The sequence below is a fragment of the Endozoicomonas sp. G2_1 genome, assembly GCF_017744155.1.
Lineage (GTDB): Bacteria > Pseudomonadota > Gammaproteobacteria > Enterobacterales > Alteromonadaceae > JAGHQT01.
The window spans coordinates 346,029-461,371 of record NZ_JAGHQT010000001.1 but is presented as its reverse complement, the minus strand read 5'-3'; the positions used below and the strand labels follow the sequence as shown (position 1 = coordinate 461,371).

The 115,343-nt window shown below is 42.1% G+C and carries 111 protein-coding genes, 1 tRNA gene, 1 other RNA gene and 1 CRISPR repeat array (2 of these 114 cut by a window edge); of the genes, 58 read left to right on the top strand and 55 right to left on the bottom strand.

Annotation, left to right across the window (positions count from 1 at the left end; translation table 11 throughout):
- Positions 1-1,898: the 5' portion of a TonB-dependent siderophore receptor gene (locus J7384_RS02095; protein WP_209110794.1), read on the bottom strand. Its footprint begins 322 nt before the window's first position; 1,898 of the gene's 2,220 nt are visible here — the first part of the coding sequence; the start codon lies at positions 1,896-1,898; the stop codon falls past the left edge of the window.
- A 341-nt stretch (positions 1,899-2,239) separates the two neighbouring features.
- On the opposite strand from J7384_RS02095, the gene J7384_RS19495 reads away from it, so the two are divergent.
- Positions 2,240-2,368, top strand: coding sequence for a hypothetical protein (locus J7384_RS19495; protein ID WP_280636286.1), 129 nt, complete (start codon positions 2,240-2,242; stop codon positions 2,366-2,368).
- A 160-nt stretch (positions 2,369-2,528) separates the two neighbouring features.
- Here J7384_RS19495 and J7384_RS02090 read toward each other — a convergent pair whose 3' ends face one another.
- From J7384_RS02090 to J7384_RS02055, 8 genes are all read right to left on the bottom strand, one after another.
- Positions 2,529-3,011, bottom strand: a complete 483-nt coding sequence (locus J7384_RS02090) for an arginine repressor (RefSeq protein WP_209110792.1) — start codon at positions 3,009-3,011, stop codon at positions 2,529-2,531.
- An 85-nt stretch (positions 3,012-3,096) separates the two neighbouring features.
- A complete protein-coding gene (gene tadA, locus J7384_RS02085) occupies positions 3,097-3,738 on the bottom strand; it encodes a tRNA adenosine(34) deaminase TadA (RefSeq protein ID WP_247741567.1) in 642 nt (213 codons plus the stop codon).
- 24 nt (positions 3,739-3,762) lie between these two features.
- On the bottom strand, positions 3,763-4,917 hold the full coding sequence (gene hemW / locus J7384_RS02080) for a radical SAM family heme chaperone HemW (RefSeq protein WP_209110790.1): 1,155 nt from the start codon (positions 4,915-4,917) through the stop codon (positions 3,763-3,765).
- 22 nt (positions 4,918-4,939) lie between these two features.
- A complete protein-coding gene (gene rdgB, locus J7384_RS02075; RefSeq protein ID WP_209110778.1) occupies positions 4,940-5,599 on the bottom strand; it encodes an RdgB/HAM1 family non-canonical purine NTP pyrophosphatase in 660 nt (219 codons plus the stop codon).
- Between the two features lie 148 nt (positions 5,600-5,747).
- Positions 5,748-6,191, bottom strand: a complete 444-nt coding sequence (locus J7384_RS02070) for a DUF4426 domain-containing protein (RefSeq protein WP_209110767.1) — start codon at positions 6,189-6,191, stop codon at positions 5,748-5,750.
- Positions 6,192-6,262: 71 nt separating this feature from the next.
- On the bottom strand, positions 6,263-6,811 hold the full coding sequence (locus J7384_RS02065; protein ID WP_209110765.1) for a YggT family protein: 549 nt from the start codon (positions 6,809-6,811) through the stop codon (positions 6,263-6,265).
- Between the two features lie 33 nt (positions 6,812-6,844).
- Complete coding sequence (proC, locus tag J7384_RS02060) at positions 6,845-7,657, bottom strand: pyrroline-5-carboxylate reductase (protein WP_209110763.1); 813 nt, start codon at positions 7,655-7,657, stop codon at positions 6,845-6,847.
- 102 nt (positions 7,658-7,759) lie between these two features.
- Complete coding sequence (locus J7384_RS02055) at positions 7,760-8,437, bottom strand: YggS family pyridoxal phosphate-dependent enzyme (protein WP_209110761.1); 678 nt, start codon at positions 8,435-8,437, stop codon at positions 7,760-7,762.
- Between the two features lie 42 nt (positions 8,438-8,479).
- Between J7384_RS02055 and J7384_RS02050 the strand changes: the two genes are divergently transcribed.
- Both J7384_RS02050 and J7384_RS02045 read left to right on the top strand, forming a co-directional pair.
- Positions 8,480-9,523 carry a type IV pilus twitching motility protein PilT gene (locus J7384_RS02050; RefSeq protein ID WP_209110760.1) on the top strand — a complete coding sequence of 348 codons (1,044 nt, stop codon included), beginning with the start codon at positions 8,480-8,482 and terminating at the stop codon, positions 9,521-9,523.
- 44 nt (positions 9,524-9,567) lie between these two features.
- On the top strand, positions 9,568-10,704 hold the full coding sequence (locus tag J7384_RS02045; protein WP_209110758.1) for a PilT/PilU family type 4a pilus ATPase: 1,137 nt from the start codon (positions 9,568-9,570) through the stop codon (positions 10,702-10,704).
- A 92-nt stretch (positions 10,705-10,796) separates the two neighbouring features.
- On the opposite strand, the gene J7384_RS02040 is transcribed toward J7384_RS02045, so the two are convergent.
- From J7384_RS02040 to zapA, 9 genes are all read right to left on the bottom strand, one after another.
- Positions 10,797-11,717: an AEC family transporter gene (locus J7384_RS02040; protein ID WP_209110756.1), complete on the bottom strand. Its 921-nt coding sequence runs from the start codon at positions 11,715-11,717 to the stop codon at positions 10,797-10,799.
- 106 nt (positions 11,718-11,823) lie between these two features.
- Positions 11,824-12,276 (bottom strand): Holliday junction resolvase RuvX, encoded by a 453-nt coding sequence (gene ruvX / locus J7384_RS02035; RefSeq protein WP_209110754.1) that lies wholly within the window; start codon positions 12,274-12,276, stop codon positions 11,824-11,826.
- Positions 12,277-12,353: 77 nt separating this feature from the next.
- The gene (locus tag J7384_RS02030) at positions 12,354-12,908 is read right to left on the bottom strand and encodes a YqgE/AlgH family protein (protein WP_209110752.1); all 555 of its coding nucleotides are present in this window, start codon (positions 12,906-12,908) and stop codon (positions 12,354-12,356) included.
- A 57-nt stretch (positions 12,909-12,965) separates the two neighbouring features.
- Positions 12,966-13,937, bottom strand: coding sequence for a glutathione synthase (gene gshB / locus J7384_RS02025; RefSeq protein ID WP_209110750.1), 972 nt, complete (start codon positions 13,935-13,937; stop codon positions 12,966-12,968).
- Positions 13,938-13,989: 52 nt separating this feature from the next.
- Positions 13,990-14,784: a 16S rRNA (uracil(1498)-N(3))-methyltransferase gene (locus tag J7384_RS02020; RefSeq protein ID WP_209110748.1), complete on the bottom strand. Its 795-nt coding sequence runs from the start codon at positions 14,782-14,784 to the stop codon at positions 13,990-13,992.
- Between the two features lie 147 nt (positions 14,785-14,931).
- Complete coding sequence (gene metK / locus J7384_RS02015) at positions 14,932-16,119, bottom strand: methionine adenosyltransferase (protein WP_209110746.1); 1,188 nt, start codon at positions 16,117-16,119, stop codon at positions 14,932-14,934.
- A 288-nt stretch (positions 16,120-16,407) separates the two neighbouring features.
- Complete coding sequence (murI, locus tag J7384_RS02010) at positions 16,408-17,316, bottom strand: glutamate racemase (protein WP_209110744.1); 909 nt, start codon at positions 17,314-17,316, stop codon at positions 16,408-16,410.
- 84 nt (positions 17,317-17,400) lie between these two features.
- Positions 17,401-17,583: non-coding RNA, 6S RNA (gene ssrS, locus J7384_RS02005), on the bottom strand.
- Positions 17,584-17,801: 218 nt separating this feature from the next.
- The gene (gene zapA / locus J7384_RS02000) at positions 17,802-18,119 is read right to left on the bottom strand and encodes a cell division protein ZapA (RefSeq protein ID WP_209110736.1); all 318 of its coding nucleotides are present in this window, start codon (positions 18,117-18,119) and stop codon (positions 17,802-17,804) included.
- A 210-nt stretch (positions 18,120-18,329) separates the two neighbouring features.
- On the opposite strand from zapA, the gene cas1f reads away from it, so the two are divergent.
- The 7 genes from cas1f to cas6f all read left to right on the top strand — a co-directional run bounded on the left by cas1f (position 18,330) and on the right by cas6f (position 27,172).
- Positions 18,330-19,301: a type I-F CRISPR-associated endonuclease Cas1f gene (cas1f, locus tag J7384_RS01995; RefSeq protein ID WP_209110734.1), complete on the top strand. Its 972-nt coding sequence runs from the start codon at positions 18,330-18,332 to the stop codon at positions 19,299-19,301.
- Positions 19,298-22,849 (top strand): type I-F CRISPR-associated helicase Cas3f, encoded by a 3,552-nt coding sequence (gene cas3f, locus J7384_RS01990; RefSeq protein WP_209110732.1) that lies wholly within the window; start codon positions 19,298-19,300, stop codon positions 22,847-22,849. Before cas1f ends, cas3f begins: the two co-directional genes overlap by 4 nt.
- Positions 22,850-23,049: 200 nt before the next feature.
- Complete coding sequence (locus J7384_RS01985) at positions 23,050-23,241, top strand: hypothetical protein (protein WP_209110730.1); 192 nt, start codon at positions 23,050-23,052, stop codon at positions 23,239-23,241.
- Positions 23,234-24,514 carry a type I-F CRISPR-associated protein Csy1 gene (gene csy1 / locus J7384_RS01980; protein ID WP_209110728.1) on the top strand — a complete coding sequence of 427 codons (1,281 nt, stop codon included), beginning with the start codon at positions 23,234-23,236 and terminating at the stop codon, positions 24,512-24,514. Before J7384_RS01985 ends, csy1 begins: the two co-directional genes overlap by 8 nt.
- Positions 24,511-25,467 (top strand): type I-F CRISPR-associated protein Csy2, encoded by a 957-nt coding sequence (csy2, locus tag J7384_RS01975; protein WP_209110721.1) that lies wholly within the window; start codon positions 24,511-24,513, stop codon positions 25,465-25,467. Before csy1 ends, csy2 begins: the two co-directional genes overlap by 4 nt.
- A 26-nt stretch (positions 25,468-25,493) precedes the next feature.
- The gene (csy3, locus tag J7384_RS01970) at positions 25,494-26,522 is read left to right on the top strand and encodes a type I-F CRISPR-associated protein Csy3 (protein WP_209110719.1); all 1,029 of its coding nucleotides are present in this window, start codon (positions 25,494-25,496) and stop codon (positions 26,520-26,522) included.
- Between the two features lie 17 nt (positions 26,523-26,539).
- A complete protein-coding gene (gene cas6f, locus J7384_RS01965) occupies positions 26,540-27,172 on the top strand; it encodes a type I-F CRISPR-associated endoribonuclease Cas6/Csy4 (RefSeq protein ID WP_209110717.1) in 633 nt (210 codons plus the stop codon).
- A gap of 233 nt (positions 27,173-27,405) precedes the next feature.
- A CRISPR array of direct repeats spans positions 27,406-28,153; the repeat unit is 28 nt; unit sequence GTTAGCTGCCGCACACGCAGCTTAGAAA.
- 92 nt (positions 28,154-28,245) lie between these two features.
- On the opposite strand, the gene J7384_RS01960 is transcribed toward cas6f, so the two are convergent.
- Positions 28,246-29,184: an alpha/beta hydrolase gene (locus tag J7384_RS01960; RefSeq protein WP_209110715.1), complete on the bottom strand. Its 939-nt coding sequence runs from the start codon at positions 29,182-29,184 to the stop codon at positions 28,246-28,248.
- Positions 29,185-29,412: 228 nt separating this feature from the next.
- Between J7384_RS01960 and J7384_RS01955 the strand changes: the two genes are divergently transcribed.
- The 4 genes from J7384_RS01955 (at position 29,413) to J7384_RS01940 (ending at position 34,346) form a co-directional block, all read left to right on the top strand.
- On the top strand, positions 29,413-29,982 hold the full coding sequence (locus tag J7384_RS01955) for a UPF0149 family protein (protein ID WP_209110713.1): 570 nt from the start codon (positions 29,413-29,415) through the stop codon (positions 29,980-29,982).
- 206 nt (positions 29,983-30,188) lie between these two features.
- A complete protein-coding gene (pepP, locus tag J7384_RS01950; RefSeq protein WP_209110711.1) occupies positions 30,189-31,523 on the top strand; it encodes a Xaa-Pro aminopeptidase in 1,335 nt (444 codons plus the stop codon).
- Positions 31,524-31,800: 277 nt separating this feature from the next.
- On the top strand, positions 31,801-33,054 hold the full coding sequence (gene ubiH, locus J7384_RS01945; RefSeq protein ID WP_209110709.1) for a 2-octaprenyl-6-methoxyphenyl hydroxylase: 1,254 nt from the start codon (positions 31,801-31,803) through the stop codon (positions 33,052-33,054).
- A gap of 53 nt (positions 33,055-33,107) precedes the next feature.
- Entirely contained in the window at positions 33,108-34,346 is a 1,239-nt protein-coding gene (locus tag J7384_RS01940) for an FAD-dependent monooxygenase (protein ID WP_209110707.1), read from the top strand.
- 34 nt (positions 34,347-34,380) lie between these two features.
- On the opposite strand, the gene J7384_RS01935 is transcribed toward J7384_RS01940, so the two are convergent.
- The 4 genes from J7384_RS01935 to J7384_RS01920 all read right to left on the bottom strand — a co-directional run bounded on the left by J7384_RS01935 (position 34,381) and on the right by J7384_RS01920 (position 36,238).
- Entirely contained in the window at positions 34,381-34,941 is a 561-nt protein-coding gene (locus tag J7384_RS01935; RefSeq protein WP_209110705.1) for a hypothetical protein, read from the bottom strand.
- Between the two features lie 242 nt (positions 34,942-35,183).
- Positions 35,184-35,495 (bottom strand): EF-hand domain-containing protein, encoded by a 312-nt coding sequence (locus tag J7384_RS01930; RefSeq protein WP_209110703.1) that lies wholly within the window; start codon positions 35,493-35,495, stop codon positions 35,184-35,186.
- Positions 35,496-35,663: 168 nt separating this feature from the next.
- Positions 35,664-35,912, bottom strand: coding sequence for a hypothetical protein (locus J7384_RS01925; RefSeq protein ID WP_209110701.1), 249 nt, complete (start codon positions 35,910-35,912; stop codon positions 35,664-35,666).
- 53 nt (positions 35,913-35,965) lie between these two features.
- Positions 35,966-36,238 carry a hypothetical protein gene (locus J7384_RS01920; protein ID WP_209110699.1) on the bottom strand — a complete coding sequence of 91 codons (273 nt, stop codon included), beginning with the start codon at positions 36,236-36,238 and terminating at the stop codon, positions 35,966-35,968.
- 315 nt (positions 36,239-36,553) lie between these two features.
- On the opposite strand from J7384_RS01920, the gene J7384_RS01915 reads away from it, so the two are divergent.
- From J7384_RS01915 to J7384_RS01880, 8 genes are all read left to right on the top strand, one after another.
- Entirely contained in the window at positions 36,554-38,050 is a 1,497-nt protein-coding gene (locus J7384_RS01915) for a HAMP domain-containing sensor histidine kinase (protein ID WP_209110697.1), read from the top strand.
- 39 nt (positions 38,051-38,089) lie between these two features.
- Positions 38,090-38,788 carry a hypothetical protein gene (locus J7384_RS01910; RefSeq protein WP_209110695.1) on the top strand — a complete coding sequence of 233 codons (699 nt, stop codon included), beginning with the start codon at positions 38,090-38,092 and terminating at the stop codon, positions 38,786-38,788.
- A gap of 23 nt (positions 38,789-38,811) precedes the next feature.
- The gene (locus tag J7384_RS01905; RefSeq protein WP_209110693.1) at positions 38,812-40,254 is read left to right on the top strand and encodes a sigma 54-interacting transcriptional regulator; all 1,443 of its coding nucleotides are present in this window, start codon (positions 38,812-38,814) and stop codon (positions 40,252-40,254) included.
- A 273-nt stretch (positions 40,255-40,527) separates the two neighbouring features.
- The gene (gene gcvT, locus J7384_RS01900) at positions 40,528-41,637 is read left to right on the top strand and encodes a glycine cleavage system aminomethyltransferase GcvT (RefSeq protein WP_209110691.1); all 1,110 of its coding nucleotides are present in this window, start codon (positions 40,528-40,530) and stop codon (positions 41,635-41,637) included.
- A gap of 126 nt (positions 41,638-41,763) precedes the next feature.
- Positions 41,764-42,153: a glycine cleavage system protein GcvH gene (gene gcvH / locus J7384_RS01895; RefSeq protein ID WP_209110689.1), complete on the top strand. Its 390-nt coding sequence runs from the start codon at positions 41,764-41,766 to the stop codon at positions 42,151-42,153.
- 183 nt (positions 42,154-42,336) lie between these two features.
- Positions 42,337-45,243: an aminomethyl-transferring glycine dehydrogenase gene (gene gcvP, locus J7384_RS01890; protein WP_209110687.1), complete on the top strand. Its 2,907-nt coding sequence runs from the start codon at positions 42,337-42,339 to the stop codon at positions 45,241-45,243.
- 129 nt (positions 45,244-45,372) lie between these two features.
- Positions 45,373-46,287 carry a hypothetical protein gene (locus J7384_RS01885; protein WP_209110685.1) on the top strand — a complete coding sequence of 305 codons (915 nt, stop codon included), beginning with the start codon at positions 45,373-45,375 and terminating at the stop codon, positions 46,285-46,287.
- Complete coding sequence (locus tag J7384_RS01880; RefSeq protein WP_209110683.1) at positions 46,284-46,787, top strand: hypothetical protein; 504 nt, start codon at positions 46,284-46,286, stop codon at positions 46,785-46,787. Before J7384_RS01885 ends, J7384_RS01880 begins: the two co-directional genes overlap by 4 nt.
- A 393-nt stretch (positions 46,788-47,180) precedes the next feature.
- Here the strand turns inward: J7384_RS01880 and J7384_RS01875 are convergent, their stop codons facing one another.
- The gene (locus J7384_RS01875) at positions 47,181-48,074 is read right to left on the bottom strand and encodes a dienelactone hydrolase family protein (protein WP_209110681.1); all 894 of its coding nucleotides are present in this window, start codon (positions 48,072-48,074) and stop codon (positions 47,181-47,183) included.
- Between the two features lie 466 nt (positions 48,075-48,540).
- Between J7384_RS01875 and J7384_RS01870 the strand changes: the two genes are divergently transcribed.
- Entirely contained in the window at positions 48,541-49,062 is a 522-nt protein-coding gene (locus J7384_RS01870; RefSeq protein WP_209110679.1) for a gamma carbonic anhydrase family protein, read from the top strand.
- 170 nt (positions 49,063-49,232) lie between these two features.
- Here the strand turns inward: J7384_RS01870 and J7384_RS01865 are convergent, their stop codons facing one another.
- The gene (locus J7384_RS01865) at positions 49,233-50,654 is read right to left on the bottom strand and encodes a M20/M25/M40 family metallo-hydrolase (protein WP_209110678.1); all 1,422 of its coding nucleotides are present in this window, start codon (positions 50,652-50,654) and stop codon (positions 49,233-49,235) included.
- Between the two features lie 334 nt (positions 50,655-50,988).
- On the opposite strand from J7384_RS01865, the gene J7384_RS01860 reads away from it, so the two are divergent.
- Positions 50,989-52,842 (top strand): tetratricopeptide repeat-containing diguanylate cyclase, encoded by a 1,854-nt coding sequence (locus J7384_RS01860; protein WP_209110676.1) that lies wholly within the window; start codon positions 50,989-50,991, stop codon positions 52,840-52,842.
- A gap of 88 nt (positions 52,843-52,930) precedes the next feature.
- Here J7384_RS01860 and J7384_RS01855 read toward each other — a convergent pair whose 3' ends face one another.
- Positions 52,931-53,632, bottom strand: coding sequence for a DUF2306 domain-containing protein (locus J7384_RS01855; protein ID WP_209110674.1), 702 nt, complete (start codon positions 53,630-53,632; stop codon positions 52,931-52,933).
- A gap of 175 nt (positions 53,633-53,807) precedes the next feature.
- Here J7384_RS01855 and J7384_RS01850 point away from each other — a divergent pair, with 175 nt between their 5' ends.
- From J7384_RS01850 to J7384_RS19490, 4 genes are all read left to right on the top strand, one after another.
- Positions 53,808-55,001, top strand: coding sequence for an AraC family transcriptional regulator (locus J7384_RS01850; protein WP_209110668.1), 1,194 nt, complete (start codon positions 53,808-53,810; stop codon positions 54,999-55,001).
- Positions 55,002-55,264: 263 nt separating this feature from the next.
- Positions 55,265-55,636, top strand: coding sequence for a VOC family protein (locus J7384_RS01845; RefSeq protein WP_209110667.1), 372 nt, complete (start codon positions 55,265-55,267; stop codon positions 55,634-55,636).
- A 120-nt stretch (positions 55,637-55,756) separates the two neighbouring features.
- Positions 55,757-56,008, top strand: coding sequence for a Rho-binding antiterminator (locus tag J7384_RS01840; protein ID WP_209110665.1), 252 nt, complete (start codon positions 55,757-55,759; stop codon positions 56,006-56,008).
- Between the two features lie 187 nt (positions 56,009-56,195).
- On the top strand, positions 56,196-56,696 hold the full coding sequence (locus J7384_RS19490) for a type II secretion system protein (protein ID WP_209110664.1): 501 nt from the start codon (positions 56,196-56,198) through the stop codon (positions 56,694-56,696).
- Positions 56,697-56,792: 96 nt separating this feature from the next.
- On the opposite strand, the gene J7384_RS01830 is transcribed toward J7384_RS19490, so the two are convergent.
- A complete protein-coding gene (locus tag J7384_RS01830) occupies positions 56,793-57,725 on the bottom strand; it encodes an alpha/beta hydrolase (protein ID WP_209110662.1) in 933 nt (310 codons plus the stop codon).
- 108 nt (positions 57,726-57,833) lie between these two features.
- Here J7384_RS01830 and J7384_RS01825 point away from each other — a divergent pair, with 108 nt between their 5' ends.
- Positions 57,834-58,775 carry a LysR family transcriptional regulator gene (locus J7384_RS01825; RefSeq protein WP_209110660.1) on the top strand — a complete coding sequence of 314 codons (942 nt, stop codon included), beginning with the start codon at positions 57,834-57,836 and terminating at the stop codon, positions 58,773-58,775.
- Positions 58,776-58,792: 17 nt separating this feature from the next.
- Here the strand turns inward: J7384_RS01825 and J7384_RS01820 are convergent, their stop codons facing one another.
- Both J7384_RS01820 and J7384_RS01815 read right to left on the bottom strand, forming a co-directional pair.
- Complete coding sequence (locus J7384_RS01820) at positions 58,793-59,683, bottom strand: AraC family transcriptional regulator (protein WP_209110658.1); 891 nt, start codon at positions 59,681-59,683, stop codon at positions 58,793-58,795.
- 24 nt (positions 59,684-59,707) lie between these two features.
- Entirely contained in the window at positions 59,708-60,076 is a 369-nt protein-coding gene (locus J7384_RS01815; RefSeq protein ID WP_209110657.1) for a DUF2255 family protein, read from the bottom strand.
- A gap of 208 nt (positions 60,077-60,284) precedes the next feature.
- Here J7384_RS01815 and J7384_RS01810 point away from each other — a divergent pair, with 208 nt between their 5' ends.
- Both J7384_RS01810 and J7384_RS01805 read left to right on the top strand, forming a co-directional pair.
- On the top strand, positions 60,285-60,917 hold the full coding sequence (locus tag J7384_RS01810) for a TetR/AcrR family transcriptional regulator (RefSeq protein WP_209110655.1): 633 nt from the start codon (positions 60,285-60,287) through the stop codon (positions 60,915-60,917).
- Between the two features lie 51 nt (positions 60,918-60,968).
- Positions 60,969-61,952: an MDR family oxidoreductase gene (locus J7384_RS01805; RefSeq protein ID WP_209110649.1), complete on the top strand. Its 984-nt coding sequence runs from the start codon at positions 60,969-60,971 to the stop codon at positions 61,950-61,952.
- A 92-nt stretch (positions 61,953-62,044) separates the two neighbouring features.
- On the opposite strand, the gene J7384_RS01800 is transcribed toward J7384_RS01805, so the two are convergent.
- Both J7384_RS01800 and J7384_RS01795 read right to left on the bottom strand, forming a co-directional pair.
- Positions 62,045-62,120 (bottom strand) — tRNA-Arg (locus J7384_RS01800).
- An 86-nt stretch (positions 62,121-62,206) separates the two neighbouring features.
- Entirely contained in the window at positions 62,207-63,415 is a 1,209-nt protein-coding gene (locus J7384_RS01795) for a flagella assembly protein FlgT (protein WP_209110647.1), read from the bottom strand.
- A gap of 248 nt (positions 63,416-63,663) precedes the next feature.
- On the opposite strand from J7384_RS01795, the gene J7384_RS01790 reads away from it, so the two are divergent.
- Both J7384_RS01790 and J7384_RS01785 read left to right on the top strand, forming a co-directional pair.
- The gene (locus J7384_RS01790; protein ID WP_209110642.1) at positions 63,664-64,308 is read left to right on the top strand and encodes a FlgO family outer membrane protein; all 645 of its coding nucleotides are present in this window, start codon (positions 63,664-63,666) and stop codon (positions 64,306-64,308) included.
- Positions 64,309-64,316: 8 nt separating this feature from the next.
- Complete coding sequence (locus J7384_RS01785; RefSeq protein WP_209110640.1) at positions 64,317-64,784, top strand: LPP20 family lipoprotein; 468 nt, start codon at positions 64,317-64,319, stop codon at positions 64,782-64,784.
- Positions 64,785-64,873: 89 nt separating this feature from the next.
- On the opposite strand, the gene J7384_RS01780 is transcribed toward J7384_RS01785, so the two are convergent.
- The 3 genes from J7384_RS01780 to flgA form a co-directional block, all read right to left on the bottom strand.
- The gene (locus J7384_RS01780; protein WP_209110638.1) at positions 64,874-65,302 is read right to left on the bottom strand and encodes a flagellar protein FlgN; all 429 of its coding nucleotides are present in this window, start codon (positions 65,300-65,302) and stop codon (positions 64,874-64,876) included.
- 12 nt (positions 65,303-65,314) lie between these two features.
- Positions 65,315-65,629: a flagellar biosynthesis anti-sigma factor FlgM gene (gene flgM / locus J7384_RS01775; RefSeq protein WP_209110636.1), complete on the bottom strand. Its 315-nt coding sequence runs from the start codon at positions 65,627-65,629 to the stop codon at positions 65,315-65,317.
- A gap of 73 nt (positions 65,630-65,702) precedes the next feature.
- Positions 65,703-66,395, bottom strand: coding sequence for a flagellar basal body P-ring formation chaperone FlgA (flgA, locus tag J7384_RS01770; RefSeq protein WP_209110629.1), 693 nt, complete (start codon positions 66,393-66,395; stop codon positions 65,703-65,705).
- Positions 66,396-66,556: 161 nt separating this feature from the next.
- On the opposite strand from flgA, the gene J7384_RS01765 reads away from it, so the two are divergent.
- From J7384_RS01765 to J7384_RS01665, 21 genes are all read left to right on the top strand, one after another.
- A complete protein-coding gene (locus J7384_RS01765) occupies positions 66,557-67,510 on the top strand; it encodes a chemotaxis protein (protein WP_348523832.1) in 954 nt (317 codons plus the stop codon).
- A 27-nt stretch (positions 67,511-67,537) separates the two neighbouring features.
- Positions 67,538-68,368 carry a protein-glutamate O-methyltransferase CheR gene (locus J7384_RS01760; RefSeq protein ID WP_209110627.1) on the top strand — a complete coding sequence of 277 codons (831 nt, stop codon included), beginning with the start codon at positions 67,538-67,540 and terminating at the stop codon, positions 68,366-68,368.
- Positions 68,369-68,544: 176 nt separating this feature from the next.
- Complete coding sequence (flgB, locus tag J7384_RS01755) at positions 68,545-68,943, top strand: flagellar basal body rod protein FlgB (protein ID WP_209110625.1); 399 nt, start codon at positions 68,545-68,547, stop codon at positions 68,941-68,943.
- Positions 68,944-68,945: 2 nt separating this feature from the next.
- Complete coding sequence (gene flgC, locus J7384_RS01750; RefSeq protein ID WP_209110623.1) at positions 68,946-69,368, top strand: flagellar basal body rod protein FlgC; 423 nt, start codon at positions 68,946-68,948, stop codon at positions 69,366-69,368.
- 18 nt (positions 69,369-69,386) lie between these two features.
- Positions 69,387-70,067, top strand: coding sequence for a flagellar hook assembly protein FlgD (locus tag J7384_RS01745; RefSeq protein WP_209110616.1), 681 nt, complete (start codon positions 69,387-69,389; stop codon positions 70,065-70,067).
- Positions 70,068-70,078: 11 nt separating this feature from the next.
- The gene (flgE, locus tag J7384_RS01740) at positions 70,079-71,431 is read left to right on the top strand and encodes a flagellar hook protein FlgE (RefSeq protein WP_209110615.1); all 1,353 of its coding nucleotides are present in this window, start codon (positions 70,079-70,081) and stop codon (positions 71,429-71,431) included.
- 248 nt (positions 71,432-71,679) lie between these two features.
- Entirely contained in the window at positions 71,680-72,423 is a 744-nt protein-coding gene (flgF, locus tag J7384_RS01735) for a flagellar basal-body rod protein FlgF (protein ID WP_209110608.1), read from the top strand.
- A 48-nt stretch (positions 72,424-72,471) separates the two neighbouring features.
- Positions 72,472-73,260: a flagellar basal-body rod protein FlgG gene (gene flgG, locus J7384_RS01730; protein WP_209110606.1), complete on the top strand. Its 789-nt coding sequence runs from the start codon at positions 72,472-72,474 to the stop codon at positions 73,258-73,260.
- Positions 73,261-73,271: 11 nt separating this feature from the next.
- Positions 73,272-73,964 carry a flagellar basal body L-ring protein FlgH gene (gene flgH, locus J7384_RS01725; protein ID WP_247741565.1) on the top strand — a complete coding sequence of 231 codons (693 nt, stop codon included), beginning with the start codon at positions 73,272-73,274 and terminating at the stop codon, positions 73,962-73,964.
- Between the two features lie 12 nt (positions 73,965-73,976).
- Positions 73,977-75,074, top strand: coding sequence for a flagellar basal body P-ring protein FlgI (locus J7384_RS01720; RefSeq protein WP_209111280.1), 1,098 nt, complete (start codon positions 73,977-73,979; stop codon positions 75,072-75,074).
- 11 nt (positions 75,075-75,085) lie between these two features.
- Positions 75,086-76,165 (top strand): flagellar assembly peptidoglycan hydrolase FlgJ, encoded by a 1,080-nt coding sequence (flgJ, locus tag J7384_RS01715; RefSeq protein WP_209110605.1) that lies wholly within the window; start codon positions 75,086-75,088, stop codon positions 76,163-76,165.
- Positions 76,166-76,196: 31 nt separating this feature from the next.
- Positions 76,197-78,173 (top strand): flagellar hook-associated protein FlgK, encoded by a 1,977-nt coding sequence (gene flgK / locus J7384_RS01710; protein ID WP_209110603.1) that lies wholly within the window; start codon positions 76,197-76,199, stop codon positions 78,171-78,173.
- A 10-nt stretch (positions 78,174-78,183) separates the two neighbouring features.
- The gene (gene flgL / locus J7384_RS01705) at positions 78,184-79,389 is read left to right on the top strand and encodes a flagellar hook-associated protein FlgL (RefSeq protein ID WP_209110602.1); all 1,206 of its coding nucleotides are present in this window, start codon (positions 78,184-78,186) and stop codon (positions 79,387-79,389) included.
- Between the two features lie 116 nt (positions 79,390-79,505).
- Positions 79,506-80,321, top strand: a complete 816-nt coding sequence (locus J7384_RS01700; protein WP_209110600.1) for a flagellin — start codon at positions 79,506-79,508, stop codon at positions 80,319-80,321.
- A 213-nt stretch (positions 80,322-80,534) separates the two neighbouring features.
- A complete protein-coding gene (locus J7384_RS01695; protein WP_209110598.1) occupies positions 80,535-81,347 on the top strand; it encodes a flagellin in 813 nt (270 codons plus the stop codon).
- A gap of 85 nt (positions 81,348-81,432) precedes the next feature.
- Positions 81,433-81,870: a flagellar protein FlaG gene (locus J7384_RS01690; RefSeq protein WP_209110596.1), complete on the top strand. Its 438-nt coding sequence runs from the start codon at positions 81,433-81,435 to the stop codon at positions 81,868-81,870.
- A 121-nt stretch (positions 81,871-81,991) separates the two neighbouring features.
- Positions 81,992-83,353, top strand: coding sequence for a flagellar filament capping protein FliD (gene fliD / locus J7384_RS01685; RefSeq protein WP_209110595.1), 1,362 nt, complete (start codon positions 81,992-81,994; stop codon positions 83,351-83,353).
- Between the two features lie 44 nt (positions 83,354-83,397).
- Positions 83,398-83,844 carry a flagellar export chaperone FliS gene (fliS, locus tag J7384_RS01680; RefSeq protein WP_209110588.1) on the top strand — a complete coding sequence of 149 codons (447 nt, stop codon included), beginning with the start codon at positions 83,398-83,400 and terminating at the stop codon, positions 83,842-83,844.
- 2 nt (positions 83,845-83,846) lie between these two features.
- Positions 83,847-84,158, top strand: a complete 312-nt coding sequence (locus J7384_RS01675; RefSeq protein ID WP_209110586.1) for a hypothetical protein — start codon at positions 83,847-83,849, stop codon at positions 84,156-84,158.
- Positions 84,159-84,191: 33 nt separating this feature from the next.
- Positions 84,192-86,369 (top strand): 6-hydroxymethylpterin diphosphokinase MptE-like protein, encoded by a 2,178-nt coding sequence (locus J7384_RS01670; protein ID WP_209110584.1) that lies wholly within the window; start codon positions 84,192-84,194, stop codon positions 86,367-86,369.
- A 1-nt stretch (position 86,370) separates the two neighbouring features.
- The gene (locus J7384_RS01665; RefSeq protein WP_209110582.1) at positions 86,371-87,687 is read left to right on the top strand and encodes an NAD(P)-binding protein; all 1,317 of its coding nucleotides are present in this window, start codon (positions 86,371-86,373) and stop codon (positions 87,685-87,687) included.
- Positions 87,688-87,704: 17 nt separating this feature from the next.
- Here J7384_RS01665 and J7384_RS01660 read toward each other — a convergent pair whose 3' ends face one another.
- The 16 genes from J7384_RS01660 to pseB form a co-directional block, all read right to left on the bottom strand.
- Positions 87,705-88,769, bottom strand: coding sequence for a hypothetical protein (locus tag J7384_RS01660; protein ID WP_209110580.1), 1,065 nt, complete (start codon positions 88,767-88,769; stop codon positions 87,705-87,707).
- A 38-nt stretch (positions 88,770-88,807) separates the two neighbouring features.
- Positions 88,808-89,743 (bottom strand): hypothetical protein, encoded by a 936-nt coding sequence (locus J7384_RS01655; protein WP_209110578.1) that lies wholly within the window; start codon positions 89,741-89,743, stop codon positions 88,808-88,810.
- Positions 89,744-89,745: 2 nt separating this feature from the next.
- Positions 89,746-90,465 carry a class I SAM-dependent methyltransferase gene (locus J7384_RS01650; protein ID WP_209110576.1) on the bottom strand — a complete coding sequence of 240 codons (720 nt, stop codon included), beginning with the start codon at positions 90,463-90,465 and terminating at the stop codon, positions 89,746-89,748.
- 96 nt (positions 90,466-90,561) lie between these two features.
- A complete protein-coding gene (locus J7384_RS01645) occupies positions 90,562-91,227 on the bottom strand; it encodes a PIG-L deacetylase family protein (RefSeq protein WP_209110574.1) in 666 nt (221 codons plus the stop codon).
- A gap of 67 nt (positions 91,228-91,294) precedes the next feature.
- Positions 91,295-91,984 (bottom strand): WbqC family protein, encoded by a 690-nt coding sequence (locus tag J7384_RS01640; protein WP_209110572.1) that lies wholly within the window; start codon positions 91,982-91,984, stop codon positions 91,295-91,297.
- Complete coding sequence (locus J7384_RS01635; RefSeq protein ID WP_209110570.1) at positions 91,981-92,985, bottom strand: DegT/DnrJ/EryC1/StrS aminotransferase family protein; 1,005 nt, start codon at positions 92,983-92,985, stop codon at positions 91,981-91,983. Before J7384_RS01635 ends, J7384_RS01640 begins: the two co-directional genes overlap by 4 nt.
- On the bottom strand, positions 92,972-93,439 hold the full coding sequence (locus J7384_RS01630; protein WP_209110562.1) for an acyltransferase: 468 nt from the start codon (positions 93,437-93,439) through the stop codon (positions 92,972-92,974). The genes J7384_RS01635 and J7384_RS01630 overlap by 14 nt, the downstream gene beginning before the upstream one ends.
- A 14-nt stretch (positions 93,440-93,453) precedes the next feature.
- On the bottom strand, positions 93,454-94,809 hold the full coding sequence (locus J7384_RS01625) for an NAD(P)-binding protein (protein WP_209110561.1): 1,356 nt from the start codon (positions 94,807-94,809) through the stop codon (positions 93,454-93,456).
- 5 nt (positions 94,810-94,814) lie between these two features.
- Positions 94,815-95,882 carry an N-acetylneuraminate synthase family protein gene (locus J7384_RS01620; RefSeq protein ID WP_209110559.1) on the bottom strand — a complete coding sequence of 356 codons (1,068 nt, stop codon included), beginning with the start codon at positions 95,880-95,882 and terminating at the stop codon, positions 94,815-94,817.
- 1 nt (position 95,883) lies between these two features.
- On the bottom strand, positions 95,884-96,606 hold the full coding sequence (locus tag J7384_RS01615) for an SAM-dependent methyltransferase (protein ID WP_209110557.1): 723 nt from the start codon (positions 96,604-96,606) through the stop codon (positions 95,884-95,886).
- A 64-nt stretch (positions 96,607-96,670) separates the two neighbouring features.
- Positions 96,671-97,777: a UDP-2,4-diacetamido-2,4,6-trideoxy-beta-L-altropyranose hydrolase gene (pseG, locus tag J7384_RS01610; protein ID WP_209110555.1), complete on the bottom strand. Its 1,107-nt coding sequence runs from the start codon at positions 97,775-97,777 to the stop codon at positions 96,671-96,673.
- The gene (locus tag J7384_RS01605) at positions 97,778-99,067 is read right to left on the bottom strand and encodes an aminotransferase class III-fold pyridoxal phosphate-dependent enzyme (RefSeq protein ID WP_209110553.1); all 1,290 of its coding nucleotides are present in this window, start codon (positions 99,065-99,067) and stop codon (positions 97,778-97,780) included.
- Positions 99,068-99,072: 5 nt separating this feature from the next.
- Positions 99,073-99,852, bottom strand: coding sequence for a glycosyltransferase family protein (locus J7384_RS01600; protein ID WP_209110551.1), 780 nt, complete (start codon positions 99,850-99,852; stop codon positions 99,073-99,075).
- A gap of 64 nt (positions 99,853-99,916) precedes the next feature.
- On the bottom strand, positions 99,917-100,864 hold the full coding sequence (locus J7384_RS01595) for an aldo/keto reductase (RefSeq protein ID WP_209110549.1): 948 nt from the start codon (positions 100,862-100,864) through the stop codon (positions 99,917-99,919).
- 2 nt (positions 100,865-100,866) lie between these two features.
- The gene (gene pseC, locus J7384_RS01590; protein WP_209110547.1) at positions 100,867-102,036 is read right to left on the bottom strand and encodes a UDP-4-amino-4,6-dideoxy-N-acetyl-beta-L-altrosamine transaminase; all 1,170 of its coding nucleotides are present in this window, start codon (positions 102,034-102,036) and stop codon (positions 100,867-100,869) included.
- Positions 102,033-103,034 (bottom strand): UDP-N-acetylglucosamine 4,6-dehydratase (inverting), encoded by a 1,002-nt coding sequence (gene pseB, locus J7384_RS01585; RefSeq protein WP_209111278.1) that lies wholly within the window; start codon positions 103,032-103,034, stop codon positions 102,033-102,035. The genes pseC and pseB overlap by 4 nt, the downstream gene beginning before the upstream one ends.
- Before the next feature lie 280 nt (positions 103,035-103,314).
- Here pseB and J7384_RS01580 point away from each other — a divergent pair, with 280 nt between their 5' ends.
- Complete coding sequence (locus J7384_RS01580) at positions 103,315-104,796, top strand: sigma-54 dependent transcriptional regulator (RefSeq protein ID WP_209110545.1); 1,482 nt, start codon at positions 103,315-103,317, stop codon at positions 104,794-104,796.
- A gap of 11 nt (positions 104,797-104,807) precedes the next feature.
- Here J7384_RS01580 and mnmC read toward each other — a convergent pair whose 3' ends face one another.
- Positions 104,808-106,955 carry a bifunctional tRNA (5-methylaminomethyl-2-thiouridine)(34)-methyltransferase MnmD/FAD-dependent 5-carboxymethylaminomethyl-2-thiouridine(34) oxidoreductase MnmC gene (gene mnmC, locus J7384_RS01575; protein ID WP_209110543.1) on the bottom strand — a complete coding sequence of 716 codons (2,148 nt, stop codon included), beginning with the start codon at positions 106,953-106,955 and terminating at the stop codon, positions 104,808-104,810.
- A 194-nt stretch (positions 106,956-107,149) separates the two neighbouring features.
- Here mnmC and fabB point away from each other — a divergent pair, with 194 nt between their 5' ends.
- Complete coding sequence (gene fabB, locus J7384_RS01570; RefSeq protein WP_209110541.1) at positions 107,150-108,361, top strand: beta-ketoacyl-ACP synthase I; 1,212 nt, start codon at positions 107,150-107,152, stop codon at positions 108,359-108,361.
- Positions 108,362-108,576: 215 nt separating this feature from the next.
- Positions 108,577-109,311 carry a hypothetical protein gene (locus tag J7384_RS01565; protein ID WP_209110539.1) on the top strand — a complete coding sequence of 245 codons (735 nt, stop codon included), beginning with the start codon at positions 108,577-108,579 and terminating at the stop codon, positions 109,309-109,311.
- Positions 109,312-109,354: 43 nt separating this feature from the next.
- Here J7384_RS01565 and J7384_RS01560 read toward each other — a convergent pair whose 3' ends face one another.
- The 3 genes from J7384_RS01560 to J7384_RS01550 form a co-directional block, all read right to left on the bottom strand.
- On the bottom strand, positions 109,355-110,815 hold the full coding sequence (locus J7384_RS01560) for a wax ester/triacylglycerol synthase domain-containing protein (RefSeq protein WP_209110538.1): 1,461 nt from the start codon (positions 110,813-110,815) through the stop codon (positions 109,355-109,357).
- A 70-nt stretch (positions 110,816-110,885) separates the two neighbouring features.
- The gene (locus J7384_RS01555; RefSeq protein WP_209110536.1) at positions 110,886-111,569 is read right to left on the bottom strand and encodes a TetR/AcrR family transcriptional regulator; all 684 of its coding nucleotides are present in this window, start codon (positions 111,567-111,569) and stop codon (positions 110,886-110,888) included.
- Positions 111,570-111,662: 93 nt separating this feature from the next.
- On the bottom strand, positions 111,663-112,871 hold the full coding sequence (locus tag J7384_RS01550) for a DUF445 family protein (RefSeq protein ID WP_209110534.1): 1,209 nt from the start codon (positions 112,869-112,871) through the stop codon (positions 111,663-111,665).
- A gap of 409 nt (positions 112,872-113,280) precedes the next feature.
- Between J7384_RS01550 and J7384_RS01545 the strand changes: the two genes are divergently transcribed.
- The gene (locus J7384_RS01545; protein WP_209110532.1) at positions 113,281-114,753 is read left to right on the top strand and encodes a DUF3336 domain-containing protein; all 1,473 of its coding nucleotides are present in this window, start codon (positions 113,281-113,283) and stop codon (positions 114,751-114,753) included.
- A gap of 267 nt (positions 114,754-115,020) precedes the next feature.
- Here J7384_RS01545 and J7384_RS01540 read toward each other — a convergent pair whose 3' ends face one another.
- Positions 115,021-115,343 carry the 3' portion of a hypothetical protein gene (locus tag J7384_RS01540; RefSeq protein ID WP_209110530.1) on the bottom strand. It continues 193 nt past the right edge of the window, so 323 of the gene's 516 nt are visible here — the last part of the coding sequence; its start codon lies beyond the right edge, outside the window; it ends in the stop codon at positions 115,021-115,023.

Sequence of the window (115,343 nt, the reverse complement as noted above, 5' to 3'; positions counted from 1 at the left end):
GCAGATGTGTCAGGAATTGCCGATAGTTGCAAGCCGTCTTGGTCTTCAGTATCAAGGTCGGTATACGCAAGCTGGAAATTAAACTCACCAAGTGTAAATCTACCCTCAAATTCGAAGCCTTTGAGAGTTGCTTCGCCATTTTGTTGGCCTTGCTGACCAGGCAGTGCATTTGGATCAGGTAAGTTATTAATATCAATTTCAAAATAAGCTAACGTGAATAAACCAGGGAAATTATTAGGTTCATACTTTGCTCCAAACTCAATTTGCTCGGCTTCTTGAGGATCGAGCTGTGCACCTGTATCGGTTAAACCGACAACGGTCTCAAAAGATTCAGAATAATTGATATATGGCGACAAACCATTGTCGAATTGATATAGAACCCCGCCACTGAGTGACAATGCACTATCGTCGTTGGCGACATTTTCTGCTGCGTTGCCAATATCTGAGCGAGTTTTATTGTCAACTTGGTCATAGCGCGCACCGAGAGTAATACGCCAATTGTCGATTGAAATTTGATCTGATAGGTAAATACCGATGTCTTCGACCAAGTTGGTTGGACGGTCTTGATAAATAGCATCAAAAACAGCTTGCTCAGGTGCTCCGGTATAGACAGGGTTGGCGAGATCTAAAATGTAACGGAAGTCACCTTGTAAGACGCCACCACCAGTAAGTCGGCTAAAGTTACTGTCTGTTTCAACATCTTGGTATTGAGCGCCAACTAAAATTTCATGAGACAAATTACCCGTGTCTATTTCACCCGATAAACGCAGATCTAGCGCGTATTGCTTAAATTCGTTATCAGCTTGGTGGAAGGTTCTCGCTACGGTAGTGTCGGTGAAGCCAGTTGGAACACCTGGCGGTACAACACCGTTTTGCACCAACAATTCGTTTAAGTAGCGACCGCGCAAAGTTGGATTAAAAGTTGGCCACGCTTGGTGGTAGTCGCCTTCACCATCACGCCATAAAGCTGTACCGTGAAGAGTAAAGTCATTGTTAATTTCGTGTTCTAGCAACACAGTAATTTGCGTTGACTTTGTTTCTAGCTTATTGAAGTCAGATTCACCAGCGTAAACATTACTGTTCAAAAAACTACCGTCGGCTAACGGTGTTAACGTACCTTGCACTGGGATAAATTGTGCTGCGGTATCGACATCTGAGTCTTGATATAAACCAATGAAGGTCAAAGATGTTTCTTCAGATGGCATAAAGGTTAATGACGGCATCAATACTAAGGTGTCATCATTAACTTGCTCAATTTGAGTACCCGAATCGCGGTATACACCAACAAAGCGGCCCTGTAGTGATGCGTCGTCATTGAGTACGCGGTTGATATCAACCCCGAGTTGGCGACGATCAAAGTTGCCGACTTGGGCATTTACTTGACCAAAGTTTTCTGAGCGAGGTGTTTTACTAACGTAATTGACAATACCGCCCGGCGAGCCTTGGCCATAAAGCACTGAGGCTGGGCCCCTAAGCACCTCTACTTGTTCAAGCGTGAATATTTCCGTTCTTGGAGCGTTGTAATTACCAAATTGTTCTTGAATTGAGTCACGGTATCTCGGTGCTCTTAAACCGCGAATAGTTATGTTGTCTGAACGAGTAGCAAAACCAAAAGTTTCTCCGGTAACTCCTGGCAGATAGGTTACCATTTGTGAAAGATTTAACGAGCCCTTTTCTAATGCGTCTTTAAGACTTTCAATCGAAACTGAACGCGAGGTCTCCACAATTGGTGTATTTGACTTAGTAGCGCCAAAACGAGAGACCGAACCTATTACCTCAACCACTTCAATATCGTTTTCTGTCGGTTGTTGCTCTTGTTCAGCATGGGCTGAACTCATTGACATAAAGAGTGCAGCAGCTATTGCACTATAGGCAAAGCCATTATTTATCGGTTTCAATATTTATCCCCTTGTAAAAGCAATGGTTTTTTATGATTTAATTGCTTGGTATTATTCCACAAATGATAATGGTTTGCATTACTGTTTTTGTTGTGTGGTTTGAGCTCTTAGGTGTTCTAGAACGGGGATAGGTTATCGTTAAAATATAACTGCTTAATTATTAAGAGATTAACTCTTGACAAGGTAGAAAAAATTTATTGACCAAATAGTTGAACTTTTTATCGGCTGGTGTATCTTAATGTAATCGCTCATGTAACAAGATCATGATCATTTCAATATTGTCATGATGTTGTCACAATTAAGCGAAATACTGCGATAAGGAATCAAAGAGAGGTTTAATTATGCATAACAGACGCAGAATGAGTGCAGTAGCACAGCGCAAACGTTTAATGCGCGAACACAACAGAAAACTTATTAGTCGTAGACAAGAGTTTTTCTTACAAAACCAAGTTGCTGAAGCAACTAACTAACCTGTTAGCACATTCTTTTAGCTAACACCGCGGTCAGCTACCAGTCGTTTTGGCCATTTTGCCTTGATTGAAAGGCGATAAATAAACAGGTATCTAAACTGTTTAACAAACGAACTGAGTGCTGACAGCAATCCTTTCTATTTAATATTTTACAAGTGACTTATTTGGTTTGAGGAATATCGAGCATTTCGATAATTGCTTGGGCAATTTCTTCTATACGCGAAAGATCACTTGGAATAATCAATACGGTATCGTCGCCAGCAATCGTGCCCATGACACCTGCAGATTCATCAAGGGTATCTAGCACACGAGCCATCAATGGTGCGCCACCAGTCCCCGTTTTTAAGACGATTTGATTGCCATTGTGTTTTAGGTCGAGCGCAATAGTTTCAATGGCGTGCTTAGTTTTGGGGATAATCAAGGCATCGGGCAAGCTGTAGTAAATTTCGTTTTGAGCATTGCGCGATTTCACTGCGCCGAGCTTAGCCAACATCCGCGACACTTTTGATTGCGAGACATTTTCGAAACCTTGCTGGGCAAGCGCATAAGCCAACTCTTCTTGAGAACGGTACTTACTTTGTTTAATCAAGGTTTTAAATACAGATAACAAGTTTTGATCGTCTTTTGGTGCTACTTGGCTCACTCGGTTTCCTCGTTTGATATCAGCTACTGTTGATGCCAATCAAGTATTGGCTGCAGTGCATATGCGCTTTAGTATATCAGTTATTTTATCGTTCTGGTTCAGCTTTTTGCTGGTTTGACGCTTGCGCTTTTACTGTTTGATTTGATGCCTGATTGAGCGCCTTGTTCTGTGCTTTTTTTTGGGCCTTTTTTCGGGCTTTAATTTCTTGACGTCGGCGTTTAAAAAAGTTCGACAATAGCGCGCTGCACTCTTGAGCCATGACACCTTTAGTCACAGTGATGTTGTGGTTTAATTGTTCGTTTTGCACTAGGTTAAAGGCACTACCACTGGCGCCAGTTTTTAAGTCGTCACTGGCAAAAACTAAGCGTTTGATACGGCTGTGTACAAGCAGGCCGGCGCACATCGGGCATGGCTCAAGGGTAACGTAAAGGGTGCAATCGAGCATTCGATAGTTGTCGAGTACTTGCCCCGCTTGACGAATCGCTAACATTTCGGCGTGCGCAGAGGGGTCATTATCGATAATTGAGCGATTGTAACCTCGGCCGATAATGTGGTTGTCAGCAACGACGATGGCGCCAACCGGAATTTCATTAATTGCTTCAGCTTGTTTTGCTTGCTCAAAAGCGGCTGCCATAAACTGACGGTCAAGGGCTTGCTGCGCTTCGCTCACCTCAGTTTCAAATGAAATAGCTAATTGGTTTTTTGTTTGTGCGGTCACTATACTCATTCTGCCACCGTGCTTACTCTGCCATTATGCATGCTCTAAAAAGCTTGCCAGTAAATCATTGAGGTAACGATGGCCAAGCTCAGTTACCTGCCATTGTTGGTTGTTGAATGCCATTAAACCTTTGCCTTGATGTTGACTGAGTAAATTTGCCAGCGGCGTGGCAGATAATCCTGTTGCACCTTGATAATGGGCGAGACTGAACGCTTCTCTGAGGCGCAGGCGATTCATCATATACTCAAACGGCAGTTCATCATGTTCAACAACGCTCAGTTGGTCAAGGGCGGGCCGGTCTTTGGTTAAATAGCCTTTAGGGTGTTTTACCTTGACGGTGCGATAAATTTTTTGGCCAGCGGCATCGGTAATTTTACCGTGGGCGCCACAGCCAATGCCCAAGTAGTCACCAAAACGCCAGTAATTTAGGTTATGGCGACATTGTTTATCTTTTTGGCTGTAGGCTGATATTTCGTACTGCTGATAACCCGCTGTTTGTAACAGCGCAACACCACGCTCTTGAATATCCCACAACACCTCGTCTTCAGGTAATTTTGGCGGTTTAGAATAATATGCGGTATTGGGCTCTATCGTCAGTTGATACCAAGATAAGTGATCGGGGTTAAGCGCAATCGCGGTGTTTAAATCGTCGAGAGCGTTGTCTAGCGACTGATTTGGCAAACCGTGCATCAAATCTAAATTAAAACTTTTGATCCCTGCTTGTTTAGCGAGCTTTGCGGCGCGAATGGCTTGGCCACTGTCGTGGATGCGGCCTAATTTGATTAGCTTGTCAGAGGCAAAACTTTGAACACCAATTGACAACCTAGTGACACCAGCATTGGCAAACCCATTGAATTTGTCAGCTTCAACGGTGCCGGGATTTGCTTCTAGCGTGACTTCTAAACTGGCGTCACAAACAAAGCGTTTTTTTACTTCATCCAGTAGCCGAGTAATTGCCTGTGGCGAGAACAAGCTCGGCGTTCCGCCACCGATAAAAATGCTCAATAAGTTTCTGTTATTTAGGTTAAATCGCGCGATGTCATCGTCTAAGTCTTTTATTAGCGCACTGACATAGTCGTATTCTGGAATCTCGGCTTTGAGCTTGTGAGAGTTAAAATCACAATACGGGCACTTTTCGACACACCACGGAATATGGATATAGAGCGATAATGGTTGCTGATTTAACACAATAAAAAGTTCGCGTTTTGTACTATTTTTTATCTATTGGAGCTTGCTCAACAGTGCCTGACGCGCTGTTAGCTAGGCGCTCAATCAACTGTGGAATCAATGCAGCGAGCGCTTGACCGCGATGACTGCGGGCGTTTTTTATGTCTCGTGGTAACTCTGCTGACGTTTGTTGCAAATCGTCTTGCCAGAACAATGGGTCATAACCAAAGCCTTGTTCACCGGCAGCTTCGCGGGTAATGCTACCTTGCCACGTACCTTGCACAATGAGTGGGGTTGGGTCGTCTGCGTGGCGCATAAACACTAGTACACACTGAAAACGAGCGGTGCGTTTGGCGTGTTCAACATGCTCAAGTGCATCGAGTAGTTTGCTATTGTTATCACTGTCGGTTGCGTCAGCACCAGCATAGCGTGAAGAATAAATGCCTGGCGCGCCGTTCAACGCATCAACTTCTAAACCAGAATCGTCAGCAATCGCCGGCAGTCCGGTAATTTTTGCCGCGTGGCGCGCTTTAATAATCGCGTTTTCAACAAAAGTGGTGCCCGTTTCAGGGACTTCAGGAACATCAAAGTCACTTTGTGGTATGACACTGACAGGATTACCATTGACTTGATAGTCAGCCAGTAAAGCTGAAAGTTCTTTAACTTTGCCTTGGTTGCCCGTGGCTAAAACGATTTTGCTCATAGTGTTGAATAATTGAAAACCAGAATGGCGCCGATCATACCCGATTAACGGCGTAGAGTCTTTAATTTCAAACGTACAGTGAGTGGTGAAGTGTAGGCTTCAAAAGTACTTTGAAGCCTGAGCGTTGGTGAGTTGTTATCTCTGGGGACTATTCAGCGTAGAATTTTTGTTTAAAGGTCAATCTTTCGGTCGTAGTACCGTCGGTGATTTCAACTTCAAATTCAAATTCTTCTTGATCGCGAAAGCGGATTTGAGCAAGGTAGTAAATGGCATCGCCTTCTTGCACTTCTTCGAAGTCTAAGCGCTTAATTTGCCCCAAATTGTTTTTTGCCGTCGCGATAATGGCGACGTTTTTCGCTGGCTTATTAGCTTTGCTGTTGTCCAACACGGAAATATTGATTAAGCCGTTATAGCGGCTGCGCTCAATACCATAGGCCTTGGCGACTTCTGGCGTCAGAAAAGTGGCGCTTAACGCCATGTAGTGAACGTCCATAGCGCCGAGTTTTTTCATATTTTCAGCACAAGCAGAGCCTGCGGTGACGACAAATAATAATGTAAAAAACAGCGCTCGAGAAAAATTACTTTTAAACATAATGATTTTTTAAACCTACTTCCTTTAAAGCCAGTTACTGTAAATGCTATACGCAGAGTATAGCGTTTGGGCTACAAAATAGCCCAATAGGGCACTGAGCTACCGAGTAAAATATTGATTACATTGAGTGCTAAAAAGGCAATGATGATCGAGATATCAATACCGCCTAAGTCCGGTGTGATTTTGCGAATAGGGCGCAAGAAAGGTTCGGTTAATTGTTGAAATACCATCATGGTTGGATTGTAACCTTGCACAACCCAGCTCATAATTGCCATCACTAACATAATGATAAATAGCAAAAAGCCCGCTTGTTTAATAAGTGAGATAAGTCCGAGGTAACTAGCTAAACCCGGTTTAAATGGACCGCCGTTAAGCATTGGAATTATGATAAATTCTAGCGTTGAAACTAACACTGCCAACAGTAAGGTCGCCAAGTCGTAACCGCCAAGCCCTGGGATGACTCTGCGCAAGGGCACGACAAATGGGTTAGTTAATTTGACAACAAACTGACTAAGAGGATTGTAAAAGTCCGCTCGAGCGGCTTGTAACCAAAAGCGCAGAATAAATAATGTGGTAAGCGCCTCAAAGAAAAAACGCAGCAGGTAATTAATGGCTTCCATTAAAAGCTCCAGTGATAAAATAGGGAAATATTATTAGTTATTTTGCGCCATTTCACGCGCGCGGTGCAATGCCGAATTCATCGCTTTTGTTACTAATTGTGGCAACTCACCTTGGTAAAACGCATTTAGCGCCGCTTGAGTTGTGCCACCTTTGGAAGTAACGTTTTCGCGCAGTTGACTAATGGCAATATCGTTTTCTTTAACCATATGAGCGGCACCAAGCGCTGTTTGTTGTACTAACTCGCGCGCCGCTTGTGCCGAAAAACCAAGTGCTAATGCTTGTTGTTCCATTGCTTCCATAAACAAAAAGAAATAGGCTGGGCCCGAGCCTGAAACGGCGATAATTTTGTCGATATCAGCTTCGGTTTCAAGCCAAGTCACTTTGCCGACTGCTGCCATCAGTTTATCGGCAAGCTGTTTTTGTTCCTCGCTAACCTCTGGTGACGGGTAAATGCCGGTCATTCCCAAGCCAAGTTGTGATGGTGTATTAGGCATAGTGCGAATGACGGGATATTTGTCGCCAAGTGCCGTTTGAATTTGCGCTACGGTGCAACCTGCTGCAACCGAAATAAAGCACTTAGTACTGACATCGATTTGCTCCGCCAATTCACGGCAAACATCTGCAATTAAGTGCGGTTTTACGCCCAGAATTATAGTGTCGGCAAAGCTGGCAGCCTCAATATTTGAAGCCGTTTGCTCAATACCAAATTCGCTCGCTAGCGCTTCACGCTTGGCCGGTGACGGGTTAGAAACAATCACGTCACTCGGACTAACGCCATTGTCAATTAATCCGATGATGATGGCGCGGTTCATATTACCAGCACCAATAAATGCCACTTTACTCATGTGATTCTCGTGTTAATCGAGTCGTTTACTGCTCGATAATGGTTATTTTTGTCATTGGCTCAGCTGACGAAAAGCGCTTGAGCCGGCTAAGTAATCCTTGGTTTAAGCCTCTCGACTGCCGAAAATAGCGGTGCCAACTCTGACCATGGTTGAGCCAGAATTGATGGCGGCAGTCATGTCGCCAGACATGCCCATTGATAAGGTATCTAATGTTGGATATTGTGCCTGATACTGTAAAAACAACGCTTGCATCTGTTCAAAGCTCTGCGCTGAGCTGTTTTTTTCAGGAATTGCCATTAAGCCGCGCAGCACCAAGTGCTCACTGTTGTCTACCAATGCCAGCAATTCGGGTAATTGTTCAACAGTTGCGCCAGATTTGCTCGCTTCGCCACTAATATTAACTTGTAAACAGACTTGCAGGGGAGTATCTTGATTGCCACGTTGTTCATTTAAACGCTCAGCAATTTTTGCTCGATCAACACTATGCACCCAAGCAAAATTTTCAGCGATAGCTTTAGTTTTATTGGATTGAATAGGACCAATAAAGTGCCATTCAATATCGGTCAAATGCTGCAATTGCGTTACTTTTTCAACTGCCTCTTGAACATAGCTCTCACCAAATTGTTTTTGACCTGCACTGTGCGCTTGTGCAATTTGCTCGGCGGGTTTCTTTTTACTGACCGCCAACAAGCTAACTTGCTCAACCGGTCGGTGAGCTTGCTGACAAGCCTGTTCAATTTGCTGTTTAACCGTCATCAGGTTATGTTTAATCGAAGTCATACTCAAACTATTGCTTATTCCAATTTTTAAATCGAGGTTCTTATGGATATTACCGAATTACTTGCGTTTAGTGTTGAACATAATGCATCAGATTTACACCTTTCAACCGGAACACCACCGTCAATCCGCGTTGATGGTGATGTTCGCAAGCTTAATATCCCGGCGTTTGACGCCAAAGACGTTAATGCGTTGGTTTATGATATTATGAATGATCGCCAGCGCAAAGAGTACGAAGAAAATATGGAGGTCGATTTTTCTTTTGAAGTGCCAAACTTAGCGCGTTTCAGGGTAAATGCTTTTAACCAAAATCGCGGTCCAGCTGCGGTATTTCGTACCATTCCAAGTAAGGTTTTATCGCTTGATGACTTGGGCTGTCCGGACATTTTCCGCGATATTTCGGACAACCCACGCGGTTTAGTACTCGTCACAGGGCCAACCGGTTCAGGTAAGTCAACCACTTTGGCGGCGATGGTCGATTACATCAACTCCAACAAATTTGATCACGTACTGACCATTGAAGACCCGATTGAATTTGTTCACGACAACAAGCTGTGTTTGATTAACCAAAGGGAAGTACATCGCGACACTTTGAGTTTTAACAACGCTTTGCGTTCGGCGCTTCGTGAAGACCCCGATGTTATTCTTGTTGGTGAGATGCGTGATTTAGAAACCATTCGCCTCGCGATGACGGCAGCGGAAACCGGTCACCTGGTTTTTGGTACCTTGCATACCACCTCAGCGCCAAAAACCATTGACCGTATTATTGACGTATTCCCAGCCGAAGAAAAATCTATGGTCCGTTCAATGTTATCTGAATCACTGCGCGCGGTAATTTCTCAAACACTAGTTAAAAAGGTTGGCGGTGGCCGAGTTGCTGCTCACGAGATTATGATTGGTGTGCCAGCGATTAGAAACCTGATTCGCGAAGACAAAATTGCGCAAATGTACTCAGCCATTCAAACCGGTATGCAGCACGGCATGCAGACCATGGATCAATGTTTACAAAACTTGGTCAATCGTGGCATGATTTCGCGTCAAGACGCGATGGCTAAAGCGAATGATAAGAGTCAGTTTGGCGCGTTTTAGTCGCGATCTAAACTCGCTAATAAGTTATTAATGAGAAAGCGTTTATGAATTTTCATCAATTATTAGAAACCATGGTGCGCGAAAAAGCATCGGATATGTTTGTTACCGCAAAATTGCCAGTCAGTGCAAAAATTAACGGTGAATTGCAGCCGATTGCACCTGAGACCTTGTCACCAGAGCAATCTTTACAACTTGTTCACGACGCCATGAACGAGAAGCAAAAAGCCCAGTTTGACGAAGAAAAAGAGTGCAACTTCGCTATTTCTATCGACGACATTGGTCGTTTTAGGGTCTCGGCATTTTGGCAGCGAGACATGGCGGGCATGGTTATTCGTCGTATCGTTACCGATATTCCCGATACCGAAGACTTGGGCTTGCCGTCAGTTCTGAAAGACGTGGTGATGTCAAAGCGCGGTTTAGTCTTGTTCGTTGGTGGTACCGGTACGGGTAAATCAACGTCAATGGCGGCGCTGATTGGTTATCGCAATCGCAATTCACGCGGCCATATTTTAACCATTGAAGATCCGGTTGAGTTTGTTCACGAACACAGCAAAAGTATGATTACCCAGCGGGAAGTTGGCTTAGATACTGAAAGCTTTGACGCTGCCCTGAAAAGCTCGTTACGCCAAGCGCCAGACGTTATCTTAATTGGTGAGATTCGCAGCCAAGAGATTATGGAGCACGCACTGAGCTTTGCCGAAACGGGTCACTTGTGTATTGCGACCTTACACGCCAACAACGCCAACCAAGCGATTGACCGTATTATGCATTTAGTGCCAGCTGAGCAGCACGGCAAGCTGCTTTTCGACTTAGCGTTGAACTTGCGTGGTATCGTCGCCCAACAACTGATCCCTACTAAAGATGGTCATGGTCGAGTTGCCGCCATCGAGATTTTACTCAACTCGCCTTACATTGCTGAATTGATAAAAAAAGGCGAAGTGGACTCAGTGAAAGAAGTGATGCAAAAGTCGACCGAGCAAGGCATGCAAACCTTTGATCAGGCCTTGTTTAACTTGTATCAGCAAGGCTTAATAAACTACGCCGATGCGCTGCATCATGCCGATTCGCCGAACGACTTGCGCTTGATGATTAAGCTGAGAACCAATGATCAGCAAGGCACTGGCGCACTTAGCGGCGTAACGCTAGCGGGAGTCGATGGTAAGGATGAAGCTGGCTTTTAATTGAGTTGAGGATCATTTTAGTCAATAGTGCTTTAACTAAAACGCCAGCAAGATGCTGGCGTTTTTACTTTTAATCGATGCAACGTTTTAACTTATAAAAGCCATAACAGCCACAACGGAATGGTTAACGATGCCAATAGTGTGCTGACGACTACTGAGCTGGCAACGGTTGCTTGATGGCTGTTATAGGCTTTAGCAATTAAATAAGCGTTAACGCCGGTAGGACAACTACTCAATACTGTGAGTATGACAATGGTTTGTTTAGGTAACTCAAAGAGGTGGCTGGCAGTGACAAACACCAATGCCGGTAATATTGCCAGTTTTAACAAGGCGGCAATACTAACAAAGCGCCACTCTTGTCTAATTTGATATTGCGCTAACGAGGCACCTAACACAAAAAGCGCAAGGGTAATTGCTGGCTGACCGAGCATTTGTAAACTGGTTGCGGCGAAACTTGGTAGCTCAAGCCCAGAAATATTGACCAGCATGCCAGAAAGAATAGCCAAAATAAATGGGTTGTAAAAAGCTTGTTTAAGGAAGTTAACCAGATTGAATTGGCCGCTTTTGGCCGCTAAAAAGCTGGTTAAGCCAAATAACATGGCACTGTGAAAAGTGACAATTAAAAAGATAGTTGGCAAGGCTTGTTCGCCAATGGCCATTAACAGGATTGGAATACCAACAATAATGTTATTGGAATAACTGGCGCCGAGGGCAAACACCGCTGAAGCATTGTGTTGCCTTTGGTATTGCTGATGAAAGTAGTGATTACTGAACCACGCGAGACCATAACAAACCAGCACAGGAACATAGAAGGCCGATAAAACACTGAGGTTAAAGCCTTGCTCTAAGTTGGCAGTCGCCATTCGGTAAAACAAAAAAGCGGGGATACAAAGGTGAAAAGTTACTTTGCTGACAGCGTCGAGCTGACTTTTGTTCAACCACGCTGTTTTACAAGCGAGGTAACCGACACTCGCGATAATGATAAGCGGGCTGATGACCGCAAGAATATTCATAAGGTATTATTTCGGTTAATTTAAAGAGCAAGCAAAATTGGGAAGTTATAGGGTAGCAGATTGTATTGATGGACTAAATCACTAACCCTATTTAGAGGTCTGAGGTTTATAAATACTGACTTTCGAAGTAGCTCTCTAAAATTAACATTGCAGAGTGAGAATCTATGTTGTCTTTTTTCAGATTGCGATAACCGCCTTGGCTAAACAGGCGCTCTTTGGCATCGGCAGTGGTGAGTCGTTCGTCCTGAAACTCCACGGCTAACCCAAAGCGGCCGTGAATGCGGTTGGCAAATTTTTTCACATCTTGAGTCAGAGGCTGCTCTGTGCCGTCCATATTTAGTGGTAAACCTACCACGATTAAATCGGGCTGCCATTCTTTTAAAAATGCTTCCAGTTGCTGCCAGTTTGGTGTTCCGTCTTGTGCTTTTACTGAACCCAGCGGTGACGCTGTGCCAGTAAGCTCTTGCCCAATGGCAACGCCAATATATTTTTTACCAAAATCAAAACCGATAAGTGTGCGTTTACCGAGTTCTGTTTTCTTTGCTTTTACGTAGCTCATTTGTGACTGTTACTTTATTGATGCTGTTTTTGCTGATTTATGTTGTTTGCGACGCTTATTTACACTGTTATTCATGATTAAGCGTGACCGACATCATTAGATAGATGAGCGAGGTCGATACCTAGTTTTTCGGTCGCTTTTTGCCAGCGCTGCTCAATAGGCGTATTAAACAAAATCTCATTATCAGCGGGAATCGTTAACCAAGCGTTGTCTTTTAGCTCTTGTTCAAGTTGGCCCGGTGCCCAGCCAGCATAACCCAAGGTTACTAAAAACTGCTCGGGAGCATCTTCAGTACCCAAGGCCATCAAAATGTCTTTTGAGGTCGTGATCATCACTTGCTCACTAAGCGCCAGTGAGCTTTTCCAGCCCGATTGCGGGCTGTGCAAAACAAAACCGCGTTGTGGCGATACAGGACCGCCACTGAGTACTTGTTGTGACAAGTGAGTACAGTTGTCGTTGTCGGCATCAATTTGTGCCAACAATTCGTTTAAGCTTAGCTCGACCGGTAAATTAATAATGAGCCCCATTGCACCTTCATCATTGTGTTCACAAATATAGGTGACGGTGCGATTAAACATAGGATCGTTTAATGCGGGCATGGCAATTAATAATTGGTTTTCTAAACTTTCCATCCAATACTCAACTTGTTGTGATAAAGATTTGCTTGGCTAACGTCAATAAAGTGTTAGTTACGCTTTATGCAGCTTGGTATTAGTAGCTAACTGCTGCTCAATTGCATCCATTAACTTACCGCTGATGTTAATTGGGTAAGCTGCTTCAATTTCTCGAATGCAAGTTGGGCTGGTGACATTAATTTCAGTGACTTTGTCACCGATAACATCTAAACCGACAAAGTATAAACCGCGCTTTTTAAGCTCTGGTGCAATCGTTTCTGCGATCAATCTGTCGCTCGCTGACAAAGGTCTTGCTTCACCACGGCCACCGGCCGCTAAGTTACCACGCGTTTCCCCTTGTGCAGGAATACGAGCTAAACAATATGGCATAGGCTCGCCGTTAACGATTAAAATGCGTTTGTCACCTTCGGTAATCGCTGGCATGTACTCTTGAATCATAGCATATTGGCTGCCGTGGGCGGTTAAGGTTTCAAGAATAACGCCGATGTTAGGATCGTTTTCGCCAATGCGGAAAATTGACGAGCCACCCATGCCATCTAACGGCTTAATAATGGTGTCTTTTTGCTCGCTGACAAATTGGCGAATTTGGCTCGCATTGCGAGTCACTAAGGTTTTTGGCGTTAAGTCAGCAAACCATGCGGTAAATAGTTTTTCGTTACAGTCGCGCAAGCTTTGCGGTTTGTTAACAATCAAACAGCCTTCGCATTCGGCGCGCTCTAAAATGTAAGTGGCGTAAATAAACTCAGTGTCGAATGGCGGATCTTTGCGCATTAATACTGCGTCGAGGTCACTTAATGGAATGTCTTGCTGCTCGCCAAATTCGTACCATTTTTCAGCATCGTCGTAAACCTTGACTGTTTTGGTGAGGGCGTGAGCGCGACCTTGCGAAAGGTAAAGGTCTGACATTTCCATGTAGTAAATTTCATAGCCTCGGCGCTGAGCTTCAAGCATCATGGCAAGTGAAGAGTCTTTTTTAACGTTAATTTGGCTGATGGGGTCCATCACTACGCCGAGTTTTATTGTCATGGTGGCTACCTGATATTCTTGATTAAAAAATGTAAAGTTAACATGTTAAGGGTTAAGCGAGGTCGCCAAAGCGACATTGCAATGCGGTTATTGCCGTAAGTGCTGCGGTTTCGGTGCGCAACACTCTTGGCCCTAATAAGACTTCGGCAAAGCCGGCGTCACTCGCTTGTTCAATTTCGTCATCACTAAGACCGCCTTCAGGGCCAATTAATAACCGAACTTTTTGTTGCGTGTTTTCTTGCTTGTCTTGTTGAGTGCCTTGTTGAGTACTTAGTTCAGCATGTTGCGGCTGAACGGGCAACGTCATAATCGAATGCTGCGCCCGCGGATGCAGGTTGATTTTGAGGGCATCAGTTGGCTGATTGAGCCACTCGCTCAAGCTAATAGGTGCAAGTACTTGTGGCACATAGCAGCGACCGCTTTGCTCGCATGCACTAATGACGATTTTTTGCCATTGCTGTTGTTTTTTGGCCAAGCGCTCACCACTGAGCTTGACACCACAGCGCTCAGTGAATATTGGTGTGATTGTACTCACCCCAAGCTCAACCGATTTTTGTAAGGTAAAGTCCATGCGATCGCCACGAGAAATACCTTGCCCTAAGTGAATATGGACTGGTGATTCAGTCGTTTTAACACTTTCACTAATGATATTCGCCTGAGCACTCTTTTTAGTAACCTGATAAAGCTGGGCGTGAAACTCTTTTTGCTCTAAACCGTTAAACAGCGTTATGGCGTCGCCGTCAGCTAGCCTAAGCACGCGCACGACATGACCAAAGGCGTCAGCAGATAGCTCAACGCTGTCACCAACAGCAAAGTCTGTGTTTTGATAGATTCGAGGATTTCGCATGAAAAATTATTGATAACAAATAATATCAATAAAATAGGGGTGATTGGGTGAGATTACAATGCTAGCGCTAAGAGTTTTTTCATGAAGTGAAGAGCTATCAACAATTAACGGTATTTGCCAGTTTGTTGATAGCTCATATTTTGCTGATTAGAGGCCAGCAGCTTGGCGAAGTGCTTCGGCTTTATCTGTTTTTTCCCAGCTAAACGCAGTGAAGGTTTCGTCGTTAACGGTCATTTCAAATGGTTCACGACCAAAGTGACCGTAAGCGGCAGTGATTTGATACATAGGATGCAATAAATCAAGCATTTTGGTAATGCCGTATGGACGTAAGTCGAAGTGTTCGCGAACAAGCTCAACTAACTTTTCTTCGCTAACTTTACCAGTACCAAAGGTTTCTACGGCAATAGATGTTGGCTCAGCAACGCCAATTGCGTATGAAACTTGAATCTCACAGCGGTCAGCTAGGCCAGCGGCAACAATATTTTTAGCAACGTAACGGCCTGCGTATGCAGCACTGCGGTCTACTTTTGATGGATCTTTACCTGAGAATGCTCCACCGCCGTGACGTGCCATACCACCGTAGGTATCAACAATGATCTTGCGACCGGTTAAACCACAGTCGCCCACTGGACCACCAATAACGAAGCTACCCGTTGGGTTGATGAAATACTTGGTGTCTTCAGTTAATAGCTCTGCAGGCAATGTGTGCAAAATGATGTTTTCCATGACCGCATCGTGCAACATTTCTTGAGAAATATCAGGATTGTGCTGAGTTGAAAGGACAACTGTATCAATCGCGACTGGCTTATCGCCTTCATAGACAAAGGTCACTTGAGATTTTGCATCAGGACGTAACCACGGCAATACACCTTGTTTGCGCATTTCAGCTTGGCGTTCAACTAAGCGGTGCGAGTAATAAAGTGGTGCCGGCATTAATGAAGGCGTTTCGTTAGTCGCGTAACCAAACATTAAGCCTTGGTCACCAGCGCCTTGGTCTTCTGGTTTAGCGCGGTCAACACCTTGAGCGATTTCAGCCGCTTGCTTACCAATAAGGTTCATAATGCCACAAGTTTCACCGTCGAAACCGACGTTTGAAGAGGTGTAGCCGATATCACAAATAACTTTACGAGTAATCGCTTCTAAATCAACCCAAGCTGATGTTGTGATTTCGCCAGAAATAATAGCAACACCGGTTTTTACCATAGTTTCACAGGCAACACGGGCGTATTTATCTTCGGCGATAATCGCATCGAGTACCGCATCAGAAATTTGATCGGCAATTTTATCTGGGTGACCTTCAGAAACAGACTCTGAAGTAAAGTAATGTTTTGACATAAAATGTGATTCCTATAACAAATGGCTTTGCCTTAGCGAATATCCTACTCAAAAGCGCGGAAAATGGATCAATGCCAACCAACGCATGAGCTAAACACCTGACTTTGATGCTAAATACAGCCGAGGCTGTCACTCAGACAAAGCTTGCTCAGGTTAAAAATTGAGGCAAGTTTACTTGTTTTTAGCCATAATGGCTAGCGTTTTTACGCCTAGACGGCTAAACGTCTTTTCTTTTTGCTTTCAGAATCAGTGGAAGGGTAAATGTAAGCTGTGATCACAGCCTTTTTCTTAGGGCGCTATGGAGCTGTGTTTGAACTGTGCTGTTTCAAGTTCGATTTCGTGACCAAAAACTTTACTCATTAACTGTTCTAAATCTTGTCTATTTTGCTGATTAAGTACTGCAGTTGTATAGAATTGTTGCCAAGGGTACTGATTGTTACTCGCTAATAATTGTGCGTCGCTGAGTCGTTGCTTAAGTTGCTGAGTGACCGGTTTTGCCGTTTCCATTAATTCAACGTTAATTGCCTTGTGTTCTTTTAAAAGCGCGTTTATTTGCTTTGTCAATATAGGGTAATGAGTGCACCCCAGCACTAGGTGGTCAATGTTATGTTCAAGCAATGGCGTTAGGTATTGTATTAATAGCGCCTGACAAGCGGCACTCTCGCTTTGATCTTGTTCAATTAGTTCTACTAGCCCCGGACACGGTTGAATATGTACTTGGCAATTGTTGGCATGCTGAGTACTCAGCGCTAAAAATCGCGGGTTACTGGCGGTGGCTTGAGTTGCCAGTATGCCAATATGCTTGGTGAGGCTTGCTTTTGCCGCCGGTTTTATTGCCGGTTCAACACCGATAATGGGCATGGTGTATTGCGCTCTAAGGCTATCAATCGCGGTAACGGTTGCAGTATTACAGGCTACGACCAGACTTTTCGCGCGTAGCGTTTTGCACCAGTTGGCAATAGCGTTAACGCGTTCAATAATTTGTGTTGGGCTTTTATCACCGTATGGTGCAAATGCGCTATCAGCGAGATAAATGAGGTTTTCACTGGGTAATTGTTGACGAATTTCTTTGGCAATAGTGATACCGCCAACCCCTGAGTCAAAGATGACAATAGGATGATTTACATCAGCTGTATTAGCCGAAGTTGAATTGTTATTCGGGTTATTGCTTGGGTTGCTATTTGGATTATTAGGCATTGCTGCAGAGTAGCACAGAAAAGAGTATTAACAGAGCACTAGCCTAGTTGTTTTAAGTGCTTTTGAACTTTTTTCAAAAATTAGACGCCTTCCAAGATGCCGCAGTCAACGTCAGCCCTTGAACACCGTGTGTTCAAGGCGGGAGTCAAGTGCTTACCGTAGGCTTCCTGATACGAGTCAGGCATGCTCAATAGCAAACAAGCGATACCCTTAAGTAGTACTTATCGGCTCAGGGACATAGTTAACACGCCAACATCCCAGAAGGTCAAACATATTATAGCGAACCTTGTAGCAAGATAGAAAGCGTCAGACTAGATAAATGCCTTATTAGTTATTCAACCGCTTTATTTAGCAGCAGATTGTCGCGTTTTTAGGCGTAAAAGATTATCAATCAAAACGGGGTGGCTAAACATTGAACAACCAAGAGCGCAAGGCAATCGTAAGTTATACCAATATTTAATCAATAGGCGAGGGAATGTAAAAGTTTATGCGCGTTTTTTACTGTTTTTATTAGCGTCTAATAACGCTTGCTCAATGGTTGATTGCAACAACTGAATTTTTTCGTCGGTGTCGATTTTGTCTTTTTCGACTTGAGCTTTTAATTGTTGCAGTTCATTGGCAAGGTTTAATGCCGTGATCATCAAAGACTGTTCAGTAGTTAAAATTTGTTTGCTATTGGCAACATCTTTCAAACGCGAGTCAACGTCTTCAGACGCTTTAATCAGCGCTGATTCTTGTCCTTCAGGGCATGAAACTTTAAGTTTTTTGCCATTAACGTGAACGGTGACAATACGTTGAGCCATTGGTTTGCACTAAGCCTTTGTGTTTTTTATACGATCCAGCGCTGATGTTACCAGCTCCCAAAGTTGATGCAAGCGTTTGATTCAATTATTAATCATTTAATCAGCTTACTAAGAAAAAATAGCTGATGAGCTTGTCGATAAATCTAGTTTGGTGTTAAATGTGAGTGCAAGAGGGAGTTCTTGACTAATACGTCATAAGGAGGTCTACCAGTGAATGACTTTTCACCATCTGATATGAAAAGTATTCTCCATTCAAAGCGCGCGAATATGTTCTACCTTGAATATTGCCGCGTGATGCAAAAAGATGGTCGCGTCTTATATCTCACTGAAGCCGACAAAGAACACCAATATTTCAATATTCCCATCGCCAACACCACGGTTTTACTGCTAGGCAACGGCACCTCAATTACTCAAGCTGCCATGCGTATGCTCGCTCAAGCGGGAGTACTGGTTGGTTTTACTGGCGGCGGTGGTACACCACTCCATATGGCCTGTGAAGTAGAATGGCTAACGCCACAAAGTGAATATCGTCCCACTGAATATTTACAAGCTTGGCTTAAGTTTTGGTTTGACGATGAAAAGCGCTTAGCCGCTGCGAAACAATTTCAACAAGCCCGTATTCAATTTTTAGAAAAAGTTTGGCGCAGCGATCGCGAATTAAAAGGCGAGGGCTTTGATTTCAATAACGCTAGCGTACAAAAAGCACTTGGCACATTTCACCAGCGCACAGAACAAGCAACAAAGTCACAAGAATTACTACTGACCGAAGCGCAACTGACCAAAGTACTTTATAAATTTGCTGCGAATTCAACCAATACTGACGGTTTCAAACGCCAACACAACAGCACTGACAAAGCCAACGACTTTTTAAATCACGGCAACTATTTAGCCTACGGTTTAGCGGCTAGCTGTTTATGGGTGTTGGGCATTCCTCACGGTTTTGCCGTAATGCATGGAAAAACCAGAAGAGGAGCTTTAGTTTTTGATATCGCTGATTTAATTAAAGATGCCATTGTACTGCCGTGGGCGTTTGTTTGCGCCAAAGAAAATGCCACCGAACAAGAATTTCGCCAGCAAGTACTACAAGCCTTTACTGATCATAAAGCGTTAGATTTTATGTTTGATACCGTGAAAGATGTTGCCTTAAACATGGCCGAAAAATGTGAGACTGACCAACCATGATGGTCACCTTTGTCTCGCAATGCGAGAAAAACGCCCTCAAGAAAACTCGGCGCGTACTCGATGCTTTTGCTAACCGTATTGGCGATAACACTTGGCAAACACTGATCACCGAAGACGGCTTGCAAACGGTTAAGAAAATGCTGCGCCAAACCGCCACCAAAAGCACAGCGGTAAGTTGCCACTGGATACGTTCGCGCTCCCGCAGTCAATTTTTATGGGTAGTGGGTAATAAGCGCAAGTTTAATAACGAAGGCGTGGTGCCGGTGAATAGTACTCGTGGCAATTTATTGAATGCAGATATAGAAAGCGACTGGCATTATTTACCGCTGATTAAAGCACTAAGTGCGCTAGCTGCCTTGTTTCACGATTGGGGCAAAGCCAGTGAATTGTTTCAAGAAAAACTATCGCCTAAAAGTAAAAACAAGTACAAAGGCGACCCTATTCGGCATGAATGGATTTCTTGTTTATTGCTCCATGCCTTAGTGCAGTTACATCAAAAAGAAAACGATCCACCTTGTGATAACGCTTGGCTATCAGCACTGGCTCAAGGCGAAATAAATGAAAAGCACTTACAAACTGCGCTCAGTAAAACGAATCGCCCAGAAGCAATAAACCCATTTAATAACCTACCGCCGATTGCGCAATTTATTGCATGGCTGACTGTCTCGCACCATAGATTACCGCTTGACGTAAAAGGTGAGTATCAAACGCGTAATTTATTAACCGACGAAAACAACCAAGACTATTCTCACCAAGTCGCGCTCACCAAATTATTAACACTTGTCAGTTGCGAGTGGGGCTATAAAAATAACTACGATCCGCAAGAGTATCAAGCCAGAATTAAGGCGTGCTTTAACTTTCCTAAAGGCTTGTTAAGTGAATCATCTGAATGGTTAAAACAGATAAAAAAGTGGGCAAACCGACTGCTTGCCTGTCAGCAAAATGCAAATGCATCTTTAACAGATGGCTCATTTCGCCTTGTACTGCATCACGCGCGTTTGTGTTTAATGTTGGCGGATCACAACTATTCATCAAAAGAAGCTGACAAATTTTGGCGTAGTAATACAAAATTATTCGCTAACACCGATCGAAATACTGGCGAATTTAAGCAAAAACTTGATGAACACCTTGTTGGTGTTGCTAAACAAGCGATTAAAAACGCGCACTTATTACCAGCTTTCGAGACCGAACCGCCAAGCTGCGACGACAATCAAGCACTGAGAAAACCAAGCCCTAAAGCATTTCGCTGGCAAGACAAAGCGGTAGACAAGATCCTACAATGGCGAAAAATACAATCGATAAAATCTGAAAAACAAGGTTTTTTTGCCGTTAATATGGCAAGTACGGGTACGGGTAAAACCTTTGCCAACGCCAAAGTGATGCGGGCTCTATCACCCAATACAAAAAGTTTGCGTTACATTTTAGCACTTGGGCTAAGAACATTAACCTTGCAAACAGGCGATGAATATCGAGAACGAGTTGGTTTAGACGATAGCGAATTAGCCGTGCTCATTGGTGCTAAATCGGTGCTGGCACTGCATAACCAAGCAAAAGTGGATCAAGGTGAGCTAGATAAAAACAGCTATGAAAGCTACGGCGCTGAGTCACAAGCGGAATTACTCAAAGAAGCAATTGATTATGATTGCCTTATTCCAGAGCAAACCTTAACCACCATTTTAACTGGGCAACGCGAGCGCAAGTTTCTCTATGCCCCTGTGCTTGTTTGCACTATTGACCACATCATTAGCGCAACCGAAACCAAGCGCGGTGGGCGCTACATATTGCCGAGTTTGCGCTTGATGTCGTCTGATCTCGTTATTGATGAAATTGACGACTTTACTGGCGACGATCTAATCGCTATTGGTCGGTTAATTCATTTGGCAGGGATGCTCGGGCGCAAGGTGATGATCTCTTCAGCCACTATTCCACCGAGCTTGGCTGAGGGCTACTTTAAAGCTTATCGCGACGGTTGGCTGGTATACTGCAAAAGCAAGCAATACTCAGTCAATATTGGCTGTGCCTGGATTGATGAATTTAATACAGATGTTGCTAGCGTCAATAACGAAACACTTGAACAGGTTATCCCGAGTTACCGCAGTCACCATCAAAGCTTTATTGCCAAACGCATGGCTAAGCTGCAAAAAGCGGTGATCAAACGCAAAGCCGATATTATTCCGTGCCAGCACATTATCGACCATTTTAATGGTTTAGAGAAACACGAGCAGCGCCAATCAGAAATACGCGACAGCAAGCAGCAAATGTACTTTACCCAAATTGCACAAGCTGCGTTTGCTAAACACCAAGCTCACCACACTCTAATTACCTGCGATAACCAAACTCAACTAGCGGTATCTTTTGGTGTTATTCGCACTGCCAATATCTCACCCTGTGTCAACTTAACTAAGTTTTTACTCGACCTTGATTGCCCAGCAGATACCGAAATACGGGTAATGGCTTATCACTCGCAACAAGTTTTGCTGCTGCGTCATGCACAAGAGCAGCATTTAGACGCAGTGCTAAAACGCAAAGAAGCGGCTAGCCAAGTGCCTCAAGCGTTTAACAATCCTGTTATTCGCCAGCATTTAGAGGCTATAAGTCGCCAGCGGTCCACTAATTATGAATGCGCAATTAAAAATGTACTGTTTATTTTAGTGGCTACACCCGTTGAAGAGGTAGGACGAGATCACGATTTTGATTGGGCAATTGTTGAACCCTCGTCTTTTCGGTCAATTATTCAATTAGCAGGGCGGGTGCGTCGCCATCGCGATACGCCAGTTACTGAGCCTAACGTTGGTTTGCTGCAATACAATTGGAAAGGTATTAAATACGCTGACAAAGAAGATCAACAAGTGTTTAACTATCCCGGTTATGAACAGGGAAAATATCAACTTAGTAGCCATAAATTAAACGACTTGCTTAACCTTGACGAAATTAGCTATCGCCTTGATGCCAGTCAACGAATTCAAAAACCAGAATCGTTACAACTACATAGAAATGGCAATATATTTTCAAACCTTGCTGAATTAGAGCATGGTGTTACAAGTGATTTACTGACCAAGTACAAAAAAACAGATAGTCCAGAAAGCGGACTATACGCCGAAGTAGGACCTTACACATTGCAAGGTTATTTGCGTGAACCTTGGTATTTAACTGCGCTGTCACAACGTTATCGACCGTTTCGCAAGAACAAAGCTCACCAACAACAATGCCAAGTTTTTTTATTGTGGAATGATCAGCATCAAAGCTATCAGTTTTGTGAGCAAGACGAACAGGGCTATGGAATTGAACGCGAACTTACCCTAGGCATAAAGCGCACTGTGCTATCAGCTAAAGCTTATCAGCGATTATGGCTAGTGCGTGATTATGATCAGCTGATTGAAAAACAAGTGGAAAAGGCATACGAGCAAGCAGATCATCTTGATGCGTTTTCAGCGCCTGCCAGTAAGCGAAAAATCACATGGCGCTTTGGTGAGTTGAGTTTTCCATTTCAGGAACAAACAAAATATGAATATAACGATCAGCTTGGGTTGGTTAAGGTAGAAAAATAAAGCCATTACCGCTAGGTAATGGCTTTGAGCTGCCTGTTCGGCAGTTAACTATTGATTAGTGCATTTTCTAAGCTGCTTATTCAGCAGCGAGCGGAATTATACACTGCTAATTCATTATATGGAACTTTTGATTATTGCATGGTTGTTATTGCTTGGTGTTGAGAGTATATTACACATCAATAGTTAACCAGTGAAGTCATATGATGAACAAAAAGTACGTCAAAGAAGAAACGTTCACTTTAAAGCGGACTACTGAATTTAAAGTTATTGATATAGCCAAGAATGAATCACAAAAGGATTATAAAACTTGGTTAGACTTTATAGTAAATATTGTTAAAAAACATTGGTTTTCAAGTGAAAAGGATGATGTAGAGGAGGGAAAAAATGAATAAAGAAATCGAAGCATTTTTTAACGAGCGCAAAGCTGCTTGGTTAAAAAAGAACACGAAAGCGTCAATGAGTGAATCAGAACTCAATGTATTAACACAAGAATGTGAACAAGTATTTTCACTGGAGAACTGGTTGCCTAATGCCGCCAAGCGAGCGGGGCAGATATCAATTTCCACGCACCCTTGTACTTTTAGCCACCCCAGTGCGCGCAAAAACAAAAATGGTTATGTTAGCTCAGTGATTAGCGACGGTAAGTCAAGTAATGATGGTTTTATGCGTACGGGGAATGTTGATGTTGCTGCCGATGCACTTGGCAATGCTGCCGCATTAGACGTATATAAGTTTTTGATGCTGCTACCACAAGGACAAAGCTTACTTAGTCATATTCAGCAAGATACTGAACTCGCACAAGAACTGTTAACCATCAAAGCAGTTGACTATGAAACGCTTAAATCTGGTTTTCTCGCTATGGCTGAAACCAATAGTGAAGCAGTAACTAGCTCTAAAATCAAACAAGTCTATTTTCCCATCAATAATAACGGTTTAGCTTCTGGCGACGATAGCTCAGATTACCATCAACTCTCGTTACTTACCGCCTCGCCATTGGTGTTTGAACTGAGAAGGCGCATTGACGATATTCGCTTTTCTGAGCAAACCAAAGCGGCGCGAGCCAACGAAAAAGCCAATTTGCCCGATGAACAAGGCTATAAGCGCTTATACAATTTAACCACCATTGGTTACGGCGGCACTAAGCCTCAGAATATCAGTGTATTGAACAATCAAAACGGCGGTAAAGCGCACTTATTAGCAAGTACGCCACCCGTGCTTAAAAAGCGCGATATTGATTTTCCCACCGACAATTTTTTTACTCAAGCTTATAGCTACTACAAATGCCAAGATCTGTTTAAGGCACTTCATCAGCTCTATAAAAACGACACTAATAACTTTCACCTTCGCAACGAACGCGATGACTACTATCTCAGTATTATCGACCGCATTGTAGAGCATGCTTGGGCGCTTAGAGCAGTATCAGAAGAGCAATATTTCGAGCAGACAAGCACTTTATCATCAGCACAAAAAATATGGCTGTGTCACGACCAAGCAAAAACACGTGAACAGCAAGGTGACTGGCTTGAAGACATAGTGAAAAGTGTTAGTAATTACATTTTCTTTGGCTATGAAAAATGGATTGGCAAACAAGCGATTAAATTTGGTGATGGCGAGAAAAAATACATTCATCAATTTGTTGAAAACAACAAGGAGATACTACGATGAGTGCCGACTTTAAAGACATTTTATTAATTCCGCATATTCAAATTCAAAATGCCAACGCGCTTTCTAGCCCATTTACCATAGGCTTTCCAGCGATGACAGCATGGCTTGGGGTAACGCATGCCTTGCAGCGTAAACTACAAGCAAAAGGGCTAGACATCACTTTTTCAGGCACAGGTGTGATCAGTCACGATTTTGAATTGCAAACACATCGTGGTGACAATGACTTTGTTGCCTCTATTGTCGGCATGGCAAATCCACTCGATAAGACTGGCGCTCGCGCTGCCTTTATTGAAGAAGCTCGCTGCCACTTGGAAGTATCCTTGGTTGTTGAGTACCAATGTGCTGACGATCAAAAAGCGGAATTGATCGATGCTGTCACTCATTTACTTCATGGCAAAATGAAAATTGCCGGTGGCGACATTCATCATTTCAATTCTCCAGAGGTTTTCGTGGTTGAGCATGAAGACCCCACTGAAGTTAGAAAATTTATGCGCAAAGCCATGCCAGGTTATGCACTTATTGAACGCCGCGATTTAATGTTAGCGGGGATGAATGAGAATCTAGATGCTATGTCTGCACTCTTAGACTATTTAGCCGTGCACCATCAAAGTGAAGTAGATGAAGAGGGCGATGTTACTTGGTCAGCCAAACGCAAAACCTTTGAAGATAAGCCCATTGGCTGGGTAGTACCAATTGCCACAGGCTTTCATGGCATTAGCGAGTTAGGGCAAGCAAAGAACCAGCGTGATGCTAATACCCCGCATCGATTCGCCGAAAGCTTAGTCACCTTGGGTGAATTCAAGCTAGCACATCACTTTAAGCGACTCGACGATATTTTGTGGCGTTATCACTTTGACTCAGAAAACAATTTTTATTTGTGTCAGCAAAAGCAATATCAGCAACTCGCGACACCAATTTCATATGAACAATCACCGATAGACGAATTTAGTTAAGCAGCCGTAATACAAGGAGAACACACATGGCTAAAGCAACAGATAAAGCAACCGTACTCGCCTTTGAAAAGAAACTTGTGCCAAGCGCAGGATATATGTACGGCACCCGCTGGGATAAGCGAGATGAAAGTACACCCCTAGCATTAGAGGAAAAATCGGTTCGCGGTACCATTTCAAATCGCCTGAAAAAAGCAATTCAAAACGATCCAGCTAAACTTAACGCAGAGGTTGAAAAACCAAATCTGCAAATTGTCGATACTTGCTCATTAGCGCCAGATCAAGACACCTTAAAACTGCACTTTACCCTGAAAGTGCTGGGTGGCTTAGCAGAGCCTTCTGCGTGTAATAACGCTAACTTCAAGCAAAGTTATAGCGCAGCCGTGAGAGATTACATTGGTAGCCATGGCTTTAGTGAGCTAGCCAACCGTTATGCGTTAAACATCGCTAATGCGCGTTTTTTGTGGCGTAACCGCGTTGGTGCTGAAAATATTGAAGTACAAGTTAAAGCGAAAAATAAAGACGCGGAACAAACTTGGACGTTTGATGCAACCAGCTACAGCATTAAGCACTTTGATCAAGCTGACGAGCAAGTGAAGTCACTCGCCGCTCGTATCGCAACCGCACTTGAAAGTGATGACGACTTTTTAATGCTAGAAATTACCTGTTTCGCACAACTTGGTTTAGCGCAAGAAGTTTACCCAAGTGAAGAGCTGATTTTTGACAAAGGCAGAGGAGAGAAAAGTAAAACCCTCTACGATGTTAATGATATTGCTGCCATGCACTCACAAAAATTGGGCAATGCACTTCGCACTATTGATACTTGGTATCCAGAGTTTAACGATGCAGCGCAATCGGCAGGCCCTATCGCCATTGAACCTTATGGCGCGGTCACTAATTTAGGCAAAGCGTATCGCACACCAGCCGACAAACAAGACTTTTATACCTTCTTTGATAACTGGGCGCGCGGTGGTGAATTACCAACAACCGAAGACTTGCACTATGTAATGGCTGTGATAATTCGTGGTGGTGTTTTTGGCGAAAGTGACAAACAGTAATAATTTAAGGAGTAATTATGAACTACTACCTTGACATTACCTTGCTGCCTGACGCTGAAATCAACCTCGGGTTTTTATGGCAAAAAGTGTACACCCAATGTCATCTTGCCTTGGTTGAGCAAAAAAGTGCAGATAACCACTCTGCGGTAGCAATAGCGTTTCCCAGTTATCAATTGGGTAATCAAAAACAGGAAAGGGGTGAACAGCCGCTAGTAGCGAACTTTCCGTTAGGTAATAAGCTGCGTTTGTTGGCGGTGAGTGCTGAACAACTTGAACAGCTGAATATCAACACTTGGTTAGAGCGCTTGGCGGATTATTGCCATATTTCGTCGATAAAACCAGTTCCAGCAAATGTCAGCGAATATGCCAGCTTTACCCGCAAGCAGTTTAATACTAGTGTTGAGCGCTTGGCGAGAAGACGGGCAAAACGCAAAAACGAAACTATTGAACAGGCATTGTCTTATTACCAAGACTATCAGCCACCGACAAGTAAATTGCCGTTTGTAAACTGCAAAAGTTTATCGGGTAATCGACCTTTTAAACTCTTGATTGAAAAGCAAGTTGTTAGTGAACCGAACAACGGCATCTTTAACTGTTACGGATTAAGCCAAAAGCATGAAGGTAAAACCGCGACAGTGCCTTGTTTTTAAAAGTGCTGTGAGCAGTTTACTTCTAACCATTTGATTGTTGTATTAATGCCCTGTTAGCAATAGCAGGACATTTTTTGGGAATTAATAGTAAATACCCAAAAATACCAAAAATTCGCTCTTTAATAATTAGATAATAAATTCAGTCACTTAAAAATACGTGATAAATTTGGGGTAAAAAGGGTAAATAACCTTGTCGCCCTTGTTGTCACTTATTTTTTTGTTAAAATTTTATTGTTAGCTGCCGCACACGCAGCTTAGAAATTTTATTAGTCTTTAAAAGCCAATCTTAATTTGTTAGCTGCCGCACACGCAGCTTAGAAATGAAAGAAATAGACAGACTAACTCGTTTGGCTGTTAGCTGCCGCACACGCAGCTTAGAAATTTTAGCGCCGCCGCAAAGTCAGGAGCTTGAAGTTAGCTGCCGCACACGCAGCTTAGAAAACCAGAAGAAGACACAAGCGGTCAATATGACTGTTAGCTGCCGCACACGCAGCTTAGAAATAAAGAAGTTATCCGCTTTCCTGTACCAGAAGGTTAGCTGCCGCACACGCAGCTTAGAAACGCTTAACAATAAGCTTAGGTCAGCATCTTCAGTTAGCTGCCGCACACGCAGCTTAGAAATCAAACGTTGAGCCATCACTGCGCTGCAATTTGTTAGCTGCCGCACACGCAGCTTAGAAATAACACCGGATCATAGCTCTTGCGGCCATGTCGTTAGCTGCCGCACACGCAGCTTAGAAAATAGCAAGGTTCACGTTAAGAATGCGCAAAACGTTAGCTGCCGCACACGCAGCTTAGAAAATTCTTTCTCGCCTCTGCTAGACCTGTTTTTGGTTAGCTGCCGCACACGCAGCTTAGAAAATTAAAGTGTGGGTAGGTCAATTACCACTTAAGTTAGCTGCCGCGCACGCAGCTTAGAAAAGCATCGAGCAAATCGCCTAAGTCACTGAGGTGTTAGCTGCCGCACAGGCAGCTTAGAAAACTTTAATGGACTGCTGTAAGTATATCTACTGATTCACAATCGAACACACAGCATAGAAATTATATACTTTAGTGTCAAATCCTCGGGGTTGTTAATTGCCTTCAAGGAAGGCTTTGAATGCGTTAACGGTTTCTGTTGGCCCTTCTTCGTGGGGAATATGGCCAAGGTGTTCAAAACTAACGAATTGGCTGTTGGCTATTTCGCGATGAAAGTGCTCACCAATGGCGATTGGGATCAGTTTGTCTTGCTCACCCCAGATGATTAGTGTGGGTTGGCTTATTGTGGCTATTTTATCTGCCCATGGTCCGGGTGGTGCTTGGCGAAAACGTTCCACTAATGCTTGTCTATTACCTGTAACAGTTGCTAGGTCATAGTATTGGTCGATTAATGCTTCGGTTATTTTTGAGTCATCGGCGTAAACATTTTTGACGCTAGCTTCAATGGCAAAGCGAGGCGTGACTTTGGCCATCAGCTTATTTACAACGGGTATTTTAGCGGCGGCGAAGGCAATTGGCATTGATTCAGGCGTGAAGGGGGAACCACTGGTGTCAACTAGTGTTAGCTTAGTGACCAGCTCTGGATGAGTGACCGCCGTTGCCCAAGCGATATAACCTCCAAAGGAATTACCGACTAAAATGGCTTTGTTAACCTTGAGTTTTGCCAACGTTGCAGCGATAAATTCGACGTAACTTTCAATGGTGTAAATGTTATCTGGCGATGGTCCGGTTAAACCAAATCCGGGCAGATCGAAACGAATAACACGGCGCTCGTCAATTAATGCTTGGCTCCAGCCTTCCCAGGTGTGAAGTGACGACGAGGTACCGTGAATCAGTACGATAGGTTCTGGGTCTGATTTTGGCCCCTGATCTCTTAGGTGCACCTGCATGCCGTTAACGTCAATAAATACAGAAGGTGCTTGTGCCCACTGGCTCTTTAGTTCGTCAACCGAGCGGTCTGACTGCCAATAAAGTGCACAAAAACTTAATATTGAAACGAGCAAAAGTGTCACTATTCGGCTAATCAGCTTCATTTTAGCTCCCGTGGGCTGTTAATTTTGTTATTATTTTTAATTGAACAAAAGTTCAACAATCAAGATACTTGGCTTGTGGTTAAATATCAACCATGATTCAGCTGTTATTGCTAGCCTCAGTTAAAAATGGTCCTGGCGACAGCCACTTTGTTAAGTGGTCGTATGCTGGTATCAAGTTGCGGTCAGTGGTAGCATAGCCAACAATTTGAAATTGTTAGATACCCCTAAATGTCAAACTCATCATCTATTTCGTTTGCCGATGCGCAAGCGACCATTACGACCAACGAAGTCATTGCTCATGCTGCTGAAATTCACGGTATGTTAACTGGCTTAATTTGTGCTGGTTTTGCTTTTGAAAGCCACGATTACCTCGCCTTAGTTAACGATTGTTTTAACAACAATGAGATGATGCCAATGCCAGTGAAGAGCTTGGTTAAGGATCTTTACAGCGGTATTTGGCAGGGGCTTAGCGACGATGCCTTTGGCTTTCAGCCTTTGTTGCCTGATGACGACGACAGCATTGTTGAGCGCACTGCTGGCCTAGCCGCTTGGGTGCAAGGTTTTAATTTGGGTTTTGGTTTACAGCACAAAGACAGCCCAGTTAGCTCAGAAGAAGCGAAAGAGGTTTTGGCTGATTTTGCTGAAATAGCGAACCTGTCTGACGATGTTGATGAAGATGAAGACAGCGAGCAAGCGTATTTTGAAATTGCCGAATACGTGCGTATTTCGTCGTTGTTGATTTTTTCAGAGCTGGGTACTTTACCTGAGCAAAAAACTGAATCTAAAACACTGCACTAAACGTTGAATACTTTATGAGGTGCTAAATCAGGTGGTCAATTTTCGTTTAGCGCCTAAGGCAGTTTGATAGCCAAACGTTTATCAATGCTGATCTCAACCGATATCAGTAAAAATGTGCGAATAATTGCGCTGATTAGCTCGCGATTAATCAAACAGGCCAACTTAACGACGCCAATTTAGCGCCGCAATGTTACGAGTAATATCCAATGAATCATACTTTATTATCTGTTGAAGAATTTGCCTCAAGACGTCAGCGTTTTGCTGACCAGCTGCCTAACGCGAGTGTTGCTTTATTTCCCGCTAATGGTGAAATTACCCGTAGCAATGACACCGAATATCCTTTTTGTCAGAACAAAAATTTTTACTACTTAACCGGGTTTAACGAACCTGAAGCCTTATTGGTAATGGTAAAAGACGCCAGTGGCAATAGTACCTCGACCTTATTTTGTCGTGAAAAAGATCCGTTGCAAGAAGTGTGGCACGGCCGACGTACAGGCCCTGAACAAGCGCAAAAACAATATGGTTTTGACGCCGCTTACATCAACATCGAAGCAGATAAACGTTTACCTGAGTTTTTTGAAAGTGCAGACCGGGTTTATTTTTGTTTTGCCGACCAACCTGCGTTTGAACAACAAGTGTTTAACTGGTTAACACAAGTGAAAGCTGGTGCTAAACAAGGTAAAAAAGCACCAGCTCAATTACTCGATTGCAGCGCGCAAATTGCTGAAATGCGTTTGTTTAAATCGTCAGCTGAACTCGGCATTATGCGCAAAGCCAATGTTCTAAGTGGCTTGGCACATCAACGGGCGATGAAACAGTCGGCTGTGGGTAAATTTGAGTATCAAATTGAAGCTGAAATGTTACATGAGTTTACCTTACACGGTGCTCGCTACCCAGCTTATGGTTCAATTGTGGCGGGGGCTGACAACGCCAATATTTTGCACTATACCGACAACCAAGATGCCTTAATTGACAACAGTTTATTGTTGATTGATGCCGGTGGTGAGCTTGCCGGCTATGCCGCAGACATTACCCGAACGTTTCCAGTAAATGGCAAATTTACCGACCCTCAAGCAACCATTTATCAGCTAGTTTTAGATTCACAACTGGCGGTAATTGAAGCCATTAAGCCAGGTGCAAACTTTGCACAGCTTACTGATATTGCGATTCGCGTGTTAACTGAAGGGTTGGTTGAGCTGGGTATTTTAACCGGTGATATTGAGCAACTGATCGAAGATAAAGCCTGTAAAGATTACTTTATTCACGGTTTAGGGCACTGGCTTGGTTTAGATGTTCACGATGTCGGTGATTACCACATCGACGAAAATCGCAGACAGCTCAGAGCATTTGAGCCGGGTATGGTAATGACTATCGAGCCGGGTTTGTATTTCCCCGCTGACTGTTTAGAAGTTGAGCCTAAGTGGCGCGGTATTGGCGTGCGCATTGAAGACAATATTGTCGTCACTGAGCAGGGCTATGAAAATATTACCGTGAATTCGCCAAAAACAATTGCTGATATTGAAGCATTGATGGCCAAGTAGCTTGGCCTTAGTTAAACAGAAAAGGCTGAGTTAAAAAGTAAAACAAGTACAGCAAACTAACTACTTAGTTAGCTAAGTTAATTGAGATGCTTGGATGCTTGTTTCACATCAATAAAGTATTGGTGACTTTTTCATAAACTGACCCTCGTATTTTAAATTACTAGGCAGTATGAATAGTAAATAGCAAATGGCTAACAGTGACCCCAAACAATGACCAAGAGCATTGTGTAAAACCATAACTATTTGCCACGATTACATACTATGACATAGAGAGCGTATGAATACGGATACTGATTTTGATATTGTCATTGCGGGCGGCGGTTTATCCGGTTGCTTGATGGCGCTAGCACTGTCGGCACAGCACAACTCAAAAGCGGGTAAACCGTTGTCGATTGCTATAGTTGAAGCCAACCCTAAAGCTCAGCACATCAGTGCCAATCAGGGGGCTAGTTTTGATAGCCGAATATTGGCTTTGGCTCACGGTAGTGCCGCCTATTTGGCTGAACTGGGCGCTTGGTCTCATATCGAATCTAACGCCACCGCAATCAATAATATTCACATTTCAGACCGCGGTTTTTATGGTAAAGCACGTATTTATCGAGATCAGCATCAGGTTGACGCCCTCGGCTATGTGGTCGAAATGTCATCGCTTGGTCAAGGGCTGCTAAAAGCACTGGCAAGTTATAGCAATGTGACTTGGTTAACGGGCACTGCAATAACCGAAGTTAATTGGCACCCAGATAACGTAGTCGTCAAATTAGCTGATGTAAGCAATACTGTTGACGGTGAAACCAAGGCGGCTTCAACTAACACTGAAATATCAAGCAATTTGCTGCTTGGCTGTGATGGTGCAAAATCACCGTGCCGACAATTTGCCAATATCGCGATTCACCAGCAGCCTTATCAGCAGTCGGCGCTGATTGCCAATATTCAAATGAGTAAAGCCCATCAAAATCTCGCTTATGAGCGCTTTACTGAAACAGGGCCGATTGCGATGTTGCCTATGGGCAACGATATGTGCTCATTAGTTTGGACGTTAACACCAGAACAAGCGCAAGTGCATTTAAGCCTTGGCGAAGACGATTTTAAAAGCGCGCTCGAAACTGCTTTTGGTTATTGGCTTGGCAAAGTGATACGCGTTAGTGAGCGCTTTGTTTACCCATTGTCGTTAGTTCGAGCCGAAACCAATGTTTATCACCGAATGGCCTTGGTTGGTAATGCCTCTCACACTATTCATCCGATTGCTGGTCAAGGGTTTAATTTAGGACTGCGCGACGTTAGCTATTTGGCTAATTTATTATTGAGTGCTCACCAACAAGGTCGAGATATTGGGGCGTTCGGGTTACTTAATCAGTATGACCAACAACGGCAACAGGACCATCAGGCGGTAATTGGCTTGACTGACTCCTTGGTGACCTTGTTTTCGAATCAACACCCACCTTTGGTGGCTGGTCGCAATATTGCGCTAAAAGCGTTGAATTATCTAACCCCGGCAAAAACGGCATTTGTCGCAAAAACTATGGGTTATTAACAGCTTGTCGAGTATCAGTGCAGAGATAAAGGCACAGTTCAAGAGAACAATTTATGCAAAAGTTTGATTTACTTATTATTGGTGGCGGCATGGTTGGGTTAACGTTAGCGTTAGCTACCCGTAAATTAACCGACTTATCCGTCGCGATTGTCGACAGCCAGCCGATTCAGCCACTTGATTCTGAGCCAGAGCTAAGAGTAAGTGCGATTAATGCCGCGAGCCAAAATATTTTTCAACAGCTTGATGTTTGGCAGGATATGCTCGACAGCCGCGGTCAGACTTATCACCAAATGCACGTTTGGGACAAAGCGGGTTATGGCAAGCTCAATTTTACCGACGAGCGCCTCGACGCAGAGCAGCTCGGCTTTATTCTAGAAAACAAGGTTGTGCGAAACGCGCTTTGGCAAAAAGCTGAGCAAGATGCTGGTATTGCCTTCTTTACTGAAGAAAAAATTACCAATCTCGCTTTTGGTGACACTGAAGTGTTTGCTGCCTTTAGCCAGCAACCACCCATTACCGCCAAATTAGTAGTGGGTGCTGACGGTGCCAATTCATGGTTAAGACAGCAGCTCGATGTTGGTATGGCGTTTCGCGATTATAATCACCACGCGATGGTGGCGACGGTTAAGTGCTCACAAGGCCATCAAGACACTGCTTGGCAGGTGTTTTTACCAACGGGACCTTTGGCGTTTTTACCTTTGTATCAACATCCTGAGCACAGTCAGCAGCTTTGTTCAATTGTCTGGTCAAGTGCGCCTGAAGATATCGCCCGATTAAAGCGGTTATCTTGTGAGCAGTTTAATCGAGAAATTACCGCCGCCTGCGATGGCAAATTAGGCACGGTCGAACTGATAAGCGAATTACAAAGTTACCCGTTAACCATGCGCCTCGCTCATGATTTTTACTACAAAAAAGCCGTGTTAATTGGCGATGCCGCCCATACGATTCACCCGTTGGCGGGGCAGGGCGTAAACCTTGGTTTAATTGACGCAGTCGCTCTGGCCGAAACTTTGGCCGAGCTCACATCATCAGGCCGAGCAATTACTGATGAAGCGGCACTAAAAGCCTATGCGCGCTGGCGTAAAAGTGATGCCAGTGAAATGATCGCGGCGATGGAAGCGATTAAGCAGGTTTTTGCCAGTCGCACTGACGCCATCGATACGCCGCTGCAAGTACTACGCGGCATTGGTATGAGTTTAATTGATGCGGCAACGCCAGTGAAAGACGGTTTAATTAAACAGGCGCTGGGTTACAAAGGTAAAATGCCATCGCTTGCCAAAGCGCAGCGTTAATCATCATACAAAACTAAACGCCAGTATTTTCAACTCAAAGTTGGTCGTAATAATTGCCCGCTTTGTGCCTAAAAAAGACGTTGCAATAAGTTAGCGCTAATTGCAGTGGCTGTTCGCTAATCACTTTAACGTAGGGGTTAAGTTCAAGTGTCACCAGCGTATTTTGCTGCTTGCTAAGCAGTTGCTCATACAATGCTTTTTTATCGTTAACGATACTCGACCAAGGCATTCTAATAATAATATCGCGATTACAATTTGGCGCGGCAATTGGGAAGTGCTCTTTTGGTACTAGCACTTCAAATTGGCCGCCAGCGTTAAAACCGTAGTCTTGATTGATTTTGTAATGCTCGGTGTTGAGTAAATATTGTAAATGATAGTAGGAAAAATACTTGCCGGGATTAACTTTTATCTCGGTCTTTGATTCGGTGACCGGTCGAGCGTTTTCCTCGATATCACTAACCGCTTTAACTAATCGGTCGCTATTGGCTTGATCGTGTAAATTTGATTCAGCGGTTTGATTTGCCGAACTAGCAACGCTAAATAGTGTAGTAAAAATTAGGCACGGCAATAGCCTTTTGGTGGTCATCTTACTCATAGTACTTCTTAAACTCACAAGTAAACTGTTCACATTTGGACAACCAGTGTAGCAAATCGTTGCGAAATAAGGTGAAAAATTATTCAGGCGTTGCGTTTGGGTAAAAAATGGCTGTACTAAAGCTTTCGAAAGCCCGTACAGCCAGCTTAACACAGTCAATGATAGGGGCCATTGAGCTTGTTAATAAGCATTTTGCTGCCGTCTGCAAAATCAGCAAAATGCACTACATCGCTAGGTTGGGACTAGCTTGAGTGGTAGTTCAGGTAAACTTTTTTAAGGTAATCGATAAATTCTGACTTGGATATTAAGCCGTCGGCATTACTATCCCAGTGTTTGGCAACACGCATTAACAGCCGGTCACCACTCATTTCTCGTTGATCAATAAAGCCATCATGGTCGCGGTCAAGTGCGCGAAACCTGTGTTCGAGTACCGCTTTTTTTGTCTCTTCTATGTTTAGAGACTTTTGGTGTTGTGATCGATCGTGATTGGCTGGCTGTGACGCTTGGCTTGGTGTAATGGTAAAAAAGCTCACTACAACTAGGCTCAGGAGCAATATAAGGTTGCTAAAATATTTGCTGAATAACATAACAAATTATTGGTCAATTAAAGTTAATAGAGGTGAGCCAAGGAAACCTTGGCTCTGGCACAGTCGGTTGTTTGGGTGAGCTTATTCAGGCTCGTGTAAGTAATGGGGGCAAACAACCGGCTATTGACTCTGCTATTAGTGGGCAACAGGATTTGAAGTAAAGAGTTCAAATTCTGCTTTTGAGATTACGCCGTCTTGGTCTTTATCTAGTTTTTTAAAGACAGTGGCGAGTGCTTTATTAGCGCTAGCTTCTTGTGAAGTAAGGGCGCCGTTTTTATCAAGGTCTAGGCTGGCGAACAAATCTGCTTTCGGATCTTTTTCAGCACTAGCAATTTGTGATGTTAAGGTAACGATTAATCCTGAAATTAGTGTGATCTTTTTCATGGTATGCTCCAGTTTTATTATGGTTTAGATTTAGGTCTGTACTTTGGTACCGCTTAGTAAAAAAAGCGAGCGGGTTTCTGTGTGTTTAGCTCGATAATACTGCTGCCTAGTTCACTGAACTCTTGTTCAGACAATTGCTGATCTTGGTTACTATCAAGCTGCTGAAATAGTTGTGTCAGCATTCGGTCTGCGCTTGCTTCAATTTGATTGATAAAGCCGTCGTGATTTTTGTCGAGTTGGCTAAATGCGCTGCTTGGCTCATTGGCGGCGACATTGGCAACAAAGAAACAAGCTGATAACGTTAATAAGCTGTGTTTTGCCTTCATAATCTTCCTCACTCTGTTTATGCTTAGTTTTTACTTGGCCTTGACGGTTAACCTTGGCATGCTTATTACGCGTTTAGCAGTTAGGTGAATCAGGCGTCTAGGCGAATTGCGTGATAAACAGTGAATAACAAAAATGGTGCCAGTTAGATAAAGTTTATATTTATCAAGGTGTTGTTGTGTCTTTTGAGTTTTTTAACTGTTTTGAACTTCGGCTTTTGTTGCTATTTTGCAACAAGGTTTCGATGGCTTTTAAATTCTTTATATTTTTCAGTGGGTTATTTTGTTGCTGTTTTGCAACATAGTGTAGGTAAAGCTTTGTTAAGAAAATCAGTAAGTGTTTTTTCTCCAATATCTCAAGCGCTCAATTGGCGTCCAACGCTAGTTCAGCAGTTTGTTTTGAGTATTAGTTTGGCTTTTGTTCCTTTGAGCTTAGTGGTTATTTTGTTTTTACAAACGCTCGATCACGAGTTAGCCCGAGGTCAGCAGCAATCCTTGCTAGTGCAAGAAGTATCGCAGGAGTTTAATAAGCTCAATGACAACAGTGCTAGTTTGGAACGCGCTATTAGACAAAATTGGTTGCTCAACAACCAAGAGCTTGAACAAGTTATCATCAATCAGTGGTTGCAAACCGAGCAAGGCTACCAATTGCTTGTTCAAAAACTGAACAGAGATGCTGATGTTGCTATTTGGCAACAATTGTTAAAGCAGCTATCTGTGGTCGGCAACATTATTGAAGAAACCGGCGCTAATAGTGCTCAGCAAAATAGCGAATCGTTAAATCTGCTTAATCAATTGCTGCTAGAAGCGCAGCGTTGGTTGAGCCAGTGGCAACAGCAGCAAATAATTGTTAGTCAGCAAAACATCCAAGCCCTACAGCAGCGCTTTGTTCGTTGGCTAATGCTGTTAATCCCCTTGAGTATTGTTTCTGCTGCGTTTTTTATTTGGTTGATGAGTCGAGGGCTTAATCGCATTACCGAAGCGATAAGTTTGTTGGGGCAAGGTCGTTTTCAACATAAAGTAGAGGTGCAAGGCAGTGCTGAGCTGGTTGCTTTGAGTAAAAAGCTTGAATGGATGCGACAGCAATTGGCAAAGCTGGAGCAGCAAAAAACAACGTTTTTGCAACACGTCACCCACGAACTTAAAACGCCATTAGCATCTATTATTGAAGGTACCGAGCTGCTTCGAGAAGAAATTGCCGGGCCAGTTAACGCCCAGCAACAAACCGTGTTGACGCTGCTGAATCAAAACAGTGAACGCTTACACAACATGATTAAGAGTTTGCTCAATTACAATGCAATAAAAATTAAGCGCGACCACTGTCGGCAACTTGATATCCAAGTACTCAAACAAACCATTGAACAGCATTTTGAGCAACGACTCGCCAGTAAGCAGCAGGCGCTAACTTGGCAACTTGAACAAGACAACCCTTGCTACCTTGATGCCGATTTACTTGAGATTATTTTGGTTCAATTGGTCTCAAACGGATTAAAGTTCTCGCCAGTACAAGTTAACGTAACCATTGTAATGACCTTTGCTGCTAACTCGTTATTAATTGCAGTGATTGATGGTGGGCCTGGCGTCAGTGATGTTGAACAAGAGCGCGTTTTCGATGCCTTTTATTTAGGACAACAAGGCAAACAAAACCAAGTACAAGGCAGTGGCTTAGGACTAACCTTGGTAAAAGAGTGCGTTGAACAGCTCGGTGGCAACATTAATTTGACCAGCCCTTGCCAACCAAATGGTGGCGGTGCGCGTTTTGATATCACCTTGCCTTATCAGAATCGCTCGGAATCGCAATCAAATAAGCAGTAACTAGCTAAACTAAATAGGTAATTTAACAGAGTAAATAGCATGATCAGTCATCCATTGAAGAAACAATTAGTACTCACTGTGATAGGTACCTTTGCATTAGTTGCGTTATCGGGATGCCAGTTATTACCCGAGCACTTAGCAGGTACTTCGCAACACTCAGCGAAAGAATCAGAGCATTTACCTGCCGATCAATTAATCCAGTTACATGCGCAGGCATGCCAGCTTACTGCCAAAGAGCCGGAGCAAGCAAGCGCGGAGCAGAACCAACAGACTACTGAGCAGAACCGGCAGACCACGACGCTTGAATCAAAACAAGCTTTAGCTGAATTTTTTAATCGTTACTGCCAGCACAGCTATCGCAACCCAGTTGATACTGCTAATGCTTTGCATAAATTACGTCAGCAATATAGCTGGCCGGAACATGTGTTGGCTTATTTCTCGATTCTAGACCAGCAACTATTACATCATCGCGAAGCGCTTTCGGCGCGGGCAATTTTGCGGCGTCGCGGCGAGAAAAGTGATGATGAATTAAGTGCAGCCATTAGCGCCTTAAAGCAAACGTCTGCCGATCTAGCACAAACCCTTGAAGCACTTGCTAAAACGGAACAAGACTTGCTGCTTCGGCAATTTGGTCAAACACCAGAAAGTGCTGATAACGATGTTAAATCTCTGAAAGAAAATCAGCGCAAAGACAAAAAACAAGATCAGCAAGATGACCAAAACAAGCCGATTGAATAAACAGCAGGAATATTAGATTACCCATGAGCACCAATACTGACACCCGCGTTTTACTGGTTGACGACGATACCAGCTTACTTCAACTGTTGGCAATGCGAATTAGCTCGCGCGGTTATCAGGTTATTAGCGCTGAAAGCGGCCAACAGGCGCTTGACTATTTGAGCCAACACAAGGTTGATGTTGTGCTTACTGACTTGCGCATGGAGCAGGTCGATGGCTTGGCCTTGTTGCAAAAAGCTCAGCAACTATACCCGCGTTTACCTGTGATTATGATGACGGCGCATGGCTCAATTCCCGATGCGGTTGCGGCTACCCGTGAAGGTGTTTTTGCCTTTCTAACCAAGCCCATAGATAAAGATGAATTGTTTGATAGCTTAGAGCAAGCGGTAGCGATTTATGGCAATCAAAGCGAACCGGAGCGACAAGAAGGTAAGATTATCACGCGCAGCGGCGCTATGTTGCACGTGCTAGAGCAGGCAAAAATGTTAGCGTCGACTGATGTCAACGTGCTTATTACTGGGCAAAGCGGTACGGGTAAAGAACTACTGGCGCAAACCATTCACGACTATACTTGCCGTGATAAAAGCCGAAATCAAGCGAGTGGCAGTGTAAAGTCGCGTAAATCTCCGTTTGTCGCGATTAATTGTGGTGCGGTACCCGCAGAGCTGTTGGAGTCTGAGTTATTTGGCCATAAAAAGGGCGCTTTTACTGGTGCAGTAAAAGATCACCAAGGCTTATTTCAGCAAGCTGATGGCGGCACTTTATTTCTCGATGAAATTGGCGACATGCCGATTAACCTACAAGTAAAGTTGTTAAGGGTATTACAGGAGAAAACAATTCGCCCCGTTGGCAGTAGCCAAGAAATTCCAATTAATGTTCGAGTATTGTCGGCAACCCATCGCGATTTAAAGCAAGCAATTGAACAGCAGAGTTTTCGCGAGGATCTCTATTATCGACTTAACGTGGTTAACTTATCGCTACCGCCACTAAAAAGTCGACTAGAAGATGTGCCAGTATTAGCTCAGCATTTTGCTGAGTTAATCTACCATCGCACCAGCGGCACTAGCCAAGGGGGGAAACAGTCTGCCTTACCGGAACAAACAGTCTCGAAACAATCACCGAAAAAATTTGCCCCCGAGGCCCTAGCAGCATTGGTTGCTTATCACTGGCCGGGTAATATTCGCCAATTACAAAATGTTATTGAGCAAGTGGTGGCGTTAACACCGGGCAATATTATTTCTGAGCAGGCGATTGTCTCGGCATTGCCTGAAGCAGGACAAACGTCAGAATCGACCGAAATCACCTCATTAAACGACGCCAAGCGCGAATTTGAGCGCGACTATTTAATAAAAGCGCTACAGCTAGCGCAGGGCAACATTGCCCAAGCAGCAAAACTAGCTAAGCGCAATCGCTCTGACTTCTACAAGTTAGTGAAAAAGCATGACATCGATCTAAACCTGCTCTAGTTGTGACTTCTTTTTAATTACTATTTGAACTAAATTCTATTTTTATGATTTATGTTAAATATAATTCAGACTTAACTGATTAGTCAGTTTTTTATTTGAAAAATTAGCTAACTCTATATTGATATTAAAAGCTAGCCATGGCTATAATGACGCCACTTTAACTATTTTAATGCTTAGCTGCTGTAAACTGGTTTAATGCGTCAAGCTCTCGACAAGATCAGACTGACAAAGCCACCAATAGCTGCCTGAGCTTTGATATGGATACCCAAGCTGATGACTGACGTTCAAAAACAAGATCCAAATAAGACGGTATTGCACGCGAAGCACCTTGAAGCAGGTGCTAAAATGGTCGATTTCCACGGTTGGGAAATGCCAATTAACTACGGCTCGCAAATTGAAGAGCACCATGCTGTGCGCCAAGACGCCGGTATGTTCGACGTGTCGCACATGACCATTGTTGATATTAAAGGTGATGATGCAAAAGCATTTCTTCGTCGCTTAGTGATCAATGATGTTGCGAAATTAGACGTTGCAGGTAAAGCACTATACACAGGTATGTGTAACCCTGAAGGCGGCGTTATCGACGATTTGATTGTTTACTTCTTTACGGATACCGATTACCGCTTAGTGGTTAACTCAGCAACCCGTGAGAAAGATCTTGCTTGGTTAAACGCACAATCAGCTGATTTTGATGTCACCATTACTGAGCGCCCTGAATTTGCCATGATTGCCGTTCAAGGCCCTACAGCAAAAGATAAAGTTGCAACGTTATTAAACGACGCTCAAAAAGCTGCAGTAGAAGGTATGAAGCCATTCTTTTCAGTACAAGCGGATGACTTGTTTATCGCGACTACTGGCTACACCGGTGAAGCGGGTTATGAAATTGCACTACCAGCTGAGCAAGCCGCTGATTTATGGCAGCAGTTGTTAGACGCGGGTGTTAAACCTTGTGGTTTAGGTGCTCGTGATACCTTGCGCCTTGAAGCGGGTATGAACTTATACGGCTTAGATATGGATGAAACCATTTCGCCGCTTGCTGCGAACATGGCGTGGACAATTAGCTGGGATGATGAAGATCGCAACTTCGTTGGTAAAGATGTTATTGCTGAGCAACGCGCAGCGGGCGACCAGCCAAAACTCGTTGGTTTGGTGCTTGAAGAAAAAGGCGTTTTACGCTCTGGTTTAAAAGTGGTTACCCCACACGGCGAAGGCACAATTACCTCGGGTACGTTCTCGCCAACACTAGGCCACTCTATCGCGATGGCTCGTGTGCCTCGCGCGGTTAAATTAGAAGATACCGTACAGGTTGAGATGCGTAAGAAACTTGTCGACGTTAAAGTGATCAAGCCGAGCTTTGTTCGCAACGGCAAAAAAGTCTGTTAAATAAATCGCGAATTTGAAGCTAATTTGAACATATGCAAAGATGCTCTATAGTGTGTCTTGATTACCTTAAATCAAATTAACCATAAGCATCTTTTTAAAAATATTTATTAATTGGGAACTATAAAAATGAGCAACATTCCTTCTGAATTAAAATATGCCACTTCACACGAGTGGGTTCGTAATGAAGGTGACGGTATCGTTACTGTTGGTATTACTGAACACGCGCAAGAATTATTGGGCGATATGGTATTTGTTGAATTACCAGAAGTTGGTGACACCGTAAGCACTGGCGACGACTGCGCCGTAGCTGAGTCAGTAAAAGCAGCTTCAGACATTTACGCGCCAGTAACCGGTGAAATTGTAGAAGTGAATGAAGACTTAGAAGATTCGCCAGAGCTTGTCAACTCAGATGCTTTTGGCGACGGTTGGATGTTTAAAGTTAAATTAGACGATCCAGCAGAATTAGATGCCTTGTTAGATGCAGAAGGCTACCAAAACTCTATCGACGAAGAGTAAGTCGAACGTATTAATTTGTAACATTAAGCCTCGTGGGTTCGTCTGAATTTTCGGGGCTTTTTTAATGGTTTGGTTGTACCTGTACTCATTTTAGCAGATAAAAATTGTTGAGTTTACAATAGGTCGCTATTGGCTAATACAACGTATGACAACCGTGTTAATTTTTAATTAGGTAATTGTTTTATGTCTACCACGCAAGCGCCAGCGTCATTAAGCTTGGCTCAATTAGAACAAACTGAAGATTTTATCCGTCGCCACATTGGTCCAGATGAAGCACAAACTCAAGCGATGCTTAACGAGATTGGCGCTGAGTCTGTTGACTCGCTTATTGACGAAATTGTGCCAGATAATATTCGTTTAGCTGATTTACCCAACATTGAAGCCAGTAAGTCTGAAGCACAAGCGCTTGCCGACTTAAAAGCAGTTGCGGGCAAAAACCAATTAAAAACCAACTACATTGGGTTAGGTTACTACGGTACATTAACGCCAAACGTTATTTTGCGTAACGTGTTGGAAAACCCAGGTTGGTACACGGCATACACACCATATCAGCCAGAAATCGCACAAGGTCGTTTAGAGTCGCTCTTAAACTACCAACAAATGTGTTTAGATCTCACTGGTTTAGATTTAGCCAGCGCTTCACTACTTGATGAAGGCACAGCTGCCGCAGAAGCAATGGCACTTGCCAAGCGCGTGTCAAAAAACAAGAAATCTAACACCTTCTTCGTTGCCAGTGACGTGTACCCACAAACCATTGACGTTGTTAAAAACCGCGCTGAAATGTTTGGTTTTGACATTGTTGTTGCACCAGGCGATTCTGTTGGCGAGCACGACATTTTTGGCGCCTTATTCCAATACCCAAGCGCCAGCGGTGAAGTACGTGATATTTCAGCTTTGATCAGCGAAGTTCACGGCAAAAAAGCGATTGCTGCGGTTGCTGCTGATATTATGAGCTTAGTGTTATTAAAAGCACCGGGCGAACTTGGCGCAGACGTTGTTATTGGTTCAAGCCAACGCTTTGGTGTACCTATGGGCTACGGTGGTCCACACGCGGCCTTCTTTACAACGTCTGACAAGTACAAGCGTTCAATGCCGGGGCGTATTATTGGTGTTTCTCGCGATACGCGTGGCAACAACGCTTTGCGTATGGCAATGCAAACCCGCGAGCAGCACATTCGCCGTGAAAAAGCCAACTCAAACATTTGTACTGCCCAAGTATTACTGGCCAACATGGCGGCGTTTTACGCGGTTTATCACGGCCCACAAGGCTTGAAAACCATTGCCAATCGCATTCATCGTTTAGCTGATATCTTGTGTTTAGGTACAGCGAACAAAGGCTTAACAGCCGACCACGCCAATTACTTTGACACTTTAACTTTTAGTGTTAGTAACAAAGATGAAATTGTTGCCCGTGCTACTGCAGCTAACATTAACTTGCGCACTGATGTTGACGGTAAAGTATCAGTGTCACTTGATGAAACGACTACGCGTCAAGATTTAGCTGTATTGTTTGATGTATTGTTAGGCGAAGGTCATGGCTTAGATGTCGCTGAATTAGATCAACAAGTTACTAGCTGTGGTCATTCGTCGATTCCAGCTGAGTTAGTGCGTGAGTCAGATATTTTAACTCACCCGGTATTTAACTCGTATCACAGCGAAACTGAAATGCTGCGTTACATCAAAAAGCTCGAAAACAAAGATTTAGCGCTTAACCATTCAATGATCTCATTGGGCTCGTGTACCATGAAGCTCAATGCTACTGCGCAAATGATTCCGGTGTCGTGGCCTGAATTTGCCAACATGCACCCGTTTGCGCCTATCGAGCAAGCTCAAGGCTACAAGCACATGATTGACGAGCTAGCCAAGTGGTTAGTTGAGTTAACGGGCTACGATGCTATGTCGATGCAGCCTAACTCAGGTGCACAAGGTGAGTACGCTGGTCTTATCGCTATTCACAAATACCACGAAAGCCGTGGCGATGCGCATCGTAACATTTGTTTAATTCCGTCTTCAGCTCATGGTACTAACCCAGCATCTGCGCAAATGGTTGGTATGAAAGTGGTCGTGGTTGATTGTGACAAAAACGGTAACGTTGATATGGCGGATCTCAAAGCGAAAGCTGAAGAGATGCGCGACAATCTTTCTTGTATCATGATCACGTATCCTTCAACACATGGTGTTTACGAAGAAACTATTCGCGACATTTGTGACGTTGTTCATGAAAACGGCGGTCAGGTTTACCTAGACGGTGCCAACATGAATGCGCAAGTGGGCATTACTTCACCGGGCTTTATCGGCGCTGACGTATCGCACTTAAACTTGCACAAAACCTTTGCTATTCCACACGGTGGTGGTGGTCCAGGTATGGGACCTATCGGTGTTAAATCACACTTAGCGCCATTTTTACCTGATCACCCATTAGTGACGGTAAACGAAAACACTAAAGGCAACGGCGCAGTATCGGCCGCACCATTTGGTAGTGCAGGTATTTTATGTATTTCTTACCTTTACGTTGCCATGTTAGGCAAAAAAGGTGTTACTGACTCAACTAAATATGCCATCACCAATGCTAACTACTTGGCACACAAGTTAAGCCAACACTACCCAATTTTGTACACTGGTCACAACGGCCGTGTTGCCCACGAGTGTATTGTTGACTTGCGTCCGTTAAAAGAAGCTTCAGGCATTACTGAAATGGACGTTGCTAAGCGCTTGATGGACTATGGTTTCCACGCACCAACTATGTCGTTCCCGGTAGCTGGCACACTAATGATTGAACCAACAGAATCAGAAGCAAAACCTGAGCTAGATCGCTTTGTTGAAGCAATGGTGAGCATTCGCAACGAAATTCGCAAAGTAGAGCAGGGTGACTGGACGTTAGAAGATAACCCGCTCCACAACGCACCACATACGCTAGCAGATATTACTGACGCTGGTTGGGATAGAGCATACACCATTGCTGAAGCCGTATTCCCTGTGCAAGCAGCCGCAGCCAATAAATTCTGGCCAACAGTAAACCGTATTGACGACGTTTACGGCGACCGCAATTTAGTTTGTAGCTGTCCTAGTACGGATACATACAAAGACTAGTTAAGTTGTTGATACTAAGATGTAAAAAGCGGACGTCATGTCCGCTTTTTTGTGTTTTTATATTCAAATTGTTATATGATTAATTTCATTAGATAGTCTTACAATTATGTTTAAAGGTAACAAGGAAAAATGCACGCATTAACGATGTACTCACTTTCTATGAGAGAACATGCAGCTCGAACACCTGATAATAAATCTGGTTTAATTAAATTATTTGAATCAGGTCTTTATGAACACATAATAGCTTTTTTAAAAAGCTATGGTGACAAATATCATGAGTTGGAATATTCAAGTAATAGTGTATTGCATGTTGATCCAAAATGGATTAAACAAGATGGTCAGTTTATTTCTGGGTATATAGAGTATGGTCATTTTGGTGTGCCGGGTAAGCTTGTAAATATAAAAACTTCCGCAAAGCACTCAAAATCTAAAAATGATAGCGATATTAATCATTTATATTATTGCTTTTACCTTCCTAGAAATAGTACAAGAGGCGTAGCACTATTCCATAAAATCCATGGTACAGGAATCAAAACAGTATTTGAAAACGAGTTTACTAATTATCTTGTTAAGAAAAAAATTTATACTAAGTTGAGTATGAGGCCGATTACTCGTAGCAAGGTAGCTAAAGATTATTTGAACAAAACTAATGTGAAAAAGTTGGTTCTAGAGCGATTCAAAACAGCTGAATTTCTGGGTGATGCAGCAAATCAGCTGCCGACAGGTACTACTTTTGATGTAGTGATAAGAGCACCAAGAGGTGGCATATTGGGGACTCTAGATGAATTTCAAGCTAAAAAGCAAGATGCTAAATTTTCTGATAATGTAGTTGTAGCAAATGAACTATGCGGAAAAGTTAAAAGCCAAATAGAAGTCGATGGGCAAACTAGAGTTACTGAGTTAGCAAATGAAGGGACTGAGTCTAGAATTATTTTAACTGAGGCAGATGTTAAGATGGAAAATAATTTTCCTTCATATTCATCGTTGGATAAATTTGCCAAGAAATTAGCGAAAGAGCTATCTGAAGAAATGGTATTAAAATGAGTAATAAAATCAGTGTCTTTGAAATAATAAAAGGTAATTTTGATACTCTTTATGATGTAGATACAGGCAAAAGAAGTTATATGGATATAGCAACATTCTACTTTCTTCCCTTGTCTATAACGCTCTATGTAATACATCAAAGTTATTTGATTCCAGATAAGTTGATAGGAGACCTTCTAACAGCTAGCACTTTATTAGCCGGCCTATTATTGAACTTGCTATTGATGGTTTCCAATACTAAGGCGAAGCTCCCAGTTCCCGAGTTAGGTGCTCATGATTATGATTTGACGGTTTTGAAAAGAACAATAGTACAGGAGCTTTTTTTTAATGTTTCATCAGCCTCTTTAGTATCGTTTTTTCTTTTGGTGTTTTGTATATTAGGGAGAGTTTTCAGCAACTCGTTAACAATTAGCTGCGTTATTATTTTTTTGAGTATTCATTTGTTTTTTAGTTTTTTGATGATTACTAGAAGAACATATAAACTTTTATTAAATCTCTAGAATTTCTTTAGATAGATTTAGGGGATGACTTAATAAAAAAATTGGTAGCATTCAGAGTCGGTAAACCCTTATAAATTTCAGTGTCCAAAAAAGGAAGGCAAATTTGCCTTCCTTTTCTATGTCTTTTGGGTTGTTAAAAACTATTAGCGTTTTGCTTTTAAGTCCACATCTGTATCAGCAAATAAGAAAATAGTTGTAGCATCAGCGGCAACGTTTTGTGCTAATTTGACAAATTTAGCCTTATTTGGCCAATTTTTCGGGGTGAGTCTAGTGCTCACCTTTTTTGATCTAGGGTTAGCATATTGATATACGCATAAGACCGACGTAAAAAATTTTAACAAGGTAACAAGTTTAAATTGCGTGATATGCGCGGAACGTAGGTAATAACTTGCATTATGTTAAAGCGGTTTCAAACAGTGCCAGCATCCTAGACCATGCTTTTTCTGCTTGCTCTTTGTGATAAACACTTGCATCGGGTGGACACCAGCCGTGTAAAGTATCTTTGTATACTTCGATTTCAGCGGGAATACCTGCGGCTTTGTAGGCGGCGGCTAAGTCGTGTTTTACATTAGGGGAACGCTTGTCGTCGTTTTCCGCAATCGCATGTAATACGTGAGCTGGAGAGCTAGGTATTAAAAGGTGGGGACTGTCTTTTTTGTCTGTTACCAAACCACCGCCGTGAAATGATGCTGCTGCGCCAACTCTGGCAGGTACTGCTCCAGCGGTTCGCATAATCAGTGGACCACCCATGCAATATCCGGCAGTACCTATTTTGCGTTTGGTATCGACACTTTTTTGTAGGTCAATAAACTGAATATATGCCCGTGCATCTGACATACTATTTTCATGGTTGAGTTTACGATACATGGGGATTAAGAATTCTCGTACTCCGGGATCGCGGAATTGCTTAGCTGGGTCAATAACAGGAGCTTTAGCATCCCGATAAAAAGGGTTAACCACCAAAACAGCGTATCCCTGAGCGGCAAGGCGCCTGCCCATCGCTTTAAATGCTGGGCGTAAGCCGCGAATGTCTGGCCACATAAGTATGCCCGGAAATTTGCCTTTAGCGGGATGGACAAAAAAGCTGTCTGATGTGCCGTCCGGCATAGGAACATTAACATCTGATTCAACTAATTGATCTTCATAAGCACCGCGAGCCTGAGCAAACCCTCCATAACAAAGCGCAAGGATGGCCGCGGCGCTGAGTTTATTAAAATTGCGACGACTGAGTTTGCCGCCGTTTTGCTCAAACTCCAAGTTGTCTTTTTCCGTGAAATCATCACACATGATGTTCTCCTAAATTGAGAAAGCGATAATAGGTTGTTGTATCTTAGTTCTTATAATTCAGTGAGCTTGGCGCGGCCATCCTACCTCGGCAACAACGACATAGCTTGTCTTACAACTATGATCTAAAAACTTGGATATTTCTTTCATTGAGGTTGCATTTAGCGAAAAATTAACAATTTATGCTCAGATAGAGGCAATGGCAGTGCGTCAATCAGAATAACTTTGCTTAGAAAAGCTTATGGCGACCAACTAGCAGTTGCGCGCTCTCTTATTTTGTCTACTGCTATGATGAACTTAGCTGTTTAACATACCTTTGTTATTTTTATGATCTAAGTGTTCCATGGTTTATCTGCTCCCATTTACTTTTCATATGTTAGATTTGCAATAGCGACTATTAACACAGTGATTAAAGTTCACTAGACTGCATAGGCTACAATAAAAATAAATAATTAATAGGTATAAAAAGATGCGTTATCAGCTAGGTAATATAGTGCCAAATGTGGACTCTTCGTGCTTCGTTGCGCCAAATGCTAGTGTCATTGGCAACGTTGAACTCAAACCCAATGCCAGTGTGTGGTTTAATGTGGTGATGCGTGGTGATATGGATAAAATTACTATTGGTGCCAATAGTAATATTCAAGACGGCAGTATTTTACACGTTGATAAAGGCTTTCCAATTGAAGTGGGGGAGCACGTTACCGTGGGTCATAAAGTGATGCTACACGGTTGCACTATTGGTGACTTAAGTTTAATTGGTATGAACGCGGTAGTGCTGAACGGCGCTAAAATTGGCAAAGGTTGTATTATTGGCGCAAATAGCCTAGTTATTGAAGGTATGGAAGTTCCCGATGGTCATTTAGCCTTGGGGTCGCCAGCTAAAGTGATTAAACCACTGGATGAAAAAGCACAAAAGTTACTCGCAATGTCTGCCGCACATTATGTCGAAAACGGTCAGCGCTATACTAAAGAATTAGTAGTGATGAACTAGCGGCGTTTGAAGACTAATTGTTAGTTGTTGAACTGAACAGAGTAAAACACTTAGTGTATAGTCTTATCAGAAAGTTGATAGTAGTAACTAGCACTCAACATGCTAAGCAGACAAAAAAGGAAGGCAAATTAGCCTTCCTTTTCGATACTTATTCGATTGTTAAAAACAGATTAGCGTTTTGCTTTTAAGTCCACATCGGTATCAGCAAATAAGAAAATGGTTGCAGCGTAAGCAGCAACGTTTTGTGCTAATTCATCAGGATTGATTTTATCCAAAGTATCATCAGGCGTATGGTGTAAGTCAAAGTAGTCGGTACCTTCTTGACTCAAGCGAATAGTCGGCACGCCTTTTTCGGCGATTGGGATAATGTCTGGGCCACCACCTTTAACGTCTGAATCACCGCGAACAATGCCTAGTGGAGCGATTATTTTGGCGATTTCATCGACTAATTTGGTCGCTTGTGGGTTAACGTTTGACACCAAACGCCAGATGTTTCTTGCACCAAAGTCAGACTCGGTTGCTAATACGTGATTGTGAAGGTTTGCTTTGTGCTTTTTAGCATAAGCGCGCGCGCCTAGTAAACCGACTTCTTCAGCACCAAACATGACTACGCGAATCGTGCGTTTTGGACGTTTAGGTAAGTTGGCAATTAACTTAGCCGCGGCGGTAGTAATAGCGACACCAGCGCCATCGTCAACCGCGCCTGTACCCAAATCCCAGCTGTCTAAGTGACCACCAATCAGGACGATTTCCTCAGGCTTTTCGCTACCAATAATATCAAGTACTACATTGCCACTGGTAACATCGCCTTTCCAATCAGAACCTGAGTGAAGTGAGATAGCTAACGGCTTATTTAAGTTGTGTAAGCGACGTAAGTGATCGGCATCTGGGTTAGAAATAGCAATCACTGGAATGTTCGCCCATTTGTCGCCGTTTTTGCTCATCATACCTGTGTGTGGGAAACGGTGAGAATCAGAGCCAACCGAGCGAATTACTAACGCACTAGCTTCGCCGCGCTCAGCGTGTTGCCAGCCAATTCTGCGCTTTTGATTTGACGGGCCATAACCTGCGCCCGTTTGGCTTTTTACCATGGGTTCGCCATCAACAAAGGCGACTTTGCCTTTTAAGCTGCCATCTTTAATTGCTTTTAAAGCGTGAATATCTCTAAAGTAAACAATTGGTGCATTAATTTCTGCTTTACTTGGCGCTGCGCCGCCAAGTGCAGAGCCGTATAGCTCCTGATTGTATGGTGATGTTAGCGCGATATGTAAGTGGCCGCGATCCCAAAATGGCATGGTAAATTCTTCAATTGAGACTTTATCAAAACCTAATTCTTTGCCTAGTTCAGCGCCCCAGTCACGCGCGCGTTTTTCAGCTTCTGAGCCACCTAATCGAGGACCAATTTCAGTGGTTAACGACTCAACAATGTTAAAACCTAAGTCGCTTTTAAGGGCAGTTGCCATTAGCTGCTCTGCGGTTGCTTTTTGTTCTGGTGTAATAGGCGACTTACCAGCTATCAGCGGCATACTTACAACGCTTAACAAGGCGCTACCGAATAGGGTTTTGAGCGCGACATTCTTCAATAACTTCATTTTGGCTCCATGGAAGGAAAACGATAATCTTTATATTGTTTTTATTAAAAAGAGGGCAAAGTCTATAACGTTCGCGGTGCTTATGGCAATTTTTTGGCTATTTTAAGTATTCTTGTATTGCTTTAAATGGAACTAATTTCGCACAGCACATTTGTATAAAAATCGTTAATATAATTCTTTTTGCTAAAAAGAATGGTGATATACTTTTTTTAGTGTGACTAGCCAGTAGGGCAGCGAATCAACTAGATGTTGCTCCTGAGCTTTAGGAAGAGTTTTGTAATTGAGGAACCAGATGTATCACAATGTCTCTAGACTTTGGTTAGTTATAGCCCTAATGGCACTTCTCTTTGTATCCGTCCCACTTTGCGCGTTAGAGTTCGAATCTGAACAAGATACTCTGTTAGCAATAGAAAAGCTGACCAATGATCACAGCTCTTCGCCATTCAAAAATATTTCAGAGCTTAAGGACATTAGCCAGTTCAGCCTGCGGAAAGGTTGGTATCAAGCAGTAATTAAAGCAAATATTAATGTCATGAATATCTATCTTGATGTAGAAGATTTTCAGGCCATAGCATCATTACTAAATGAGACGAAGCCCTTGACAATTAAGTATGTCAATGAGAGTGCAAGTATAGCCATAGAAGTCATTGAACTTAACTTGTTAAGAGCCGAAGGAAAATTAGATAGAGCTAGGGAAATCCAATTATCATTGCTTGCTGAAGCTCCTTTGATTGAAGACATAAAGTTGAAGGCTTATGTTTTTTTTAAGTTAGGTGTGCATCAATTGTTTACTGAGCAATTTACCGACGCCTTAACTCATTTTAAAAAGGCCTATCACCTATATTTGCAGCTAGAAAGTGATTGGGGAGTGCAAATAACGCTTAATGCAATAGGTAATTATTATAGCGCAGTAGACCAACCTGAAATGGCAATACAGTACTTTACTGACGCTTTAACCTATATCCGAAAACAACAAAACACATTTGATGAATCCGTTGTTTTGTACAATATTGCCAACAACCATCGCAAGCTTGGTAATGGTGTTAAAGGTATCGAGTTTGCTTCTACCGCGCTGGCGCTTAGCCAACAGTTAAAAGATAACATTGGTGTCGCTTGGGCGCAGGTGGTTATGGCTGAAGCTCACCTTATTGAATCTAACTTTGCATTGGCAATTTCACTAGCCCAAGATGCATATCAAGTTCTGTCGACTACTAAGAACCATCGGGTACAAATCCGCTCGCTGAGCGTTATCATTAACGCTGCGTTGGCACTAGATGATATTGAATTGGCTGAACAAACACTCGCAATAAGGCTCGCTAAAAGAAGTGATTCAGAGATTATCCAAGAGCAACTTAAGCTATTAAACCTACAAACATTATTGGCGCAAAAGCAGAAAAAATATCGAGATGCGTATTCTTATTTAAACGAGTCTATTTCGTTGTCTGAGCAACTAAACACTGCAAAAAACGAAAAGACTATTCAGCGGTTGAGAGTTGAGCTTGATTTAGAATTAAAAGAGCAACAAAACGCGCAATTAAAACGAGAAAACGCATTGAACCAGCAGTTGCTCGAAAAAGAGATTGATCAAAAAAGACTGTTTGTGACCTTGTTGGTTTTGGCAATTATTACTTTACTACTGCTATTTTTGTTTGCTTTTATGCAATATAAGCTGAGGCTAAAATTCAAGGCACTTTCACTTAAAGATCCCCTTACTCAATCTCACAATCGTCGCTCTATCATAGAAATAGCGCAAAATTATTTTGACGAAGCAAAACTTGGTAGTGGCCCGTTCACTTTGTTAATGTTGGATATTGATCATTTTAAAAATATAAACGATACCTATGGCCACGACGTCGGCGACAAAGTTTTAGTTACGTTTGCTAATGCTTGTACCCGTGTAGTGAGAAATACAGATGTCTTTGGGCGCTACGGTGGTGAAGAGTGGTTGTTGTTGTTACCTCAAAAAACAATCGATATCACCGAAGAGATATTTAACCGGATATCGGAAGAGTTAGCTAGAGTATCTATTCCAAATCTTCCTGCGCACGAGAAAATAAAATTTAGTATGGGTGCTGTCCAGTACTCAGCAGAAACAGATAACAACCTAGGGCAGTTGATTAAACGTGCCGATGCGCTGATGTATCAAGCAAAAGCGCAAGGACGAAATTGTTTTGTCGCTGAAAATTAGCGAGTAATACTATCAGGCTGAAAAACTCATTTTGTTGAGTTGCGTGGTATTGACGTTAAATCAATTGCTATTTCTTGAAGTAAATTGATTAACGGTGTTTTTTAGTCGATCGTTTTATCAAGTACTCCGCGACGATAAGGTTACCGATTATTGCGATAATACGGCCATAGTCGTATAACAAGTTAATTATTAGTGGTTTCAAGCTTTCGATTTGTCCCAAGGTCAAGCTAAATGTAACTTCAACAAATAAATATGTCACTGCCGCCAAGGTAATCGCTATTGCTCTAATCATCCATGCTCGATGTGCAAAGATATTTCTTTGCACTATGTGCTTTACCGCCACTGTGAATGATATGCACATGGCAAGCGACATTACCACCAAACCGACATATCTCGGCCCTACGTCATTAGGTGTAAGGGTGTGGTGCATCCAAATTGCCGATAGAGCCATGATAATTCCCGCGACAAAGACTAAATAGCCTGAGTATTTGTGTAGTTTAGGGCGTTTACTCCTTAACCCTGAAGAAAATTGAAACGGAGCAGAGATAAAAAATAGCACGCCACTTAGTCCATGAACGAGCACTGCCCAAGGTTTTGATAAGTACAAACTCTTTACAAACGCTAATGGCAACTCGTCAGAGACTAAGCCAACTAAAACACTCATTACAATGGCAAGTGCGGGAAGGCCCGGTATTGCCAATAGTAAAAACAACATTGTAACAACAGGCCAATTATTTGAGGCTGATGCTACGTTTGACATTGTCGAATTTTTATAAAGTGTTGATGACATACTTACTCCGTTTTAGTGGCTGGTTTCAACGCGGAGTATTTTGTAAAGTGAAGATAAAAAAGTCGTTCGACTTTGACGGGAAATACATTTTTAGCCGTCCGAAACTATAGGACAGGACGTTTTTAGCTAATAAATTCTTATAATTAAGTGCCCTTAAACAAGATGAGCCGATAGGATGATTGAATCAGGTTATATTTTTTTTGTTACCTCTGCATCTGTAACACTTGCCGTTTTTGCCATACAGTTGCTGCTATTAAGGGTAAAACAGCAACAAGCTTATTTTCCGTTAGTTATTTTTTTTACTGGCTTGGTGATTGTTTTAAGTAAGCCGCTAGTCGCCGGGGTTAGCCCTGCACTGGAATTATATGTTTTAGTGTTTTCTTTACCGGCGTTGTTAGTTCTACCGCCTAGCTTTTGGTGTTACGTTGAAGGGTTAACACATACAAAGCAGTGGCGTTTTCATCAGGGGCACCTTAAACATTTTGTGCTGCCGCTGTGTGGGTTACTAGTCTCACTTGTTACCTTGATACTACCAACAGACCTAGTAAGAGCGGTTTTAACCAATGGTGAAACGGCGTTAAGTACTGCCAATTCGGCAATGCGATATTTTATCTACGGCTTAGTTATTTCTACTTTTATCTTGATACTTGCTTGGCTTGTGCAGTCGAGTTATTACGTTTTTGCCGTATTTAGGCGCTTGAGTAGATACCGCCAGCAGTTAAAGCAGGTTTTTGCGAGCACCGAAGCAAAAGAGTTTTATTGGATATCATGGCTATTGATCGCGATCGGCTGTACATGGTTATTATTGGCGACATACTTGTTTGTAGACAACCTCGTTGGCTCGTTGGCGTTTTCGTTTGAACCGTTAAAGATACTCGTACTGGCGATGATTTGGACGATTGCGGTGTGGTCGCTTAGACATAAACCAGGCTTTCAAGAGATCTATCATGAAGATACCGAAGCGATTGTCTTTGACGTAGAGACAAGCACTCAGGCTAAATACCAACATTCAGCATTAACTGCGCAACAAGCGACTGACATCGCCAACCGAGTAAATGCTTTGATGACGGAGAAAAAAGCTTATTTAGACGCCAATATTTCACTACAAAGGCTAGCGCATCTAGTTAACACTACCCCCAACTATTTATCTCAGACCCTCAACGAACAGTTAAACACAAGCTTTTTTGATTATGTTAACAAACATAGAATTGAAGCAGCAGGTGAGCAGCTAATCGGCGGTGACAAAAGTGTATTAGATATCGCTATGGACGTTGGTTTTAATTCTAAATCATCTTTTTATACTGCTTTCAAAAAAACAACTAACACAACACCGACAGCTTATAGAAAGCAGCATAAACAAACAGGTTAATCATTCGGTATTGCAGCACTGAAGTATGAACCAATCACGGAATTTTCATGTAAATCTAGCTTTGTGTGAAAGTAAAAGTGCGTTATTGCGTTTCTATACTTAATCGCTGTAACGATATTGTGAAGGTATTGAGGAAGATAAAAGCCAAAACTAATCGCTATCTAGCTGTTATTTTGCGGTTAAAGGTTATTTTAAGTATTTGATAGATTCGCTACACTTGAAGCACTTTTCGAGATATCTATTTAACATTTAGGAGATTTTCCATGCTTGGATACGTAACTATTGGCGTCAGTGATATGCCAAAATCTGAAGCTTTTTACAATGCTTTGTTAGCTGAATTAGGTGCAAAACAACTTGTCGGTATGGATCGCATCAAGTTCTACGGTTCTGAAGCGGGCGGCGCAATGTTTTCTATTTGTATTCCATTTAACAAAGAAGATCCTGAGCCGGGTAACGGTACTATGGCGGCATTCTCTGGTGGCGACCAAGACGGTGTTAAAGCACTTTATCAAAAAGCGATTGAGTTAGGTGCTACCTGTGACGGCGAACCAGGTCAACGCACAGACTTTTTTTATGGTGCTTACGTGAGAGATTTTGACGGCAACAAAATCTGTTTCTACGAAATGAACCTCTAATAATGTGTTGCGCTGGTGTTACCAACTAAACCAGCAACGGATTAATAGCTAAGCAGCTAAGTCTCACTTGAGGTTTTGGCTGCTTTTTATTTTCATTGTTTTATCTAGTGATTTTTCAAAATGCTCAGCTGCGATTTACATGACTATCTTGAAATAGCCTGTATGTTTAACATTCCTGTTGTTGTGACTTGTATTAATGGCGACAAATATCAGGGGATTCCTGTTACTACATTTATTACCTCTGAAAAAGTCGAATGTTTAAAGTTGAAGCTTGAAAACGGTGACGAGCTGCTATCTATCCCTCTTGAAACCTTAGAGTCGATGCAAGCCTTAGTTAGCAATCCGCACTTTGATTTAGTTAATTTCAAGTAGCTAAATTAAATTGCCTAATCTCTGACGTTGATATTAGTCGGTATCATTGTTTCTATAATGGATAAGTGATTACTACCTTATTCATGGGAATTTGATTGACCTTTGCCCCCTAAGCTCATTACACTAAAATAATTGATTTTTAGCGGTATTTTGATAAACCGTATTTTGTTAATAATGAGGTTATGGTTTGCGCACTCAACAAGGTTTCACATTAATTGAATTAGTCGTTGTTATCGTTATTCTTGGTATTTTAGCCGCTACAGCCGCACCAAGATTTATTGATTTAGCGGACGACGCTGAAGAGGCCGCTTTTGATGGTATTGCCGCCGCTTTTGAAGCCGGTGTTAATCAAGTTCATGTGGCGTGGTTAATACGTGGTAATAATCGTGCGGTTCTCGATTTTATTGAAATTTCAGACCCTGCGGTTGGTGGTGACTTGAGTGTTAATAGTGCTGGCTACCCAGCAGATACTCGCGGTACCAGTTTAACACTTAATAGTGAAGCCGACTGTTTAGACGTTTGGCGTGCAGTTTTGGTCTCTCAGGGAGCCGCAGTTGCTGGTGATAATTCAACCGATTTTGAAGCGACTTACAATGGCAATAACACTTGCACCTATACCTATAATCGTCAAACTAACTTAACAGTTGATTACGACTCAAACACTGGCGATGTTACGACAAACCGCTAACTGCCCACCACTAGGCGCAGAAAAATAAGGCGTGATGTTATGTAAAAACAGTCACGCCGAATGAAGCCTTATTAATAGCCAATGGCTTACAAGGTATTACGCCATGTATTTATCAAACCATTCAATCATGCTTTGCGGGTGTTCACCCAAATAGTTATAGCCATCAAAGCGCTGCGTTGTTCCTTTAATCCAGTGAAGTTTTTTATCTTGCGGTGCTAGCTCGAGTAGCTCATATGTTACTTGCACATCGTTTTCAGGATCTGACCAAACGTCATCTTTTACTTGAACAATGTAAGTAGGCACCTCGACGTGTTTGACGTATGGATGAATATTCATCTCTGAATTTTTGAAGCCACCTGCTTTTACTTGCTCGTCATCGAGTAAAGCGATGTGCTCTGGTTGATCCAATCCGTATGCTGCCATGATCTTTGGTACACTAATGCCCATAGATGCTGGCTGAGGACATACAAGTGCTTTTACATTTTTAAAGTACTCTGGCATTTTACTCATTGCGACAAAGGTTGCATTGCCTCCCATACAGCGGCTGAGTAGTGATACTGTCATGTTGGCAAGTGATGGATGATTGTTCACGTAGTCGAATGCGCCAATAACGTCACGCCATTCATATTGGCCGGTACCGCTTATGCCCCCATTGGCTTGGCCACTTTTACCGTGATTTCTCATATCGTAAGTGAGAATGTTGTAGCCTGCATCATGCAGTGCTTTGTACTCTAAGTGAAAGTTAACTTTTGTTGGGTTAAAACTACTCCAAGGTGCTAAGTCACCAGGGAAGCCTGTTCTACTCATTGTTGCTGGGTGATTACAAATAATTAATTTGTTCGAATTTGTTGCCGGGATAAACCAGCCCTCAAGTGGGACACCGTCTTTCGACGGAAAAAATACGTCCTGATACTCCATGCCATAGTCTGTAGGCGCACCTATTACTGGCGCTCGCTGAGGTTTAACATTGGCCTCAGCGATAGATTTGATCATATCAATTTGTTCATCAGTTGGTTGAAATGTCTTCATGGTAAAATCCTCATTTGCAATGTTGGAATTATATTATCTTTACATTGAGTCGAGCAGTAGTTGGTGCTATTTTGAATTACTATTAGATTGAATCAAATAATTGTGGCGATGAGAGAATTTGAGCGGGGTATCACTTATACCCAACTAATAACCTTTAAAACCATTTACGAGGCGGGTAATATTTCAAAAGCAGCAAGGCAACTGGGGATCAGTTCGGCTTCTGTAAGCCACGCGTTAAAGTTGTTAGAAAAACAAATTCAGCAGCCGTTGTTTATTCGTACGACAAGACAGTTTGAGCCAACGGGCTTAGCGTTAGAGCTCTATCAATCTAGTCAATCTGCAATTGAGGAACTCAGTCTAGCGGTTGAGCGAGTATGTCAGCAAAATGATTTACCGCGAGGTAAGCTACAGCTGAATATGGCAAAAAATATATACGATGTTTTTTTAAAAGAGACGTTACTTGAGTTTCAGCAGGCTTATCCCACTATCGATCTAGAGGTGAGCCTTTCTGACTCTATGGATGACAGAATTGCTCAATCGTTTGATATTGGCTTTCGCTTCGGTGAAACGGTTAGTGAAACACTAATTGCTAAATCTATTAGCCATATTCGAGCGCCTGTAAAGTTAGCGGCTTTTGCGTCGGCTAATTACATTGAGAAATACGGCATTCCTCAGTCAATTAGTCAGTTAAGTGAACATAAAGTGATTAAGTTTAGGGCACCGACCAGTGGTGAACTTTTTCCTTTACATCTAAAAGCGACAACTTGTGAAAATAGTGAACTGGTTTCTTTAACACACCTAGATACTGCTGTCGTGGTTAACAATAGCGATCTTGTTATTGATATGGCGCTTAACGGCGTAGGTGTTGGTTATTTAATGGATGCAATGATCCAGTCCCATTTGAAAGCAGGGCACCTGATACCAGTACTTAAAGAGTACTGGCCAAATGTACAAAACATTTACATGTATTATGCACCTGAACACAAACAAACACTGAGAATCAGGTGCTTTTTAGACTTTGTTAACCAAAAGCTAGCTGCTAACGGTTAGCATTAATTCATGGTCAACTAGTGAACGCTTTGGTTGCGATACTCGGTCGGTGTCATACCGACTTTATTTTTAAATAAACGTGAAAAGTATTGAGGGTATTCAAAGCCCAGCGCATAAGCGATAGTCGCCACAGAATCATCGCTGCCCAGCAACAAGTTTTTCGCCCGATCAATTTGATGGCTGTGAATGTTTTCCAATGCCGTTTTACCCGTTTCTACTTTGAGACCATCGCTTAAATAGCGCGGTGTTACATTAAGCTCGGAGGCAAGCTCTTCGACGGTCGGGATATGATCTGATGGCAGTGATTTTAGCGCACTTATAAACCGCTCTTGCAACGATGACACTGGGCTTTCCATGCGCTGTTGAAACTGACGTTGATAAAAACGTTCAGCATAGGTCAACATGGTATTGAGCTGAGATACCATAATGTCTTTACTAAAAGCGTCGTGGTGTTGCTCGTATTCTTGAGCTAAAACGTCGAAAATGCCTTTTATTAGGCCCTCTTCACGAGGCGATAAATGCAGTGCTTCGTTAACTGCATAGCTAAAATAATTGGCACTCTCTATGATTTTTTGAATACTCGTGCCACGCAGAAAATCTTCGTGAATGATAATGGTTCTAGCGTTAGATTTAACGTTGAGTCGAGCAACTTTTAATACCTGCCTTGGCGCCGTACAGATCAAACTACCATTTTTGAAGTCGTATTTGGTGCGTCCATAGTAGATTTCGCCTTGGGTAATGTGTTTTAAACTTATCGAATAAAAGTCTGTACTAATGGCTACTGACTCTCCAATACAGGTACCATCCATTTTACTTTGGGTAACAGAAATCAGCGGGTGCTCTGGTGGTGGTAGCCCCAAAAATTGATGGTATTCATGTAAGTTACTAAAATGTAGTTTTTTTTCCATGCTATATCTCTTATCGCAAAGCCATTAACACAATGGGATTAATTCAAGTGTAGACGCTTCATGTTTTTTAGTATTAAACCCCAATTTCATGATGCCATAAATAATACTGTATTTTTTCCAAAATGATTTGGTAACCATAGCGTTTATCGTGGACAAATCTGATGGCACTTGCCCCTTTATATCTATGGTTGTATCGCCACACTTTATTTGTCCTAATGGCGTTTTTATAAATGCGTGGTACCAGCTGTTCTCGCCAAATTTGTATTGCCTGACAAAAAAGCGGCCATCAACCTCAACAATAGAAATGTCGACAAAACGGTGGTTTTTTCCTGCCCTAATTTGGTGAACTTGGTAAGCGTTAATTAACGCACTGACTTGCTCTATAGTTGTCATAATATTGCCCACTAAATCTTCATTAGTTATTGTATTTTGAAGCATGTGAGTAATTTTATGGTCAATTACGATTGTTAGAAATAAACAAAACTGCGGATGTTGAATACAAAACAGTTTACTTCCATCAGTGTTTTGCCTTACGGTGATAAAGTTGTTATGCGAGAAAATAATTTGTATTTATGTAGACGATCGGTCTATTATTGGTGCTATGACTACAACAACTACAAAACCTCGTCGAGGAAGGCCACCAAAAGCAGCAACAGACAGCAGAGATATTAGAGCGTTGCTCATTCGAAGCGGTCTTGAACACCTGACTGAAATTGGTTTTGTCGCTTCAGGTATCGATAAAGTACTAAAAAAAGTTGGGGTGCCTAAGGGGTCGTTCTACTTTTACTTTGCCAGTAAAGAGGCGTTTGGCCATGCTGTACTTGACAGCTATGCGAACTATTTCGCCAATAAGTTAGCGCGATGTCTGCTCGATAATACTTGTTCGCCACTTGCTCGTTTAGCTAATTTTGTTGATGACGCAAAACGCGGGATGGAAAAGCACAATTTTAGAAGGGGTTGTTTAGTTGGCAACTTAGAGCAGGAAGTTGGCTCCTTACCGGAGAGTTTTCGCTCGCGCTTGATTGAAATATATGCCACTTGGCAAGAGGCCGTTGCCAACTGCTTAGTTGAAGCACAAAGTTGTGGTGAACTAGCGAAAGACGCAAATTGCCAGCATTTAGCTGAGTTTTTTTGGTTGGGCTGGGAAGGTGCTGTTAGCAGGGCAAAGCTTGAAGCTAATGTACGCCCCCTTGAGCAATACTTTAAGCAATTTGTTCAAGGATTACCTAATTAAGGTAAAAATTTTTTAATAATTAATAGACGACTGGTCTATTTTGGAGGAGCTATGTTTAAAGGCGTTTTAATTGAGAAAGATGAGCAAGGTTATCGAGCTGAAGTTAAAGAGCTAGATGATACAGTTTTATCTGATGGTGACGTTGTCGTTTCTGTATCATACAGCACGATTAATTATAAAGATGCGTTGGCAATAACAGGTAAAGGCCTTGTTGTACGCAAGTTCCCGCTAGTACCTGGTATTGACTTAGTAGGAACTGTTGAAAGCAGCGATACTGACCGATTCAAGGCTGGCGACCAAGTGTTGCTAAATGGCTTTGGTGTTGGCGAAGTACACTGCGGTGGACTGGCACAAAAGGCGAGATTAAACAGTGACTGGCTAGTGCCTTTACCTACGGGCTTAACGGCGAAACAAGCGATGGCAATTGGTACTGCTGGTTATACCGCAATGTTATCGGTAATCGCGTTAGAAAAACACGGAGTAACCCCTGAATCTGGAGAAATCCTAGTTACTGGTGCCAACGGTGGTGTCGGTAGCTTTTCAATTGCTATTTTAGCTAAGCTTGGTTACACAGTAGTGGCTTCAACAGGCCGTCCAGAAGAGTCTGATTATTTAAAATCATTAGGCGCCAGTGAAATTATTGACCGTAGCAGTTTATCTGAACCGGGACGCCCATTGGCAAAAGAGCGCTGGGCAGGTGCCATTGATTCAATCGGCAGCCATACGTTGGCTAACGTTTGCGCCAGTACTCAATACGGTGGTGTTGTTGCGGCCTGTGGTCTTGCCCAAGGGATGGACTTACCAGGTACGGTTGCACCATTTATTTTACGCGGTGTTACATTGGCTGGTATTGATAGTGTGATGCGACCCATTGCTGATCGCGTTGAAGCATGGAACCGACTCGCAGAAATATTAGAGCCAAGTGTCTTTGAGGACGTTGCTAACGTCATCAGTTTATCTGACGCAGTTTCAACGGCAAGTGACCTCATTGCTGGGCAAGTAAGAGGTCGCGTTATTGTTGATGTTAATAGCTAAATAGCTTTTACATTTAGACAAAGGACATTTAACACACAAAAGGCCAGTGAATGATTCACTGGCCTTTTGGTAATTTTAAAAAACAATAAATGTGGCGTCCCTACCAGGACTCGAACCTGGAGCAGCCGCTTAGGAGGCGGCAGTTTTATCCAGTTAAACTATAGGGACATGGTATTATTATTTTTAACGACAGAATTCAGCTCTTATTAGTCAAGCCTTAATTTATCTTAGATTATTTAATAACGCTATAGTAATCAATAGCGTACTGCGAGATCGCCGATTTGAATGTTGCCGAGTAACTCGTCATTTTTGGTGATGGCTTGAGCACTGTGACTATTCACTTGAACGACACGAACTTTGTGTTGACTCGCCTTTAAGCTAGCGTAGCGGTTGCCATTGTCAGCAATAAAGTTGTCGGCGTGCAAAACAGTAAATTCATCACCTAATTTTACACCGTGTTGCTTACCTAAATTAATAGTGATTTGGTTGCCGGTTGCTCTAACAATAGTTGCTTCTGAAGGCTGGCACATGATGTATTCGTCAATATCTTTGCTGGCTTCTTGTAGCGTTTTACTGAGCATGTCGCCGTAACTATTTTGCCAAAACTCTGAACCAGTAACATCGGCATTTTGCCTCTGTTTGTAAGGCCAAGGTGCGGAGTTTTGATAGCTCTGTGCAAATACCTGTTCACCACTGTGACCATCATATAGGAATAGGCTGATATTAAAGTGTCTATCTTTGTTTTTTTGTTGCCAAAACTGCCAAGGGTTGTTGACTTTACTGGCAAAGGAAATATCTTCAATATTGCTGAATAAAACGTATTGGCTGTCGGTAAAGCCTGCGAGAGAAATAGCTAAATCTTTAATCGCTTCGTGCTGATATCCTGCATATTGTTGGGCAAAAGTGGTTTTACTGCCAATGGCAAGTTTGGGTGCTAAATAGCTCGACTGCTGACGCAACTGGTCAGCAAAGTTAACCATTAAACTGCGATCAATGGCGTAAATACTGCCTATTTTAGCTTGTTCGCGATTTAGTAAATTGCTGCGGGTTAGCAGAATTGATTTGCGATAATCAGCGGCAAAACATTGCTTCTCTTGCGGAAAAATATCGGCGCGAATATTTACCGTGACAATATCATCTTGATAGATTTCATCGAGCAACTCTAATGAGTTCACTGTGCCGCTTGCTCGAATGCTAATTTCATCTTGTGTCAATAAACCATTAACGACCTGTTTAATGCTGGAGACTGACGCGCCAGCAACCAAAAGCGCTTTTTTAAGCGCATCTTCGGTGGCTCGAGTACGTGCACTATCGTGATCGCCATCGACAATATGTGCCTGTCCTTGAGTTTGGTACCACTGCGCGTTGGCTGAAAAATTGCAGCATAGTAGTGCTAAACCGCAGTATACGCCGAGTATTGATGACAATCGTTTGGTTGTTTTTACATTGGCAAAATCAGCCATATTACACCTGAATATCTTTTGTTGTTCTGCGCGTGGTAAAATTGACACACATGGTTATTGGTATTGTTGAAGCAGGTTTTATGCCTAATCGACCTAGATATCTATTTGTTGAATAACTTGGCGTAAATTATGCTTAATGTGTGGTGTGATAAATTTTAGTCAATATTCTCGCCTATTAGATACGATGTCGCTCTGGTACGACACCTTATCGGCAGTGAATACGTTAGTTTGCAGTTGAGGAGCTCTCAATGAAAAAATGGTTGGCGGCATGTATTCTGCCCACACTTGTAGCTTGCACAGCCACAGAAGATAAAAGTTTTTATCAGGTGATGCATGAAGATAAACAACAGATTGATAGTTATAACCTGCCTCAGCACGCGATTAATGATGTGGTAAAGGGGTTAGCCTACCAAATGCTCAACACGAGCTCGTTTGTGACGCCACAGACACCGGTTGCGGTCGCATCGTTTGTTAAATTGAAAGATGTTGAGTCAACCAATTGGTTGGGTAATCAACTTGCCGAAAGTTTTGTTCACGAGCTGCAAAGACACGGTTTAATTGTGGTTGATTATAAAACGACGGGACATATTCGCGTCACTAAAGACGGTGATTATGTTTTTAGTCGAGATTGGCAAGAGCTACCCGAACGTCAAATCATTGACTATGTTGTTGCAGGTACGATGAAGCAACAAGATCGCGGTATTTTAGTTAACGCTCGAATGATCGGTATGCAGTCGCGAGTCGTGGTTGCTAGTGCACAAACCTTTATTCCTGAGTGGGTGCTAGGAGACGCAATGGCAAAAGAAGAAAACGTTCGCATCAAAGACGGTATGATTATTCGCGATAGTGCTGAGTTGATGGAAGAACCAAGAGCGGTAATGATTCAACAATAGGAGTACTTATGTTGATAAAAAAAATAGTGTTAGCCACTGCTATTAGCGTTACTGGATTATTAACTGGGTGCTCATCTGTTTACGATAAACACGTGCAATGGCAACCCGTTAAACCGGAATCTTTTCCTGTGTTGCACGCTATTGGTCAAGCACCTATTAGCTTACAAAAGTCAAAACACGAAACACAACGCATGTTAATGGCAATTAATGCCTCAAAAATTGCTGCCTACGCCGAGCTTGCCGAGCAAGTTTATGGTCAACATATCAAAGGGCAAACAACAGTAGCTGACTTGCTGTTAGAAGATCAGTCACTAGTTGCAAAGGTGCAGGGGATAGTGCGCGGGGCTCGGGTTGTAAAAAGTTACCCAGTAGGAGATACCTACACTACGGAGTTAAGTTTAGACTTCGCTGAAGTTTATCAACTGACTCAAGCAACGAGTCGCCGTAAAGAAATTAAAGACGTAAAATATTACTAAAATACTTTGTTTTTAAACACAGTACCAAAAACGCCAACCTAAGGTTGGCGTTTTTTGTATTTGAGTAAAGATGACAATCACAATTAAACTTAGGCTTTTAACCCCAAGCTACTAAGGCCTGCACTCTTTTTCCCTTTACTATCGTAGGTCATCGCTGAGCGATTGTGATTTTCCAGCAAAGTGGTTTTCATTCGTTCAACAGCGAGTTGAGACTGCTGGATGATTTCACCATTGATCTGGTTTTGTTCTTTGCAGCGTTCGAGTAATTGTTTGCATGTGTTTAATGCGTCTTGATGAAGACCTTGCTGGCGCTCGTTAATAAAGTCAGCATTGCTATTAAGGGCTTTATCTAGCTGCTCGATACTGAGCAGTAGTTGGTTCTTTTGCTCAGTAACGGCAATAAGGGCTTCTGGATTTTGTTGTTGTAAAATGTCTTTTTCCTGCTCAAGCAAGGTTGCTAGTTGCTCTAAAAAGTTAACTTGCTGAGTGACTTGTTCAGCAATAACAGGGTTTGACATTTTTACTCCAAATTATACTAAATCGAACTCGAAGCGGGCGATACTTGCCGCGAGTTTTTCTGAATCTACTTTATACTCACCTGACTCAATTGCTTTTTTGAGTTGATCAACTTTCTTCTGATTAATTTCAGAGCTGTCGTTGGCACGACGCTGTAACTCGTTTAGCTGCCGCGCTTGTGGTGTAAGTGACACTGAATCTTGTCTCACTTGCTGCGCTTGGCTTGTTTGTGTGCTCGCCTGAGTATTTTGTTGTTTAACTTGTGCTTGCTGAGCAGCTTGTTGCTTTATCGGCGTATTGTTGCCCAAGTTATTGATATTACTAACCATAATTTTTTCCACTAGCAACCAAAAAAATTGTCTCGTTTTTTTATCGGCACATTTAGCAAAAACTTTATCAAAATTATAAATTAATTATCACTTGGTTGATAGCGTTTACCCGTGCCGAGACAACGCGTCCTGAACGGGTGTTTTTCACCCTGACTTCATCACCAATACTACCGTTTGATAAGGCGGTGCCTGCCGTTTTAATACTAAAGCTATTGTTACTTGCAATTATAGTAACACTTTCACCTTTACAGACAAGACAGATAAGTTTTTTGTGAATGGCTTGGCCGCTCGATATATTGCGATTACTGCGAGCACCAGCAACTATTTCTGCTGAGTCCAGCACTTCACCACGAACACTGTGTTGACGGCGCATTTCTACTTTCATATTGCTGTTATCTAGGGTCGAACCACGGGCAATGTTGGTAGTCGCGACTAATACGGGTACCATGGTTTCAACCCGAGCACTGACAAACAGTTGCCACGGTTTTTCGTCAAGGCACTGAATTTTCACATATTGGTTACGGCTGTGCTTTTTGGTACTCAAGCTGGCACTGAGCGGCTGTTGGCACGGTTGAATTTTAATGCGCTTGTCGAGTGGCATCACTTTTACTTGTATATTGGCGCCAGATGTCACAGTTAAATTGTCCACTATGGTTTTTTCAGCCAGTTGCTCGATATATTGATGGTCTATAACTTGTTCTGTTTCAGCTGCTGTTGCGAATGCTACAATTAATGACAGAAAAGTTGAAAAAAGTGTGCTTTTCATAATATTTATCTATGGCGCTAGTTATTCAAAATAATAAGTAGCGATTAAGTTATTTATTCAGCATAATTAACTGATATTATTAACGAGTATGTCGATAGTTTTTTGACGCATACTAGTGTTTTATCGATAACAATCAAAAAGCGTGCCTACAAGGGTTGTGGGTGACGATTAGCAATGAGGTTACTATGGCGGGTATTTTAGACTCAGTAAACCAACGCACTCAACTCGTTGGGCAGAATAGACTCGAACTATTACTATTTAAGTTAGTTGGTCGTCAGCGCTTTGGTATAAACGTTTTTAAAGTGCGAGAAGTATTGCAGTGCCCACCACTAACTTCTTTGCCGAAACAAGACCCTTACATCAAAGGTGTTGCTCATATTCGCGGCCAGACCATCTCAATTATCGATTTGAGTAAGGCGACAGGTGGCCCTGAAATCAGACAAACAGAAGATTGTTTTATCATTATTGCTGAATACAACCGAAGTGTTCAGGGCTTTTTAGTGTCGGGCGTTGAACGAATCACCACCTTGAGTTGGCAAGATATTATGCCACCGCCAGAAGGTGCCGGTAAGTCGAGTTATTTGACTGCGGTAACTGACATCGACGGTGAAATGGTGTCGATCCTCGATGTCGAGAAAATTCTCAATGAAATTAGCCCAGTCTCTACAGATTTAAGTGAAGATGTTGTTGATGAAACGGTTGGTGAGTCAGTGGGTGACAAGATTGTTATGATCGCAGATGACTCAACGGTGGCGCGTAATCAGGTTAAACGCGCATTGGAACCTTTGGGGCTGAATTTAGTATTGGCAAAGAACGGCCAAGACGCATTAGACCAATTGAAAGAAATTGCAAACGGCTGTCAAAACAGTATTACGGAAAAAGTTGCCTTATTAATTTCAGACATCGAAATGCCAGAAATGGACGGCTATACCTTAACCGCTGAGCTTAAAAATGATGAACGCACCAAGCAAATGCCAGTTATTCTGCATACCTCGTTAAGTGGTGTTTTTAACAATGCAATGGTCGAGAAGGTTGGGGCGGAAGACTTTATTCCTAAGTTCCACCCAGATGAGCTGGCCACTGCTGTTAAAAAGTGGTTGAAGTTAGAAGAATAACAAACGCGGTTAAAGGAAGAGTAAATAGTGTCGTCAAGGCAGCTCGATGATAAAAGCTACCAAGATTTTCGCGCTTTTTTAGAGCAACAATGCGGAATTGTCCTGGGAGAGAACAAGCAGTATTTGGTGAAAAGCCGTTTGGCTCCGCTAATGGAAAAATTTGCCTTAGCATCGCTTGCTGAATTAGTGCAAAAAACACTGAGTCCAAGTCAGCGGCAATTGCGTGCCGCTGTTATTGATGCGATGACGACAAATGAGACCCTTTGGTTTCGCGACGACTATCCGTTTAAGCTGCTCAAAGAACGCTTATTACCTGAATTCAAGAACCATCGAGGTCCGGTAAAAATCTGGTCTGCGGCCAGTTCTTCAGGTCAAGAGCCTTATTCTATTGCAATGTCGGTACTAGAATATCAAAAGGCAAACCCAGGAGCGCTGCCGGGTGGCGCACAGGTTATTGGTACTGATATATCAACGACTATGCTAGAGCATTGTAAATACGCCCATTATGATGGTTTAGCCTTGTCTCGAGGTTTGTCAGCCGAGCGTAAGCAACAGTTTTTTCAGCCCGGAGAAAATGGTATGTATCGAGTCAAAGATGAGGTTAAGCGCATGGTTTCATTTCGCCAGCTTAACTTACTGAACAGTTATAGCTTGTTGGGCCGATTTGATATCGTTTTTTGTCGCAATGTCCTTATTTACTTTTCACCAGAGATCAAAGCACAGATTCTGTCGCAAATTCACGGTGTACTCAACCCAGGTGGTCACCTGTTATTAGGGGCGTCAGAATCACTTTCTGGGTTAAATCAAAGCTATCAAATGGTCCGTTGTAATCCAGGGATAATATATAAAAAACAATAAATTATCTTGTGTTTTGAATTAATGTCAGTTTCTTGACTTTATTTTGGTACATTTTTTGAATTAAGCACTGCTAGTAACAATTAGCAGTGCTTTTTTTATGCTTATATCTAGTGCGTGATAACAGATATCTCGACTAGCTAAAAATGTTGGAGCAACGCTTTTGGTAGGAGAGGTCGATGGCGATTAATTTTGATAAAGCATTAGGTATACATCCACACACTATGGTGTTGCGGGCAAAACGCGCAGAAGTGATTGCCGGTAACATTGCCAATGCCGATACTCCGGGCTACAAAGCTCAGGGCATGGATTTCAAACAAATGCTGTCGCAAGCGCAAAGCAAACAGCAAATGGGTATGGCAAAAACCCATGACAAACACCTAAACGCAAGCATGTCACTCAACGATGGGCTCGCCTACCGAACACCAAATCAACCCGATACAGGTGATGGTAATACTGTAGATGTACAGTTGGAACGAAACTTGTATATGGAAAACTCATTGGAATACCAAGCAAGTGTGAATTTTATGTCAGGTCGTTTTAGAGGTCTGAATAAAGCACTTAGAGGAGGGCAATAATCATGAGTCTATTTAACGTATTTGATATTAGTGGCTCTGGTATGAGCGCCCAGTCGGTAAGGCTTAATACAACCGCCAGTAACATTGCCAATGCAGACAGTGTTAGTAGTAGTATTGACCAAACGTATCGCGCAAGGCATCCGGTTTTTGCCGCCGAAATGCAAAAAGCTGCCGCTCGTCAAAATGATGCTGCGGCAGGGGTACAAGTACTTGGTATTGTCGAGAGTGATAAACCGTTGAATGTTGAGTATGCGCCAGATCATCCTATGGCGGACAGTAATGGTTATATCTATAAACCCAATGTCAATGTTATTGAAGAAATGACCAATATGATTTCAGCATCGCGCTCATATCAAACCAATGTCCAGTTGGCTGAGTCGGCGAAAAACATGGTTAACCGAACATTACAAATGGGCCAACGTTAGGTTTAGGAGCACTTTATTGTGGAAATAAGTAGTAATAGTGTTATTGACAATTTGCGCCGAGCGAACGAGCCTCAGCCCGAAACGCCAGATAACGGTCGCTTAACTCAGCAGGATTTTTTCCGTTTGTTGACGACAGAGCTCGCTCAGCAAGATCCGACTCAACCGGCAGATAACAACGAAATCATTTCACAAATGACGGCGTTTTCAACCACCAATGGTGTTGAAGAGTTAAACCGAAGCTTTACTCAGTTTGCCAATAGTCAAACTTCTAACCAAGCACTACAAGCCTCGAGTTTAGTTGGTCGCAGTGTCCAAGTTAATGACAATACCTTTGGCTTAGCAGAAGGTGGTACCGCTCAAGGTAAATTAATTACCGACGAACCGGCCACTAATGTCTTCATCTATGTTGAAGACCAAGCCGGTAATATCGTGCAAACGGTGCCGGTTGGTAATGTTAACGCTGGCGAATTTGGTTTTGTCTGGGATGGTAAAAACTCAGACGGTGAGCAAGCACCTGAAGGGGCTTATCGCTTCAGAATAGCAGGCTTAGTTGATGGTCAGGCGTCAGAGCTTGAAGCAAGAACATATCGCAAAGTAGACAGTGTTACTTTGCGCGGCGCCAGTGGTGGCGTTTTATTGAATCTAAATGGTGGTAGTTCAATTGCACTTTCTGATGTGGTTGAAGTAGCAGATAGTTAACGAGGTGAAGTATGACATTTAATGTAGCACTAAGTGGTTTGAATGCCGCACAACGAGATTTGGATGTAACATCTAACAATATTGCTAACGTAAATACGGCGGGCTTTAAAGAGTCTCGAGCAGAGTTTGTTGACGTATTTGCGTCGTCATTACTCTCATCTAGCCGAACGAAAGCGGGTGATGGTGTGTTAACCGCCGACGTTGCTCAGCAATTTCAGCAAGGTAGTATTGAATTTACCCAAAACGCGCTTGACTTAGCCATTACCGGTAATGGCTTTTTTGCCACTCGTCCTGATTTAGATAGCCGCGAAGTTACTTATACACGTGCTGGTCAATTTAAATTGAATGAAGACAATTTTGTTGTAAACTCTGCCGGTAGTTTGTTATTAGGCTTCCCGGTTAATGGTGATGGTTCGTCGGCTTCAGTGAGTTTGAGTACTGCACAACCAGTGCGTATTCCAACGGCATCAGGTGCACCTTCACAAACTTCAGAAGTGGATATTCGGATGAACTTGCCAGCAGGTGACACACCGCCAGCAGGTGGTGCCGTAGCGTCACCAGCTAACTTTGATCCAACCGATCCTTTGACCTATAACCATTCTACCTCAGTAACGGTATTTGATTCGTTGGGTCAGAGTCACGTAATGACCTATTACTTTATCAAAGAAGCAACCAACCCGGCATCACCAACCGATTCAAACTGGTTAGTGTCAACGGCTGTTGACGGCACTTTACGAGACGTGACAGGCGGTACGGCAATTGGCACAGCGCCGAACAATACCACTGCCGCTCGCTTGACCTTTAATAGTTCGGGTGATTTTACCGGTCAAACGCCGGCAACTATCGTGACAGAACCACTAGGCACAGCAATTTTGAGTAATGGCGCAGACCCAGCTCAAACGATTACTGTTGATTTTAACTTAGATACTGGTGGTCCTAACCCTAACGAGCCAACCCAATTTGCCTCTAACTTCGAAGTGACATCTCTTGAACAAGACGGTTTAGCGGTAGGTCGATTAACCGGTATTGATATTGGTGAAGACGGTTTAGTGCGAGCGACATTTAGTAATGGTACGTCTCAGCCGTTGTCGCGAATTGCGCTAGTAAACTTTGCTAACCCGCAAGGCTTAACTCAAATTGGCGGCACCACATGGCGTGAGAGTTTAACTTCGGGTGAAGCACTTGCGGGTGAAGCATCTTCAGGAACGTTCGGTAGTATCCGTTCGTCTGCGGTGGAACAATCAAACGTTAACCTCACAGGGGAGTTGATTGATTTAATTTCGGCGCAGCGTAACTTTCAGGCTAACTCGCGTTCATTAGAAGTCGATAACCAGCTCAACCAAACGATACTACAGATTCGATAATTAAATTGAGCGTCGAGAAACCTAAAAAGCACATTACTCAACGACAGGTAATGTGCTTTTTCTATAACTGAAACCCGTTTTTCATTCTCCCTATTGCTCCTTTCTCAGCGCAGGCTGTTTAGCGATTTAGCTATCGCAACTTGTTCTGTATTTTCTCATTAATAATAAATATGGTGGCTTTACCTTTTGGCATTTTTATTGCTTTGTAGGTGTAAGAGATTATTTTATCCGCTGTTTTAGAGGCTTGTATGGACAGAATGCTATATATCGCAATGTCAGGCGCTAAGCAAAATATGCATGCGTTATCAGTGACGGCAAACAACCTTGCAAACGCCAAAACCACTGGGTTTAAGGCAGATTTAGCCCAAGCGAGAGCAATGCAGGCATTTGGTGAAGGATTGCCGACCAGAGTCTTTTCAATGACAGAAAGAGCTAGCCAAAATTTTGACTCAGGTGCATTACTAACTACTGGGCGCGATTTAGATGTCGCAGTGGCTGGTGACGGCTGGTTAGCTGTGCAAACACCTGATGGCGGCGAAGCCTATACCCGCAATGGTGAGTTGCGTTTAACCCAAACCGGTAATTTAGAAACACCTGGTGGTGATTTATTACTTGGTGACAACGGCCCCATTCAATTGCCGTTGCCGGTAGCCAATATCCAAATCAGCCCCGATGGCACTATTACTGTTCAACCTGAGGGGGCACCTCGAACCGTTCAAGAAGAAGTGGGGCGGTTAAAATTGGTCAACCCACCAGCGCAAGATATTGAAAAAGGCAGCGATGGCCTGTTTCGTCGTAAGGATGGTCAAGTTGCAGAAGCCAATGTCACAGTATCGGTGATGAGCGGCAGCTTAGAGTCGAGTAATGTTAATCCCGTAGGTGAAATGACCGATATGATTGCGCTACAGAGACAGTTTGAAATGCAAATGAAATTAATGAAAACCGCTGAAGAGATGGACTCAAGTGCATCTTCGTTGTTGCGTGCATTCTAGTAGATGCATATAGGCATTAGCGTAGAGAGATAGAGAAAGAGGTAAGTTATGAACCCAGCATTATGGATCAGTAAAACCGGCTTAGATGCACAAACCAAAGATATCGCGGTTATTTCTAATAACTTAGCCAACGCTAGTACCGTTGGTTATAAAAAGAGTCGAGCGGTTTTTGAAGATTTACTTTATCAAACCATCAATCAGCCGGGTGGACGTTCAGCACAAGACACCGAATTGCCGTCTGGTTTGATGTTAGGTGCCGGTGCCAAAGTAGTAGCAACGCAAAAAATTCATACTCAAGGTGATTTACTGACCACAGACAACAACCTTGATTTAATGGTTCAAGGTGAAGGTTTTTTTGAAATTTTGTTGCCTGATGGCAGCGCTGCATACACGCGTAATGGCCAGTTTACTCTTGATGAAGAAGGTAATGTTGTGACACCGGGGGCGGGCTTCTTACTACAGCCACAAGTAACGGTACCACCAGATGCGCTTGAAATTATTGTCTCGCAAGACGGTGAGGTATCGGTGCGTTTACAAGGCCAGGCAAATAACGCGGTTATCGGGCAAATTACTACTTCTAACTTTATTAATCCGACTGGTTTAGAGCCAGTTGGTCAAAACCTCTATGTAGAAACAGCGGTTAGCGGTACTCCTGTACAAGGTACACCGGGTCTTGACGGTTTTGGCAGTATTGTTCAAGGGGCGCTAGAAACGTCGAATGTTAACACGACTGAAGAATTAGTGAACTTGATTGAAAGTCAGCGGGTTTACGAGATGAACTCTAAGGTAATTTCGGCCGTTGACCAAATGCTTAACTACATTAATCAGCAATTATAGGCGATTGCATTATGTCTAAGATGATTTTTCGTTTGCTCTTGGTCGGTAGTTTAGTTGTGTTGCCGGGGTGTGCCAGTACTGAGCAAACTAAAGTATTACCCAATGATCCTGAGTTTGCCCCCATTATGCCAGAAGAGCAAACTGAAAATATTGTACCTACTGGCTCACTGTTTCAGGCCAATTACGTCAACAATATTTATTCTGATGCCAAAGCTCACCGAGTTGGTGACATTATTTCTGTGGTTTTAAGTGAACGAACTCAAGCGCAAAAAAGTGCGAATAATGAACTTACCAAAGAGAACACAGTAACCTTAAACCCAATTACAGGCTTTGGTGGCCAGTCGATTAACTTCAAAGGCGATGCTATTCAGTTTGGTTTGACTCAAAACTCTGATTTTTCCGGCGAATCTGAAGCTGATCAGAGCAATAGCTTGAACGGTTATATTTCAGTAAACGTGTTGAGAGTGTTGCCCAACGGCAATTTGATGATTCGCGGTGAGAAGTGGATGACCCTCAATACCGGCGATGAATATATTCGCTTAACGGGTACTATCAGACCGCAGGATATTTCTTCTGACAACACCATAATGTCAAACAAAGTCGCCAACGCCCGCATTCAGTATTCAGGTACTGGAGCCTTTGCCGAAGTGCAAAATCAAGGTTGGTTATCACGGTTTATCAATGGCTCTTGGTGGCCACTCTAAAAGGCGTAAATGATGAAAACGTTATTTGTTAAACTTGTTGTTATTATGCTGACGCTAGGTGCTTTACCTAACGCTAGTGCCCAGCGCATTAAAGATTTAGCTGACGTTCAAGGGGTTAGAACTAACCAACTGACTGGTTATGGTCTGGTTGTCGGTTTACCAGGCACAGGTGAAACAACACCTTTTACCAACCAAAGCTTTCGCTCTATGTTAAGTAACTATGGCATTGCTTTGCCACCCAATCAAAACCCAAACATTAAAAATGTTGCCGCAGTAGCTGTTAGCGCTGAATTACCGGCTTTCGCGAAACCGGGACAAACAATTGACGTTACGGTATCTTCTGTTGGTAGTGCCGGCAGTTTACGCGGCGGCACCTTATTGCAAACCATATTACTCGGTGTTGATGGTCAACCTTATGCGATGGCACAAGGCAGTTTAGTCGTCGGTGGTCTTGGCGCCGAAGGCTTAGATGGTTCAAGAATTGTCGTTAATACACCAACGGTTGGCCGTATCGCTAATGGTGCCGTAGTTGAGCGTGAAGTGCGCTCACCTTTTGCCACTGGCGATTACATTACATTCAATTTGCGCAATGCGGATTTTACCACAGCACAGCGCTTATCTGATGCAATTAATGATTTTATTCCCGGCTCGGCACGAGCGGTTGATGCTGCTTCTGTCAAAGTAACAGCGCCGCGCGATTTAGCTGATCGCGTCAGCTTTTTGGCAACCTTAGAAAACCTAGAGTTTGAACCGGATTCACCGGCGGCTAAAGTGATTGTCAACTCACGCACAGGGACCATTGTCATTGGCTCAGATGTTAGATTACTACCTGCGGCAATTACTCATGGCGGTATTACGGTAACCATAAATGAGTCGCTCAATGTGTCACAACCAGACGCCTTTTCCGAAGGTGAAACAGTGACTACCTCACAATCAATTATCGATGTGAGACAGGATGACTCTAGAATGTTTGTCTTCGATCCAGGCGTTACTTTAGACACTTTAGTACGTGCAATTAATGAAGTAGGCGCAGGCCCTGGCGATGTGATGGCAATCTTAGAAGCACTTGAGCAAGCAGGTGCGCTGCGCGGTCAGTTGATCGTTATCTAAGGAGTGAGCAAGTGAATGATCGTTTTGGCCCAAACAGTGCTGATGTTAATAACTTTTTTGACCTAAACAGCCTTAATAGTATTCGTCAGCAGTCAAATAAGACTGACAGCGCGTCAAAAGATCAAGCACTTGAGAAAGCGGCTAAACAGTTCGAAGCGATTTTTATGCAAATGCTATTAAAAAGCATGCGCAGTGCCCAAGACGTGCTCGAGTCTGACAGTCCGTTTAATTCACAAACCACTAAGTTCTACCGCGATATGCACGATCAACAACTTGCGGTTGAGCTCTCCAGTAACGGCTCATTAGGTTTATCTGACTTGATTGTTCGTCAGCTTGGCGGCGGCGATAAAAACTACACGCCCCAGAGTGTTTTACGCACCAGCGGTGATAGTGCTGGTAATTTATCTGAGCTTACCAATCGTCGTAATCCTAGTATCTTAAAAAATGACGTTCCAGTTGAACAAACAGGCAGCGTGCTAAACACCAATACACAAAACAGAAATGGACAAGATAATAGCAGCCAAACACAGGTCACAGAGCCATTTAAGTTAATTAAAGAGTTGGCCAACCAGCAGATTGATGACACTAAGCAACAAGGCTTTAGTAGTCCGCAAGACTTTGTTAGTGCTTTAGAACAACCAGCGAAACAGGTTGAACGTCAGCTAGGCGTGCCATTTCAAGTGGTGATTGCCCAAGCGGCACTGGAAACGGGCTGGGGGCAGAAGGTTATCAAGACCGCCAACGGTGATAGCTCAAATAATCTATTTAATATTAAAGCTGATCGCAGATGGCATGGTCAGCAAACTAAAACCGAAACCCTTGAATTTGAACAGGGTGCTATGGTCAAGAAAAGAGAGCCATTTAGAGTTTATGATTCAATCGCTGACAGCGTTAATGACTACGTCAATTTCTTGTCTAGTAACGAACGTTATCAAGCTACACTGACCGCCACACAAGGTGTTGGTGGATATAAAGAAAAAGTGGAACACTTTCTGCAAGGTATACAAGGTGCCGGTTATGCGACGGATCCTCAGTATGCTGAAAAGATCATTGGAACCCTCAAACGCGTTAGCCAGCTACTAAACCAATAGAAATTCTCTACGGCTTTTTGCGGAGTGGCTAATGACAATCAATTTGTATCAAACTGGCGTTAGTGGGCTATTAGCAGCCCAGCAACAGTTAGCTACGACTGGTCACAATATTGCCAATGTTAACACAGAGGGCTTTAGCCGTCAGCGCGCAGAGCAAACCCCAAATATTGCCATTCAAACGGGTGGTAATTTTGTTGGTACAGGCACTTACGTCAACGACATCACGCGATTATATAATCAGTTTTCATATCGCGAGCAAATCATTAACCAATCTAATCTTGGTGGTGCTAATGCCGCCAATCAAAGCTTGACTCAGTTAAACAGTATTCTCAGTTCTGCCGGTGGCGCAATTACCTCATCGTTAGAACAGTTTTATCAATCGATCAATTCGATCGCTGACAATCCGTCGGATCCTGGTTTGAGAAGTATCGCGCTTAACCAAGCAAAAACGCTAAGCACCAATTTCAATAACTTGAGTCAAAATTTTGATCGTATTGAACAAGCGACAAATTCAGAGATTGAACAAATAACCTCTGAGATCTCAGGGATCTCAAATGAAATAGCCAGTATTAACGAGCGTATTCTAAACAGCAATGATTTGGCACAAACAGGTGCACCAAATGATTTACTCGATGAGCGTGATCGATTGATTAGCAAGCTCGCAGAATATACCAATGTTAATACTGTAACCGATGCTAATGGGGTTATGACGGTATTGATTGGTGATGGTAATACGCTAGTGGCGGGTATCACGCCCCTGAATGTCAGTACCTTGCCGGGTGACCCAGATCCACTGAAAACTCGGATTGCTATTACTAATGGTGATACCAGTATTCCGCTGAATAGCGCGACTCTTGGTGGTTCATTGGCGGCGAAAATTCAATTTAGAGATCAAGATTTGGCCCAGGTACGCAGTGATATTAATCGCGTTGCTCTAGTGTTGTCGGAAACCTTAAATAGTGCCCAGCAACAAGGTTTGGATTTAAACCAAGTACAAGGGGCAAATTTTTTCCGTGATATCAATGACACCACCAGTCAAGCGTCGCGAGTTTTGGCGCAAAATAGCAACACTGGCAACTTACAAGCTAGCGCAGAAATTACCGATGTTCAATTGGTGCCAACGGGTGAGTTTGAAGTTCGCTACGATGGTACTAATTATCAACTTACTAACTTAACCGATGGCTCAACCACTAACTTGGGAGCCGCTGGTGCTGGTACCTACGCCACTGCTTTTGGCTTTTCATTTGTTGAAAATAGTGGTGCTCCAGCGAGTGGTGATCGTTTTACTATTCGACCAACAGAAAATGCCGCCGCCCTTATTCAGGTTGAATTAACCGATGGTGCCGCTATTGCGGCAAGCTCAGCGGTGAAGGTGACTCCTTCAGCCAATAATGTTAGTTCCGGCGCGGTTCAAATTACGTCTGTTGCTGATCCAATTGCTGCTCGTAACGCAGCGCCTATTCGGATTGATGTGCTGGAAAATCCAGCAGGTTCTGGAACCTTCAATTACACCATTACCGATAATACCGGAACAACTTCTGCTCCTGTGGCCTATGTACCGCCTTCGCAGCAGGTTCAGCTGCCACCAGCACCGGCAACTGCCGCTTTTACCATTGAGATTCAAGGATTGCCATCAGGGCTCGCCCCCAATGGCCCAGAGCAATTTACCATAGGTGATGCCTTTGGTGTTGCCAATGGTCAAAACGCCAACTTTATCGCTGATACGCAAGATCGAGGCATTATTAATGGTGGCCAAGAGAGCTTTAGTCAAAGTATTGGCGTGGCTACTGCACGCGTAGGTGGTCAGGCTAGTGCCGCGCAAAGAAGTGCAGAGACGGCACAAGCACTATTTACTCAAGCATTTAACCGTAATCAAGAAACCTCGGGGGTTAATCTTGATGAAGAAGCGGCAAACCTATTGCGATTTCAGCAAGCTTACCAAGCTTCTTCGCGTATCGTGTCAACGGCTAACACGCTTTTTGACACTATATTATCGGCTGTGAGTTAAGGAATAAGTGATGAGAATTTCAACAGCACAATTCTATTTTCAAAATAGCCAGCAGATCACTCAACAGCAAATTAATGTCAATGAACAAAGTGCCTTTTTATCAAGTGGTAAGAGAGTTTTAACAGCTAAAGACGATGCAGTAGGTTTTGGTACTTTAGTGGGTTTCAAAGATGAAATCGCGAAAATTGAAAAATATCAACGAAACATTACGATTGCAGAAAATCGCAATAGTTTGCAAGAGACGTCATTTTCTTCTGCAGTAGATGTATTGCAGAGTTTGAAGCAAACCTTTATTCAAGCGAATAACGGTGCACTTTCTGATGATGATTTAAACTCTTTAGGGCTTGTTGCAGAGAACTCTCTAGAGCAGTTATTAGATATTGCAAATAACAAAGACGATACTGGCGGCTTTGTTTTTGCCGGTTTTCAAAGCAATATCGAGCCATTTCAACGCCAGCCAGACAATTCAGTTACCTACCAAGGTGACAATGGAGTGCGACAACTAGCAATAGGTAGCAATGTTAACGTTGATCTCAATCAACCTGGTGACAGGGCGTTCTTAAATGTTGCTAATCCTATTGGTGACTTTTCGGCAAATTATCTCACTAATACTTCAGGTATTTCTGTTAGTCGTGCTGTCGTTCAAGACAGAGGCGCATTTAATACAACGGCTAATCCCCCTAATTACAATTTTAACTTTACTTCAGCCACTGATTTAACCGTGACAGATGGCGCTGGAAACACTGTTTTTAATACCAATTCATACTCTCCAGGGCAAACCATTGCCTTTAATGGTTTAGAAGTTCAGTTGAGTGGCAACCCTTTGCCGGGAGACCAAATTGAGTTGCAGCCAGATGAAAATGTCAGTGTTTTTGAAGCTGTTAGCTCTGCGTTAGCTTGGATTGAAGTCGGTACTACCCCTGCAAACCCACAGCAACACAATGTTGACCATGCCGTGATACTTAATCAGATAGACGCGGCAATTAATCATTTGGTTGCACGGCAAGCAGAAGCAGGTGTTAACCGACAATTGATTAGTAGTCAGCAAAATATTCATCAAGATAATAACCTAACGCTGGAACAGGGGCGTTCCAGTATAGAAGATTTAGATTTTGCCAAGGCAGTTAGTGACTTTCAGCAGTCTCAAACGGCATTGCAGGCCGCGCAACAAACATTTGTACAAGTAAGAGACTTAAGTTTATTTAATTTTATCTAATAATTTAATAGTTGGCATAGGTTATGCTTTATTAACTGGTGTCAAATTTATAAACTGTGGTTCCATTAACCTGTTATCAGCGAGAGAACCGCAACCTACACTAGGAGATGATAACAATGGGTTTAGTTGTTAATAGTAATATATCCTCACTGAACGCCCAGCGTCAGTTGAGTGGCTCAACACTTGATTTAGGCACTTCATTTGAGCGCTTATCGTCGGGTAAGCGAATCAACAGTGCGAGAGATGATGCAGCGGGTTTGCAAATATCAGCGCGTTTGACTTCTCAAATCAATGGTTTGAATCAAGCGTCTCGTAACTCGAACGATGCGATTTCTCTGGCACAAACGGCAGAAGGGGCGCTAGATGAGTTTACAAATGCGATTCAGCGTTTGCGTACTCTTGCCGTTCAAGCGTCTAATGGTTCGAACTCTGATCAAGATAGAATTGCACTAGATCAAGAGTTCCAAGCATTGAACAATGAACTTGATCGTATTGCTCGAGATGCATCGTTTGGTGGTGTTAATTTACTCGATGGTACCTACAGCGAAAACTTTCAAGTTGGGGCCAACGCTGGTCAAACTATTTCAATATCAATACCTCAGAACTTTTCTAGTGGAACAATTGGTGCTGCTGGTAGTGTTACCTCTTTTACTGGTGCTCAGACTGCAATTAGTAATTTAGATAGTGCTTTGAGATTGGTGAACAGTACAAGAGCTCAGTTAGGTGCGGCACAAAACCGTTTTAGTTCTGTTATTCGTAGTAATGACAATACTGCGCAAAATGTATCAGCTTCTCGTTCTCGTATTCAAGATACGGATTTTGCTGCGGAATCAGCAAATCTTGCTCGTAACAACGTATTACAACAGGCATCGAGTTCGATATTAGCACAAGCCAACCAGCAACCTCAGATTGCTCTATCGTTGCTACAATAATAGTAATAGTCTATTACTGATTGTTTCAAAAGCCTCGTTGTTGAGGCTTTTTTTACTTTTAAATATATCAACTTACGAGTTTTTTAATTTTTTTAAAAAAAAACTTAAAGAAAATTTTTACCTGACCGATAAAGTTTGCAAGAGGGGATCATGCTTAATGGTTGAACCTCGGAAATTAACTAATTTTTAGGGGCTTTCCCGGAGGCAAAAATTATGGGTTTAGTAGTAAATAGTAATATTCAATCATTGAACTCTCAACGTCAATTAGCTCGTTCAACTAATGATTTAGGTACAAGCTTCGAACGTTTATCATCTGGTCGTCGAATCAACAGTGCTCGTGACGATGCTGCTGGTTTGCAAATTTCAAGTCGTTTAACTTCACAAATTAATGGTTTAAACCAAGGTTCTCGTAACGCAAACGATGCAATATCTTTAGCTCAAACTGCTGAAGGCGCATTGGACGAATATACCAATACTATTCAACGTCTTCGTACTCTAGCGGTACAAGCATCGAATGGTTCTAACTCTGACCAGGATAGAATCGCACTTAACGAAGAATACACAGCGTTAGAAAACGAACTTGACCGTATAGCTGAGCAAACAAGCTTTGGTGGTGTTCAGTTACTGAATGGTGGTTATAGTGAAAACTTCCAAATTGGCGCTAACGCAGGCCAAACTATTTCTATATCAATCACACAGAACTTTTCAAGTGGTGCGATCGGGGCTGCTGGTAGCTTAACGTCTTTTACTGGTGCTCAAACAGCGATTGAAGCACTTGATAGTGCCTTAAGACTAGTGAATAGTGCCCGTGCTGAGCTAGGTGCTAGCCAAAACCGTTTTAGTTCAGTTATTCGTAGTAACGATAACACGGCTCAAAACGTATCAGCATCGCGCTCTCGTATCGAAGATACCGATTTCGCTGCAGAATCAGCTAACCTAGCACGTAACAACGTGTTGCAACAGGCTGCAAGTTCGCTATTAGCTCAGGCTAACCAACAACCTCAGATTGCGCTATCATTATTGTAATAAGCCCAATTATTTTGGTGTAAGGTTAGGGCTCTTCAAAGTAAGAGCCCTAATACGTTTTAACCACTGAGTAATAGGAAGTATTATGGAATCGAATATTAACGGTATTAGGCCTATCTTTTCGGATTTGACAGATAGAGTCGGAAACTCTGGTAGTAACGAATTGAGACCCGATACTGTTTCAGATGAGCTCGAACTTTCGGCAGAGTCACAACCTGACTTCTTGGGAGAGTCAAGGTCGTTAAATAATAGTCAACGAGAACTCAGTGAAGAGGAACAAGCCGAGCTGTTGAATAGTGCAATCGAAACTGTCTCTAGTTTTATTGAACCTCAAATACGTAATGTTAACTTTACTCAAGATGATAGCACTGGACAGAGAGTGATAAGAGTTTTCGATGCAGAAAGTGATGAACTAATAAAACAGTTTCCATCAGAGGAAATTTTGGAGCTTGCTGAGAGAATTAGGGGCTTACAAGAAGAAATAGTTGATAAAACTGGCATATTAATTGATGATAAAGTTTAGTTAGAAATCATTGAGCCTTTTCACTATTGTTAGACCTGCTCATGCACATTTTTATCGTAGCTTGATGTTATTGCCAGACAGTAGGCTTTAACGTTGTTGTATTTAAGTTACCGGAGGTTTCATGTCATTTACTAATTTAGGTATAGGCTCGGGTTTACCCCTTAATACTCTGGTTGAAGGGCTTCTAAACGCAGAACGAGTTCCAACGGAACTCAGGTTGAACGCTAGGCAGGAAAATCTTCAGCTTGAATTGTCTGGTGTGGGCGCTTTTCGGTCTGCATTGTCATCATTCCAAGATACGCTTGGCAAACTCACAGCCAACAATGCGTTTAACCAGCAGACAATTACGACTAGCAACGACAATATTTCCGTTACTACTAATGGTTTTGCTAGTAATGGTGAGTTTGACGTTAATGTTCAGCAGCTCGCTTCCGGTACTCAATTAAAGTCGGCAGCTATTGCGTCATCGGCTACAACGCTTGGTAGTGGTACTCTCACTTTTACTGCGGGCGCCAATAATTTTACTGTAGATATCGACGCCGCTGATGATTTGAGTGCAATACGAGATAAAATTAATGCGGAGTCGGGTAATTTTGGTGTGACAGCTAATATTATAAATGCTGATTCAGGCACTTTTTTAATATTAAACTCTACTCAAACCGGTAGTGCCAATAATTTGTCAGTTACCACATCTGATCCCTCATTAGCGGCTATATCGACAAATAACACCGTCAATACTGCAGCGCAGGATGCAATTATTACTGTTGATGGTAATACCATCACAAATAGTAGCAACGAATTCAAAAATATTATTGAAGATGTCACAATTACTGCTAATGCATTGACGACGACTGAAAATTCAAGAATTACTATTGAACAAGATACTGCTAGTGCTCGCGAACTTGTTGATGAATTTGTCAACAGTTTCAATACATTATCAACAAGCCTGACTGGATTGGCCGCGCCTAGGCAGGGACGATTGGCATTTGATCCTAATATTCGACAAATTCGACAGCAAATTACCGATGTGTTGCTAGATACTGTATCTAATAGCAGTGTAGGCAATTTACAAAACCTAGGTATTGAGTTAGATGATAATGGCCTACTACAAGTTTCCTCGTTCAGTTCTCAGAATATTGCAAGTGGTTCTCAACGCCTTTCTAATGCATTGTCTGACAATTTAGAAGAAGTTGGTAAACTTTTTGCTTCTGATGATGGAGTTGCAACGCGAATTTCTGCAATTGTTGACACTTATGTTAACTCAGATGGGGTCTTAACTCAGAGGCAGCGTTCGTTAAATGAGCAACTTGAAGACGTTAGCGAAGAGCGAGCTGCATTTGCCGTGCGTTTAGCTGATTTTGAGCAAAGGTTGATAGCTCAGTTTACTGCTTTAGACTCCGCGGTTGCAGGTTTTAATTCAACTAGAGATTTTGTAACTAATGCATTGCGAAGTTCTTCGTCTAATAACAACAGCAACAACTAAAGGTATTAGTTCGTTTAGTGCGAATGCATCCGAGGTAATGAATCATGAGAAACAATTTAAGAGCCTACCAAAAGGTTAACAGAGACAGTAACCTGTCTGCTGCAGATCCGCACACTGTTATATCTATGCTTTATGACGGCTTGATAGAGAGTATATCAATCAGCAAAGGTGCTATAGAGCGCAAAGATTTAGCTCTGAAAGCAAACTCCTTAACTAAATCTATTAATATTCTGCGATCTTTACAGGATTCTCTTGATAAGGAGTCTGAACCTCAAATATCAGAGAATTTTAATACACTCTATAGTTACTGTATCGAGCGTTTAGGGACTGCCAGTGTATCACTAGAAACGAGTTTGTTAGATGAAGTGATTGATTTGCTGAAACCTTTGAGAGATGCTTGGAAGAATATTTCTCAGCAAGACAAAGAAGAAGGTTTTGCAAAAATATCAGATCGAGATAGTGCTCGTAATGCAGCTTCTGTTGGTGCCTAATCGTGCTAATCAAAAAGTTTCAACGGATTCGTGATTTAACAGAACAAATAGCTGAATTTGTTGAAGCTTTGAATATTGAAGGTTGCCAACAGCTAATCGAGCAAAGACTCGTGTTGTTACAAGAAGTGCAGCTTGAATTGGAATCGACATCAGATAATCAAGTAAAAGAACAGTTTCATAACTTACTTGTCTGGCTGCAAAAACACGATGACAGTCCTTATCATAAAGCATGCGAGCTTAAGGCTGAATATCAGGAAAAGGTTGTAAAACAAAAAAAAACAAGTTTTGCGATTAAGCAATATAACGCATTTTAATTTCTTATCTACATTTTCAATTAGGCTTATATTATGTCTCCAGCCGAATTAAATTTATCGCTAAACGAGAGAATAGCTCAGCTCGAAAAAAAAGCAGAAAAAATAAAATCTCAGATATTTAACCAAAGTCAAGATGAGTATACATTACAAAAATTGGCTGATAACTGTTGTCTGTTAGGTGGAACCGATGAGATACTTCTTAGCCAATATGAGCGCAATATGGAAGCCTTTAAGCGGTTTGACAGTAATGTTTACGAGCATTATTTAAACTTTACGCCGAAAAGGTTTTTTGTTGACATCTTTGATGGTTTTCCTAATGTTTATGATAGCGAGTTAGATACACATCTATATTCATATCCGCCTTATTTGATGGCAATGGCTCAGGTCAATGCGTACCAAGAGCATCCCCAGTCAACATCAGCTATTTTTGACGCCAACAAAGAAAACCCTGGAAACTTCATTCATTCAATTTATCTGAACAAAATATTAGATGTTTTAAATAACAGAATGAAGCAAACAGATAAGTTGAATATTAGCAGTAAATTACGCAAAAATTTGAGTTCCATGATGATTTTTGGGGTTGGTGCTGGTCATCATATTGAACTATTGATGTCGCAGCATGATGTAACCCATCTTTATGTAATTGAACCTGATTTAGACATTTTTTATAGCTCTTTGTTTACGATGGATTGGGCTGGAATACTCCAAAAAATAGAAAGCAAAGGCTTCTTTCTTCATCTATCACTTGGCGAACAGAAAGACGAATTTTTTGACGACTTGTTGAATAAAAGTTACCAGTATGGCCGTTATGACATTGCAAAAACTTATGGTTATGTTCACTACAATACACCTGCTATAACTGAACTATTAAAACAGCATAAACAGCGGTTTTACGAAACTGTTCAAGGTTGGGGTTTTTTTGATGATTCGGTAATGTCGATCGGACATATGTTGACTAGCTTGCAAAACAAAGTGCCTTTGTTGAAAAAGAAGAAGTTACAGAAAAATGAACTTGCGGAGTACCCTGTTTTTATAATTGGTAATGGTCCATCACTCGACAATTTAGTAGAAACGCTTAAAAAGCACAAAGACCATGCTATTTTAATTAGTTGCGGTAGTGCCTTGAGTGCATTATATCAATACGGAATTACTCCCGATATTCATTGTGAACAAGAGCGTACTTTTCCTGTCGTTGAAAAGCTATCTTATTATTGCCCTAAATCCGAACTAGACAAAATGGCCTTTATTGGGCCTACAACAATACACCCTGAGATTTTTAACGAGTTCAATAGCAATTTAATGGCTATCAAAGGTCAGGAACCTTCAGCGGCTTTGTTGATGGAAACAGCACTTGGAAAAGAGCTCTTTGATGTTCACAAATATATCAATCCGACGGTGGCTAATACGGTTCTTTCGATAGTCAACGGTTTAGGGTTTAAAAACATCTACTTTGCAGGTGTTGATTTAGCCCACAAGTTAGACGGTAATCACCACAGTACAAAGAGCTTATATTATAATCAAGACGGTGATGATCTTGACTTATATGGTTATAAAAGCCTATCTACTATCCCTGTTGAAGGTAATTTCGGAGGAGAGTTTACCACTGAGCCATTTTTTAACGCGTCTAAGCAAGGGCTGGAGCGTTTAATAAAAGATTCCGAAGAGCTTTATTGTTATAACTTGTCTGATGGTGCAAAAATTAAGGGATGCCAGCCATTAAAAGCAGAGGCCCTTGAAATAACATTACCTAAATTATTAGATAAACAATTACAAATTAGTGAGCTTTTTACAAAAGCTAGCTATGTCGACGATGGCACATTAGCACTTGAGTTAATTGAATTGTTGGATTTTGATGGCTATGAACAACTTTGCCATTTGATGATAAATACTATTCAAGAGAAGTTTGCGAATACAGAGCAGTGTCTACATTTTTTAAAAAGACAAACACAAATACTATATGATAGTGATACTTGTAGATATGATCACTTCTATTTCCTTCTTAAAGGATCTGTAATGCATATGCAAGCTATGCTTGTACGGGTGCTTTACGAAGCCTTTGACGAGAAAGTAGCAATGGACGATTTTAATGAAGCTGTTTCATATTATAAATCATTTTTATTGCACTCTATTGAATATTATCGTGAAAATGCAATTGAACCTCACTATTGTGGTTCAGAGTGGTTTAAACCATTAACTAAATTTGAAAGTTAATATGAATATTGAGAAGCATGTTTGTATTGTTGGTGCCGGCATAGTTGGTATTGTCGCTGCCTTTTTGGAAGCGAGAAAAGGTCACAAAGTTACTTTGATCGAAGCTGCCGATAGAGCAGGAGGTCTACTCAAAAGCGACTCATGTGATTATGGTTCCTTTGACTATGGCACTCATGTTGCGAGTGAAACGGGTATCGCAGAGCTCGATCAATTTTTGTTTTCGGGCATGAATGAGTTAAATAGCTACATATTCACTGAGAGTAAGTCCGGTAGTTTTTCTCACGGTAAAATGAATGTTGATAGCCCTTTTTTAAATATTAATCATTTAAGTGATGATTATTTATTCAAAGCTAACTCTGAGCTGATTGAATACCGTAAGAGCGATACTAAAAAGGATTTAAAAACTGCAATAGAGCAACGCTATGGGAGTTTGATATATCAACAAGCCTACGCGCCATTTATCGAAAAAACTTTTGGCGTTTCACCGGAACTACTACCAAATTACTACTTATTTTTCTTTGACATGTATCGAGTCATTGCATTTGATAGCAATACCACTGAAGAACTGAAAAAGATTGACTACTTAAATGATAGATTAGGATTTCATCATAGCAGCAAAGGTGTTCGTAAATACTACCCCAAACAGGGCGGTATTGGTTTTTGGGTTGATACGTTAATCTCGCAACTAGCTGATTTAGGCGTTGATATCTTGCTTGGCCAGCAAGTTAAAACCGTTGAACAACAAAACAATTCTAATTGGCAACTGGGGTTAACTGATGAAAACCTTGAAGCTGATGAATTAATCTGGACAGTTTCTTCAGCGTTGTTAACCAAATTTTTAGCTATTGATAGTCACCTCACTAAACCTGAGTTTAGAACAACAGGTTTATTTGATTTTGTTTATGATAATCCATTGAAAACAAATAGCTTTTATATTAACAACTTCGACGTAAATCACTATGCAACGCGATTGACATGTTATCAAAATTTAAACTCTACTGATGAACAAAATTTCTACGCCGTGACCGTTGAAGCATTGGTTAATAGTGATATTGAACTTAATGAACTAACTGATGTTATTGAACAAGAGTTGGCAAAAATGGGACTTATCGATGATAGCCATTGTTGTCAGTTTAAACAGTTTCGTCCTATTGAAAGCGGTTTTCCTGTCATTACTCTTGAACAAGCAAATGAATTTGAAGCGCTTAATCAAAAAATAGTAAATGGCTATTCGAACATTACTTTATTAGGGCGTAGCTCTAATAAAGGCTTTTTTATGAATGAGTTACTTGCAAATACCTACAGAGAGCTTGTTTAATTACTTCATTTTTTAGGTTAACTTATTGTTACTTTTGCGGAAATTTCAACTGCGTTACTAAACCCTTCTTTAAAAAAGCCAATTGAGCTCTGTTTCTCAGTTGGCTTTGGGTACTCATAAGGTTGATGCCTTTCACCCAAATAGTAATTAGTAACTTCCAACTCAATCATGTGTTTAATTGCTTCAATTTGGACGACATGCCCTATTGGAGAAGCAAATAAGCTGCGTTCATAAACACCCAGACTATACGACGCGTAGCGATTAATAACGTTAAAGAATGCTGCTCCGACTAGTTGACCATTAGTTTTATCTGTTAGTCTGATAACAAAGCACTTTTGAGCATTAATTATGTTTTGCTGAAGCCTCCATGTTTCTAGTGAGCGAGTTTCTTTGCCTGCAATTTTGATATGGAATTGTCTTATTTCTTCCAGCTCGTGGTCAGATAACGTATGCAATAACTCAACGTTCCAGAGCTTTAACCCTTGATTGATAAGTGAACGGTAGCTTTTGCGAAAATCTTTAACAAGTTCATTTATTGGTTTTGTTAAAGTTAAATATAGCTGTTGATGATAATGTATTTTCTCTATATGTGGCGACAATAAGCGATGCCATGTGATATCTTGGCTTGGCTGAATCTGACAACAAATAGGAGATAATTCATTGATAGTATGTGTTGCTCTGAGAAAGCTTAAACATTGCTGAAGTATTTTCTTAGTTTGTTTAATAGATGTGTGATCAACAATTAGAGGAGGGATGATAGCTTGGCAATGGCTCTGCAGTTTATAGTTTGATGTCATGCACAGGGATTCTCGCTCTTTGTATAGCGTCAAAGGCCAAATTGCTACAGCTACCGAATTTGCGTAAAAGACTACCGACAAATCTGCTGCATAGCCACTTGAACGTAAGTAGGCCAGATGGTAATCCGTATATAAATGAAGATAATCTTGGGTTGCATTTTTACTGGTCAAACAAACTTGGTGCCAGTCGTTAGAATTACTTGTGTGTAAATTAGTGTAGTCTTTAAAGTGATCTGTTTGCAGTAGTTTAATACGCTCGATCACCGTCGTCTTATCATTATTCACTATTTTGATCCGTTACTTCAGTCAAGCCTTTAAGCCGCTTACTTAAACTCCACTTGATTATGACAAGGCAATAAAAACACTTTACGGCAACTTTGCGTTTGATAATCGTAGTATGTGCGAATACTTTCTTCGACAGTTATCGGTATGTCGGCATAAACAGACGCGGCGACACTTTCATCAGAACCTATAATTATGTTTGATGGTAGCCTTAGATTCATTGACGCCAAGTAACTGGTTATAGCATTTTCAAGAGTAGGGCAGTCACTAAGGTAACATAGGTTAGCTTTTACTTTTTGTACCGACTCAAAAAACGCTTGTTCTATGTCGTTGACAAACGGAATTAGGGTGGGATGCATTTTGAAAATACTTTCTTGAAACTGAGTAATATTGATAAATTCAGTGAGGTTTTCAAGTTTTTTTATACCAAGACTTAGAGTGGATCTATCACGATATTCTAACAATGCTTGCTTTTGATCGGTACTTTGACAAATGACTATCGCCCCGATTGCTACAGGCATTATTTTTGGTAGCGATACTAGGCAATAAGGGGCGTTATTAGGAAATAACTCTCTTGGTTGATTGGTGGTGAGTATTGAGTCGACCGCATCTTCAATCAAAACACTGTGATAATCATGCTTAGTAACTTGAGTTTTCTGTCCCCATTGATGATAAATAACTTGATGTTTACTTTTTTGACATTCGGTTGTGGTCGGTGTACTGGTTTCTGCTATCGCTGATAGTACACAGTGAGAGGAATAGGGCTGACAGAAGGTTAAATCTGGTCTACTTGCGCCTTCAATAGATAATATCGCATTTATTGCTAGCCTAGCTCTAGCAAAATAAACCACTTCGAAAGGTGAATAATACTCTGTAAAAAACGCTTCAATATTGGCTAGATGTTGCTGCGATTGGCTAATTTGAGAACTATTAACCTCTACTTTGGGCCATAGCCAATATGAGTTAGGTGTTGACATTCTTACCACTTTTTCACTAATAAATCTTCACGCGTATTTGAGAATGGCAAATTACTTTTTTGTGGTAGTAAATATGTCTCAAAACCCATTTGTCGATAGCGTAACATCAACATCAAGATTAAACTATCGTCCAGACTACCGGCCTCAAATTTGTTCCAGTTGACCTCTGGAATGTCACTATTTCCACTCCACTGCTGATGAAATTTTTGTCCTTGCTCAGACGATAAAAAGCGTTTTTTCTTGGTTGCATTAGGGAGGTCTGCCAGTAAAAGGTTGCCGCCTGGTGCCAACAGTTGTACTAGTGAATCAACAAAAGAAATAAAGTCACTTTGCAGGTAAACACAATGAAAAACACTATAGACAATAACGACATCAGCTTTACCTTGATACTTTTCTATCAAGCTTGTGTTGGGAAACTGACAGGCTTCTTTCTCAATGTTATCTTGTTCTGGTAATCTTGCTAGCATTTCTTCACTGTCAACTAAGACCAATTGTTGTTGATAGTGTTCAGCATTTGCAATAAGTCTCTTGACAGGAGCGGAACAACCGCAGCCAATATCAATGATCAAACTCCCATTTCGTGATAATGCGGGAAGCTTATTCAATATATCGTCAAAAATATAAGTTTCATCTTGTTGTTGCTGAGCGTAACGTCCTACACGCTCTGTGTCTGACAAGTCAGTTGAAGTTGCCTGTTGTTTGTAATACTCAAAGTAATTCATAACTATATAGGTACCGATGGAGTGATTTTTTATACTTTCGGTAAAGCAAAGTTTATACCGTTTTACTTAGTTACAATCATACGTAAGGAGTGTTTTTTAGCTAAGAATTCGTTCAACGTAAAAAGCCTCGGCTTTAGTAAATCCGTGGGTTGCGCCACGCAGTGTCGCTAAAGCACTAATACACTCAATACTACGACTGTGGGGAAATTGTTTTAGCTCCTCTTTATAGCACTGTAAAGCGGCTTTTTTTAACTGCCAATAGTCACTAATGTCATTGATATACTGGGCTTTGAAGCTCGGGAGTGAAGTTGAGTTCCACTCTGTACTGGATAGTACTTCAAAGGCAAAAATCTTTTTGACACTATGCCCTAGTTGAGGCCTACAAGCAGTTAATACTGCTTGGTTACAGATTTGATGATCAATATTCAAGTCTTGCCCATAGTGAGTATAAATATACTCAGGCTCAAGCTCTTGTATAATAGACTCGATGTATCGTACAACGTTTAACAAAGCCACTGAGTCTAGTTGATTATCTGGAAAACTGGCTTGATGAATGGACTTTATTCCCAGTACCTGCATTGCTCGCTCAGCGGAACACTCACGTTGCCATTTAGCGTTTTCGCTAGTTGGTCTTGAAGAAACACCATCGGTTAAAAAGATCACTTCAACATGATCTCCATTTGCGGTGTGTTTTGCAATCGTGCCCGCGCAACCGAGTACTTCATCATCAGCATGTGCTGCCACTACTAGCACTTTTTTCATACCTGTAACCTTTGTGTTATTGCTACACTCATTCACAACGAAATTGACATTAAATTAACTTTAGCACTTATGTCATTAAGATTGTTGCGCTGTTACCACCGTGGTTAAACAACAAATCAAGTACCGATAAATGTGACTCAAAGCCTTTACTAGTCAAGTGTTGTTTATATTCCGGGTGTATATAATCATGATATTCAAGATTAATATTGTTGATGTCAAAAGCATCTTTATCTAAATAATCGCGACCGAATGGACCAGACAAATAACTTGTCGCCTTTTGTTTTTGACACAGCTCAATTATCAGCTCCGATTTTCTGTGCTGACAACCTAAAGTAGAGCTATAAACTATCGGTGTATCGATCTTAAGTGCGGCTAAAAAAAATTCAAGCTGCCAACGCAGTAATTCACCTAAAAGTCCCCATTCTCTGTGGTAACAGCTATAAAGTTGCTCTTCATACATGGAAAAGTACGGAGACTTTTTATAATTAAAGTAAATGCTATTCCAATGCTTGCGTTGCCAGGCGAGTTGATTTTTTATATTTACCTCGTTAATTGCTAGGTGCCCAAATTTTCCTGAAGTAGCGACAGGCACAGTAAGTAGACAAGGTAGCTGGTTGGTGTTAATTTTATTGCGGTTAGTCATGGAGTTTTTTTCAAACTGTACGTGATCCAAGACAATGTGTGTATCACTTTTTGCAATACGATCAAAATAACCTAACCAAGGCAGGTAAGCGGGTTGATTGATTGATACTTTCATATTTTAATGCCTTGCTGCAATGTCCGAGCAATATACTTTGCTTGAGCGAGCGACAGGTTTGGGTAAATAGGTAAAGACAAGGTTTGTCGACAAAGCTGGCTTGCATTAATGTTTTCAGCCGATAGTAGCTCTGATGTTGTAAATGGGTTAATTGCCCTTATCCCATATTCAGCGAGATAGTTGATGAGTCGATTGACATTTGAAGTCATGACAATTGCTCTATATCTGACATGCTTTAGGTTCTCATCATCAATATCCATAAGTGGTAATTGATGATCCTGATATATTTGCCAAATGGCATTACGCTTTTCTATAAACTCTGGTAATTTTCTCAATTGTACACGGCCTATTGCAGCTTGAATTTCAGTAATGTGAAAGTTGAATCGCTGCTCTTGATCAATTACTTGGTCAAAATTTAAGTACTGCTTTGCCTGTTCTATAAGTGTTTTGTCCTTGCTGACTAACATACCGCCTTGACCACCGCTAGAGATCATTTTGGTCGCATAGAAAGAAAGTACACCAATATCGCCTAGTGTTCCCAACATGCCATTGTTAGTGCGAGCACCTAATGCCTGAGCCACGTCCTCTATAATTAACTTGTCTACTAGCTTGGGTAAATGACTAGCAAAACCGTATAAATATGGGTAAATCAAGGCATCAAATGAATTGTAGTTCGTTTCGACGATTGGAGTGTTGGCTTTGATATCTAGAAATACAGGTTTTGAGTTATTTAGAGTGCATGCGTGTTTAAGTGACGTACAAGAATAGCTTGGTAAGCCAACTTTTTTATTTTGGAGAGCTAGTACATTTAGTGCAACGTAAAGTGCTGAAGTACCACTGCTGACGCAGACGGCATGGCCAGGAGGCAAGCCCAGATACTGGCACATTTCATCTTCGAAGTCCCTTGTTTGACTGCCTTGTACGAGTTTATTACTACTCACAATTGCAGCCGCAGCTCGGGCCTCTTGTTCACCTAAGCTTGGTTGATTATGCGGAATCATCGGCCTTTACTTGTTTACATGAATCTAAATAGTAACCAGCCTTTACAATCATAGGGTTACCTATCACTAAAGAGTATGGAGGAATGTCTCTTGCATCGACAACGGAGCCTGCTGCAATTACTGAGTGGTGGCCTATATGAGCACCGCCTTTAACTACTGAATGTGAACCGATAAATACATTGTGCTCAATGATTATGTCTTTACGTTCAACTTCTTGGCTGATACCTATCGTGAGTTTGTGAGAGTCGGCTGCGTTGATAGCGACAAAGGATGATATATCGCAATTGTCACCAATTACCACTTTACAGCCAGTGGCGTTAACTTCACTCATGCCGCCAATATATACATTATTGCCTATAATTGGATCCCCATTGATCCAAACAAGGGGGTGAAAACGATTTGATTTAAAATTTGTCAGCTTTTCAAACAAAGACTTAAACAGCGATAATTTCATATGGCGGTTCTATTTTATAGGGGGTTGTTTTGTATTGTTCTATATACCTCTTGTAAAACATCGCTCATAAAAAACGTTTTACTCGATGCTTTACCCAGTAATTGAACATTTTTGAGATTACTAGTAATACAATTGTTTTGCCTTTTCGTTTCGGCAACGAAATCACAGGTATATACTGGAAAGCCATTTTTGATGACTTCGCTTGTTTTATAAAGTAACTTTGCTGACGTTTCAACAATGCCCATGGTAATAAGCTCTTGATAAACTTGCGCTTGATCAAGCTCATCGCATATATCCTTGTTGGTTAATACTTCAACTGTACAACGATATGGGCCATTAACATCGTTATTGTTACTAATGTTCGGGTATAATGTAATCCGAAAAGAGGACATGTCAGCATCATTGCAATAGACGTGAAAATTATGTGTGTTAAAAGCTCTGTCAAAAACAAAGTGATGCAAGCAGCTGTGTCTAAACCTTGGTTGATAGTTTGAAACAAAGTCCAAACCCGCCAATTTAATCAGTAAGTAGCTTGGTGCTGTCCACACTAACTGTTCAAATTCAAGCTGCTCACCATTTGCTAAGGTAATCCCCGTGACTTGGTTGTCTTGGTGATTAAGTTTAGTAATCGACGCCTCAGTAATAACCTTAACACCTAGCTCCTCGGCCTGTACTTGTAAATTATCTATCCATAAGCCAATTCCTTTTCCGTGCTTCGGATAATAATTATTTAATGATGAAACTCCCTCGTCATAGGTTTCGTAAGCTAAAATACTGTCATAGTATGGATCGGCCTTTAATCGTTTCATCATTGCTTGATTACCAATGATAATACGGTTGTATCCAAATAAGCCAAGAGCCGATTTGTCTAACTTAATAAGCTCAGCGTCAAACAACTTCTCAATTAGAGGAGTGAAAAGTTTTTCTGTAAACGTGTCACCATAACTTGCTTGACAATACTCTAGCAGGTTTTGACTTTGAGTTGCTCTCTCTTGGTTTGAACTTAATAACTCGTATGCGCCATTAATTAAAACATTTTCAGGTAAGGCCTTGGCATAAATAAGTTGAGAATACTTGTGCAGGTAACCATTTATATAGTTGCCGGGCTTTAGGATAGGTAGTTTATACCAGTCCTTTTCGGTAACACGCTCAAAGAGAATATTGTCAAGCTCATCAATACCAGTTTCACCTAGAATATGAGTACCATAATCAAATTCTACACCGTCTGCCGTTTTTATCGAACGCAATAAACCACCACACTTATTGTTACTTTCGATTAAAGTGACGCAGGTAGCATCTCTCTTTTTCAGTAAAATTGCTGCAAGTAAACCAGCTATACCACCGCCTACAACAAGGTGTTTTTTCATCATAGTATTCAATCCAAATTTTCGTTAGCGATATCACCTAACTGAAGTAATGAAGCCTGTTTTATAAACTTACTCGCTTGTAGCCCAGTTATCTTATTGAGCAGCAATGGAGGCAGACCATTGCCTGGGCGTCTTAAACCTATATTGTCTGAATCTAATTGTTCGCCAGGCTCAATATCTTTGAGGGCAACGATACTTCTTCTAGCTAAAGTACGCATTTCTAATTCAGCTTCAGATGGCCTTAATATAGCACTACCACGCATTTTATGAGCTAGGTGAATAGCATCTCGCCAAGCTTTTAAACTGTTTGGGTTTTCAGAAAACCAGTGATCAGGGCCTGCCATTTGATTGTCTAGCGTAAAGTGTTTCTCAAATAAGCACGCACCATAACCAACCGCTAGCGCTGATGCTAAATATCCTTGTGAGTGATCTGAAAAGCCTAAAGTGAGGTTTGGAAAGGCGGATTTTAAGGTATTGAGTTTAGCTAGATTAATATCCTCAGGTGGCGTCGGGTACTGTGATGTACACAAGCATAATATGACTGGGTACCCATCAATAGCACCTAGAGCCTCAAGCGCTTGGTATATCTCGGCCATATCTGCCATTCCACATGAAACAATAATAGGTAAGTTGGTTTTTTTATAGGTCTGAAGTAGAGGAATATTAGTAAAGTCGTCAGAGCCTATTTTGATTGCATTAATGCCAATTTCAAGCAAGAGTTCTAAATCGCTTGGGTTTTGTGGTGTTGACAGAAACAATATATCTTGTTTTTTACAATAGGCTTTTATTTCATGCCATTGCTCGATTGAAAACTCCATACGTTTAAACATATCAAGCATAGGCTCGGTGATAGTTTCCCCTTGTGATTGATAGCTAAATAATTGCTCAGGATCGCCACAAAACTCATCTGCTTTAAAAGTTTGAAACTTTACAGCATCAACGCCAGCTTGCTTGGCTGCATCTACCATTTTTAGTGCAGTAGCTAAGTCTCCGTTGTGGTTAATTCCCGCTTCGGCAATGATAAAAGGTGCGCTGTCACTTGAGATCAAGCGCTGATTGATAAAAACGTCTGACATATTATTTTTCCAGATAAAAATCGAACATATGGTTGGCTTGAAAAAGTTGCGGGTTAATTGGCGATAGCTGGCAAGCTGTAAAGCCAATTTTAGTGGCAATTGATTGAATAATATTAAAATCAAGCCAAAATCTGTGGTTGAGCTCTTCAAACACAGCGCGTTCAACTTTTTCTTTAGACCAAGATAAGTTTTGGTACGAGGCAATATGCTGCTCTTTCTTGCTCAGATCTGTATTATGAGTGACAATGATCCTGCTTGAAGATGCACTAACCATATACAGGTTGGTCAGAATAGCAGCTATTTCATCATAGTTATCAAAGTATTGTAAAACACCACCAACTATTATTTTTTCATACTGTGTATTCTTTTTCTTCGTAGTGGAAAAGTCTAACAAGTTATCTTGGTAAGCATTTATATTGGCAAAATTTTGGCACTCTTGTTGCGCTCTTTCAATCGCCGAAATAGAGTAGTCAAATAAGTCAATGGCTTTGACTAATGGAGAAAAATACATAGATAAGTAGCCACACCCACCCGCTGCATCAAGCATAGTCTCATGTTTTGAAACACCACCAAGCCCCTTAACAATATCGGCTAGATAAACAAAGTAGTCACTAATGCTATAGCTATTTCTTCCCATAGTGGCAAAATAGCTTGGTTGTTGGGCTGCATCTTCCCATTTTTCATGCCAAAACTGATTACGAGAAGTTTGCGGTGCTAATGTCATTGCGGTTTCCTGTTGTTAGTAAGCTCGATTTACTTATAGTATGCAACTTATGATAAAGCAGACTTTATGCCATAGCTGTTTTATTGATGATACGCTCGATGCCTTTGCCGTCACAAATGTTCAGGCAAGCATTCACTTGCCGCTTATATGTATTTTCGTCGAGCAAGGCTGTTAAAGCTCTAGATAGTCGCTCTGTCGTGAGTGTTTTATAGTGGCCGAGGTTTATTGCCGCTTGTTGTTCTGCTAAATGATTAGCTACAACTCGTTGGTTATCTGCATCTTGAAGTAGTATCGACGGCAAGCCCATAAAACAACGTTCCCACGATGTAGTACCAGGTGTTCCTATGGCAATATCTGCGTCAAGCATTAACCTCGCCATACTTGACGGATTTATTGTTAATTGGCACCAGTCGCTATTTTTAGTTTTATTAAGCAGTTCAGATTTATGAGGAGCAAGTGAACTTAATACGATGACGACTGAAAACTGACGAAAGCGTTGTCTAAGTGTTTTTAAACTATCATAGAGTATTTGAGATATATTGTCTGGGTCACACGCCCCCATAGAAATCAGTATATTAATTTTGTCTTTGTTAGTTTTAGCTAAACCCTTAGCTCTTTTGACTAAGGCTTTAGATCTATAATTAGCAAAATCAGGATTTAAAATGATGTACTCACTACCAACTAATAATTGACAGTAGTTAGGCACTAGTGATTGATAGTTAGCTTTAACGCAACCAAGGGTTTGGTCTACTAAGTAGTTAGCAAGGTGGCTCCTGTTAGCTAAATCATCAATAACCAAAAGCTCTTTATAATAGTTGACCATTAATTTTTGCCAGTGATGGTCAATTGCGTAATGATCGACAACGATTAGATCGAATTGCTTGTTAGTAACTGTGTCGTTATCAAGGGGAGGAGAAATAGCTCGACTACATTGACTAGCGTCTTGAAGTTGCCAGTCTTTATTTATTAAATCGCCACTAGCTTCGACTAAGTTCAATACCCTAATACCATGTCTTCTTAACAACTGTTGGTGTTCTTCAGACTCCAGCAGTGTTAAAAAAGTGACGTCATTACCATTGCTTAGAAGTCTTTTGGCTAGGTTCAAGCAGCGGAATAGGTGTCCTGCACCAATTTTACTGGAGGCGTCTACTCTAAACGCAATTTTTGCCATTTATCTAACCTTGAATACAGGTTCGATGAATTTACCGTTGAATTTATCATCTAAGTCGAGATCTTCAATAGTTTTAGCTAATAACGGTAATACTTCTTGATACGCAGATAACAGTTGGTCGATATCTTGTTGCTGGTGACTAAAGCTTAAGTTGTGGCCGCCGTTTATCAAGAAACCTCGTTTTTGCATCTCTTGCAAAAACAATGATTTTAGTTGTAACGATGTATATGTTTTACAGTCGTCAATCAAAACAAACAGCCAACTTGGGTGGCCAGTTACACTTAGCCATTCAGGGTTAGACATTGATTCCATTATTTGCTTTAAGCCTTGCTCAAGTTGTTTGCCTAAATCAACAATATGTTCAATTACCTTATGGTTTACAATTTTATTTATGGTTGCTTTAGCTGCTGCAAGTGATAGTGTTTCGCCGGCGAAGGTACCAGAGAAAAAAATGTCACTCATTGTTTCCATAATTTCTTGTTTACCTACAACAGCAGAAATTGGGTAACCGTTTGCCATCCCTTTACCAAATGTTGCTAAATCAGGAATAACACCGAAGAGCTGTTGCGCTCCGCCTAAGGAAAACCTAAAACCAGTAATAGTTTCGTCGAAAATTAATACAGTGTTATTTTGCTGGCATAGTTGCTGCACACCTTTTAAAAAGTCTTTGTTAGGATAATACAGGTTCATTGGTTCAATAATGACAGCCGCAAGCGATTGTTTATCAAAAATCTGCTGAAGTGATGACAGATCATTGTATTGAAAACTATGCGTTAGTGCTTTGACTGCCTCAGGTACGCCTAAACTACGTGTCGTAGAACCAATGTACCAGTCTTGCCAACCATGGTAACCACAAACAGCAACGTGCTCTTTGTTGGTGTAAGCTCTAGCTAATCGAATTGCTGCGGACGTTGCGTCAGATCCATTTTTACCGAAGCGTACCATTTCTGCACAAGGGATATGTTGTACCAGTAGCTCCGAAACTTCTACTTCTAAAGTGTGAGGTAAAGAGAAAGTAACTCCATTCTTTATTTGGTTACAAACGGCATTGTCGACGTCTGGGTCACAGTAACCTAACGAAACGGAGAGTAAACCGTTTACAAAATCGATATATTGATTGCCATCTATATCCCAAACTTTTGCGCCAGAGCCCTTACTCAGATATAACGGTGACACTTCTTCAGGGTAACATATTTTACTCTTACTAAACGTTTGTGAGCCCAACGGTATTGTTTTTTCTGCGCGTTCAAGCCAAGCCGTTGAATTTGAATATCTCGGGTTGTGATTCATACTAGTTAACTCTTTTGTTCGTTCAGCTGCTCTTGGGCAAGTGATTTTAAGTAGCCTTCATTGCGAATAATGTCTTGGTTAATGACTGCGAGTTCAGGTTTGTCGGACAACAACTGAAAAATCTGTTCGCTGGTAAAGTATTGCCCTTGAGGACTCAGAACTTGATAAATTTGCTCGACCAATTGAAAATCTCTCGCTTCATCAACCGTTAAGCGGTAATGAGAATAATCTATTGCTGAGGTCAATAGGCTCTTTTTGATCAAAGCCTTATTGCGAATATAAGGCGTAACGTGCTCTAGGTCAGAGGGTATAGTGGCTTTTTGCCAAGCGCCTTCAAGCTCAGAGAAATTGAATACCTCAACATCAAAACCATCGGGGTAAGTAGGTTGTTCACAATTGCTAGTGTAGCCACTTTTCTCAGTAAGGTGCAGTTCAATGGCACTGTCGATAACTTCGGGATCTGCCAGCGGGCAATCACCAGTAAGTCTCACGACAATATCTGCCTGGGCAGATTTAGCCGCGTGATAAAATCGGTCAAGAACATTATCTAAACTGCCAGTAAAGCAGCTTATCCCTAGTTGTTGGCAAAGCTCGACAATCGCTTTATCTTGGTCGTCATTCGAGGTTGCAACAATAAGCTGGCCGATATTTTTCGCGCGCTGTAGTCGAAGAATTTGCTGTGCCAGCATAGGTTTACCTAAGATTGGCATCAGTACCTTGCCGGGTAAACGGCTCGAACTCATTCTGGCTTGTAAAATAGCAACGACTTTCATGTATTTACTCAAATTGGCTCTATGGGCTGAAAATCTCTTGATAGCTAAATCAATTATCGCTACTGACGTCGACTCGTTAGTTCACTTGCCATAGACTAGGGTTGATTAACGTTTGTTCAGTTGATGCCAACAGCCTTAATAATTCGTTATCAATATTAATTGTTTTGGCTTGTCGGTAAGCATCAGCAATCTCGTTGAGTTGAGCAGTATTACAACAACCAACAACAATTTGCTCAATAACATCAGTACTGAGTATTGTCTTCTTATCGTCAAGTTTCTGACAAGCTTTAGGCTCAGCGTTCTTGTTCATGCCCGTTAATTGATGAAATAAAACAAAGCACAATGTGAGCCAAGAGCACTGATATTTTGTTGCCAAGTGCTCAAAGCGATTGAATTCTATTTGATAGTCGTCAAAATAATGCGGCCTTTGCGCGGCTGGCATTAACAGCAGCCCTTGTAAAAAAGCGGAGCGGCAATGAAGTTTAACGCCATACTCGCTAAATTCAGCGAGTAACGTAGGGCAGACAAAGCGTTGGTCAAAGCAGTTGACTGGCACCTGCAGCACGTCTAACGAATATTGATTTTTTAGTTGCTGCCATTGGTTGACCTGATACAAGGAAGCACCAATGCGTTTGATTACGCCACTTGCTCTAAGCTTAATTAGTTCTTGGTAAAAAAGATTGCGATTTTTGTGTTCAATCAAATCATCAGCATGATGAAACAGTACAGCATCAAGCTGCTGACGCTTGAGATTGGTAAGACTTTGTTCAATAAAGGGCACTATAGTGGTGACGTCATCGCTCAGCCTAGGTATTTTGGTGACTACTTCAAATTGTTTACTGGAGTCGGTGTTTCCTAATACTTGTTCACTATTGCCATAAGCACTGGCACTATCGAGTAGTGATATGCCAAGTTGTTGAGCGCGCTCAAGAATCGCTTCAACCTCTTGGCGGCTTACTTGCCCCGCTTGATTACTGATGCCGTAATCAAGGCCAAATTGTACCGTACCTAATGCTAGTCTCACGGCTATTCACTTGTCGAATCGCAAAGTAAAGCACGCAATGTTGTCACGATATGCTCAAACGCTTCATTAGTCAGCTCTGGGTAAAGAGGTAGCGACAATGCCCCTTGGTAATAATACTCGGCAGCTGGGAAATCTCCGGGTTTAAAGCCCAAACGCTGATAGTCGGGTTGGGTATGAATCGGGATATAATGAACATTAACACCTATATTTTGTGCTCTAAGCGCGTGAAAAAGTTCGCTGCGATTGAGCTTAGCGTTATCATCAAGGCGGATGATAAATAAATGATAAGCTGATAATGAATCGCTTTGTGGCTGTTGCCAACACAGTGGCAACCCCGACAATGCTTTTTGATACCTTGTCGCCAACAGGTTTCTCTGCTCGATAATATCATCAATACGGTCGAGTTGGCTGATACCGAGCGCGCCTTGGAGTTCTGTCATTCGATAATTTTGACCCAAATACTGTTGTTCGTAGTACCAAGGCTCATAAATACCATTTTGGAAGTTTTCTTGATCACGTGTGACGCCATGACTGGCGTACAATCGCATTTTGCGGGCAAGTTCAGTATTGTTGGTAACCGCGACACCACCTTCTGCGGTAGTAATAATTTTCACCGGGTGAAAGCTAAAAATACTGATGTCACTATATTGGCAATTGCCTACAGGCTTTCCTTGATATTGACCACCAATCGCGTGGCTGGCATCTTCGATGATGGCAAATTTATAGCGCTTGGCGAGCTTGCTAATGGCTTGCATGTCGCAGCTCAACCCCGCCATGTGCACTACAACCAGTACTTTGGGTAATTTGCCTTCGCGTTCGGCAATATCAAGTTTGTTCGCGAGTTTTTGTGGACAGATATTGACGGTAGTAGCGTCGATATCAACAAAATCGACCTGTGCGCCGCAATAACGGCCACAATTTGCTGAAGCAACGAACGATATTGGCGAGGTCCAAAGCCAATCACCTTGTTGTAGATTTAGCGCTTGGCAAGCAATGTGAAGTGCTGAGGTTGCACTGTTGGCGGCAACGACATGCTGTGCTTGGCAATAGTCGGCGATGGCTTGCTCAAACTGTTGGACCCTTGGCCCTTGTGTTATAAAGTCTGACTTTAAAACGTCGACAACCGTGGCAATATCCTTATCGGTAATGTTTTGCTTACCGTATGGGATCATAAACACGCCTTATCATTAAACGCTTTAATTTGTTCAATGGTCATAAAATCAGGATTGTCTTTTGAGTTGTACTCAAAACCATGTTCAACAGGTTTGCCGCGCTCACCTATAGCGTTAATGGTAAAGTCGTTACTGCGACTTGAAAAAATAATGGTTGGCGCAATCACGAAGTGATCGTCATATTCATAGGTGTGGTATGAGTCATCGGCAGGGCACATGATTTCGTGAAGTTTTTCACCTGGACGGATACCAATTTCTTTTTGCGGCATATTGGCATCGACAGCTGTTGCTAAATCGGGAATGCGAATTGACGGTATTTTGGGCACAAAAATTTCGCCGCCAAACATCCGTTCAAAGTTTTTCAAAACGAAATTAACGCCTTGCTCAAGGCTTATCCAAAATCGCGTCATTTCGTTGTGAGTAATCGGCAAATGATCAGTACCTTGGTCGATTAGCTTTTGAAAATAAGGCAACACGGAACCTCGTGAACCAACAACATTACCGTATCTCACGACAGAAAAGATTGTACTGTGACCACCTGAAATATTGTTGGCAGCAACAAATATTTTATCAGAAGCGAGCTTAGTCGCTCCGTATAAGTTAATCGGGTTAGCTGCCTTATCCGTTGATAATGCAATGACTTTTTTAACATCGTTATTAAGCGCTGCATCAATGACGTTTTCAGCGCCATCAATATTGGTTTTGACACATTCCATTGGATTGTATTCAGCGGCGGGCACTTGCTTCATTGCCGCGGCGTGAATAACATAATCCACTCCTCGCATCGCGCGATTTAATCGCTCTTTATCGCGAACATCACCAATAAAATAACGCATGCATTCATCGTTGTACTGCTGCTGCATTTCAAACTGCTTTAATTCATCGCGAGAGAAAATAATGATTTTTTTCGGCTGGTGATACTTGAGGAGGGTTTCCGTGTATTTTTTACCAAAAGAGCCGGTACCACCAGTGATCATAATAGATTTGTTGTGAAACATAGATGTCATTATTAGCCCTTACCGCAATCGACTTTATCAAAGCTAGGTGTGTATTAAGCTAAATTTATAGCAAGTTGTATACCTAAGCAATAAGTGCCTAGTAATATTCATGAAATCCTGACGAGTTAGTGGTTTGTTTGACCATCAAATAAGCATATTTAGAGGTGAGTCAAAAAAATGGCTATTAGTGTCAAATTATTGTTGCACTATCTTGCTTGCTGGCTAGAATGAGGATCATTATCGGTTAGTGCCACTTGCAAGTTTTTGGATCGTTCTCGTTATGCAACCTTTAAAACACATTGTACTTGTTGACAATAATGCCTCTCGTCTTCAGCAACTTGAAACTGTATTTGCCTTTGTTGGCGAGCGAGTGGTGTTGTGTAGTATGGATAAACTCACCGAGCAGTTTCAACGAGCAGACGAAATTCTCACGGTGATTTTTTGTGGTGAGGTTGCTAGCCAAGCACGTGATTTTATTGTGCAAAAGCCTGCATGTCCTTTTTTATTGCACGACGTTGCTGATCAAGCACAATTTTTAAACCTACCTAATGTTATTGGTGAATTGTCGGTACCGCTAAACTATGCGCAAACCACTGAGATGATTCATCACTGTCATCAGTATCACAATCGCTTGCCGTCAAAATTGACTAAAAATGCCGGTAAAAATCCGCTATTTAGGTCGCTAGTGGGTATTAGTGAACCGATGCAACAAGTACGCTTTTTAATTGAGCAAGTGGCGAGCACCGCCGCCAATGTTCTGATTTTAGGTGAATCGGGCACAGGTAAAGAGGTTGTTGCTCGCAATATTCACAATTTATCAGACAGGGCGAAAGGTGCTTTTGTGCCGGTTAATTGTGGTGCGATTCCCGGCGACTTACTTGAAAGTGAGTTATTTGGTCACGAAAAAGGTGCGTTTACTGGCGCAATATCAACCCGTAAGGGCCGTTTTGAGCTGGCAGAAGGTGGCACCTTGTTCCTTGATGAAATTGGTGATATGCCGCAGCCGATGCAGGTTAAGTTACTTCGAGTACTGCAAGAACGGACCTTTGAGCGCGTCGGTGGCTCTAAAAGTATTAAAGCCAATGTCAGGATCGTTGCCGCCACTCATCAGCATCTTGAGGAAATGATCAAAACTAATGATTTTCGCGAAGATCTCTATTACCGCTTGAACGTATTTCCGATTGAAACACCAGCGCTACGAGAACGCAAAGAAGATATCCCATTGTTATTGCAAGAGTTGGTTAATCGCTTTGAGCAGGAATCTGGGCAAACAGTACGTTTTACCGACAGAGCGATTGAGTCGTTGCAAGAACATCCTTGGTCAGGCAACGTGCGCGAGCTTTCTAACTTAATTGAGCGCATGATCATCATGTATGGCGAACAAGTGGTTGATGTTAGCGAATTACCCTTGAAGTATCGTCATATTGATGTTGAACAGTTTGAGCCTGAATACCCTGAAGAGTTACAAGAAAAAGAAGCGATTAACGAGCTTTTTGCCGGTTTTGACTACGACGAACAAGATGATATCACTGTTGAAGAAGAGCACGCAGCCAACTTTACGCCGGCTTCCGGTGAAGTCGGTTTGCTGCCTGATGACGGCCTAAACTTAAAAGAATACCTCGCTGATTTGGAAGTGTCTTTAATCAAGCAATCGCTTGAGCGCACCGACTGGGTAGTAGCGCGCGCTGCTGAACTATTGGAAATGCGCCGTACCACACTTGTTGAAAAAATGCGTAAATACAGCCTGCAAAAAGAAGCTTAGCCTAGTGTTAATTATTTACGCTTAATAATATCTCGAATCACAAAGCGGTTTGGCGCGAGATTGAACAGCCGTTCGGCGTCAACTGGGTAAGGGCTGGCGGTGAGATCAGCGGCAAGTATTTCAGCCAATAGTGGCGCCGTGCACAATCCTCTCGCACCAAGACCTGCCATTACGTACAAATTGTTAATCACCGGCGCTGGCTGTTGATATTGCCAGTTTTTGTCTTTACTCAAATGATGATAAATTTCTTTATGAGCGGCAACATCTGGCATTGGCCCGACAATTGGCCAATGATCTGGAGTCATTGAACGCAATCTTGCCTTACTACTATCAATATCGCTTTTCTGCCACAAAGCTAAATCAGGCATACACCTTTCGAGCATATCGAGATTGTATTGATCACTTTTGTCATCACTGACTGTACTTTGGTTGTTCTTATCAAAAGTGGCACCTATGCACTGGACACCTTGATAACTTGGCGTCAGGTAGCCCTTATGGCAAAGTACTGTTTTGAGCTCACTTAACTCGTTGTTGGCCGACATATTAGTGACTTGACCACGGACATTGGTCAAGGGCAGTTGATTAACCGGGGCAAGTGCTTGCGATGATGAGCCGGCGCAAATGACAACAACTGAGGCTTGGTGCTGACCTTTATTACTGTGCAGTTGCCAACTGCCATTCTCTAGCTGTTCAATGTGGTTAATTTGATGTTTGGTTTTTACTTTGAGCCTGCCACTGGCTTTAGCTGATTCAATGACAGCAGTGACCAGTTCAGGTGGCGAAATCCAACCTGCTCGGGGCATATAAAGCCCGCCTTGGCTAAGGGCAATGCCAGCTTGCTCTGACGCTTGCTCAGCGTTAACTGAATGAATAAGGTTTTGCGGCCAAGGTTGCTCCCGTTCAAAAATCTGCTGGCGAGTAACTAAGGCTTCTTTATGGCTGACTTCCAACAAGCCACACCAACTGTGACCAAATTGCGCCCCTTGGCTTAGCAAGTGATCATAGAATTCTCGAGCGTGCTCAAATGCTTGTTGATAAAACAAGCTGATTTCATCTTGCTGTTGATGCAGCAATGGGTATAAGGCACCAATTTTATTACTAGAGGCACTTTGTGCTATTTCATCACCAGAGCAGTATAAAGTAACTTTTACCCCTGCTTTAGTGAGCTGATAAGCAGCACAGGCAGAGGCAATACCGCCACCAATAATACTGACATGCTGGGGCTTATTGATAATGGGTCTAAGCTGGTAGCTTTTGCCATTGTCAGGATCTTGTTGAAAGACTCCGGTTAGAATCTCTTTTTTCTTACCTTGCGATGGTTGCTTAGCCAGCCTAAAACCAACGTCTTGTAGGCCTCGGCGAACAAATCCAGCCACGGTAAAGGTACTAATAGTGCCTTGCGGTTTGGTTAATCGACCTATTTGCCCAAATAGGGCATCACTCCACATCTCTGGATTTTTAGCGGGAGAAAAACCATCTAAAAACCAGGCATCAACAATTTTTTGTTGAGGCGCGCGGGCGTGTACTTTTGGCGCTAGCTCACTTAATACCTCGCTGGCATCGCCGAGTAATACCGTCAGTGTTACTTGGCTGTCGAAAAAGCTCGCGTTTATTTGTGGCACTTTTTGTTGTGCTTTTTGCTGTATATTGTCGGCTGTTAAGCTTTTCTGTAACTTTTCGAGTGTTTGTTGATCGGGGTATTGCTCGATGAGCTGTTGGCTTAACTGTCGCAATTCTGGCAACAAGGCCAATGACTTGGTTAACTCAGCTCGAGTAAGCGGGTACTTTTCTGTACTGATAAAGTGCAATTGACTTGGTGTCTTGCAATCTTTGTTTAATTTGTCGTTTAACGCTTGTTGATAGCAAGCCAGTGTCAGTAGAAAGTTGAGCCCGGTACCAAAACCTGTCTCGGCGATAGTAAATTGACCTGTTAATTGTTGAAAACGCTTGCTCAGGTTATTGCCATCAATAAACACGGTTTGGCTCTGCTGACAGCCGGATTCAGTATCAAAGTAAATATCGTCAAACGTGTCAGAGTAGGGGGCGCCATTTTTTTGAAAGCTGACATGTTGGTGAGCGATTTTAGCCGTTGTAGAGTCATCGTTGTTTTGGTGTTGATGTCGAGATTTTGCTTGCTTGGTTATTGATGGCTTTTTCACTGAGGTTGTCACCCAATTGTCACGTTACTGATGAATAATTTACAGATGTATAGCGTTTTATCGCTTTACTGGTGATGCGAACTTGATTAGCATTATTGTCTTCAGTGTACAGGTGTACGCTGGACAGACCAGTATTAGCATGAAAAGCCGTTATTATACGCTGGATTTTTTTAATTATTATATGGTTTATTCGAATGAAACGTGTTGTTATTACCGGTTTAGGTATCGTCTCAAGTATTGGCAATAATGCAAAAGAAGTATTGGCATCACTTAAAGCTGGCAAATCAGGTATTACTCGCTCAGAAAGCTTCGCAGGACAAGGCTTGCGAAGCCAAGTTTGGGGCGACTTAAAAATTAATGTAAAAGATTTCATCGACCGTAAAGCAATGCGCTTTATGGGTGACGCATCTGCTTACGCATACATCTCAATGCAACAAGCGATAGAAGATGCAAAATTAAGCGATGACCAGGTATCAAATATTCGTACCGGTATCGTTGCCGGTTCAGGTGGTGCATCTTCAGCTAATATCGTTAGCTCTGCAGATACCTTGCGTGAAAAAGGGGTTAAGCGCGTTGGCCCTTATGCCGTACCAAAAACGATGTCGAGTACGGTTTCTGCTTGTTTGGCAACACCGTTCAAAATTCTTGGCGTTAACTACTCGATGAGTTCGGCATGTGCAACCAGTGCTCACTGTATTGGTCATGCCGCCGAGTTAATTCAACTTGGCAAACAAGATGTTGTTTTTGCTGGTGGTGGTGAAGAGTTAGATTGGTCGTTAGCCATGATGTTTGATGGTATGGGCGCGCTATCAACAAAATACAACGATACTCCAGAACTTGCTTCACGTACTTATGACGCCGACCGCGATGGTTTTGTTATCTCTGGCGGCGGTGGTATGGTCGTGGTTGAAGAGTTAGAGCATGCCTTAGCACGTGGCGCACATATTTACGCTGAAATTGTTGGTTACGGCGCAACGTCTGACGGTTACGATATGGTAGCACCAAGTGGTGAAGGTGCTGTCCGTTGTATGCAAATGGCGATGCAAGATTTAGATGCGCCAATCGACTATGTAAATACGCATGGTACATCAACACCTGTTGGTGATGTTAAAGAGCTTGGCGCAATTCAGGAAGTTTTCGGTGACAACTCGCCGGCGATCAGTGCCACGAAAGCGATGACAGGTCACGCATTAGGCGCAGCTGGTGTACACGAAGCTATCTACTCTTTGTTAATGATGGAAAACAATTTTGTTGCACCTTCAATTAACGTTAACGAGCTTGATGAGCAAGCACAAGGCTTAGATATCGTTACGGAAGCTCGTGAAGCTGAAATTAACACTGTCATGTCAAATAGCTTTGGTTTTGGTGGCACTAACGCAACCTTAGTGATGAAAAAATACCAATAGTCCTTCGCTAATAGGTTAGTTAAAAAGCAGTTGAGCGAAAGCTTAACTGCTTTTTTTGTCTCTGCTTTTTGAATGGTGCGACAGTTGGCATCGAAACGAGCTCAAAGTATCTGGTGTATCAATAATAAAAATAACCTTTGATGTATAGTTGTTTGGATATCATTTACTATAAGATTCAATACTATGAGTTTATATTTTGAAAGATTGGGGTAACGATGCAAGCAATGGCTAATTGGTGGCAAAAGTGTCGAAATTACTTTACCCAACTGGCGATAAAGCTAGCGATTCGCCTTAACTGGCTTGAGCAAGCAGTTTATACACAAGATGAGCTCAATGAGCTTTTAGTGACAAACTTCCCTCATCAAATTCCACTTAATATTGCCAATAGCCAAGGTGAACTGACGATGTTAAGTGCCGAGCTGACAATGCCACTTGGTCAAGACAAACTGCATTTACAGTTTTATTGTGCACTGCGCCTTAGCGTTGCTGGGCAAGATATTTATCGGGCGCATATCGTTGCTAGTGGCAGTGTGTTGCCATATTACGACGCAGCGCTTAGCGCCATTAGAGTAAAAGATATGCGACTTGCAGAAATTCGCTTGGTCAATGACGACTATGCCTTTGTTGGCTCCACCAGTGAACTTGTGACTTTGTTTATGCCTAAGCCAGTTAAATCGTTACTTTTTGGTGGTGTGCAACTGACACTCTCTCTGTTACAAGGCTTAATACCTGGCGAATTAATGAATTATTTATCACTGTACTCTTCTGGCAGCAAGCAACGTATTCTCGATTTTCATCGCCCTGAAATTGAACGGACTCTTATTGAAGAAGTTGAGCAAGATGATTGGTGTTATCAGCTCGATGAATCTGATTTTGAAGAACAAGTTTTTGCCATGTATGGCCAATCAATGGCAGTGGAAGAAGGTAAATTGGTTTTTAAGTTTCGCTAGTATATTGAGGCAAAGGCATTTGCCTTTGCCTCTAATTAGTCACCTAAGCGACATTCACTTTTTCTGTTTGAAATTCTTCTTCGATAATAGGTTGTGGTAATAACTTAGCCAATTCGCCGAGATCGTCGGTAGTTAGATCTGGATTATCAACACTATCTGACAGTAAATCGAAGGCTTCTTTGAAGTAGCCCGCTAGTGGCTCAAGTGAGGCAATTTTTCTATCTGAACAGACTAACCCTATTTCAGCTTTATTGTTGTATGTTAGTAGTGTTATGTTCACACCACCGCCTGCGGTAAGCGTTGATATTGGGTAAAAGCTCTTGAGTTGGCTTTCGCCAAAGTAGAGAGTATCTCTCGGGCCGGGCACATTCGAAATCAGAATGTTACCGATAGGGCGGTGTAAATCAGATAATCTTAATACTTCAAAAATAAGCGCAAAGCCCTGAATTAAAATCGTATAAGTTGATAGCGCTGCGGGGCTCACTTTGCGAGCGACTTTTTTAACGATACTGTGGTTTTCAATAATTTGACGTAGACGAATGTAAGGGTCTTTTTGTCCATAACCTAGTTTTACTGGCAATATCGCTATCTTATTGCCTCCAACGGCATCCCCCGGGCGACGCAAATTGATTGGCATTTGTGTAATAAGGGCTCGCTCAAACTGCTGACCGTGGTCCTTTAAGAATTTGTGAATGCCGATATCAAAACAACACAAAAATACTTCATTAACGGAAGCTCGAAGCTTTAACGACAATGCTTTAACGGCTTGAAAGTCAAGGCTAGTTGTTGCAACCACGCGGCCTTTTGTCACTTGCCCCGTTAACATAGTTTTAGTGCCTGAAAATGGTATTGGCATGTAAAGCGGGTTAATCCGTAATATTTTAAGCAAAATGAAAAATAAGATTACGCCCAGATGGACAAAAGTGACGACTAAGCTCCAGAGCCCTTTAATTAGGCTCGCGATAGGGTTTTTCTTGGCTCTGGGTTTCGACCTACGCGATTGCGCCCAAAAAGGTACAAATTGTTTATCGGCAGCTTTCGGGTAAGCAGCTTGTAGCCAAGTAATCAATGAGGCACCGTCACCATAAATGTGATGAATTTTTAAATACATCGCATATTCATCACTATTGGGAGATTCAATGATATGTACTTGCCACAGTGGTTTGTCACGGTCGAGCATAGGCTCGTGCAGTTTAGCGACAAAGTTGTGTATAGCGGTTTTGTCTTTTAAATCATCCACTTGATGATATTTGACGTGATAGTCCATATCTAGGCTGTCCACTGGACGAAAGCCGATAGCGAGATTTAAGAAAGAGACAACTCTTTGGTTATAGGGTTTAAAGCCTTGATTGTGCTGCTTTAAATGGGTAACTAACTGGCTGCAATAGTCATCTTTGGCACCATCGGGTTTACTTAAAAATTGCAATGATGCCACGTGTTTAGGGTTTTGAGCGTTTTCCGTCAACCAAAACGCTCGATCTAATAGTGATAAACCTTTTGCCATAATGACTTCCTCTTTATTATGGGCGTTAATTTCGATGAATTTCTTATTCGTTAACCTTTAGCCGAAAAGGTTAAGGTACATCAAAAGCCCTTTTTAATAATTGCTGGTCCTTGCTGTTGCCTGTAAGTGTAGTTTCGTTCTCGATGGCGGTCAGTAAAACGGTGCGCTCTTCGTCATCGATGTTTAAGTATGGCGATATGGTATGAAATAGCCAACGCAAGCTTTGAATACTAATTTCTTGCTGCTGAATGTCGTGCTGTGTTAGTAAGAAGTAATTTTGAGATTGGGTGAAAACTAAATTGATCAGCTGGCTGAGTGATTCTAGTTCTAGGGTGTCGGCGATAATAACGTTGTGTTGTTGAAAGTGTGTAAGTATTGCATCAAACGCTTGTTTTTTACTGGAGATAAGTTTGTTAAAGCGCTTGGTAATACTGGGATATTTATGTAGTAAGTCGGTTGGGTTTCGGTAGATAAAGCTAAATAAATGGGCGCTTTCGAGCAGAGATGATAAATAGTGGAAGAAGCTGGCAATACTGAGTTGGTCACTGCTCGGGGAAACCAGTATCTTGCTGGTTCTTGCAAGGTACATATCGAACAGGGCATCGATAATCGCCTCTTTACCGCGAAAGTGGTAATACAAGTTGCCTGGGCTAATATCGAGCTCTAGAGCAATATCAACACATGTGATATTGGCTTCACCGTGCTGATTGAATAGCTCCAAGCTGGTCAGCAGAATTTTTTCAGCAGTTTTCATCGTCCTCTATCCATATTGGTCTCATTGGTTATTGCTAAACTATTGTGATGTATTATTCACATTATTCTTTACTCTTGGGTATTTATATCGCCTCTAGAAAATATAATAGAGCTGAATAATACCGGCTAAACCGCCGAGTACAGAGCCTACAACAATAAGTTTCCATTCGTCTTGCTTGTATGCTGGCCTTAGTACATTTTCAAATTCAGCTGGTGATAGTGAGCGCATTTTATCTCGTAAGTCGTCACCAATATTTAACGCTGAATCGGCGTATTCGTGTAGGTAAAGTAAATATTTTTCTGAACTGTCAAAGACTCGCTTAGCAGCGGACTTTTTCATTTGGAAGTAGCTTTCTGGCCCGATACCCAAACCGAAATAGGGTTGGCCAATAGCGACATAGCGTTCGATAGCATCGCTTACGTGTAACTCAACTATTTCCCACAACTGCTGTGAACCTGAACCGTGTAACACGGCACGGATAATGTTTTCAGAGTTCATCAACTTGCGTTCAATTAAATTAGCGTAAACTTCAGCAACTTCGTGTTGCCGCTTTAAAAACATCCCTTGAATAGTGAAGGGACCAAACTTGATTGGGTGCTTAGGCTCAAAGATTATTTGTAAGGCAATCCAATTGGTTAAATAGCCAACCAACAAACCACCTACCGGTAATATCCACCACGCTTGATAAAAGTACCAACACACCATGGTCGGCAGACCAAGCAGAAAACCAAAATAGAGACCAGAATTAACAATAAAAGGAAACTCTTTATTACCAGAGGTCAAGAAAATTTCATTGAGCAAGGCTGGGTGGTCACTGAGGTAATCAACGACTAGCTCTTTTATATCGAGAATTTCGACGACGTTGTGTTGGAAGTCTCGTACTAGCTTTTCAACGACATTGGGAATGTCAGCTTCAACACGTGCGTAAATGAGGTTTTTGCCTTGAGCTGGCAGTGCAGACCACATTCGAGGTGCAGACTCTTCCATGACCTCGTTAATTATTTTTTTTATGACTTGTTTTAATCGGCGTTCAATTGCCGCGTTGACTTTGTCAGGTTCAAGCCTATCGACGAGTTCATGGACGCTCAGCAGCTTACCTAGCAGCAAGTCAACCGATATCTCGGCCATTTCTTTGCGTTTGTTGGGAATTAATCCCTGCCAACCTAGGTAAAGCTTTTCAATACCGATAAATTTGAGTGGATAAAACATCATTTTTACCGCGAGATAGTTTGTGCCCCAGCCAACTAAGGCACTGACCACAGGTATTAGCAGTAATAGGTGATGCTCAATAATCCATTGCATATTAGCTGATTAAATTATCCTAGCTCGATAACAAAATATAATTTAATTCTATTCGCTCTAGCTAATCAAATAACTCGTCAACAGTCAATAATAAATATAATACATTCTATTTATAGCGGTTATCTGTATGAAGATGTTTTACTCTATTTTTATAATTAATCATTAAAATTCATATGATTATTTTTATTTTTTATTGAAATGTGTGCTTTTTTACATTCTTTATCTGAAGTGATTAAAAATCGAAGAATGTTGTGTTGGTAATCTAGTGATTAGCTTTTGTTTTAGTATGCTTTTTTTACAAACTTTACCTTCAAGTTAAGCGCAAATAGGCGTTTTTTCGTAAGATTAGGTGGCTATTTCTAGAAAATTACCGTTTACTAAGGCTTCGGAGATTTTAAGGTGTCGCATTATGGCCAAGCAAAAATTAAAAGCATTAGAAAGTGATATTGCTAATGCCAGCAGTTATAAAGAGTTTTTGGAAGCGAGTCTTGAGCATGATGCTCTTTCGGGTGCCGATGAATGGCGAGAGCAAGAGTCGTGTAATCTCTATGATTACAATTTAATACGCAAGCGTGTGAATCGAATCCGCGACGCTAAAGAAAAGCGCGATGCCGCCGGGTTAATGTTTATCCTACATGAAGGTATTCACGGCAACTTGGGCAATATTGCCAACCCAGAGCTACACAGTTTTGCCAAAATTGGCACTAAAAAGCTGATTGAAGAGTTTTTGGAAGAAGTGTGCTCAGCGATGGCGTTTATCTATGAAGCGCCAGATCACGAAGTCGATTTTTACGACAAACTAGCGTTTTTCGAAGAGACTAGTCACGCCTACGGTCAAAGCTGTTTAATGCTCAGCGGTGGCGCTAGTTTAGGTTTTTTTCACGTTGGAGTCATTAAAACCTTAACAGAGCATAAACTAATGCCGAATGTGATCTCAGGCGCAAGCGCCGGTTCAATTATGGCGTCACTAATCGCGACTCGCACAGACGATGAGTTGCTCGATATTCTCAGCTCAGAATCAATCTATGAGCGCTTTCACGAGTGGGGTGTTTGGCAGGGCTTTTTTAAAGATTCACTGTTTGACAGCACCAACTTAGAAAATGCCCTCATTGAATTATTTGACTTAATGACCTTTGAAGAGGCCTTTCAAAAAACTGGCAAACACGTTTCCGTAACGGTTTCTCCGGCAGACTTACATCAATATTCACGTTTGCTTAACGCTCGAACCTCGCCAAATGCCATTATTACTCAAGCGGTGAGGGCATCAACAGCTGTGCCATTTTTATTCTCGCCGGTTCAGCTGAAAGCGAAAAACCGCGCCGGTGAAATAGTGCCTTATATTCCAAACCGAAAATTTGCCGATGGCTCTATTATGGCGGATATGCCATTTAATCGTTTGGCTCGACTGTATGGCGTTAACCACAGTATTGTCAGTCAAATTAATCCTATTGCTTCGCCATTTATTCCGCGTAATAAAAAGCATAGTAACGATATTTTTTCTATTACTAAACGCCACTTTGCCAATATGGTGAAAACAAATAGTATTTACACTTGTGACATGATTGAAAACATGGTGACTGGTCGAACAGCCAAAATGGCGGTACATAAAGTCAGATCTTTGGTTGACCAACAATACGTCGGTGATATCAATATTTTGCCGGACAATCGATTAGAAAACGTTTTTCAAATTCTAAAAAACCCAACCGTCCAAAGTATCGACGAGTTAGTGACCATGGCAGAACGCGCGACTTGGCGGCAATTACCAATTATTGAGCGTAGTACACGTATCAGTAAAACCTTCCAAGGTTACTTAACACAATTGCGCGAGCAAGAAAAAGAGCGCTTGCATTGTGATTACCAGCCACAAATAGCACAAGGCTGATTTTAGCACCGCACTAAATCGTTAGAGCAATAGGCATGTGTTTGTTGCTTTTTTTTTGCCTTGTCAGATTTGACAGTTACTCGCAATAAGTCAAACAAAAACAATACAGTGGATCGCGGCGACTTATCAGTAAAAGAACGTTAGATTTGGAAGAGGAGGAAGTGGACAATGCCAAGTATCAGTTGGCATTGTCGCTAGCATAATCAAGGAGCGTTAATGGATGGTAGGGTTAACGCCATTGATGGCTAGATTCACCACTAGTTACGATTACTCGGCAGGTTTGGCTTTGCTTTTCGTCGTCGTTGTACGTGCGGGAGCTTTCTTAGCCGCTGCTGTTTTAGCTGTAGGCGCTTTTTTTGCTGGTGCTTTTTTTGCAACGGCTTTTGCTGGCGTTGTTGCTGTTGGTTCAGCTTTCGCCTCAGCGCTATTGGCTTGCTCGGTTAATGCGGCTAAACGGGCATCGACAATTTTGTTAAGCGCGTCGGTTAGCGCATCAACTTTAGCTTCCAGTTCTGCCAAGCGTTCTTCAGCGCTAGTGTCTACGCCTAACTTCGCTTTTAAACTGGCAATTTTTTCATCGAGTAAATTAT

What these genes read in the sequence shown, in the direction of transcription:
- J7384_RS02055 (WP_209110761.1), bottom strand. Translation starts at nt 8,437, where the DNA reads ATGACTTCGATTAAACATAACCTGATGACGGTTAAACAGCAAATTGAA.
- J7384_RS01700 (WP_209110600.1), top strand. Translation starts at nt 79,506, where the DNA reads ATGGGTTTAGTTGTTAATAGTAATATATCCTCACTGAACGCCCAGCGT.
- csy3 (WP_209110719.1), top strand. Translation starts at nt 25,494, where the DNA reads ATGGCTAAAGCAACAGATAAAGCAACCGTACTCGCCTTTGAAAAGAAA.
- J7384_RS01785 (WP_209110640.1), top strand. Translation starts at nt 64,317, where the DNA reads ATGTTGATAAAAAAAATAGTGTTAGCCACTGCTATTAGCGTTACTGGA.
- J7384_RS01665 (WP_209110582.1), top strand. Translation starts at nt 86,371, where the DNA reads ATGAATATTGAGAAGCATGTTTGTATTGTTGGTGCCGGCATAGTTGGT.
- rdgB (WP_209110778.1), bottom strand. Translation starts at nt 5,599, where the DNA reads ATGAGCAAAATCGTTTTAGCCACGGGCAACCAAGGCAAAGTTAAAGAA.
- J7384_RS01790 (WP_209110642.1), top strand. Translation starts at nt 63,664, where the DNA reads ATGAAAAAATGGTTGGCGGCATGTATTCTGCCCACACTTGTAGCTTGC.
- flgA (WP_209110629.1), bottom strand. Translation starts at nt 66,395, where the DNA reads ATGAAAAGCACACTTTTTTCAACTTTTCTGTCATTAATTGTAGCATTC.
- J7384_RS01805 (WP_209110649.1), top strand. Translation starts at nt 60,969, where the DNA reads ATGTTTAAAGGCGTTTTAATTGAGAAAGATGAGCAAGGTTATCGAGCT.
- J7384_RS01820 (WP_209110658.1), bottom strand. Translation starts at nt 59,683, where the DNA reads ATGGAAAAAAAACTACATTTTAGTAACTTACATGAATACCATCAATTT.
- gcvP (WP_209110687.1), top strand. Translation starts at nt 42,337, where the DNA reads ATGTCTACCACGCAAGCGCCAGCGTCATTAAGCTTGGCTCAATTAGAA.
- J7384_RS02030 (WP_209110752.1), bottom strand. Translation starts at nt 12,908, where the DNA reads ATGGAAAGTTTAGAAAACCAATTATTAATTGCCATGCCCGCATTAAAC.
- J7384_RS01620 (WP_209110559.1), bottom strand. Translation starts at nt 95,882, where the DNA reads ATGTCAGACGTTTTTATCAATCAGCGCTTGATCTCAAGTGACAGCGCA.
- J7384_RS01910 (WP_209110695.1), top strand. Translation starts at nt 38,090, where the DNA reads ATGATCAGTCATCCATTGAAGAAACAATTAGTACTCACTGTGATAGGT.
- gcvT (WP_209110691.1), top strand. Translation starts at nt 40,528, where the DNA reads ATGACTGACGTTCAAAAACAAGATCCAAATAAGACGGTATTGCACGCG.
- pseG (WP_209110555.1), bottom strand. Translation starts at nt 97,777, where the DNA reads ATGGCAAAAATTGCGTTTAGAGTAGACGCCTCCAGTAAAATTGGTGCA.
- cas3f (WP_209110732.1), top strand. Translation starts at nt 19,298, where the DNA reads ATGATGGTCACCTTTGTCTCGCAATGCGAGAAAAACGCCCTCAAGAAA.
- J7384_RS01630 (WP_209110562.1), bottom strand. Translation starts at nt 93,439, where the DNA reads ATGAAATTATCGCTGTTTAAGTCTTTGTTTGAAAAGCTGACAAATTTT.
- J7384_RS01925 (WP_209110701.1), bottom strand. Translation starts at nt 35,912, where the DNA reads ATGAAAAAGATCACACTAATTTCAGGATTAATCGTTACCTTAACATCA.
- J7384_RS01655 (WP_209110578.1), bottom strand. Translation starts at nt 89,743, where the DNA reads ATGTCAACACCTAACTCATATTGGCTATGGCCCAAAGTAGAGGTTAAT.
- gshB (WP_209110750.1), bottom strand. Translation starts at nt 13,937, where the DNA reads ATGACAATAAAACTCGGCGTAGTGATGGACCCCATCAGCCAAATTAAC.
- J7384_RS19495 (WP_280636286.1), top strand. Translation starts at nt 2,240, where the DNA reads ATGCATAACAGACGCAGAATGAGTGCAGTAGCACAGCGCAAACGTTTA.
- J7384_RS01580 (WP_209110545.1), top strand. Translation starts at nt 103,315, where the DNA reads ATGCAACCTTTAAAACACATTGTACTTGTTGACAATAATGCCTCTCGT.
- J7384_RS01850 (WP_209110668.1), top strand. Translation starts at nt 53,808, where the DNA reads ATGATTGAATCAGGTTATATTTTTTTTGTTACCTCTGCATCTGTAACA.
- J7384_RS01550 (WP_209110534.1), bottom strand. Translation starts at nt 112,871, where the DNA reads ATGCAATGGATTATTGAGCATCACCTATTACTGCTAATACCTGTGGTC.
- J7384_RS01565 (WP_209110539.1), top strand. Translation starts at nt 108,577, where the DNA reads ATGCAAGCAATGGCTAATTGGTGGCAAAAGTGTCGAAATTACTTTACC.
- J7384_RS01955 (WP_209110713.1), top strand. Translation starts at nt 29,413, where the DNA reads ATGTCAAACTCATCATCTATTTCGTTTGCCGATGCGCAAGCGACCATT.
- J7384_RS01960 (WP_209110715.1), bottom strand. Translation starts at nt 29,184, where the DNA reads ATGAAGCTGATTAGCCGAATAGTGACACTTTTGCTCGTTTCAATATTA.
- J7384_RS01845 (WP_209110667.1), top strand. Translation starts at nt 55,265, where the DNA reads ATGCTTGGATACGTAACTATTGGCGTCAGTGATATGCCAAAATCTGAA.
- ubiH (WP_209110709.1), top strand. Translation starts at nt 31,801, where the DNA reads ATGAATACGGATACTGATTTTGATATTGTCATTGCGGGCGGCGGTTTA.
- J7384_RS01690 (WP_209110596.1), top strand. Translation starts at nt 81,433, where the DNA reads ATGGAATCGAATATTAACGGTATTAGGCCTATCTTTTCGGATTTGACA.
- J7384_RS01555 (WP_209110536.1), bottom strand. Translation starts at nt 111,569, where the DNA reads ATGAAAACTGCTGAAAAAATTCTGCTGACCAGCTTGGAGCTATTCAAT.
- flgG (WP_209110606.1), top strand. Translation starts at nt 72,472, where the DNA reads ATGAACCCAGCATTATGGATCAGTAAAACCGGCTTAGATGCACAAACC.
- J7384_RS01885 (WP_209110685.1), top strand. Translation starts at nt 45,373, where the DNA reads ATGCACGCATTAACGATGTACTCACTTTCTATGAGAGAACATGCAGCT.
- J7384_RS01560 (WP_209110538.1), bottom strand. Translation starts at nt 110,815, where the DNA reads ATGGCAAAAGGTTTATCACTATTAGATCGAGCGTTTTGGTTGACGGAA.
- flgM (WP_209110636.1), bottom strand. Translation starts at nt 65,629, where the DNA reads ATGGTTAGTAATATCAATAACTTGGGCAACAATACGCCGATAAAGCAA.
- J7384_RS02065 (WP_209110765.1), bottom strand. Translation starts at nt 6,811, where the DNA reads ATGGAAGCCATTAATTACCTGCTGCGTTTTTTCTTTGAGGCGCTTACC.
- zapA (WP_209110736.1), bottom strand. Translation starts at nt 18,119, where the DNA reads ATGGCTCAACGTATTGTCACCGTTCACGTTAATGGCAAAAAACTTAAA.
- J7384_RS01825 (WP_209110660.1), top strand. Translation starts at nt 57,834, where the DNA reads ATGAGAGAATTTGAGCGGGGTATCACTTATACCCAACTAATAACCTTT.
- flgL (WP_209110602.1), top strand. Translation starts at nt 78,184, where the DNA reads ATGAGAATTTCAACAGCACAATTCTATTTTCAAAATAGCCAGCAGATC.
- csy1 (WP_209110728.1), top strand. Translation starts at nt 23,234, where the DNA reads ATGAATAAAGAAATCGAAGCATTTTTTAACGAGCGCAAAGCTGCTTGG.
- J7384_RS01810 (WP_209110655.1), top strand. Translation starts at nt 60,285, where the DNA reads ATGACTACAACAACTACAAAACCTCGTCGAGGAAGGCCACCAAAAGCA.
- J7384_RS01840 (WP_209110665.1), top strand. Translation starts at nt 55,757, where the DNA reads ATGCTCAGCTGCGATTTACATGACTATCTTGAAATAGCCTGTATGTTT.
- J7384_RS02050 (WP_209110760.1), top strand. Translation starts at nt 8,480, where the DNA reads ATGGATATTACCGAATTACTTGCGTTTAGTGTTGAACATAATGCATCA.
- J7384_RS01905 (WP_209110693.1), top strand. Translation starts at nt 38,812, where the DNA reads ATGAGCACCAATACTGACACCCGCGTTTTACTGGTTGACGACGATACC.
- J7384_RS01545 (WP_209110532.1), top strand. Translation starts at nt 113,281, where the DNA reads ATGGCCAAGCAAAAATTAAAAGCATTAGAAAGTGATATTGCTAATGCC.
- metK (WP_209110746.1), bottom strand. Translation starts at nt 16,119, where the DNA reads ATGTCAAAACATTACTTTACTTCAGAGTCTGTTTCTGAAGGTCACCCA.
- proC (WP_209110763.1), bottom strand. Translation starts at nt 7,657, where the DNA reads ATGAGTAAAGTGGCATTTATTGGTGCTGGTAATATGAACCGCGCCATC.
- flgC (WP_209110623.1), top strand. Translation starts at nt 68,946, where the DNA reads ATGAGTCTATTTAACGTATTTGATATTAGTGGCTCTGGTATGAGCGCC.
- J7384_RS01935 (WP_209110705.1), bottom strand. Translation starts at nt 34,941, where the DNA reads ATGAGTAAGATGACCACCAAAAGGCTATTGCCGTGCCTAATTTTTACT.
- flgH (WP_247741565.1), top strand. Translation starts at nt 73,272, where the DNA reads ATGTCTAAGATGATTTTTCGTTTGCTCTTGGTCGGTAGTTTAGTTGTG.
- gcvH (WP_209110689.1), top strand. Translation starts at nt 41,764, where the DNA reads ATGAGCAACATTCCTTCTGAATTAAAATATGCCACTTCACACGAGTGG.
- J7384_RS01670 (WP_209110584.1), top strand. Translation starts at nt 84,192, where the DNA reads ATGTCTCCAGCCGAATTAAATTTATCGCTAAACGAGAGAATAGCTCAG.
- flgF (WP_209110608.1), top strand. Translation starts at nt 71,680, where the DNA reads ATGGACAGAATGCTATATATCGCAATGTCAGGCGCTAAGCAAAATATG.
- fliS (WP_209110588.1), top strand. Translation starts at nt 83,398, where the DNA reads ATGAGAAACAATTTAAGAGCCTACCAAAAGGTTAACAGAGACAGTAAC.
- pepP (WP_209110711.1), top strand. Translation starts at nt 30,189, where the DNA reads ATGAATCATACTTTATTATCTGTTGAAGAATTTGCCTCAAGACGTCAG.
- flgB (WP_209110625.1), top strand. Translation starts at nt 68,545, where the DNA reads ATGGCGATTAATTTTGATAAAGCATTAGGTATACATCCACACACTATG.
- J7384_RS01855 (WP_209110674.1), bottom strand. Translation starts at nt 53,632, where the DNA reads ATGTCATCAACACTTTATAAAAATTCGACAATGTCAAACGTAGCATCA.
- J7384_RS01780 (WP_209110638.1), bottom strand. Translation starts at nt 65,302, where the DNA reads ATGTCAAACCCTGTTATTGCTGAACAAGTCACTCAGCAAGTTAACTTT.
- J7384_RS01985 (WP_209110730.1), top strand. Translation starts at nt 23,050, where the DNA reads ATGATGAACAAAAAGTACGTCAAAGAAGAAACGTTCACTTTAAAGCGG.
- J7384_RS01695 (WP_209110598.1), top strand. Translation starts at nt 80,535, where the DNA reads ATGGGTTTAGTAGTAAATAGTAATATTCAATCATTGAACTCTCAACGT.
- fabB (WP_209110541.1), top strand. Translation starts at nt 107,150, where the DNA reads ATGAAACGTGTTGTTATTACCGGTTTAGGTATCGTCTCAAGTATTGGC.
- J7384_RS01830 (WP_209110662.1), bottom strand. Translation starts at nt 57,725, where the DNA reads ATGAAGACATTTCAACCAACTGATGAACAAATTGATATGATCAAATCT.
- flgE (WP_209110615.1), top strand. Translation starts at nt 70,079, where the DNA reads ATGACATTTAATGTAGCACTAAGTGGTTTGAATGCCGCACAACGAGAT.
- J7384_RS01875 (WP_209110681.1), bottom strand. Translation starts at nt 48,074, where the DNA reads ATGTGTGATGATTTCACGGAAAAAGACAACTTGGAGTTTGAGCAAAAC.
- pseC (WP_209110547.1), bottom strand. Translation starts at nt 102,036, where the DNA reads ATGATCCCATACGGTAAGCAAAACATTACCGATAAGGATATTGCCACG.
- tadA (WP_247741567.1), bottom strand. Translation starts at nt 3,738, where the DNA reads ATGAGTATAGTGACCGCACAAACAAAAAACCAATTAGCTATTTCATTT.
- J7384_RS01615 (WP_209110557.1), bottom strand. Translation starts at nt 96,606, where the DNA reads ATGACATTAGCACCGCAAACTTCTCGTAATCAGTTTTGGCATGAAAAA.
- J7384_RS01605 (WP_209110553.1), bottom strand. Translation starts at nt 99,067, where the DNA reads ATGAATCACAACCCGAGATATTCAAATTCAACGGCTTGGCTTGAACGC.
- J7384_RS01880 (WP_209110683.1), top strand. Translation starts at nt 46,284, where the DNA reads ATGAGTAATAAAATCAGTGTCTTTGAAATAATAAAAGGTAATTTTGAT.
- J7384_RS01650 (WP_209110576.1), bottom strand. Translation starts at nt 90,465, where the DNA reads ATGAATTACTTTGAGTATTACAAACAACAGGCAACTTCAACTGACTTG.
- J7384_RS01920 (WP_209110699.1), bottom strand. Translation starts at nt 36,238, where the DNA reads ATGAAGGCAAAACACAGCTTATTAACGTTATCAGCTTGTTTCTTTGTT.
- J7384_RS01635 (WP_209110570.1), bottom strand. Translation starts at nt 92,985, where the DNA reads ATGATTCCGCATAATCAACCAAGCTTAGGTGAACAAGAGGCCCGAGCT.
- J7384_RS01815 (WP_209110657.1), bottom strand. Translation starts at nt 60,076, where the DNA reads ATGACAACTATAGAGCAAGTCAGTGCGTTAATTAACGCTTACCAAGTT.
- J7384_RS01640 (WP_209110572.1), bottom strand. Translation starts at nt 91,984, where the DNA reads ATGAAAGTATCAATCAATCAACCCGCTTACCTGCCTTGGTTAGGTTAT.
- J7384_RS02070 (WP_209110767.1), bottom strand. Translation starts at nt 6,191, where the DNA reads ATGTTTAAAAGTAATTTTTCTCGAGCGCTGTTTTTTACATTATTATTT.
- J7384_RS02045 (WP_209110758.1), top strand. Translation starts at nt 9,568, where the DNA reads ATGAATTTTCATCAATTATTAGAAACCATGGTGCGCGAAAAAGCATCG.
- ruvX (WP_209110754.1), bottom strand. Translation starts at nt 12,276, where the DNA reads ATGAGCTACGTAAAAGCAAAGAAAACAGAACTCGGTAAACGCACACTT.
- flgK (WP_209110603.1), top strand. Translation starts at nt 76,197, where the DNA reads ATGACAATCAATTTGTATCAAACTGGCGTTAGTGGGCTATTAGCAGCC.
- fliD (WP_209110595.1), top strand. Translation starts at nt 81,992, where the DNA reads ATGTCATTTACTAATTTAGGTATAGGCTCGGGTTTACCCCTTAATACT.
- murI (WP_209110744.1), bottom strand. Translation starts at nt 17,316, where the DNA reads ATGCCTAATAATCCAAATAGCAACCCAAGCAATAACCCGAATAACAAT.
- cas6f (WP_209110717.1), top strand. Translation starts at nt 26,540, where the DNA reads ATGAACTACTACCTTGACATTACCTTGCTGCCTGACGCTGAAATCAAC.
- J7384_RS01940 (WP_209110707.1), top strand. Translation starts at nt 33,108, where the DNA reads ATGCAAAAGTTTGATTTACTTATTATTGGTGGCGGCATGGTTGGGTTA.
- J7384_RS01860 (WP_209110676.1), top strand. Translation starts at nt 50,989, where the DNA reads ATGGCACTTCTCTTTGTATCCGTCCCACTTTGCGCGTTAGAGTTCGAA.
- J7384_RS02040 (WP_209110756.1), bottom strand. Translation starts at nt 11,717, where the DNA reads ATGAATATTCTTGCGGTCATCAGCCCGCTTATCATTATCGCGAGTGTC.
- csy2 (WP_209110721.1), top strand. Translation starts at nt 24,511, where the DNA reads ATGAGTGCCGACTTTAAAGACATTTTATTAATTCCGCATATTCAAATT.
- J7384_RS01720 (WP_209111280.1), top strand. Translation starts at nt 73,977, where the DNA reads ATGAAAACGTTATTTGTTAAACTTGTTGTTATTATGCTGACGCTAGGT.
- J7384_RS01795 (WP_209110647.1), bottom strand. Translation starts at nt 63,415, where the DNA reads ATGGCTGATTTTGCCAATGTAAAAACAACCAAACGATTGTCATCAATA.
- J7384_RS01645 (WP_209110574.1), bottom strand. Translation starts at nt 91,227, where the DNA reads ATGAAAAAAGTGCTAGTAGTGGCAGCACATGCTGATGATGAAGTACTC.
- J7384_RS02020 (WP_209110748.1), bottom strand. Translation starts at nt 14,784, where the DNA reads ATGCGAAATCCTCGAATCTATCAAAACACAGACTTTGCTGTTGGTGAC.
- pseB (WP_209111278.1), bottom strand. Translation starts at nt 103,034, where the DNA reads ATGTTTCACAACAAATCTATTATGATCACTGGTGGTACCGGCTCTTTT.
- J7384_RS01625 (WP_209110561.1), bottom strand. Translation starts at nt 94,809, where the DNA reads ATGATGAAAAAACACCTTGTTGTAGGCGGTGGTATAGCTGGTTTACTT.
- J7384_RS01865 (WP_209110678.1), bottom strand. Translation starts at nt 50,654, where the DNA reads ATGAAGTTATTGAAGAATGTCGCGCTCAAAACCCTATTCGGTAGCGCC.
- J7384_RS01870 (WP_209110679.1), top strand. Translation starts at nt 48,541, where the DNA reads ATGCGTTATCAGCTAGGTAATATAGTGCCAAATGTGGACTCTTCGTGC.